The organism is Planctomycetota bacterium (genome assembly GCA_018242585.1).
In the GTDB taxonomy this organism is placed as follows: Bacteria; Planctomycetota; Planctomycetia; order Pirellulales; family PNKZ01; genus JAFEBQ01.
The window spans coordinates 65,690-181,032 of record JAFEBQ010000009.1; the positions used below are offsets into that span (position 1 = coordinate 65,690).

At 62.5% G+C, this 115,343-nt stretch carries 80 protein-coding genes, 1 tRNA gene and 1 pseudogene (1 of these 82 cut by a window edge); 41 read left to right on the forward strand and 41 right to left on the reverse strand.

Translation table 11 applies throughout. The features are described from left to right. Positions 1-332 precede the first annotated feature (332 nt). Complete coding sequence (locus JSS27_04625; protein MBS0208220.1) at positions 333-1,787, reverse strand: sulfatase; 1,455 nt, start codon at positions 1,785-1,787, stop codon at positions 333-335. Positions 1,788-2,077: 290 nt separating this feature from the next. On the opposite strand from JSS27_04625, the gene JSS27_04630 reads away from it, so the two are divergent. The 4 genes from JSS27_04630 (at position 2,078) to JSS27_04645 (ending at position 9,661) form a co-directional block, all read left to right on the forward strand. After that, on the forward strand, positions 2,078-3,475 hold the full coding sequence (locus JSS27_04630; protein MBS0208221.1) for a DUF1552 domain-containing protein: 1,398 nt from the start codon (positions 2,078-2,080) through the stop codon (positions 3,473-3,475). 221 nt (positions 3,476-3,696) lie between these two features. Beyond that, positions 3,697-5,478: a hypothetical protein gene (locus JSS27_04635; protein ID MBS0208222.1), complete on the forward strand. Its 1,782-nt coding sequence runs from the start codon at positions 3,697-3,699 to the stop codon at positions 5,476-5,478. A gap of 98 nt (positions 5,479-5,576) precedes the next feature. Next, the gene (locus JSS27_04640) at positions 5,577-8,003 is read left to right on the forward strand and encodes a DUF1592 domain-containing protein (GenBank protein ID MBS0208223.1); all 2,427 of its coding nucleotides are present in this window, start codon (positions 5,577-5,579) and stop codon (positions 8,001-8,003) included. Between the two features lie 377 nt (positions 8,004-8,380). Beyond that, positions 8,381-9,661 carry a hypothetical protein gene (locus JSS27_04645; protein MBS0208224.1) on the forward strand — a complete coding sequence of 427 codons (1,281 nt, stop codon included), beginning with the start codon at positions 8,381-8,383 and terminating at the stop codon, positions 9,659-9,661. 264 nt (positions 9,662-9,925) lie between these two features. Here JSS27_04645 and JSS27_04650 read toward each other — a convergent pair whose 3' ends face one another. Then, a complete protein-coding gene (locus tag JSS27_04650) occupies positions 9,926-10,063 on the reverse strand; it encodes a hypothetical protein (protein MBS0208225.1) in 138 nt (45 codons plus the stop codon). 138 nt (positions 10,064-10,201) lie between these two features. On the opposite strand from JSS27_04650, the gene recQ reads away from it, so the two are divergent. The 3 genes from recQ (at position 10,202) to JSS27_04665 (ending at position 14,113) form a co-directional block, all read left to right on the forward strand. Continuing rightward, positions 10,202-12,373, forward strand: a complete 2,172-nt coding sequence (recQ, locus tag JSS27_04655) for a DNA helicase RecQ (protein MBS0208226.1) — start codon at positions 10,202-10,204, stop codon at positions 12,371-12,373. A 315-nt stretch (positions 12,374-12,688) separates the two neighbouring features. Next, the gene (locus JSS27_04660; protein ID MBS0208227.1) at positions 12,689-13,135 is read left to right on the forward strand and encodes a PDZ domain-containing protein; all 447 of its coding nucleotides are present in this window, start codon (positions 12,689-12,691) and stop codon (positions 13,133-13,135) included. A gap of 432 nt (positions 13,136-13,567) precedes the next feature. Continuing rightward, a complete protein-coding gene (locus JSS27_04665; protein MBS0208228.1) occupies positions 13,568-14,113 on the forward strand; it encodes a hypothetical protein in 546 nt (181 codons plus the stop codon). A gap of 24 nt (positions 14,114-14,137) precedes the next feature. Here JSS27_04665 and JSS27_04670 read toward each other — a convergent pair whose 3' ends face one another. The 4 genes from JSS27_04670 to JSS27_04685 form a co-directional block, all read right to left on the reverse strand. Continuing rightward, positions 14,138-15,073 (reverse strand): tetratricopeptide repeat protein, encoded by a 936-nt coding sequence (locus tag JSS27_04670; protein ID MBS0208229.1) that lies wholly within the window; start codon positions 15,071-15,073, stop codon positions 14,138-14,140. Positions 15,074-15,304: 231 nt separating this feature from the next. Beyond that, positions 15,305-15,892, reverse strand: coding sequence for a hypothetical protein (locus tag JSS27_04675; GenBank protein ID MBS0208230.1), 588 nt, complete (start codon positions 15,890-15,892; stop codon positions 15,305-15,307). A 103-nt stretch (positions 15,893-15,995) separates the two neighbouring features. Further along, positions 15,996-17,702, reverse strand: coding sequence for a hypothetical protein (locus JSS27_04680; protein ID MBS0208231.1), 1,707 nt, complete (start codon positions 17,700-17,702; stop codon positions 15,996-15,998). 705 nt (positions 17,703-18,407) lie between these two features. Continuing rightward, a complete protein-coding gene (locus JSS27_04685; protein ID MBS0208232.1) occupies positions 18,408-20,669 on the reverse strand; it encodes an SUMF1/EgtB/PvdO family nonheme iron enzyme in 2,262 nt (753 codons plus the stop codon). A 157-nt stretch (positions 20,670-20,826) separates the two neighbouring features. Here JSS27_04685 and JSS27_04690 point away from each other — a divergent pair, with 157 nt between their 5' ends. The 3 genes from JSS27_04690 to JSS27_04700 all read left to right on the forward strand — a co-directional run bounded on the left by JSS27_04690 (position 20,827) and on the right by JSS27_04700 (position 23,758). Further along, the gene (locus JSS27_04690) at positions 20,827-22,413 is read left to right on the forward strand and encodes an Hsp70 family protein (GenBank protein ID MBS0208233.1); all 1,587 of its coding nucleotides are present in this window, start codon (positions 20,827-20,829) and stop codon (positions 22,411-22,413) included. 40 nt (positions 22,414-22,453) lie between these two features. Continuing rightward, positions 22,454-22,729 carry a hypothetical protein gene (locus tag JSS27_04695; GenBank protein ID MBS0208234.1) on the forward strand — a complete coding sequence of 92 codons (276 nt, stop codon included), beginning with the start codon at positions 22,454-22,456 and terminating at the stop codon, positions 22,727-22,729. Positions 22,730-22,858: 129 nt separating this feature from the next. Then, positions 22,859-23,758, forward strand: a complete 900-nt coding sequence (locus JSS27_04700) for a hypothetical protein (GenBank protein ID MBS0208235.1) — start codon at positions 22,859-22,861, stop codon at positions 23,756-23,758. Between the two features lie 82 nt (positions 23,759-23,840). On the opposite strand, the gene JSS27_04705 is transcribed toward JSS27_04700, so the two are convergent. Further along, positions 23,841-24,176, reverse strand: a complete 336-nt coding sequence (locus JSS27_04705; protein ID MBS0208236.1) for a hypothetical protein — start codon at positions 24,174-24,176, stop codon at positions 23,841-23,843. An 8-nt stretch (positions 24,177-24,184) separates the two neighbouring features. After that, a complete protein-coding gene (locus JSS27_04710) occupies positions 24,185-24,463 on the reverse strand; it encodes a hypothetical protein (GenBank protein ID MBS0208237.1) in 279 nt (92 codons plus the stop codon). A gap of 423 nt (positions 24,464-24,886) precedes the next feature. On the opposite strand from JSS27_04710, the gene JSS27_04715 reads away from it, so the two are divergent. The 12 genes from JSS27_04715 (at position 24,887) to JSS27_04770 (ending at position 44,032) form a co-directional block, all read left to right on the forward strand. Beyond that, positions 24,887-25,855, forward strand: a complete 969-nt coding sequence (locus tag JSS27_04715) for a hypothetical protein (protein ID MBS0208238.1) — start codon at positions 24,887-24,889, stop codon at positions 25,853-25,855. 47 nt (positions 25,856-25,902) lie between these two features. After that, the gene (locus tag JSS27_04720) at positions 25,903-26,538 is read left to right on the forward strand and encodes a MotA/TolQ/ExbB proton channel family protein (GenBank protein ID MBS0208239.1); all 636 of its coding nucleotides are present in this window, start codon (positions 25,903-25,905) and stop codon (positions 26,536-26,538) included. A gap of 32 nt (positions 26,539-26,570) precedes the next feature. Beyond that, positions 26,571-27,284 carry a biopolymer transporter ExbD gene (locus JSS27_04725; protein ID MBS0208240.1) on the forward strand — a complete coding sequence of 238 codons (714 nt, stop codon included), beginning with the start codon at positions 26,571-26,573 and terminating at the stop codon, positions 27,282-27,284. Positions 27,285-27,302: 18 nt separating this feature from the next. Next, complete coding sequence (locus JSS27_04730; protein ID MBS0208241.1) at positions 27,303-27,953, forward strand: biopolymer transporter ExbD; 651 nt, start codon at positions 27,303-27,305, stop codon at positions 27,951-27,953. A gap of 95 nt (positions 27,954-28,048) precedes the next feature. After that, positions 28,049-32,428 carry a PQQ-binding-like beta-propeller repeat protein gene (locus JSS27_04735; protein ID MBS0208242.1) on the forward strand — a complete coding sequence of 1,460 codons (4,380 nt, stop codon included), beginning with the start codon at positions 28,049-28,051 and terminating at the stop codon, positions 32,426-32,428. Beyond that, on the forward strand, positions 32,425-33,684 hold the full coding sequence (locus JSS27_04740; GenBank protein ID MBS0208243.1) for a hypothetical protein: 1,260 nt from the start codon (positions 32,425-32,427) through the stop codon (positions 33,682-33,684). Before JSS27_04735 ends, JSS27_04740 begins: the two co-directional genes overlap by 4 nt. 14 nt (positions 33,685-33,698) lie before the next feature. Further along, a complete protein-coding gene (locus JSS27_04745) occupies positions 33,699-34,946 on the forward strand; it encodes a hypothetical protein (protein MBS0208244.1) in 1,248 nt (415 codons plus the stop codon). Between the two features lie 22 nt (positions 34,947-34,968). After that, complete coding sequence (locus JSS27_04750) at positions 34,969-36,645, forward strand: hypothetical protein (GenBank protein ID MBS0208245.1); 1,677 nt, start codon at positions 34,969-34,971, stop codon at positions 36,643-36,645. Then, positions 36,642-39,299, forward strand: coding sequence for an ABC transporter substrate-binding protein (locus tag JSS27_04755; protein MBS0208246.1), 2,658 nt, complete (start codon positions 36,642-36,644; stop codon positions 39,297-39,299). The genes JSS27_04750 and JSS27_04755 overlap by 4 nt, the downstream gene beginning before the upstream one ends. A 46-nt stretch (positions 39,300-39,345) precedes the next feature. After that, positions 39,346-41,289, forward strand: coding sequence for a hypothetical protein (locus JSS27_04760; GenBank protein MBS0208247.1), 1,944 nt, complete (start codon positions 39,346-39,348; stop codon positions 41,287-41,289). A gap of 152 nt (positions 41,290-41,441) precedes the next feature. Beyond that, positions 41,442-42,464, forward strand: coding sequence for a hypothetical protein (locus JSS27_04765; protein ID MBS0208248.1), 1,023 nt, complete (start codon positions 41,442-41,444; stop codon positions 42,462-42,464). After that, the gene (locus tag JSS27_04770) at positions 42,461-44,032 is read left to right on the forward strand and encodes a carboxypeptidase regulatory-like domain-containing protein (GenBank protein ID MBS0208249.1); all 1,572 of its coding nucleotides are present in this window, start codon (positions 42,461-42,463) and stop codon (positions 44,030-44,032) included. Before JSS27_04765 ends, JSS27_04770 begins: the two co-directional genes overlap by 4 nt. Positions 44,033-44,047: 15 nt before the next feature. On the opposite strand, the gene JSS27_04775 is transcribed toward JSS27_04770, so the two are convergent. Further along, positions 44,048-44,407 (reverse strand): ATP-dependent Clp protease adaptor ClpS, encoded by a 360-nt coding sequence (locus JSS27_04775; protein MBS0208250.1) that lies wholly within the window; start codon positions 44,405-44,407, stop codon positions 44,048-44,050. Positions 44,408-44,712: 305 nt separating this feature from the next. Then, positions 44,713-46,134: a cytochrome C gene (locus tag JSS27_04780; protein ID MBS0208251.1), complete on the reverse strand. Its 1,422-nt coding sequence runs from the start codon at positions 46,132-46,134 to the stop codon at positions 44,713-44,715. A gap of 611 nt (positions 46,135-46,745) precedes the next feature. Between JSS27_04780 and ppc the strand changes: the two genes are divergently transcribed. Together ppc and JSS27_04790 are read left to right on the forward strand one after the other, a co-directional pair. After that, complete coding sequence (gene ppc, locus JSS27_04785; protein ID MBS0208252.1) at positions 46,746-49,517, forward strand: phosphoenolpyruvate carboxylase; 2,772 nt, start codon at positions 46,746-46,748, stop codon at positions 49,515-49,517. 146 nt (positions 49,518-49,663) lie between these two features. Then, a complete protein-coding gene (locus tag JSS27_04790; GenBank protein ID MBS0208253.1) occupies positions 49,664-51,130 on the forward strand; it encodes a hypothetical protein in 1,467 nt (488 codons plus the stop codon). Between the two features lie 223 nt (positions 51,131-51,353). Here JSS27_04790 and JSS27_04795 read toward each other — a convergent pair. Together JSS27_04795 and JSS27_04800 are read right to left on the reverse strand one after the other, a co-directional pair. Then, positions 51,354-51,446 (reverse strand): annotated as a pseudogene (locus JSS27_04795) (transposase). Positions 51,447-51,905: 459 nt separating this feature from the next. Then, positions 51,906-51,979: transfer RNA gene (locus tag JSS27_04800), tRNA-Arg, on the reverse strand. A 359-nt stretch (positions 51,980-52,338) separates the two neighbouring features. Between JSS27_04800 and uvrA the strand changes: the two genes are divergently transcribed. Then, a complete protein-coding gene (gene uvrA, locus JSS27_04805) occupies positions 52,339-55,200 on the forward strand; it encodes an excinuclease ABC subunit UvrA (protein ID MBS0208254.1) in 2,862 nt (953 codons plus the stop codon). A 447-nt stretch (positions 55,201-55,647) separates the two neighbouring features. Continuing rightward, complete coding sequence (locus JSS27_04810) at positions 55,648-56,895, forward strand: VCBS repeat-containing protein (GenBank protein MBS0208255.1); 1,248 nt, start codon at positions 55,648-55,650, stop codon at positions 56,893-56,895. 623 nt (positions 56,896-57,518) lie between these two features. Here JSS27_04810 and JSS27_04815 read toward each other — a convergent pair. Together JSS27_04815 and JSS27_04820 are read right to left on the reverse strand one after the other, a co-directional pair. Next, positions 57,519-58,895 carry a DUF2029 domain-containing protein gene (locus tag JSS27_04815; GenBank protein ID MBS0208256.1) on the reverse strand — a complete coding sequence of 459 codons (1,377 nt, stop codon included), beginning with the start codon at positions 58,893-58,895 and terminating at the stop codon, positions 57,519-57,521. Positions 58,896-59,117: 222 nt separating this feature from the next. Then, positions 59,118-59,708, reverse strand: coding sequence for a hypothetical protein (locus JSS27_04820; GenBank protein ID MBS0208257.1), 591 nt, complete (start codon positions 59,706-59,708; stop codon positions 59,118-59,120). A gap of 310 nt (positions 59,709-60,018) precedes the next feature. On the opposite strand from JSS27_04820, the gene JSS27_04825 reads away from it, so the two are divergent. Together JSS27_04825 and JSS27_04830 are read left to right on the forward strand one after the other, a co-directional pair. After that, entirely contained in the window at positions 60,019-62,283 is a 2,265-nt protein-coding gene (locus JSS27_04825) for a tetratricopeptide repeat protein (GenBank protein ID MBS0208258.1), read from the forward strand. 19 nt (positions 62,284-62,302) lie between these two features. Next, positions 62,303-63,748, forward strand: coding sequence for a POT family MFS transporter (locus JSS27_04830; protein MBS0208259.1), 1,446 nt, complete (start codon positions 62,303-62,305; stop codon positions 63,746-63,748). Positions 63,749-63,990: 242 nt separating this feature from the next. Here the strand turns inward: JSS27_04830 and JSS27_04835 are convergent, their stop codons facing one another. The 6 genes from JSS27_04835 to JSS27_04860 form a co-directional block, all read right to left on the reverse strand. Beyond that, positions 63,991-67,971 (reverse strand): AAA family ATPase, encoded by a 3,981-nt coding sequence (locus JSS27_04835; GenBank protein MBS0208260.1) that lies wholly within the window; start codon positions 67,969-67,971, stop codon positions 63,991-63,993. A 96-nt stretch (positions 67,972-68,067) separates the two neighbouring features. Continuing rightward, complete coding sequence (locus JSS27_04840; protein MBS0208261.1) at positions 68,068-68,289, reverse strand: hypothetical protein; 222 nt, start codon at positions 68,287-68,289, stop codon at positions 68,068-68,070. 57 nt (positions 68,290-68,346) lie between these two features. After that, positions 68,347-68,997, reverse strand: coding sequence for a hypothetical protein (locus tag JSS27_04845; GenBank protein MBS0208262.1), 651 nt, complete (start codon positions 68,995-68,997; stop codon positions 68,347-68,349). 86 nt (positions 68,998-69,083) lie between these two features. Beyond that, on the reverse strand, positions 69,084-69,356 hold the full coding sequence (locus JSS27_04850; protein MBS0208263.1) for a WXG100 family type VII secretion target: 273 nt from the start codon (positions 69,354-69,356) through the stop codon (positions 69,084-69,086). 157 nt (positions 69,357-69,513) lie between these two features. Further along, positions 69,514-69,963, reverse strand: coding sequence for a hypothetical protein (locus tag JSS27_04855; protein ID MBS0208264.1), 450 nt, complete (start codon positions 69,961-69,963; stop codon positions 69,514-69,516). Next, positions 69,960-73,718, reverse strand: coding sequence for a serine/threonine protein kinase (locus tag JSS27_04860; GenBank protein MBS0208265.1), 3,759 nt, complete (start codon positions 73,716-73,718; stop codon positions 69,960-69,962). The genes JSS27_04855 and JSS27_04860 overlap by 4 nt, the downstream gene beginning before the upstream one ends. A gap of 315 nt (positions 73,719-74,033) precedes the next feature. Between JSS27_04860 and JSS27_04865 the strand changes: the two genes are divergently transcribed. After that, positions 74,034-74,753 carry a hypothetical protein gene (locus JSS27_04865; protein ID MBS0208266.1) on the forward strand — a complete coding sequence of 240 codons (720 nt, stop codon included), beginning with the start codon at positions 74,034-74,036 and terminating at the stop codon, positions 74,751-74,753. Between the two features lie 31 nt (positions 74,754-74,784). Here the strand turns inward: JSS27_04865 and polX are convergent, their stop codons facing one another. After that, positions 74,785-76,569 carry a DNA polymerase/3'-5' exonuclease PolX gene (gene polX / locus JSS27_04870; protein MBS0208267.1) on the reverse strand — a complete coding sequence of 595 codons (1,785 nt, stop codon included), beginning with the start codon at positions 76,567-76,569 and terminating at the stop codon, positions 74,785-74,787. A 50-nt stretch (positions 76,570-76,619) separates the two neighbouring features. Here polX and JSS27_04875 point away from each other — a divergent pair, with 50 nt between their 5' ends. The 5 genes from JSS27_04875 to JSS27_04895 all read left to right on the forward strand — a co-directional run bounded on the left by JSS27_04875 (position 76,620) and on the right by JSS27_04895 (position 84,511). Beyond that, positions 76,620-77,834, forward strand: a complete 1,215-nt coding sequence (locus tag JSS27_04875) for an aminotransferase class V-fold PLP-dependent enzyme (protein ID MBS0208268.1) — start codon at positions 76,620-76,622, stop codon at positions 77,832-77,834. A gap of 185 nt (positions 77,835-78,019) precedes the next feature. Beyond that, positions 78,020-80,029, forward strand: coding sequence for an HlyD family efflux transporter periplasmic adaptor subunit (locus tag JSS27_04880; protein ID MBS0208269.1), 2,010 nt, complete (start codon positions 78,020-78,022; stop codon positions 80,027-80,029). Between the two features lie 49 nt (positions 80,030-80,078). Next, positions 80,079-80,999 carry an HlyD family efflux transporter periplasmic adaptor subunit gene (locus JSS27_04885; GenBank protein ID MBS0208270.1) on the forward strand — a complete coding sequence of 307 codons (921 nt, stop codon included), beginning with the start codon at positions 80,079-80,081 and terminating at the stop codon, positions 80,997-80,999. A 47-nt stretch (positions 81,000-81,046) separates the two neighbouring features. Then, on the forward strand, positions 81,047-83,284 hold the full coding sequence (locus JSS27_04890) for a biotin/lipoyl-binding protein (GenBank protein ID MBS0208271.1): 2,238 nt from the start codon (positions 81,047-81,049) through the stop codon (positions 83,282-83,284). Positions 83,285-83,515: 231 nt separating this feature from the next. Continuing rightward, positions 83,516-84,511 (forward strand): carbonic anhydrase, encoded by a 996-nt coding sequence (locus tag JSS27_04895; protein MBS0208272.1) that lies wholly within the window; start codon positions 83,516-83,518, stop codon positions 84,509-84,511. Between the two features lie 80 nt (positions 84,512-84,591). On the opposite strand, the gene JSS27_04900 is transcribed toward JSS27_04895, so the two are convergent. The 11 genes from JSS27_04900 to JSS27_04950 form a co-directional block, all read right to left on the reverse strand. Further along, positions 84,592-86,031 carry a hydrogenase gene (locus tag JSS27_04900; protein ID MBS0208273.1) on the reverse strand — a complete coding sequence of 480 codons (1,440 nt, stop codon included), beginning with the start codon at positions 86,029-86,031 and terminating at the stop codon, positions 84,592-84,594. A 70-nt stretch (positions 86,032-86,101) separates the two neighbouring features. Beyond that, positions 86,102-86,770: a hydrogenase gene (locus JSS27_04905; GenBank protein ID MBS0208274.1), complete on the reverse strand. Its 669-nt coding sequence runs from the start codon at positions 86,768-86,770 to the stop codon at positions 86,102-86,104. Beyond that, positions 86,767-87,702, reverse strand: a complete 936-nt coding sequence (locus tag JSS27_04910; GenBank protein MBS0208275.1) for an NADH-quinone oxidoreductase subunit H — start codon at positions 87,700-87,702, stop codon at positions 86,767-86,769. Before JSS27_04910 ends, JSS27_04905 begins: the two co-directional genes overlap by 4 nt. Before the next feature lie 13 nt (positions 87,703-87,715). Continuing rightward, positions 87,716-89,725: a hydrogenase gene (locus tag JSS27_04915; GenBank protein MBS0208276.1), complete on the reverse strand. Its 2,010-nt coding sequence runs from the start codon at positions 89,723-89,725 to the stop codon at positions 87,716-87,718. A 5-nt stretch (positions 89,726-89,730) separates the two neighbouring features. Continuing rightward, positions 89,731-90,522: an NADH-quinone oxidoreductase subunit NuoB gene (gene nuoB, locus JSS27_04920; GenBank protein ID MBS0208277.1), complete on the reverse strand. Its 792-nt coding sequence runs from the start codon at positions 90,520-90,522 to the stop codon at positions 89,731-89,733. 82 nt (positions 90,523-90,604) lie between these two features. Continuing rightward, positions 90,605-92,128, reverse strand: a complete 1,524-nt coding sequence (locus tag JSS27_04925; GenBank protein MBS0208278.1) for an NADH-quinone oxidoreductase subunit C — start codon at positions 92,126-92,128, stop codon at positions 90,605-90,607. A gap of 472 nt (positions 92,129-92,600) precedes the next feature. Next, positions 92,601-93,482, reverse strand: coding sequence for a TIGR03000 domain-containing protein (locus JSS27_04930; GenBank protein ID MBS0208279.1), 882 nt, complete (start codon positions 93,480-93,482; stop codon positions 92,601-92,603). A gap of 375 nt (positions 93,483-93,857) precedes the next feature. After that, positions 93,858-94,316, reverse strand: a complete 459-nt coding sequence (locus JSS27_04935) for an acyl-CoA thioesterase (protein ID MBS0208280.1) — start codon at positions 94,314-94,316, stop codon at positions 93,858-93,860. 271 nt (positions 94,317-94,587) lie between these two features. Beyond that, a complete protein-coding gene (locus JSS27_04940; protein ID MBS0208281.1) occupies positions 94,588-95,925 on the reverse strand; it encodes a DUF1501 domain-containing protein in 1,338 nt (445 codons plus the stop codon). 222 nt (positions 95,926-96,147) lie between these two features. Beyond that, a complete protein-coding gene (locus tag JSS27_04945) occupies positions 96,148-97,821 on the reverse strand; it encodes a DUF1549 domain-containing protein (GenBank protein ID MBS0208282.1) in 1,674 nt (557 codons plus the stop codon). Positions 97,822-98,031: 210 nt separating this feature from the next. Beyond that, positions 98,032-99,654: a fucose isomerase gene (locus JSS27_04950; protein ID MBS0208283.1), complete on the reverse strand. Its 1,623-nt coding sequence runs from the start codon at positions 99,652-99,654 to the stop codon at positions 98,032-98,034. Positions 99,655-99,939: 285 nt separating this feature from the next. Between JSS27_04950 and JSS27_04955 the strand changes: the two genes are divergently transcribed. Next, complete coding sequence (locus JSS27_04955; protein MBS0208284.1) at positions 99,940-100,473, forward strand: EVE domain-containing protein; 534 nt, start codon at positions 99,940-99,942, stop codon at positions 100,471-100,473. 4 nt (positions 100,474-100,477) lie between these two features. Next, positions 100,478-101,644, forward strand: a complete 1,167-nt coding sequence (gene bioF, locus JSS27_04960; GenBank protein MBS0208285.1) for an 8-amino-7-oxononanoate synthase — start codon at positions 100,478-100,480, stop codon at positions 101,642-101,644. Positions 101,645-101,812: 168 nt separating this feature from the next. Here the strand turns inward: bioF and JSS27_04965 are convergent, their stop codons facing one another. The 3 genes from JSS27_04965 to JSS27_04975 form a co-directional block, all read right to left on the reverse strand. Continuing rightward, positions 101,813-103,213, reverse strand: coding sequence for a bifunctional folylpolyglutamate synthase/dihydrofolate synthase (locus JSS27_04965; GenBank protein ID MBS0208286.1), 1,401 nt, complete (start codon positions 103,211-103,213; stop codon positions 101,813-101,815). A gap of 115 nt (positions 103,214-103,328) precedes the next feature. Further along, the gene (locus JSS27_04970) at positions 103,329-103,535 is read right to left on the reverse strand and encodes a hypothetical protein (GenBank protein ID MBS0208287.1); all 207 of its coding nucleotides are present in this window, start codon (positions 103,533-103,535) and stop codon (positions 103,329-103,331) included. Positions 103,536-103,855: 320 nt separating this feature from the next. Next, positions 103,856-104,023, reverse strand: coding sequence for a 30S ribosomal protein S18 (locus JSS27_04975; GenBank protein ID MBS0208288.1), 168 nt, complete (start codon positions 104,021-104,023; stop codon positions 103,856-103,858). Positions 104,024-104,504: 481 nt separating this feature from the next. On the opposite strand from JSS27_04975, the gene JSS27_04980 reads away from it, so the two are divergent. From JSS27_04980 to JSS27_04995, 4 genes are all read left to right on the forward strand, one after another. Continuing rightward, positions 104,505-105,191: a tetratricopeptide repeat protein gene (locus tag JSS27_04980; protein ID MBS0208289.1), complete on the forward strand. Its 687-nt coding sequence runs from the start codon at positions 104,505-104,507 to the stop codon at positions 105,189-105,191. Between the two features lie 742 nt (positions 105,192-105,933). Beyond that, positions 105,934-107,271, forward strand: coding sequence for a hypothetical protein (locus JSS27_04985; GenBank protein MBS0208290.1), 1,338 nt, complete (start codon positions 105,934-105,936; stop codon positions 107,269-107,271). 37 nt (positions 107,272-107,308) lie between these two features. Beyond that, positions 107,309-108,214, forward strand: a complete 906-nt coding sequence (locus JSS27_04990; GenBank protein ID MBS0208291.1) for a ThuA domain-containing protein — start codon at positions 107,309-107,311, stop codon at positions 108,212-108,214. Positions 108,215-108,219: 5 nt separating this feature from the next. Then, entirely contained in the window at positions 108,220-109,236 is a 1,017-nt protein-coding gene (locus tag JSS27_04995) for an SGNH/GDSL hydrolase family protein (GenBank protein MBS0208292.1), read from the forward strand. 338 nt (positions 109,237-109,574) lie between these two features. Here JSS27_04995 and JSS27_05000 read toward each other — a convergent pair whose 3' ends face one another. The 5 genes from JSS27_05000 to JSS27_05020 form a co-directional block, all read right to left on the reverse strand. Further along, entirely contained in the window at positions 109,575-110,576 is a 1,002-nt protein-coding gene (locus JSS27_05000; protein ID MBS0208293.1) for a formylglycine-generating enzyme family protein, read from the reverse strand. A gap of 323 nt (positions 110,577-110,899) precedes the next feature. Further along, positions 110,900-111,598 (reverse strand): uracil-DNA glycosylase, encoded by a 699-nt coding sequence (locus JSS27_05005; protein ID MBS0208294.1) that lies wholly within the window; start codon positions 111,596-111,598, stop codon positions 110,900-110,902. A gap of 28 nt (positions 111,599-111,626) precedes the next feature. Then, entirely contained in the window at positions 111,627-112,925 is a 1,299-nt protein-coding gene (locus tag JSS27_05010; GenBank protein MBS0208295.1) for a PQQ-like beta-propeller repeat protein, read from the reverse strand. 31 nt (positions 112,926-112,956) lie between these two features. Further along, positions 112,957-113,898, reverse strand: a complete 942-nt coding sequence (gene rbsK, locus JSS27_05015; GenBank protein ID MBS0208296.1) for a ribokinase — start codon at positions 113,896-113,898, stop codon at positions 112,957-112,959. Positions 113,899-113,914: 16 nt separating this feature from the next. Further along, positions 113,915-114,547 (reverse strand): SGNH/GDSL hydrolase family protein, encoded by a 633-nt coding sequence (locus JSS27_05020; protein ID MBS0208297.1) that lies wholly within the window; start codon positions 114,545-114,547, stop codon positions 113,915-113,917. Positions 114,548-114,807: 260 nt separating this feature from the next. On the opposite strand from JSS27_05020, the gene JSS27_05025 reads away from it, so the two are divergent. Next, positions 114,808-115,026: a hypothetical protein gene (locus tag JSS27_05025; protein MBS0208298.1), complete on the forward strand. Its 219-nt coding sequence runs from the start codon at positions 114,808-114,810 to the stop codon at positions 115,024-115,026. Between the two features lie 21 nt (positions 115,027-115,047). Here JSS27_05025 and JSS27_05030 read toward each other — a convergent pair whose 3' ends face one another. Next, on the reverse strand, positions 115,048-115,343 hold the end of the coding sequence (locus tag JSS27_05030) for an alpha/beta hydrolase (protein MBS0208299.1). 616 nt of this gene lie beyond the right edge of the window; the window shows 296 of its 912 coding nt (coding positions 617-912); its start codon lies beyond the right edge, outside the window — the gene reads right to left on this strand; it ends in the stop codon at positions 115,048-115,050.

A 115,343-nucleotide genomic window follows, 5' to 3' on the forward strand; every position in this document is an offset into this window, starting at 1 on the left:
GGTCCACGTGGCCTGATGTCACGCCTTCCGCTCGGGCGACGTTGACCCTCATCCGGCCTATCGGCCACCTTCTCCCCGAGGGAGAAGGGTTGCTTCGTGCCATAGGATGATGGACGGGTGCAAGGCCCACGACGTCTTTACCCTCCCCCCTGCCCCTCCCTGAGAGGGAGGGGTGTTCATCGCTCGCGCCGCTTGCCGCCAAAGAGTGAAAGCGATGCAGTGAACGCGCGCCAATTGAATCTGTCTCACCTGCCTCTCTTCATCCCCTCCGCGTCTTCTCTGCGTCCTCTGCGCCTCTGCGGTTCAAAATGAGAAGCGGAAAAGACCCCGCCTCATCGCCCTGGCGGGCGCGTGTTCTTTCCCGGAATTCGGAACAGCTTCCGCGCCTGGAAGAAATCTTTCTTCTCCGGGTTCACGCGCATCGCGCCGTCCCCCAGGTCCTCGCGGGCCGCGGCCACGTGCTTCATCAGTTGCTCGACCACGTCCGGATGTTCGAGCGACACGTCGCTCGTTTCGCCCGGATCGTTCACCATGTCGTAAAGCGCTAGCGTCGCGTTGGTCCATTCGTGCTTGCCGGGCATGCCGTCCGCGCCGGGCTCGACGACCGCGTAACGCGTGTGGGGTAGCATCAGCTTCCACGGTCCCGATCGGACCGCTTCGAGATTCCAGGCGTTGTAGTAATAGAACGCCTGGTGCGGAGTCTTGGCCCCGTGCTCGCCCGCCATCAGGGGCCAGATGTCGAGGCCGTCGATCTTGTTCGTCGGCAGCGGCGCGCCGGCCAGCCGCGCAATCGTCGGCAGCAAGTCCATCGCGGTCGTCAGTTCCAAGCAAACTCGCCCCGCCGCCACGTGCCCCGGCCAGCGAGCAATGCACGGCACGCGGAAGCCTCCTTCAAAGCTGGTCGTCTTCCCTTCGCGCAGCGGCTTGGCCGAGCCGCCGTGGTTGCCGTAGCTGAGCCACGGTCCGTTGTCCGACAAGAAGACGACCAGCGTGTCCTCGTCGATCTTCGCGCGCTTCAACGCCGACAACACTTCGCCTACGGACCAATCGACTTCCATGCAGGCGTCGCCGTACGATCCGCGCGGCGACTTGCCGCGGAACTTCTCCGAGACAAACAACGGCACGTGGGGCATGTGATGGCATAGGTACAAGAAGAATGGCCGGTCGCGATTACTCTCGATGAACTTCACCGCCCGCTCGGTGTAACGCTGGACCAGCAGCGATTGGTCCGGGTTGTATTCGACGATCTTCTCCTGCTCCATCAACGGCAGGTCGGGAAAGAAAATCTTCTTAGTCGGGTGCCGCGGCCACTGGTCGTTCGAGTAGGGAATGCCGAAGTACTGGTCAAAGCCGTGCCGCGTGGGCAGGAACTGCGGCCGATCCCCCAAGTGCCACTTGCCGACCATGCCAGTGGCATAGCCAGCTCGGCGCAGCAACTCGGGCAACGTCTCTTCGGCAGCGCTTAGTCCATAGGGGGAATCCGCCTCGATCACCACCGGCAATCCAACGCGCTGGGGATAGCAACCGGTCATCAAGGCCGCGCGCGACGGCGAGCAGACCGACGAGGCGACGTGAAACTCTTGGAACCGCATCCCCTCGACGGCCATCTGGTCCAAGTGGGGCGTCGTGAACCCCTCGGCCCCGTAACAGCCCAGGTCGGCGTACCCTTGGTCGTCGCTGAGAATAATAATGACGTTTGGCTGCCGCGCAAGGGCAATGGCCGGCGCGACGACAACAAGCAAGACAGCGGTGGCCAGGCCGCAGGCGTGGCGGATAATCGATGGCATAGGTCAACGGCGACAATATGAGGAAAGAAGTGCGTCTCATCGAACTCTAATTGGCGGTTCCCGACGTGTCACGCTTCTGGCCGTGCGACCTGAAACGTGCGAACACCGTCACCGAACATTCCTCTCCCTGGAAACATCCGCCCGCACGGCCAAAGTGCATTCATTCGCCGCAAGTTAAATCCCGGCCATGACAAGAGTTCCGGCCGAGATAATTCTTTGCGCCGGTGGGCCGTCCGGCTACAATGGCAAGCCTGCCCACCTAATTATCCCACCTGGCCCGAGAGCTTGTCGTGAGCAACGTCATTTCGCAGCGTTGGCTGCTCGATCGTCGTCACTTCCTCCGCGGTATCGGCGCTTCGGTCGCCTTGCCCTTGTTGAACTCGATGGTCCCGCTTCGCGCGGCCACTGCGGCCCCGGTCGACAAGCCACGGCGCAGCGTGTTCGTCTATATTCCCAACGGCGTCAACGGCATGGCCTGGCAGATCAAGCAGCCCGGGCGCGACTTCGAGTTCTCGCCGTCGCTCGAGCCGCTGGCCAAACACCGCGCCGAGGTGACCGTCTTTAGCGGTCTGCATCACCCCAATGGCTTGGGGCAGGCGCACGTCTGCGCCGACACTTGGCTGACCGGCGCCAAGATCGACGCGCAAAGCGCCCGCAAGTACGAGAACACGATCTCGTGCGATCAGTTGATGGCCGAAGTCACCGCCCAGCACACACGCTTCCCGTCGCTGGAACTGTCGATCGCCTCGGGCACGGGGCGGCCCTTGAACTCGGCGACGCTGGCCTTCTCGCGCGACGGCGTGCCATTGCCGGCCGAGGACAACCCCAAGCACATTTTCAACCGGCTGTTCGGCGCGGAGCCGGGCGGCGTGGCGGCCCAGCGGACGCGACTAGCCAAGCGGCGCAGCGTGCTGGACGCCGTGCTCGACGATGCCCGATCGCTGCGCCGCGAACTGGCCAGCGACGACCGGACCAAGCTGGACGAATACCTTCACTCGGTGCGCGACGTCGAACAGCGAACCGAGCGGCTCGACGCCTGGCTCAATGTCCCCAAGCCGGTGCTCGACAAGAAAGACTCAGCGCCGTTCCAGCGCGATGTGTCCAAGAACACTGCCGGCGAGTATTGGCGCACGATGTTCGACCTGATCGTGCTGGCCCTGCGAACCGATCTGACCCGGGTGGTCACCTACATGAATGGGTCGGAAGGGAACGGCCTGGCCATTCCGGAAATCGGCATCACCCAAGCGCGGCACAATCTTTCACACCATAATGGCGACCCAGTGGTGCTCGAGCGCCTGGCCCGCAGCGACCGGTTCATCATGGAACAGTTCGCCCACTTCCTCGATCAATTGAGCAGCGTCCGCGACGGGGACGACCCGATGCTCGACCGGACGATGGTCCTGTTTGGCAGCGGCATGAGCTACGGCCACAGCCACTCGAACAGCAACCTGCCGATTTTGTTGGCGGGCGGGCGGGGCCTGGGCCTGAAGCATGGCCAGCATATTGACTACAACAAGTCGCACGTCGCCGATTACAAGCTCGACTACGACGAATGGCGAGCCCTGTGTGGCAAGCCCAAGGACGAAAAGGCCCGGCTCAGCAACGTGATGCTGACCATGCTACAGAAGATGGACGTGAAAGCCGAAACATTCGTCGACAGCCTGGGCCCGGTTTCGGAATTGGTGTAGTCGCCCGCCATATTCTCCCCTCGCCCCTCCGTGGGAGAGGGGTTGAGGGTGAAGGGGCGAAGCAGTGCTGACTCGCCGAGTTTTTGCTCCCCGCCTGATGTCCCACCCTTGATGTGAGCGCGCTTCGAAGCGGCTCAATTATTTTCTATCGAGACTTCGCGATGAAACTGCGCGTTGAGTGCTGGTTGTTAATTCTGCTGTGCGCTGCGTTCGCGGCGCCGTTGTTGGCTGCGCCGGCTGACGACATAGCCAGCAAAGTCGACGAGCGTTATCCGTTCCGGACTGATTTCGCCAACGCCGATCTTCCTTGGTATGTGCCCAAGAACGGTGAGTTTCCGCCCCATCATTCCGACCGGCGGATCAGCGGCGAACTGGTCAGCGCCGACTTCATTCATCGCACTGGACAATTTCGCGCGACGCACACCGGCGAGCTGATTGATTTTTCGATGCCGCCGTACGGGTCGGTCATTCACCTGAACGCCGAAGCCGACCTGCGCGACGTGCCGCTGGGGACGTTCTTCCTCTTCTTCTTGAATCAAGACTCGCAAGGGAACTTCAACCGGCTGGCCACGATGCAGGATCAGTTCAGCATCGACGCTGGGCATCGCTTCTCGTACCGCCTGGACGAACTGATGCTGGCCGAAGGGAAGCTTCTTTGCACCAAGCAAAGCCTCGCCAAGCAGCAGCCTGACCTGGGCAAGAAAGAGCTGCTCGTCACGGCGGCCACGCGAGTCTGGCGCGGCGACAAGCAGATTGCCCTCGCCGACCTAAAGCCCGGTGACGACATGCTCTACAATCTGACGGGCAAAACCGCCAAGAGTCCTGGCCGATGCGTCGACATCTGGGTCGGCGCCGAGACGCACCAGTTGGCCACCAAGACACAACGTGACAAGTTCACGGCGTTCACCAAGTTTCGCGGCTTGCCTGGCTGGATCGATCGGACTTCGGGCAACGAACTGACCGCCACGCTGTTCAGCGGCGACACCAAGTCGTTCCAGCAAACCTGGAAGGACGATCTCAAGGTCGGCGCTGGCACCAATTGCTGCGTGGCCAACGACGAATTGCGCACTTGGAATCCGCCGGTCGACAAGGAAAAAGGGACGATTAAGGAAGTAAAGTACATCTCAACCGACGCACACGGGAACAGCGGCGTGCAGATTGTGTTCACAGTCAACTACATGCTCGAAGGCTTCCGCCGCGGCCGCGTGGTCCGCGTGTTCGGCGCAGGCTGGCCACTCAAGGATCAGTTCTATGGCGAAAGCCTGATGGGTTACGGCTACGCCCGGTTGCTGAACCAGGAAGTCGTCGAGTGTACCCCCAAGGAATACCCGGCCCAGTTCCCCTTCCGAACCGATTACGGCAACGAACACCTGCCCTGGTACCAGGTGCGTGTGGGCGAAGCGCCCCCCAAGTTTGCCGAGCACGTGATGTTCGGCGAGTTGGTAAGCGTCGATGCCGAGCACCAACGCGGCCAATTCCGCCAGGACCGAACCGGCAAGCTGGTCGACTTCACGCTGCTGTCGACGGCGACACTCGCGCGCCTGAACGCACCGGCCAAACTGGGCGACCTGCCACCGGGTCAGCGCTACCGGTTTCACATGTTTCAGAACACCAGCGGCAACTTCACCCAAGTGAACCTGATTGCCGACGAATACAGCCACCTGGCGCAGAACGCCCTGACCTATCGCATCGAAGCGTTGCGACTGGACGAAGGCAAGCTGAACGTCGCCCGGCAGATGCCACAGGTCAAGAACTACAACGGCGACATGGAAGCGCCCCCTGACGTGGCCCGCACCGAGTTGCGGGTGAGCGACGCCACGCAGGTTTGGACCAAGGACGGCCAAGCCAAGCTGGCTGACCTGAAACTCGGCGATGTGGTGCTGGTCAACCTGACCGGCGAGCAAACCGGCAATCCGTCGCGCTGCACCGATCTCTGGGTCGGCGTCGAAACACACCAGCAAGTCACCGAGCAGGCCAAACAGCAACAGACCGCCAAGAAATAAGTAGCAACAACCGGAACATGAACCATCGAGTGGTAACTTTAGAGATGCGTCTCCCCCTCACCCTCAGCCCCTCTCCCACGGAGGGGCGAGGGGGGCAAATGCGGCGACTCGCGAGCGCTGCATTGTTCTTGGCAATGACCTGCGCCACGTCGGCCCTGGCCGCGCCGACGCAACCCGCCGGGCTCGACACCACGGTTCGCCCCTTCTTTGCCGCGCATTGCAACGAGTGCCACGGCGGCAAGTTGCAAAAGGGTGACCTGCGGGTTGACACGCTGCCGATCAACTTCGATTCTCCCAAGACGATGGCCCACTGGGAGGAGATCATGAACCGGATCAACTCGGGTGACATGCCCCCCGAGGATCGCCCCCGACCCAAGGCCGACGACGTGGCCCACGTGGCCGAGTGGATTGCCGCCCAGTTGCACGAGGCGGAAGTCGCCCTGCAATCGATCGGCGGCGAGCGAGTGTCGTTCCGCAAGTTGTCGCGCGAGGAGTACGCCAACACGATTCGCGATCTACTGGGCGTGACGTTCGACGTGACCGATCCGACCGGGCTCCCCGAGGATCCCGACTGGCAAGGGTTCCAGCGCATCGGCTCGGTGCTGACCCTGTCACCGGCCCACGTCGAAAAGTACCTGGCCGCGGCCGAAGCGGTGTTGAACGAAGCCCTGGCGATTGGCCCCCAGCCCAAGCAAGAGCTGGTCCGCTGGACGCCGTTCGAGCTGCGCGGCTGGAAGGGGTTTGAAAAGGAATACACCGCCCGCGGCATCGCCGATAAAGTCCGCGTCGATCTGGTGCCCAACAACGGCGCGCTCGACGACAAGACGCTGGCCCTCAAGTCGCCGGGGAACTACCGCGTGCGGATCAAGGTCAGCGGTCTGCGCCCCGCTGGCGGGCGCGCGCCGCGGCTGCGTCTGTACGCCGGCTCGCTGAGTCGCACCTTGTTCGAGCAGGACATCGAAGCCCCCGAAGACAAGCCGGCCGAAATCGAATTCATCACCCACCTGCCGGCTGGGCAGCACCAGATTCGCATCGTCAACGCCGTGGCCGGCCCCAACCCCGAGGCTCGCCGCTCGCGCGCCAGCGGCACGCCGAACACCTTTACCAACCTGCAAAGCCGGGTGCCGTGGCAGATCAAGTTCACCGACGACGACTACAAGCCAATCGTGCCATTTCTGTTGCTCGATGAAATCTCCTGGGAAGGCCCGCTCAACGCCTCGTGGCCCACGCCGGCGCACGAGCAGATATTCTTCGCTGGCCAGGGGGCGACAAACGACGCCGATTACGCTCGGCGGATCATCGCCCGGTTTGCCGAGCGCGCCTGGCGCCGCCCGGTGACCGACGCCGAAGTGGTCCGACTGGTCGAGTTGTTCACCGAGCAGCAAAAACTGGGCGACAGCTTCGAGCAATCGATCCGCTCGGTATTGTTGGCGGCGCTTTGCTCGAAGAGCTTTCTGTACCTGGAGGAAGGCTCGGCCACGAAGGCGAGTCCGCGTTTGAACGATTGGGAGCTGGCCTCGCGGTTGTCTTACTTCTTGTGGAGTTCGATGCCTGACGAGCGGCTGTTCCAATTGGCCCGCGCCGGCAAGTTGCACGAGCCGGCCACCCTGCGCGAGGAAGTTCGCCGGATGCTCGCCGATCCCAAGGCGGCCGAGTTTGCCGAGACATTTCCGCACCAGTGGCTGCAACTGCGCAAGGTCGGCATGTTCGCCCCCGACAAGGTGCTGTACCCCGAGTACGACGAGTACCTGGAACGGAGCATGATCGCCGAAACGGTCGGCTTCTTCCGCGAGGTGCTGACGAAGAACGCCAGCCTCAGCCAGTTCCTCGACTCGGATTGGACGATGCTCAACGAGCGACTGGCCGAGCATTATGGCATTGCCGGCGTCCAGGGGGAGCCGATGCGACGCGTGGCGCTGAAGCCCGCGGACCATCGCGGCGGCTTGTTGACGCAAGGGGCGATTCTCGGTCTGACCTCGGACGGCACGCGCCATCGGCCGGTCCATCGCGGCGTCTGGGTGCTCGAATCGATCGTCGGCCGCGCGCCTCCGCCACCGCCGGCCAATGTGCCGCCGCTGGGCACGCCCGAGGCCAACGCCCGCAAGATGACGGTGCGCGAGAAGCTGGAACTGCATCGCTCGGACCCGAACTGCACGGCCTGTCACCGCAAGATCGATCCGCTGGGCGTGGCGTTCGACAACTACGACGCGATCGGCCGCTGGCGGACGGTCGAGACGGTGCGCGACGGGACCGGCGCTGACCCGACGCTCGACCCCAGCGGCGAGTTGTACGACGGCCGCGGCTTTGCCGACGCGGCGGAGCTGAAACGGCTGATGCTCGACGACCTGGACCGCTTCGCGGCCGCGTTCACCGACAAGCTGGCGACGTACGCGCTGCGCCGCGGGATGACCTTCTCGGATCGCGGCGAATTGAAACGAATCGTCGAACAAGCCCAGGGCGAAGACTACCGCCTGGCCACGATCGTCGAGTTGTTAGTGACGAGCCCGCTGTTTCAGAAGCGGTGAAAGCCGCATCAGGTTGACTGCGACGCCTCGGATTGATGATATGGAAAATGCCGTAGGTGTAGCCGCGATTGTCACAGTGTTAGCAGGCGTCGTCGAGTTTTTCTGGTGGCAAGAAACGCTCGCAAACCGGGTTCTTCAGGAATGGGCGAGAAATCAACACCTCGCATTGGTCTCGTCTGAACAATAAAAGGGAAAACGTCGCGCCGCGTGAAGGTGGGCACGCTCGTCGCAGACGCGGGATTCGATAGCGAGGCCGCTCAGCTACCCAGCTTGCGCAGTCTCAGGCAATAGTTACAAACCCGCAAAATATCATTGACCGCAGATACGGCCATCGGACAATCGACCACGACGCTTTGTCGAACCAATGGGGTATCGCCATGTTCACTCGAATCGGCGGTGGTTTGATCGTTCTCTCGTTGGCCACCATATTCGGCGCTGAGAATACTCAGGCCGACGTTGCCGTGCGGAGCCATGTCAAATCCAACGGCGCTTACGTTCGGCCGCACTATCGCTCTAATCCCGATGGCATCTTCGCCAACAATTGGTCGGCTGCGGGCAATATCAATCCGTATACCGGTGCTTGGGGAACGAGATCGCGGCCGAGTAACAGCAACTCGTATCGCACTTCACCATCTTTGTACGCTTCGAGCGCACCAAGCTTGGGTAACTATTCTCCGGCTTACGATTACGGATTGGAATCGCCGCAGGAACGCATTGCAGTTGAACGCGTGCGCCGCGAAACCGAGTTAGCAGCCCAGGCGGCTCGCCGGCATGAGATGGAGGCGCAACAGCGCCGTGCAGGTGACGCTCGCACAAATGTTCGACTAACTGAAGCTATCGTCCGTTGGCAAACGACCGAAGATCAGATTCAGTCTGCCAAGAGCGCTGCCGTTGAACTCGAAACGCTTGAGCGTCGGCAAAAATGGAGTGAGGAAAATGCGAGTCTATCGCGCGAATCACTCGCTAAGCTACAGCGCAACATAGCCGAGTATGAACAGAAGTGGGATTTGAACGAAGCATTAGACTTTGAGGAAGGCAGGAAGTTAATAGTCGGCGCGGAACTGCGATACACCAGAGCAAACGCGCGGGCAAAGTCGGCCCAAGAGCAGAACAGCGCTACGTATAAATACGATCTGGCACGAACCCGCGCTGAAGCGTTCAGATTAGGGGAACTGAGCGTTCAGCAGCAACGAGCAATGCAGTTTCAGCGGGAATGCCGTAATCTTGCCGTTAGCGAATACCGTGAAACAGCCTCTGCTCGCCACAAGGCGGAAGAACAGGCGCGGGTTGCCAGTTTTAAGAAGCAGGACGCGGAAATAATTGCTGCCACCAAAGTGCGACTTGACCAAGAAGCCCGCCAGCGCTTCGCCGATTTTCAACGTGAAAAGGAAACCATTTTGGCTCACGGGCGAGCGGAAACCGAAACTGATATTCTGGCGCTACACCAACGCTGGGACTTACAGGGCGATGCGTCGGAATCGGTCCACGCCGATGACAGCCGCCCAACGCAAAATCGACAGGGGCTTACATCCGACGATAGGCTAACGTCGACCAACTCGACGACTAGCGGCCCGGTCGATGCTTCGACGGCTGGCATCGCGGTTGCTGCGTTATCAGGCTTCGTGGCGTTTCTTCGCTTCAAGTTCGGCGTCGGCTAATCGCTCACCAGCGCCTCCTTCAGCGAACTGTACTAGTTCAGCGTGAAGCGGAGTTTCGGCGGCCGGAGATTAGCGGTCTAAAGAAACGACGGTTGGTGACAATTCGAACTCCGAACGGATCAGTGGAGCGGCTCCGCCGCAGTTGTTTTCCGAGCGTTCACGCAGACCAGGGGTGCTCATTGCCGCCCCTGGCCCCAGGCTAGCCTTTCCCTGTGTTCCGGTGCAAGCGGTGCGCTGCGTCTGACGCCGCTGGGCGCGTCTTTCTCACGCGCTTTTCAGCTTGGCATCACGCGCGTCGAAGATTGCCTGCTCGCGACCCACCAGCTTGTCCGCCGGCGTAATGTAGCCGATCGCGCTGCGCAAACGCACCTGATAGAGAGTGACAATGGGGATAAGTTCCATTTCAATATGAGTTCTCACCCATCGGCCGCAGCCCGCCAATGGCTCACACAAAGGCTCTCTCGTGGGCAGAGTCGTTGGTATTGAGCATGATCGCCGGCCACTTGTGGGGCATCTAGTCGTTCGGTCAAATGCTGTTTCATGGAACCAATGAAACAGCTTCGCGCCGTGGTGCGCCAATATTGGGGTTTTGACGAGTTGCGTCCGTTGCAGGCCGAGGCCATGCAATTGGCCCTGACGCGGCGCGATTCGCTGGTCGTCCTGCCGACGGGCGGCGGAAAGTCGCTCTGCTTTCAAGCTCCGGCGCTGTGCATGCCCGGGCTGGCCGTGGTGGTTTCGCCGCTGATCAGTCTGATGAAGGACCAGGTCGATGCGCTGGTCGACCGGGGCGTGGCCGCGGCCGCGGTGAACAGCACGTCGTCGCCGGCCGAGCGCCGCCGCGTGGCCGACGAGATTCGGGCCGAGCGGCTCAAGCTGCTGTATCTTTCTCCTGAGCGGTTGACATCGGAGCAGATGTTGACGTTTCTAACCGGTGTCAAGCTGTCGTTCTTTGCCATCGACGAGGCCCACTGCATCAGCCAGTGGGGCCACGACTTCCGCCCCGAATATCGCGAACTGAAGCTCCTGAAGGAAACATTCCCCGACACGCCGGTCCACGCCTATACGGCCACGGCCACCGCCACGGTGCGAGAAGAGATCGCCCGCGAGTTGCGACTGGAACGCCCCGAGACACTGGTCGGCGCGTTCGACCGGCCAAACCTGGTCTATCGCGTGTTGCGCCGCGGCGACAAGATGAAACAGATCACCGAGGTGATCGAACGCCACGCCGACGAATCGGGCGTGATTTACTGTCTGCGACGAGCCGACGTCGACGAGTTGTGCGAGCAATTGCAGGCTGCGGGCTACACGGCGGCCCCTTACCACGCGGGCATGGACGAGCGCGCTCGGCACGACAGCCAGGAGGCGTTTGCCAATGATCGGGTAAAAATCATCGTCGCCACCGTGGCGTTCGGCATGGGGATCGACAAATCGGACGTGCGCTTCGTGCTACATGCCGCCGCGCCCAAGTCGCTGGAAAGCTACCAGCAAGAAAGCGGCCGCGCGGGGCGCGACGGGCTCGAAGCTGAGTGCTGTCTGTTCTTTTCCGGCGCCGACTTCATGGCTTGGCGACGGATGCAGAGCGAGCTACCGCCGCCGGCGCTCGAGGCGGCGATGGCGCTGTTGGACGGTATCGAGAAGTTCTGCTTGACGGTGAATTGCCGACACCAGGCGATTGTGAACTACTTTGGCCAAACGCTGCCGAACGAGAACTGCGGCGCGTGCGATGTGTGCCTGGGGGATGTCGAGTATCAGGCCGACGCGCTGGTGATTGCTCAGAAGATTCTGTCGTGCGTCGTGCGGCTGCAAAGTGGCTTTGGCGCCGCGTACGTCACGAACGTATTGGTCGGTTCGCGCGAGCAACGCATCCTGGAACGTGAACACGATCAGCTCAGCACGCACGGCATTCTGCAAGAGTTCGACTCGAAGCACATCCGCGGCTGGGTCGAGCAACTGGTCGAGCAAGGGTTTCTGGCCAAGAGTGGCGAATACAACGTGCTGCAAATCACGGCGAGCGGTCGGGAACTGTTGCGCGGGAACGCCACGCCACGGCTGTTGAAACCTTCGACCAAGCCGCGGCGTGAATCGCGGGCGGCCAAGGAGTCGTGGGAAGGGGTCGATCGGGAACTGTTTGAGAGCCTGCGCTCGCTGCGCCGCCGCAAGGCTGACGAACGGGGGCTGCCGCCGTTTGTGGTGTTCAGCGATGTCACGCTGCGCGACATGGCCCGACGGCGGCCCATGACGCCGGAACAGATGCTGGCAGTGCATGGCGTTGGGCAGCAGAAGTGCGCGCAGTATGGAGCCGAGTTCATCGCCGCGATTCGCAGCTATTGCGAACTGCACGGGGTGGGTGACGGTCGCACCATTGAATCGTTTGATGACGAGCCAACCGTGGCGCCTAAGCGAAGCTCAAAAGGGGCCAAAGCGGCGGCCTTCGAGCTGTTCGCCCAGCGGCGTAGCATTGAGGACGTCTGTCAGAAACTCAGCCGAGCCCCTTCGACGGTGCAAAGCTATTTGCTGGAATTCATGACGGAACGCGAGATCGACGACCCGACTCCGTGGCTCGATGCCGGCCTGTTCGAACAAATCAGGCAGGCCGCGTGTCAGGTCGAAACCGGTCAACTGACGCCGTTGTTCGAAGCGCTGCGCGGAGCGGCCACCTATGATCAGATTCGCGTCGCGCTGGCGGCGCTGAAGAATTTTTCAGAAAAATAGCGCGTCGTTTTCTGCTCAACGAAATTGCGCGTTTCTAAAAAGTCGACAGCCGGCGATATTCGCTAAGCTGATTCGGATTTTCAGTTTATGGAAGTGCTGACTCGCTAACATTGTTAGACTTCTAACATTTCAGCCTCGTCTAAACCCTTGTCGCTGCCTGGGGTTACGCAACATCAAGCTTGAAATCTAGTTAAAGATGCGCTACTGTTTTATTAGATAATGATTAGTGCGAGCCACTCAGCCTTGCCGGCTCGGCTGATCGTAACAGCTTAATACAACCAGTTCTTTTGGCCGCCGGCTGAAGGAGACGTCACGATGAAGTTTCTAGCAATTGCGATGTTTGTCGCTTTGACCGCGTTTGCCCCGTTTGCCAATGCCGAAGGGGTCAAGGCCCGCGGCGCGTTGGGGGTGACCATGACTCGAACCGGCACCGCCCGGGTGGTGCGCGTGGCCCCGAACAGCCCAGCTTTCCGCGCTGGCTTGCTGCCGGGAGACAAGATCGTCGCGATCGGCGACGAAGAGATCAAGAACTTCCATGACGTAATTCGCGTCGTCACCGGGCACAAGCCTGGCCAGAAGGTTGAAATCATCTTCGAGCGCAATGGTCTGCAAGGTGACGTCGATGTGGTGTTGAGTTCGGAAGTCGATGCCTTCGGCAACACGACGCCGGCGTATGTGCCGTCGGGCGACGGCGAAACCAATCCGGAATGGCCCGCCGGCTATCAACGCGGCCGTTCGGAATCGTTTCCATACCAAAGTTAAAGACTTCGCCGAGCGGCCCTGAGGCCTGCTAGCGAACGAATACCGAAGCTGCTTTCAGAGGGTTGGAGACGCAAACGTCTCCAACCCTTTTTTATTGCGCCCACCTGGGCAGCCTGAAGCGTCGAATCAGCACCAGCACGCAAGCGTCGCTAGCGGCCGGCAATGGACCAAACAAGCAAGTCTAATCATACGACCTTGTCGATTCGGCCGAATATAGGGGGTGGCGAACCGGTTGCGCGCTAGGTGACTCGCGTTTGCGGTTCGTATCCCGATGTGCCGCGCCACAATCTCTAACAGGTCCGACCGATGCCTCGACTATTGATCGTATGCGGCACCGCTCTTTCGGCGGGCTGCCTGTTGGGAGTGAGCGGCTGTAAAAGCTCGTCGAAAGATGTCGCCGCCGCAAACGCGGCCCCTGCGCCAGCGTGGCCAATGGCCGCCACCGCGACCTCGCCGTATGGCGCGCCGCCAAATTTCTCGCCCGCGCCGGGAACGGCGACGCCCGCCGCCTACGGAACCCCGATCAATCCCGGCGCTTCGGCCGCGGCGTATCCGCCCACGGGTCCAGCGCTGCAAGCGCCCGCGCCGCAATACCCAGCGGTGACGCCGCCGGGCAATCCGACCGCCGGGTATCCCGCGGCGGGTACAAACGCCCCGCCGCCTGGCGCGAATGCCGCGCCGCCGAATGCTTACCCACTGCCAGCGCCGTATGGCGCTCCCCAGGGAAACAGCGCTCCGCAAGGTTACGCGCCGCCGGGTGCGTCGCTGTCGCCGGGCTATACGCCTGGGCAGCAGCCGCTCAGCATGCCCGCTTGTCCGCCAAGCGAGACTATCAGCTCGGCCGCTCCACCACGGCCGTCGTTGAATCCTTTTGCAAGTGGCTTCCGTTGGTGGAAGAAGCGGCAGGACAACTTCGACTACGAGCCGATTCGCGCGAAGCGAGCCGGGATGCGGGAAGAAGTCCCCTACAGCGACTAATTTCCGCTAGCCGCCTTCAGACTACTACGACCGCGGCAGTGGGGCCTGATCGTCGAGTTCGGCCGCGCGAATGTAGTCGGCCGTGGAACGCTTCTCTTCCCCGATGGCGTCCCAGCATTCGGCGCGACTCAGATACGCCGGGGAATGCTCGCCATCGAACTCGATCGCCTTGGTAAAGTCGGCGATCGCATCCTGATGCCGTCCCAACTCGGCCAACGAGCGGCCACGGTTGTAATACGGATTGTAAGCGGTTCGGCGCGGCGCCGGATCAAGTTCAATCGAGCGTGAAATGTCAGCGATGGCGCGGCGGTGGTCACCTCGCTCGGCGTGAGCCGTGCCACGGCTGTTGTAGGCCGAAGCCGACTGGGGATTCAGCCGGATGGCCTGATTAAAGTCGGCGATCGCGTCGTCGGTCTTTCCCAGTTCCAGGTAGGCCAGTCCCCGAATCGAGAAATTAGCCGCGTGGCCAGGGTCGAGCTTGATCGCGGCCGAGGCGTCACGCCGGGCGTCGCGATACTCGCCGACTTGCAAGTAGAGCCAGGCCCGATTGCCACGCGCCGAAGCCGACTGGGGGGCCAGCTCTAGAATCTCCGCACAATCGCCGATGGCGCGCTGATACTCCCCCTTGGCGGCGTACGCCTGGCAACGACTCGTCAGGGCAAAGACAGTGCGTTCGTCGCGGAGTTGCTCGCTGAAATGTTCGATGGCGTCTTCGGCGGCCACGACATCATCGCGATGAATCCAGCCGTGGTCGATGCGGAGCAATTCGCCGCGCACATCCGCGACTTCGATCAACTCGCCGGGCTCCGGCGCGGCCGTGCCAGCCAACTCTTGGAGTTGGGCACTGGCGGTTCGCAACATGACCGAACGACCAACCCAAGTGCTGGCCTGCTCGGCGCGCACGCCGCTCACCGTCCCAACCACGACTACGATTGCCAACCAACGAACCATCATCAACATTGCGTTAATCCTGAACCAGTTGCTCGTCGGCGCCAGCGGCGACCGATCGAGTACAGGTAAGTTACGCAACGAATGTTAGTTTCGTGTCAGCGCTGTGTTTGGTTCAAAAAAAAGAGCCCCCGGCGAGAAGTCCATCGCCGGGGCCTGATGCTAAGTCCCTGGGACAGCCAGGGTTGGAGCGAAGTTGTCAGTCACGTCCCGTGGCCGCTCAGGCCCTCAGGAGTGCGAAAACTACTTGTTGACGAAGGGCAAACGGAACAGAGACTTGGCCTTGGGGGCCGGGGTTTCGACCGCTGCCTGGTTCGCAATCGAGGTTTCCTCGATCGGGAACACGAGCGGTTCCTGGGCCGAGACCGGCACCACGCCAAGCTTCTCGGCGTCTTGGATCAGGGCCTGGGCTTCCACGTCGCTGGCGGCACGCTCGCCACAGCATTCGCCGCAGCCGCAGCAGACGGTTTCCACGACGCACTTCCAGCCGTGCTTTTCCTTGACGATCGGCGTCTTGGTGATCAGTCGGCGGGTCAGCACTTCACAGCAGGTCGGCTGCATGCACTTCTCGCAGTGCGAGCCGTGGCAGTCGCAGACCTGGCGGGTGCCGACGCACTTGCTGTGACCATTCAAGCAGAAGTCATCGCATTTGGTCGAATAGCAGTACGTGGTGATCTTCTTCACGTCGGGCACCAGCTTGCAAACCTTGCGCACTTTGCAGCAGCCGCAGCTCGAACAGCCGTCGCCGCGGCAACCTTCGCCTTGGGCGAACTGCTGGGCGGCCATGCTGACGAGCATCGCCAGCAGGCCGAGGATCGCTACACGTTTCATGTTGATGTTTCCTTGGCAGGATTAAGTTTCGATGGTTAGTTGTTGCAGGCCGCGCCCTTCGGCCCTCGCCGGGGTGGTCCGGATCGGAGAGTCGAGATACTTTCTAGAAGTCGTGTGCCAGGCGAATGCCGAACCCGTACGACGCGACCGGCGAGCTAATCGGCGCGGCGGTCGCGCCCGGAGCGGTGGCGGAATTGGGGAACTGGCGGTTGCTGACCACGAAGTTGTACTGAATCTTCATGTTCGGATTGATGAAGTGGTTCAGCCCCAATGTGTGGTCGTCCTGGACACCGCCCCCGATGAATCCGCTGTTCAGATTCAACTCGTTGAAGCGGTAGCCAATCTGCCAAGCGCCCTTGGTCAGGATCGAGCCGCTGCCACGGCCGTTCCGACGCAGGAAGTGGAAGTTCTCGTGCGGCACGATACGACCAAAAGCGCCCGCCTTGCGTTCGTATTCGCGGTGTTCGCCAGTCAAGAAGTACATGACCTGGGCATAGTAGCCACAGACGTACTGGTTCGTGCGCACACCAGCCACCGGCGCCAACGGCGTGGCCCCTTGCAAGAACGAAGCCATGTACTCGGCTTGCAGGTGCCAGCGACCGGCGACGATCGCCCATTCCGGATTCAGGTTGATCTGATCCTGACAGAAGAACGTCCCAGTGTCCGAGGTCACCGGCCAGTACTGCGAGATGCCGTTACGCAGCGAACCGCGGGTGCGGATGCGCAACTGGCCGTCGGTCGTGCCGGTGTACTCGGTGCCGAAGCCGACGTGCATCATGTAGCGGCCGTGGGCTGCTTCGTCGTAGAACGGCGTCCAGGTGACGCGGCTGAGGAATGCGTTGTTCTGGCTGCCGGCGTCAAAGGCGTAGGCGCTTTGCGAGTTCTTGATCAAGCTCAAGGCATAGGTCGCGGTCTGGTCTTCGTTCCAGTCGAACACCATCACGCCCGGCGCGAAGCCGTTGTTGAAGCCACCCGTGAAGGCGTCCTGGTTCAGCGAGCGTTCCATGAAGTCGAGGAAGCGGCTGCTGTTGGAGTGTTCCAGGCCAAAGGGGAACTTGATGTTGCCGGCGCGGATGTTGCCGACCAGCGGCACGTCACGCATGCCAATCCACACGTCGGTCGGCGCGGGGATCAGGCCAACCTGGTTCGCTGAGTTGTTCTTCTGGAAGCCGGCGGCCGTCGGATCGAGCCGCACCGAGTTCATGAAGTCCACTTCGAGTGCCCAGTCGTATTGCTCGAAGAACGTGCCTTCGGCGCCCAGACGCAACCGGCGGAAGTCGACCGCGTTCATGCCGCCATTGCCCGACGGCGCACCGGTGCCCGCGGCACCGGTGTTGTAGTAGGGCTGCGAGCCCGCGGTGAAGCCGGTATAGTCCAATTGGGTACGGCCGCGGGGCTTCATGCGGAAGTCCTTGTTGGCCGATTCCATTTCGGCGCCGTTCTTCCAGGAGGCGCTCATCCTGATGTCGCTGCCGATCACGTACGGGGCCGGAGCGGCGGCCTTGGCTTCGGCCAATTCGCGAGTCAGGCTGACGTATTCGGACTGTTGCCGCGAGTAGCTGGCTTCCAGGTCGCGGAGCCGCTGGTCGACCGTGCGATTGTCGTCATACGACGCGGTTTGCACCGCGGCGGGCGTAACGATGGGGTAGGCGGCGGCCGACGGAGCCGGCAGCGCAACCGCCGAGTCAGTCGCGGTCTGCTGAGCTTGAGCCGCGCCCCCGGCCGCCACGGTCAGCGCGCAAGCCAGGCTCGTGATCGCGCCGCGTCGCGTAAAGCGCGGGTACAACCACGAAAAATCGCGAAGCGACATATGAGGAATTCCTTTCCTAACTGAACCGACGGCGATCCGTTGGCGATCGCACATCCGCCCAAAAGGCCGTCGGCCAGGGAAACGCTTGATCGGTTGATGCGCCTAGCGCCCGACTTGCTAGCAAGTCGGGCCCGGCGCGACACTCGTTGGCTATTGGTTGAATCGAAATCAGCGGCGGAAACTTATGTTAGGATTGCAATTAGTCGATTGGTTATTCCCGCTATGCGCTTCAAGGTTTGCGGCCCTGGCAAACCCTGCGGGCGATTTTGGAGAGTCGCGAGGCGCGCACTCCGCGCATTGTCAAAAAGCCTGAATGAAATTCCCGCAATGGGACACGACGCTAGCGAATGCGCTTCGAGAACTAATCAAGCGCGACTTGCGGACAACGGTGACGCGTCACGAGAGCAGCGATCAGAAAAGCTTGGCTGGGTGGCACGTCCCAAGCGCAGCGCAGGGCGTGGTGAACCGCCACAAGCGTCTCTGAGTTCGCCAGCACTTCCCCACGCCCTAGGAGGGCGTGCCACCCAAACCCGCGGGGGTGGCCCAGGTGCTTGCACCTGGGTGGCCGCAGGCCACAAGAAACCTCGAGCGCCGTCCCGCGCAGGTGGTGAGTTTCCCTTGGGGTTGCGCATGCCCATCGAGTTTCTTGTTGCTGCGCAACACCGATGACCACACCCACGCCGCTAGAACGTGGCAAGAAGCGTTCTAGGGCTTCTGGTCGTAAACCACGCGAAAGCCGACCAGCACCGAAGATTGGCGGCTGGTCACGAACTCTTGCCGTGACGTGCAGCGGCAACGGGTTGCGTCGTAGCTGAAACACCCCCCTCGAGCTACCGGCCCCGTGGAGCCCCCCTGACACCATTCCGCAACATTGCCGTGCATGTCGCACAAGCCAAAAGCGTTGGCTCGATAGGAACCGACCCGGCAGGTTCGCCGCAAGATATTGCCGAAGTTGGCGTCGTCGCGATTCAAGACGTCGCCAAATGAATACGAAGAATTGACTCCCCCGCGGCAGGCATACTCCCATTCGTCCTCGGTGGGCAATCGATAAACTCGCTTGGCGGCCCTCTCGGCCGGCAATTCAGATAGTCTGCCACAAAAGTCCTTGGCGTCCGCGAATGACACCTGTTCCACCGGGTAGTTGCCGGTGTCCTCTTTCACCGAGCTGCGTCCTCCGCCGTCACCGCGGAACCAGCTCGGCGATTTCCGCATCACCAATTGGTATTGGTCCTGGGTCACTTCGTAGACGCTCAAGAAGAATGGTTCACGCTCGCTCGCCGACGCTCCCGTCAACAATGACCCGACGGGAACCTCCACGAACTGCATCCCGATCGAATTGGGCTTTCCCTGGGGCCGACTGCTTTTGACGAGAATCACGCACGTTGCTCGGACAACCTTCAGTGGTTCGGCGCTGTCACGCACCACCAGCGTCACTCGATGCGAGAGGCCCGCCGAATCAAGCGGCGGCGTCCACCTGATGGTGTGATTGAAGGTGTTGTAGGTCAGCCCCTTGGGCGCCCCGGGGGCCAACGTGACCGTCACACGGTTGGCCGGCAAATCTTCGTCTTCGACTTTAGCCTTAATCGTCAGGGGCTTCAGTTCCGCCGCTTCGATGGTTTCGGGCAAGACGCACTTGGGGGGCTGATTGACCTCGGTCACGCCGACGTCAAAGCTCGCGAAAGCCGGCTGGCCCGAGCGATCGGCCGGAGCGACGCTCAGGCGCACATTATATTCGCCCGGCCCTTGCCGCTCGGTGGGAGTCCAGCGAATCACTCCGCTGGTGGTGTCGATGCTCGCCCCCTCGGGCAAGTCGGCCTGCCAACGACAGGGAAAATTGGGCTCGGACGGATCGGGGATCAGCCTCGGGCTGAACGTCCACTCGACACCCTCAGGAATGCTGAAGGGGGGAATCGTCGCCAGTCCGATGCGCGGCTGATAGCGAGTAACGCGGATGTCGTACCAACGGTCATCGTAGTTGTCGCCCTTGCCAACCACACTGACACGCACGCCCGCGCGCTGAAGCCCCAGTTTCGATTTGCGGTCAACCTGCCAGGCGCATTGCCCCGACTTTTCATCGACCGTGAACCCCGCTGGCGAGTCGGGGAGCGCTTCATAGCGCACGTGCCCTTTGGGAGGCGGCTCGACCAGTGTCGCCTGAAACTGCAATGTCTGTCCCGCTTCCACGTTCTGAACCTCGGCGCCCGCCAAGCGCGGAAACCAGGGCGCGCCGGGCGCGAACCTAATGGCCAACCAGGTAACCAGCGTCAACGCCAGTCCACCGACCAGCCCCAGTGCGATCGGCTTGATGAGAGAAAGCGTCGGAAATGACGCCGGCGCCGGGTCCAGCAGCGCGTCGAGCACCTGCTTTTCGGGGAGCCTGACCGGCGGCAGAGGAGGCGGCGCCAGGCCATCGGCAACGATCGTCGCCAGGATGACCGGCATCGGGTTGGGCGCGTCGTCGGCTTCGGCGTCCCCCTCGTCAAGCGGCAATTCGAGCGAGAACGGCAACTCATCCTCGACCGTACTTGCCGTCACGGGTGTCAAAGTCGCGTTCAGCGCGGCGTCGTATTCACCACGTGTCGTGGCGTCTTTCAAGACCCGATGCGCTTCGAGCACCTCTTCTAGCAAGCGTTGGGCGGTCTCCTCGCGCTTGCCGGTGCGATAGCGATTGACCTCCGCCGTGCGCCGCCGAACCGCGGCGTCGATCACCTCGACATCGGCGGTGAACGGGGGAATGCCCAGCAGCTCGTAATGGGTCGGCTTTTGCCCCGTCGCGGGAATGGCCAACCAGTCCGAGTAGGGATCGAAACTCATGAGTGGTCGCGGCGACTGTGAATCGACGCCGAAGAATACCTGCCCCGCCGGCGTGTTGCCCCTGGCGCGTTGCCCGGTCAGCACCGCGCGGATGTCGCTGGCCAGTATAACGAGTCCGCCGCCAGCGACCAAAGCGGGCGTGGAACGTGCCACGGTCCAAGCACCGTCAACTTGTCGCACGCCTCGGGCAATGGCTGCGATAACCCCTTGTTTTGCAACACTCCGCGATGTGTGTTAAAACGGGCTGGTCGAGCGGCCATGCGAACGGCGGCCAGAGCGCTCGACAAGGAGCAAAACGCAAGTGTCGACGGTGGGCAGGGAAAATCTCGTCGGAATCGACCTGGGGACTACCTTTTCGGTCATCGCGCACCTCAATGCGCAAGGCACCGCCACCGTCATCCCGAACAGCGACGCCGAGCCGCTGACCCCCAGCGCCATCTACCTGGAAGGTAACACGGCCATCGTTGGCCAAGCCGCCCGCGAGGCTGCCGCCTCGGGTTCGGGCGACGTGGCCATGTTCGTCAAGCGCGAGCTGGGACGGCCGGTTTTCTCGCGCGCCTTGGGGGGCCGGCAATACCGGCCCGAAACCTTGTCGGCCATTGTCTTGCGCAAGCTCAAGCAAGACGCCGAGCGGCATATCGGCCCGATCCACAAGGCCGTGATTACCGTGCCCGCCTTTTTCGACGACACCCGCCGCAAAGCCACCCAGGACGCGGGGCGAATCGCCGGGCTGGAAGTCCTGGACATCATCAACGAGCCGACGGCCGCCGCCCTGTCCTACGCCGCCGAAGGGGCCGGCGCCACCGGCAAGCTGATCGACATTCCCGGCGGCCAGATGACCGTGCTGGTCTATGACCTGGGTGGTGGCACCTTTGACGTGACCGTGGTCAAGCTGGCCGACAAGCACTTCGAGACCATTGCCACCGACGGCGCGGTGAAGCTGGGAGGCAAAGATTGGGACGACAAAGTCGTCGAATACGTGGCCCAGGAGTTCCGCCAACAGTTCAACGCCAACCCGCTGGACGATGAACAACGCCGCGATGTCTTGGCCGCCCAGGCCGAAAAGGCCAAGCGCGTGCTGTCGCGCGGGCTCCCCTCGGCCACGATCGAATGCTTTCACGAAGGGCACAACCTGAAGGTCAAGCTGACGCGCGAGAAGTTCGAGAAGTTGACCGAAGGGCTGTTGTCCCACACGCACATTGTCACGGATCTGGTGCTGCAACAGGCCAAGCTGACTTGGAACCAGGTTGACCGGATTCTGCTGGTCGGTGGCAGCACCAAAATGCAAATGGTGCCCGCCATGTTGCAGAACATCTCGGGCAAAAAGCCCGATAACAGCTTGGATCCCGACCAGGTCGTCGCTCGGGGAGCGGCCATTCACGCCGGCATTTTGGCCGCGCGCGGCAACGCGGGTGAACTGGTGCTTGACGACGGCGCGCTCGAGGAGTTGGGCAAAATCGTCGTCGGCAACGTCAACGCTTACAGCCTGGGCGTAGCCGCGCTCAAGGAAGACAAGGTGGCGAAAAAGCGCTGGCGGGTGAATGACATTTTGATTCCGAAGAACACTCGATTGCCCGCCTCGTTCAGCCGGATTTACCCGTTGGACCGCGCCGGAGTCAGCTCGGTGAAGGTGCCCATCTTGGAAGGCGAGGCCCCCAACGCCGAGGACAATATCACGATCGGCGAGTGTGTGATCTCGGACTTGCCGCCGAACTTGCCGGCGCGGTCCCCCATCCAGGTGCGATTACACTACGATGGCAGCGGACGGATCAGCGTGATGGCCCTGGACATGACCGGTGGCCGGCTGGCCCAGGTGGAGATCAAGCGCGAATACGGGCTGACCGAAGCGGACATCGAGCGCGAACGGGCATTTGTCGATTCCTTGACGATTCAATAGTTGGGTGGCGGTTTCCAGAGTTCTTGGCGGTTTCGTAGCGATGCCCTTCCGCGTGCAGTGCCCCAGTTGCCAGAAGTTCCAACTCCTCGAAGACGAGGTGCGCGGCACGACCACGCCATGCCTGGTCTGTCGACAGCCGATGGTCATTGACCGTGCCGCCGGCACACCGTTCGACACCCCCGACCCGGTGCGACAGCCCGCGCCGGCCGACACGTCGAACCGAATCGTGAACTGCCCGCAATGCCAGTCCAAGATGCGCGTGCCGGCGGCCGCCCGACAAGTGCAATGCCCCAAGTGCCGGCACATGTTTTCGTAGTCCTGTCCGCTGAATCGCACACCGAGCAGGATAGCGGCCCAGACAAAACAATTTCCCGGAGCATGGCTCGCAGTTAAACCGCAGTTCGTCTCGCGTAAATCGCGGTTAGCGCGTTGGGGTACAAACACCATGTCGAATCCTGGTTCAACGTCCGGCGATCCTCGGCCTAAAGACTCCACGACAGAGGATGAGCAAGGGTTTTACGAACAGTACTCCCCAAACCACGAACTGCCTAAATCGTCTCTCGCATCAGCGATCATCCACGGACTCTTGGCTTTCGCCATTGGCTTGATTGCGACAGCATCGTTCGAGCCCGTCCACACCGTCCCTCACGTCGACGTCGTGCGACTCCCCGATGACGCGCCGAGTGTTCCCGATAACAAGCCGGCTCCGCCTGAAGACTTGTTAGAACCCTTGCCCAGGCACGTCGAACCGCCGACTAAACCAAAGCAACTCGCATACGAAGATGTGCGACAGGTTGAGATACCCAAAGAGACGATCAATGAACGCGGCAAGCAAGCAATCCAGTCGACGGCAGGTGAGGCGGCTAAGGCCCAAGAAGCCGCGGCCGCTCAAGCCGAGAAGCTCGCGAAACGGCTCGGGGAACGGCGAGCTGCGCGCCAGGCGCGGTGGGTTATTAGGATACGTGATTCGGCGTCGGAAACGATGCGTCAACTTGAATACTTTGACGCCGAATTAATGGTTCGTGTCGATGAGGATACGGCAAAGTACTTCGCCGATCTTAATAGTCGCCCTCCCTCAAGCCGTCTGCAAAGCATCGACGCGGAAACACGAATTTGGTGGACGTTCGGAGAAGGGTCTACGAAACGCGAAATCGTGGATTTGCTCGACATGAACCATTCAAGCGTCTTGCGATGTTTTTTTCCCTCAGCCTTCGAGGATCGGCTCCTGATGCTCGAAACGTCCTATCAGAACCGACGCGAGGAAGACATTCGCTCCACGACTTTTGAATTCTTTCGCAGTGGATCAGAGTACGACGTCAGGGTTGTTGAACAGGAACTCAAGTAAGTCCGTCCGAAATGAAAAAGAGGGCGCAAGGCAAACGAGAATCGCCCCACCCTTTGTTTTCTTGAATCGAAGCAATACCTACCTACGGGCGATGGGACGTTGCTGGCGTGGTAAACCACACGATGTCGCCAATGTCTGGCTCTCGCTGCAGGTTCTGCCACTCGCTGGCGATCCTCCTCCAAGCATCATCAGGGCTCGACTTCCAGGGAATGAATCCGCCTTGGTCGTCCGGCGCCCCGGCCTGAACAATGTTGGCATGCAGCAGAAACGAGACAATCGCCAGCGTCCAAAGCTTGGGATCATCCAGGCCAGCCTCTTTGGCCTGCCGATAGATTGACCAAAGCCCGACATAATCGTCCTCGCATTCCTGCCAAATGCGATCGAGCACGTCGGCTTCTTTATGCACCACGGTTGCCATCACTTACCTCAGACAAACTTGATCTTTCTGATCGGGATGCCAGGAATGTTCACGTCGATGGTCGGCGGGCCGGATTTCGAGGCAGGTCGAAACCCCACCGCGCCTCCGCCTGAAAGGTCAAATGCATTCGGATGCGTAGTACCAAGTTTGGGCGAACCACCTTTTTTAAGTTCGTCAAAGAAATTTTGAGCTTCCCGCAGTCCGCCTTGCACCTCTCGAATGTCAGAACTTGATCCTGGCGCACCGACCGGCTTTCCTCCGGGCATCAATATGTCCTGGATTGACATTCAACCAATTTTACTCCGCGATCTCACTTTTCGCCAATCTGTTCATTAACACCATCAAACACCTCGATGCTCGACGTTTTGATGCAACTGTTGGCCGTGTCACAAGTGCTGGGAAACCAGAGCCAGCCATCTCCCCAAAGCCGGAATTGCCGCCAGCGCTGGAATCCGGATCGCTACTCGTGACTACCTGTTTTGCATCTTGACGAGTATCTGAGCTACTCGACGGGTTTTTGAAATCGCACCGAAATGCCCATGCTCCGGCCTGAAGAAGTCGCCAAGTTTCGGGGCGGTATGCTTGCCTGGACTCCACACCCCCCATTACACTACCACTGATGGGTAGTTCGCATCCGTCGCTCATCGAGCGGCACCGTATATCGGCGTCGCGGCGACCAACGAACCATCGCGGGGAGGAGGGCAGCAAACATGACGTCAGGCTTAGCGCCACAGCCCGCTCCCTATACGCCGCCGCAAGACGAGTACCAGGACGAGGGTTTCTACCAGCAGTACTCGCCGAATCACGAGCTGCCCAAATCGTCGCTGGCCTCGTGCTTGATCCACGGGCTGCTGGCCTTCATCATTGGCTTGTTGGCTACGATCACCGTCAAGCACGACCCCGAACCGCCGGGAGTCGATGTGGTCCGAGTCTCGGACGACGCCACGGCGGCGCCGGACTTTGGCGACGGCAATCCCCAGACGCCGTCCGACGTGCTGCCGAACCAGACGCAACAGCCGACGATGCCGCAGGTTCCCACCACCACGCCGACCCAGGATGTGAAGCAGGTCGAAGTGGCCGTCAACGAACAGATCAACGATCGCGGCAAGAAGGTCGTCGGCCCGACCCAAGCCGAAGCAGCCTCGGCCCAAGCCGCCGCGGCCCAAGCCGCTTCGGCGTTCGACGCGGCTAAGAAAAAACTCGCCGAGAACGTCGGCAAAGGGGGCGGCGGCGGCTCAGGCCCGTCGGGAACCGCCGCGCGGCGCGCGCGCTGGGTGATCACCTATCGACCAGCTTCGGGAAGTGAAACCGCTCAGATGCTTCAGTTTTTTGGCGCCGAGGTGGCCGTGCCGATCGACGGCGGCAATTGGCGTTACTTTTCCGATTTGACCAGCCGCCCGCCCAAGAGCTGGGTGCAGACCTTGGACGACGAGATTCGCATGTCTTGGTCCAGCGAATCGATGACCAGCAACGATCGCGATCTGCTGCGAGTCCTCGGCGCGGGGAATGCTTCAGGGTTCTACATTTTCTTTCCCCGTGCCTTTGAAGCCCGGCTGTCTAAGCTGGAACTGGCCTATCGCAACGTCCCTGAAGAAGACATCGCCTCGACCGTGTTCGAGATGTCCCAAGGCGGCTCGGGGTGGGATGTACGCGTCTCGCGCCAGTCGGAACGCCGATGACTTGACTTGAACTTACACACACCTTTTGACTGGAAGCTGCACCGTCTATGAGCCTCACGCAAATCTACGAAGCCAATGGTTTGGCCTTTACCTTGGTCTTCTCGCTGCTCAGCTTGGCCAGTGTGGGCGTCGTGATCTGGCGCGTCTTGCTGAATGTCAGCGCCAAGTCCGACCTGCCCGAGTTCCTGCGCCGCCTGGACGAAGCGCTGGCCCAAGGAGGCCCGCCGGCGGCCATGCAAATGTGCGATGTCGAGACCAGCCTGGTGGCCGAGGTTTTCAAAATCACGCTGCAGACTGGCCCCGAGGGAAAACTGGCCACGCGCGACGCCTTGCGCAGCCTGATCGAGTTGGACCTGCTGCCCAAGTTGAACTTTCTGCTGCCGGTGATTCTGGTGTTCGCCAAGCTGGCGCCGATGCTCGGGCTGCTGGGAACGGTGTGGGGAATGATTCTGGCGTTCGGCAAGATCGCCGGCGCGACCCGTGTCGAACCGAGCGCCTTGGCCAATGACATCGGCATGGCCTTGTTCACCACGGCCGAAGGGCTGTTGATCGCCATTCCCTTGATTTTCGCCTACACGATGCTTCGCGAGCGGGTCGGCGCCTTTGAGCTCGACCTGCAACGCGCCGCCGAGTCCGCCATGCGGCTGGTCCCGCGTTTGGCTCGTCAGCCGGGCGCGCGTTAAGTCACGATTCGTTTCCCAGGATACCGTGTCGCATGTCGGACAAGCTGTACGACGTTCGGATCGTGGCCCTCAATCGCGATTATCCGCGCCAGCCGCTGGCCACGGTGCTGCAATGGGCGATCGAGGGGCGACTGCGCGCCGACGACCTGATCACGCCCAGCGGCAAGTCGAACTGGACGCAAATCCGCACGGTGCCGATGCTGGCCGCGCGCTTGCCGCGTCGCGCGCCGGTCGAACGCCCGATCATGGCCGAGTTCGCGGTCGACGAGATCGACGAAGAGGCCCTCGAAGCCGAGCTCGACGGAGGCAGTTCCTGGCTGCCGCCGCGCCCCAAGCGCGCCGCCGAAGAAGCCGAAATGGACATGACGCCGATGATCGACGTCACCTTCCAATTGCTCATCTTCTTCATGTTGACGAATCAATTGGCGAATCCCGCACCGCTGGCGGTGCCCGAGGCCAAGCACGGCCGCGGCGTCAGCCCCGAAGGAACCCAGATGGTGCTGATCGACGAGGCGGGACGCTATTTCCTAGGGCTGACAATCGCCGAGGAGAACAGCGTGGCGTCCCTCGACGCGCTGGTCCAAGCGGTGCAAACCAACGCCCAGGCCAGCCCCCAACCTCTGGACGTGATCATCGACGCCGACAAGACGGCCAAGTATCTGAACATCCGCCCGGTGGTCGAACGCCTGGGGGGCGTGCCCAACGTGGGGCGCATCATGCTCGGCGTAGAAGAAGCGCGCAACTGACCGGAGTTCAACCGTACGATGCCCACCGGCTGGCAATTTCGTCGCGAAGAGTCCCAGGCCCCTGGCATGGCGATTCCCCACGCGCGGCTGGTCCGCGCCATCGAGGAAAGCGCCCTTGGCGAATCGGACGAAGTGCGCCAGGACCACGAAACGGCGTGGACGTCGATCGGCGAACACCCCGTGCTGCACCAATACTTGCCGCCAGGAGCGCGGTTCCGCGCGCGCGCCAGCGAAGAAGCCGAAATGGACATGACGCCGATGATCGACGTCACGTTTCAGCTTTTGATCTTCTTCATGATCGCCGCCACCTACGTCGTGCAAAAAACACTCGACATGGCCAAGGCCGAATCGGACGACCAGACGAACGCGCGCTCGTTGTCCGAACTGGAAAAGCACAACATCCTGGTCAAGATCGCCGCCGACCGCTCGATCACGGTGCAAGGCAAGCCAATCGGCATCGACGCCTTGGAGGCCCATCTCGCTGAAACGGTTCGCCAACAGGACAAGTCGGAAATGCTGCTCGACGCGGCCGATGACGTGGACCACGAAACGATCGTCCGGGTGATCGATGCCGCCGGGGGGGCCCAGATCGAGAAAGTTCACTTCGTATCGCGGGCAGGTCCGCGCAACAATGCGCCCGCGCGCGCGCCGCCTTCGACGGACAAGTAGCGCGCCGCCACGGCCGACGGGCGTACATGTCGCAAGCCAGTGGCACACCACCGAGCGCCGGTCGTCCCGGCCAGTTCACTTGCAACGGATTCTCCATGGCGATTTGTGCCGCATGCCGACAACCACTTTCCGAACCGCTGCCGGACGCAGCGCCGTTCGAGTGTCCGGCCTGCCGCTCGTTCATTCTCGGTTCGTGTTGCGACCTGGAGTATTTCAACGAACTTGGTTCGGCCAGGCTCTTTCATGGCCGCGAGCCTGATTTGCATCGCTCGGTCACGGTGTTTGTCCACGAGAACCCAGCGCCGGAAGTTCTAGCCGGACTCGAACGAGCCGTCGCGGCCAGCCGCGAACTGGGTTCCCACCCGCGATTGGTCACGGCCCACGCCGCGGGCAGCCAGGGCCGTTCGGCCTATCTGATCTGTGGAGAGTTCAGCGGTCGCGGGCTCGATGAGCTGCTGCTCGGCAAACATCACCAACCGTTGCCCCAGGTGATCGCGTTGCTGCGCGATCTGGCGTCAGCCCTAGCGCTAACCACGGAACGTGGCGTGGTTCACCGTGACCTCAGACCGGGCACCGTGCTGGTCGCGCCGGACAACAGCGTACAACTCGTCGACTTTTCGCAGGCCATTGTACCCGGCCTGCCGACGCTTCCTTTTCGGCCCATGCTATCGAGCTCGCTGCTGGGCTCGGCCACGTTCCAGGCCCCCGAGCAAGCCGAGAACTCGCGACAGGTGACTTGGACGGCCGACGTCTACAGCTTGGGCTGTCTGGCCTATTACTGTCTGACCAAGAAGCCGCCGTTCGGCGTCGCGAATTCGCAGACGCTCGCCCAGCGCCATGCCGAGTCACCACGTCCGAGCGCGCGCGAAGGGCGGGACGAGGTCTCGCCCGAGTTGTCGGCGCTGGTCGAACAGATGATGGCGGTCGACCCGATGAGCCGGCCCGCGCCGACTCGCTTGGTGGCCGAGTTCGAGCGGCTGCTCGCCGATCTGGAAGAGCCGCTGCTCGATGCCATTGTCTTCGACGATGCGCCGCCGGTGGTGGGCGAGGAAGTCACCGAAGAGATCGCCACATTGCCTGCGTCGGCCGTGGTTTCGTCCTCTTCGGCTCTGCCCGAAACGGCAACCGCGCGCCACTCCCCCCCTCGCCGTCAAGACACGCCGCCGCGCCGCGCGCCCGAGCCGACACGTTCGACCGATCCTTCGCCACGGTCGGCCCCTTGGTCGGACCCGGTCATTCCCGAGTTTCCCCAAACATTCGTGGTCGAGTCCGCGCCGCCAGCCCCCGCGCCCGAGCCGGCGTTCACCGCCTCGACAACGTCGTCCACCACGTTGCCCCCTGCCGGCAAGCGACGCGCCAAGTCGGGACGCTGGATGAACGCCTTGCTGGCCGTGGGAGCGGTCGCGCTCGTGGCCGTCGGCGGCGCCTGGTATTGGTTCAAAGTCGCTTCGCAAGCGACGCCCGACGACATCTGGCTACGGATCGTCGAGCAGTATCACGACCAGAAATGGACCCGGGCCAAGAAAGAGTTCACCGCCTTCGCCGAGAAGCATCCCGATTCGCCACACGTCGCCGAGGTTCCCTACTTCGCGGCCATGTGCGACGCCGGGGGCGACATCTTCTCGGCCACCGGAAATCCCAAGCGCGGCTGGGAGCGGGCACAACAAGTCTTCAAAGAGCACCGGGACAACGCGGCGTACAAGGAATACTGCGGCGACTTCTACCAGGGGCTAACCAAGCTGATCGAGCACTTCCTATCGCAAGCCACCCAAGAGCCGATCACGCCGGAACGCGCCGAGCGGATTGCCGACGCCCGGGCGGTGTTTGATCTGCTGTCGACCGTCTCGCAAGCGGTGACCAAGGAAGGAATCGCCGAGCAGACGGCGCAGGCCGCCGCGACCATCGACGCCGCCGAGCGCCAGGTCCGCGTGGCGCTGGTCCGCCTCGAAGTGGAAGAACTGCTCAAGCAAGCGGCCAACCCCGAGACGCGCAATGTCGACGCCCTGTACGCCCAAGACGCGCGGAAGCTCAAGGAGTTTCCCGAGTTGGCCTCGGATGCCAAGTTGAACACGCTGCGCGAGCAGGCGCAAATGTCCGAAGCCGCCCACGTCCGCCTGCAGCGCGAAGACCCGCTTGACCAGCCGGCCGAGGAAGCGGCAGCGCCGTCTCCCTATGGGCTGGGCGCGCCGGTCGTCACCGTCTGGAAGAACCACATTACCGGCGCGGCGCGCACCAACCGGCCTCAAGTCGTGCTGGCCCTGGCCGACGGCATGCTGTACGCGCTTGATGAGAAAGGGAACCTGCTCTGGGTCCATCGACTGGGGATCGATTCGTACCGGGTGCCGCAAAAGATCGGCCGCAACGCCGAGGGGCTGATGGCGCTGCTGGCCGTGCGAACCGAGGACAATTCGCTGTTGGCGATTGACGAGGCTTCGGGGCGCGTGCTGTGGCGTTACGCGGTCGGGCAGGACATTTCAGCGCCGCCGTTGCTGGTCTCAATTCCCGATGAAGACGATCCGAACGAACCGCCGCGGGTGCGTGCATTGCTGCCCACCAGCGACGGTGAGATTCACGTGCTCGAACCAGTGCTCGGTCGTAGGATCGCCAGGATTGCCACCGGCCAGCCGATGACCGTGGCCGGCACGTACGACCCGGCGACCGAAATGGCCTACTTTCCGGCCGACAGCAAACGGCTGTTCGCGATCAATGTCCGCGCGATCGACGAAACCGATGAAACGATTTGCGAGTCGGTGCTCTTCTCGGACCATGCCAGCGGGGCGCTGCGCGACGGGCCGTTGGTCGTCGGCGGCTACCTGATCACCACCGAGACCAGCACGCTCGACCAGACGCAACTCCGCGCCTTCGAGTTGACCAAGGGAGATTTCGCGCGGCCGCGAACGGCTCCGCTCCGCGCCGCGGCGCTGACCGGCTGGTCCTGGTTTCGCCCGCTGACGTCGCCAGATCGGATCCTGTTCATGACCGACTCGGGGCAACTCGGCGCGTGGGGCGTGAACCTCGACAACCGTCACGAGGCGATCTTCCCTTTGATCGAAGATCAAAGCACGTCGCTCACCATGCATCCGGAACGGGCCTTGGTTGTGTACGCCAACGAGCACCTGGTTTGGGTGATCGCCGGCGGCGAGTTGCGTAAGCTGGCCGTCGATATCATCGGCCAGAAGCTGCGCCCGCTTCCCTATGGTAAAGGCCTGCGCGGCTTGCCACTGCACGAAGCGCAAGTCGATCCGCGCGGCGAGACGTTTTATCTGACGACCATGGCCGCCGGCGGCTACGGCCACCAGGTTTCGGCCGTTGACGCCCAGAGCGGCCGCTTGTTGTGGCAGCGTCAATTGGGCATCAAGGTCGTCGGCGATCCGATCGTCACCAAGGACCAGGTCTGGCTCGTCGACGCCACGGCCCGAGTTGCCCGGGTGCCGCATCCCGCGTCGGAAAGTTCGACCGTCACCACCACACTGATCGAACCGGCGGCCAGCCAGGGCATCCGCCATCGAGCCAACGAAGGTGAGTTGTGGCGGTTGCGCGACGATCAACAACGCACCTACCTGGCCTCGGCCGACAATCAGCGCCAAGTGCTGGCAATCAGGCTGCTCGAAACAGTCAACGCCGACGGCGCGAAATCGGACGGCGATTGGACCGAACTCCACCTGCCCGGCCCGATCCAAGGTCGACCGGCGATCATGGGCGCCGTCCTGGTCGTGCCCTGCCGCGACGGGCACCTGTATCGCGTTCCACTCGATGGCAGCAAGCGGAACACGCGCAACGAGATCGATTACCACTGGGCGTCGGGCAAATCGGCCGAGGACATTGCCGAGATGGCCGTCGAGGTCGCCTCGATTGACGACCATACCGTTCTACTGATTGACGATCATCGCCACCTGCGTCTGCTGCAACTGGTAACCGAGCGGCAGGTCACCCAGTGGCAATCGATCGGCAAGCCGTTCAACTCGAACGAGCCGCTGGTCGATTCTCCGCGCTGGGTGCCCGGCCAGGGAGCGCTCATCGCGACGACCTCGGGCAAAGTCTCGCTGCGCGATGCGTCGAATCTTTCCAAAGAACTCCGCCACTGGTCGCTCGGCGGCCCGATTGCCACGGCGCCGGCTATCTACGGTTCGCGCGCGATTGCCGTCGTCGATCGGGACAAGCTGGTGGCCTTCGATCTGGTCGATGCGGCCGACAACAATCTGCGCTGGACGACCGAGCCGTTCAAGGGCCGCATCTGTGGCACCCCGGTCCAGCGCGAGCAAGCACTGCTGGTGGCTGATGACAGCCGGCGCGTGACCGCCGTGGACCTGAAATCGGGCAAAGCGATTTGGACCCAGCGAATGCCGGTGCAGGTCGGCCCCGACGCGGCCGCGGTGCCGTTCGGCGTCGACCAGGTGTTGGTCCCCTTGACCGATGGCACGATGATTTCCCTTTCGGTCCCCGAGCCGAGCGCGGGGCAGGAGTCGGCGCAATGAACCGTCGCGGCCCAATCAGCTTGCTCGTTGGCGCAATGTGCCTGGTGGCAACCTCGGCCGCGGCGCAAGTTCCGCCGGCGTCGGGCATTTTGCAGTTGAACTTCGCGCCGAACAATCCGGCCCGCAAGGTGGTGCTCACCGATCAAGGGCTGGTCGTGCAACTGAATGTGACGATGGTGCTGTTCGATCGGGACAAGCTCGAAATCACCGCGCCGCTGGAGGAACCGGTGCGGATGACGATCGAGCAGACCAGTCCCAAGTCGGCCGTCAAAGTGCGCAACGTCACCGTCGAGAACAAGCAAGGTCGCGCCGAGTGCTACGTCGACCTGCCGGCCCACATGTCGGTCGACGACGTGCAAAACCGAGCGATCCGCGAAGTGGAGAAACTCTTCGGTCCCGCGACCGAGGCCGCCCAAAAGGTGGCTAAGGAGCGAAAACGCCCTGAGATGTCCCGCTTCATTCTTGATCACGAGGGGACGCCAGTCGGGGACGACAATGCAATCTACCGGCAATTTGTCCTGGTGCACGCCGGCTCGAACTCGATGAACAAGCTCCGCGCCCGGATCGATCAACTGTCACTCAAGCGCGGCTATGGGGGCAAGGATCGTAAGAAGGAAAAAGACGATCGCGAGAAGCAAGGGGCCGGCAAGCTGGTGCAAACGCTGCTCGCGCTGCAAGCGATGGAAGTGGCCGAAACCTACCTGGAAACCTGCGGTGTGATCGTCGATTCGACGGGCTCGAACTACGCCGAAGAGTTGATTCGCGCCTTGCGGGGCGTGGCCCAACTGCGCGACAACAACGACAAGACCAAAGGGGAAGAGCTGAAGCCGCAAGAGCGCGGCATGCTGGCCCAGAAGCTCGAAGCCCGCCTGCAATGCCGCATCTTGCCCCAGACCGACACCACCGACGCCAACGCCGAGTGGTTCCTGGGGCAACGGGTGCCCTGCGGCGCGCGCGGCGTGGGCAGCATCAAGGTCAGCGGGCGACTCGACCCAGCGAGCCAGGATCGGGCCGATTGGTGGCTGCTCGAGGATTTCGACGAAGCGCGAATGTCGATCGAGATACCTAAGAGCGAGACCTTCCGGTTCGATCCCCCCTACCCCGACGAGCGATTCCGAGCGCTGCGGGTGATCTCGACAAGCAACGAGCCCGCCAAATACGAATTCGAGATTCGCATCACCACCCGGGCCGCCAACCCGCGAAAGCTGGAGTTCAGCGAGACCGAAGAACAGCGCGAGACCAAGTTTCCTTTTTAGCCTGACCGAGACCGATGCGCACGCCAATCATCACACACGAACGCCACATCGACCGTCGCCCCCCGGCGCGGTTTGCGCTGGCGATTTGCGAGTGCCTGGCGATCGTGGTCGCCTTGGCCTCGTCGGCGCATGGCCAGACGTTGCTGACCGGCGAGTTCGACGACATCCCCCTGGGGCGCGAGTTGATCGACGCGCCGCGCGTGCCGACGCTAACCGAGTTGCGCGCCGCGGTGGCCAAACCCGAAATCGAAGCGGTCTTGATGTTCAAGCTCTACGGCGACGCCAACAACCACTACGTGCCGGTCTGGAGCGCGGACGGTCAGTCGTTGTCGTTCCAGCGCAGCGACGCCCGCGCCGGCAAGAGCAAGCTGCTGCTGTTCACCGATCTGACCCGATCGCAGCCCACTTCGGTCGGCGAGCAATTGAACGCCTACGATTTCATGTTCCGCTGGGGAATCAACGCGCCGGGCTCCTGGTCGTTCTGCCGCTTGCAGAGCAGCCCCACGTCATCGCAAATCTGCTTTTCCACCGACGGCGCCAAGCTGGAAGTCAAAGCCACCGGCGCCCAGCGGCGCGCCATGCCCTCGTTGTATCGACGAACCGACGGCATCTGGCGCTTGCTGTATGAACAAGACGGCAACGTCATGCACCAGGCCTGGAACGAGGCCCAGCAGGTCGAGCCGCCGCGCACGCTGGCCCAAGGCTCGGCCCCGCGCTGGTCCAAGTCGGGGGCCAGCTTCACGTACCTGCGCCTGTCCAATCCTGGCACGGCCCAGACGTCGGAACTGCTCGTGCGCCAACTGCTCGAAGAGCGCGATCTACCGGTCATCGCTTCGCGCAGCGGGCGGCTGCGCGGCCCGTCCTGGTCGCCACCTGAACAGCACGTGGCCTGCTTCTTCTGTGAAGTCGGCGAGCGGCAGCCTTGGCGGATCGCCGTGGCGCGTGTCGGCGAGTCGCCGTCGGTGCAACTGGTGGGGGACGATGTGGTGGTTGATCAGGACTTCGATTCCGAAGGCCCTGGCTGGGACCATTCGGGGCGCGGCCTCTGGTACTTCACCCACGCCCAGCGGCAGGACGCTTATTACCCGTTGGTGTCCACCAATATCGAGACAGGCCAATCGCGCGTGATTCACTATCCCAAGCGAATCACCACGCCGACGAGTCTGGCGGTGAATCCGGCCAGCGGCGTGCCCGAGATCGCGATTGTCGCCCATGATAAGAAGCCGCAAGACGTGTTCGTTGTGTTCATGAATCACGAGTGAGCAGTGCTGGCCCACGATGATAATGGTCGATTGCACCTGTGGAACCCGCCTGAACTTGCCGCCCGAATGGGCTGGTAAGCAGGGAAAGTGCCCGACGTGCGGCGCGGTGCTGAACGTGCCGAGCGCGTCCCCGCCGCGCGCCGCGACAACGCCGCCACCTGTGCGACCGGCGGCAAGCCCCGCTGCGACTGCTCAAGCGACTCCACCAGCCAGTGCTCCGCTATGGACGCCGCCGGCGCCGCGCAAGAAGGCGGGCCGCGCGCCGGTGTTCGCGGCCGTCGGTGGTGTTTTGCTGGTGGCGATTGTCTGCGTGGCTGGCATGGCCCTCTGGTCGCGCGACGGCAATGAAGTGGCGCGAGTCGATGTGGAACTGCCCAAGACGCCAGAGTCCAAGCCAAAGACCACTGACAAACCAGCGGTCGAGCGGCGATCGACCACTGCGGAAACCAAGCCGCCGGAGTCACCGTCGCCCGTCGCCGAAAAGCCGGCAACCGTTCCCTCAACCAGCGCTCCGCCCGCCGTTCCAGTAACGCCCGTCGCCTCAACGCCAGCGCCAATGACGCCCGCGCCGCCAACGACACGCACACCGCCAACGACACGCACACCGCCAACGACACGCACACCGCCAACGACACGCACACCGCCGACGCCCAAGGCGCCGCCGACGCTCCCCACGACCGCCGCGCCCAAACCACCGGCCAAGTCCCCCCTGGGCAAGCCCGCTGGCGCCGGTTCCGGAGCTTTGTCAGGTGAATCGCGTCAGTTCGACGACCCGCACTGTCAGCGCCTGCAAACGCAGTACGCCGTGCGCATTCCGGCCGGGGCGTCGATCGTCGAGGTCAACGGCCAGTTGCTTCCCTTGCTCGATCTGTCGGCCACGATCCCCACGCCGGCCCCGTACTTGTTCTTGCCCAAAGGGACACACCTGGTTCGCTTCCGCCCCAACGAATCGGCCATCGACGTCAAGATCGAACAGGACTTCGCCACCGTCTACCTGGCGATGCGCGAGTTCTTTGGTCTCGACGGCAAGATCAATGCTCCGGCGCTGCTGACGCGCGGCTCGTGGGCTTTTGACGTCCACCAGACCCCCATGCTGCTGAACTTCATGGGGGCCGCGTCGGCCAGCAACAACCAGTGGGACGCCGCCGAGCGCAAGTTCCGCCGCGCGCTGCATGTGAACCCGATGTTCGCACCGGCCCACTTGAACCTGGCACGCTGCCTGGTCCAGCGCGGGGACCAGAAAGAAGCCCAGCGCGAGCTGCAATTGGCCGACGCCTTCAACGTCGGCAACGTGTTCGGGCTGACGCCGGCTATTGTGGCTCTGCGGCGCGAACTGAAGCTGCCTCTCTACGACCGAAGCGACGTGAAATTCGCCGACAGCTCGTACTTGAACGCCACGCGCGTCACCGACGAAGATCGGCGCATGACCGCGCTGCTCGAAGGTTTTAGCCGCTATGCGACCACGCCCGAGAGCCAAGGGAAGCTGCTCAACAACCTGGGCATTCACCTGGCCGACCGAGGACACGTCGAGTTGGCGCTGGCCCAATTCCGCCGCTCGCTGGCGACGTTCAAGTTGTCGGGGGCCGACCGGTTCGGGCTGGCCCGGCAGGTGTTCGCCAACATGGCGGCCACATGCCAGCGGGCCGGTTACAACGAAGCCGACGATTATCGCCAGATGCAGGAGTTGGCGCACCAATGAAACAAACCGCTCCACACGGCCGGCCGGCGCTGAGCATCTTGACCTCGCTCGCTTGGTTCGCCGTGATGTTATTAATGATCCCGTGCAGCGCAACGGCGGCCACGAGCGACATAGCTCTGCTTCACGCGTTGCACACGGTCGTCTGGTTCCAGGTGTCGAACCTTGACCGTCCCGACGAGGATCCAGCGCCCGCGCGACCAGCAGCCAACGGAGCCCCCGGAACCGGCGACACTGGCGCGGCACGCCCCGCCGCCAAACGGAAAACCAAAAAAGAACGCGACGACTCGGAACCTGTGTGCGACTTGCTCAAGCTGAAACAGGCCGGCAAGTATTCAACCCGGCAACTGCGACTAGACCCGACCTATCACGAACGCTTCGAGCCGCTGTTGGAGTACACGTTTTACCTACGGGTCAAGAACGAGACCGGCGAGATCGTCTTCCGCGTCAAAGGCGAAGACATCAACGAGATCGACTACTACGAGATTCGCATGCTCAGCAAGGCGCGTGAAGCGCTGGGGATCGAAGCGCCCCAGATCACTTCGGCGCGCGGCGTGACCGTCGACCTGCGCGACCCGGCCCGAGTGGCCGCGGCGCGACGCGCCGAAAAGATTCTCGACGAAGCGCTGGCCGAGCACGACTCGGCCGTCCAGCGCCAACAGCGCGACAGCGGCATCTGGGAACGAATCGCGCGGCAGCCGATCCTGAACTTTCGCTTCAATCTGCAATTGAGCCAGATCAACGCCCTGCTGGCCCAGGGAGCAATGAACCAGGCCGAAGAGCAACTATTGACGCTATTGGGACAAGCCAACGCCGGCGCGGTCTCGGGAAGCCGCGCCGCCAACAAACAGGTCCGCCAGCTATTGCTGCTTCGCTTTGAACAGATCTTCCGCCAGCGCGCCGAGCAGGCGTTCGCCAGCGAGAACTTTGAGCAGCTCCGGCAAATGATCGACGAGATGGACCGACGCTTCCTGCTCGAGAAATCGCCGGCCTGCGTCGAGTTCCGTGAACGAATGATCGCCCTGGCGCGCCAGTCGGCCGCCCAGGCGGAAAAGGTGAAGACGACGAACCCAAACGAGGCCAGCAGGCTGATCGAGCGTGCCGCTCTGGTCTGGCCGGCGCTGCCGGGGCTCGACGAACAGCGTCGTCGCTGGGAAACCGATTTCCAGACGCTAGCCTGTGCCTATGCGGAGCTGCCCGACTCGTTTTCACCCCTGCACGCCAACTCGGCGATCGAGCGTCACCTGGCGGCGCTATTGTTCGAGGGTCTGGTGCGCAACGCCACCGACGCCGAAATGGGGCAGCACTACGAAGCCGAGCTGGCCGAGTTGATGCCCGAGCCCGAGCCGCGCGGACGCAAGTTCCTGCTCAACGTGCGCCAATGGTCCGACAGCGACTCAGGGCAGCCGGTCTATTGCACGGTCGATGACGTGCGCTGGACGATTCAGATGTTGCAGAACAAGAAGCTGCCAGGCTATTGCCCCGGCTGGAGCCAGTTGATGGACGGAGTCGAGCACGGCGAGCAGACCGACCCGTTCGAAGTCTTGCTCCGACTGCAAAAGGACTATTGGCAGCCACTGTCGCTGATGAAGTTCAAGGTCTTGCCCAAGCACCTGTTCCCCAACGGCGGTGAAACCAACGAGTGGAACGCCTTCGATCGCGCGCCAGTCGGGACAGGTTTGTACCGACTGGTCGAGCAGGACGAAAGCCATCTGCGCCTGGTGGCGAATCCCAATCGACAAAGCAACGAACGACCAGTGATCCGCGAAATCTCGGTCTCGAAGTTCGATTCGCTGCGGGCGGTCGATCTGTTCGCGCAGCGTAAGCTACACTTGGTCTACGGCCTGCGGCCGGAACACGTCACCCAGCTCGAACAGCAGCGGCGCACGGTACGCCGGCTGTCGACTCCCACCGTCTGGTTCCTGGCGCCGAATCATCGCCGCCAAGCTCTGCAGAATCAGAACCTGCGGCTGGGCATTGCCCACGCCATCGATCGCAAGCTGATTTTGGAAAGCTTCCGCCCGAACGGCCGCAAGACCGACCATGCCGAGTTGCACGGGCCGTACCCCCTGGGCTCGTGGGCCCACAATCCTAAGGCGTTGCAGTTTAATCCCTCGCTGGCCTGGAACTATTTGCACACCGCCAAGATCGAATTAGTAAAACCGCCCGCGCTGTCGCTGATTTACCCCGCCGACGAGCCCGAGGTGGAAACGGCCTGCAAACTGATCCAGTCGCAACTCGAGCCACACGGCATCATCCTGAAGCTGCAGGCGCTCGGCCCGCGCGAGCTGGCCAGCCGGGTCATGGACACCCATGACTTCGATCTGGCCTATTGGCATTACGACTTTACCGACGAGACGTATTGGCTGTGGCCCCTCTTGGACCCCAGCGCTACTGGCCCGCACCAGGCGAACGTGATGGGTTACAGCCCGGACGATTCGATCATCGAGTTTTTCCGCAACACCGAAATGCACAAGCAATTCCCCGTGGTCCGCCAATGGACGCACAAGGTCCACGACCACGTGGCCCGCACGGCGGCGATCATTCCGCTGTGGCAATTGGACACGTACGTGGCGCTCGACGATACGTTGGCGGCGGTCCCCTTGGACCCTGTGTACTTGTTTTCCAACGTCAAGAACTGGCAACTCAAAAAGTGACCCCCAAGCGCGGCAAGCCGGGCGACGGCGTACCGCGAATGAAGCGATGAACTTTGCTGGCCTGATTACGATGTTGCTGCTGGGCTTGACTGCCGAGGAAGCCCCGCTTGCGCCGCGCGCCGCGGAACCCTATCGCGTGACCGTCGCGCTGCAGGTCTCGCGCGACCCGCTGTTCACCCGGCTGTTCAACGACAGCCTCGAACGACAGGTTCGCGATCAATTGGCCAGCTACTTTGGCGAACTGGCGGTCGTGGAAGTCGTGCGCGAGCATCCGTTGATCGATCGGCTGGGCAAGCAGCCCCTGGAAGCTTGGTCGTTTTCGCGCGAAGACTTCGCCAAAGCCGACTTCCCCGACAAGGCGTTCGTCGTCGCGATCGATCGGCCCGACGACCTGTATCGCATTCGTTGGCGGCAATTGGATCGCGGGCTCGACTTTCTCGGCCCGTCGCGCTCTCGGCTGACGCCCGATCGATTGTGGGTCGCCAAGGCGGTCTGCCTGGCGCTGTACGAGGACTTCGCGCCGACGGCGACCGTCGAACCGGCCAAGACGCCCGGCCACGTGGTGCTTCGCTTCCGCGGCGCGGGGCGCGGTCCGCGGTTGGGCGAAATGCTGCGGCCGGGCACGGTGCTGCAGCCATTCTCGGTCTCGCGTTCCGCCGACGGTGGGCAGTTGCCGGCGGCGATGTCCAACACGGTGCTGCGTCTGCAACAGCCGGTCGAGGATTTCTACCTAGCCCGGTTCGACACCAGCCTGCCCGATCCTTGGCAGCTCACCGGTCGCACGGTGGGGTTCCAGGCGCTGCGGCTCAAGACGGTTGACGGGCGACTTAGACTGCGGCTGACCGATCCCGATGGCCGCCCGGTGCAGGAGTATTCGGTGCTGGGCAACAGCGAAGGTTTCGACACGCTCGAAGCGCGTCACCGTTTTCCGCCCCCCGATCGGCACGGCTGGTACCTGCCGGGCGAGACGTTTCATCACGTCGCGTACTTGCGTCTGTCTCAGCCTAACCGTCCGGCGGCGATGCTGCCGGTGCCGATCACCGACGACGTGGTCGAGCTGACCCGCAAGGTGATCGTCGATCGCGCGGCCAGCGCCAAGAACGACTATGACCGCCAGGTGCGCTATCTGGTCGAGGACGTGCGCGTCCTACAGCAGTCGCAAAACAACCTCGTCGGCCAAGCCAACCGACTGTACGAAGAAAAGAAATACGAGCAGCTTCAGGAGCACCTGCAACTTAACGTGGCGACCATCGAGAAACTGCGGGTGACGGCGGTGGCGGGAGTCTTGGAACTCGAGAAGCAGATCGCGGCCGAAAAGCTTCCCGCCGATCCGTTGATGGCCTGGCTGAACAGCGAGTTGAAGGCAATCAAGAACAAAGGCGAGCAGCTTGCCAATATGTCGCGGCGGGTCGCGGCGGCCATCGAGCTGAACAACGCCCAAAGCCGGGCCGACGTGATCAGCGATCTGGGCCTGCAAGCCGAAGGCGTGGGAGACGCGGAGACCGCGTTCGAGAAATACGAGCAAGCGCTGGCCGAACAGCCCGATCAGCCCGACCTGCGCAAGCGGCTGGAACGATTGCGCGAAGTCTGGCGGATCAAGGACGGCACGCATCAACAGGCGCGTGAGTTCGTGCAGGGAGCGTGGAAATCGCTGGAAGTCTCCAAGCTGGATACCAACCTGTCCCAGGCCCAAGCGCACGCCAAGACGCTGGAAAGCAAAGGGGACTTTCTGACGCTGCGGCAGTTGATGCTGACGACCAACGCCCACATGCAGACCGTGACCGAGTTGGTCAGCCAATTGGCCAACAACGAGGAAACCGCGGGCAAAGCCGAGCACGAGCGTTTTGCCAAGCTGTTGGGGCAATTGGCCGAGTTTCACACGTCGTTGTCGAAATCGGTCGACGAACTGCGCGCGGCGCACCAGTCGGCGCCGGCCAGCCAGCCCGAACCTGCCCCGGCCGCAGCCAAGGCGGACGAAGCGAAGCCTTGAATGGGCGCTCACCCTGGCGCGCCATCTGCGTTATGATGACTTGGCAGCTTGATAATGATCGGAATCGTGGCGGCGGCGTTGCTGCCTGCCCAGAAGGAGAAACCATGCGGTTGAAACCATCTTTTACTCACCAAAGTCGAGCCCTCGAGATCTTGGTCGCGCTGCTGACGACGCTGGCCCTGGGCCGCTCGGCAAGCGCGCAAGTTGCTGATAACCCCGAGCCGGGCAACGCCGATAAGAAGCCCGCCGCCAAAGCGCCCGCCAAGTCAAAGCCCGATCAATACGACGTCATCGTCAACAAGTTCATCGACTACGACGTGGGCAGGTTGCGCGGCCAGGCGGGCTGGGAAGCGCGCGACGCCTTTTCGAGACTCAACACGACCGATGCGATCCCGGCGTTGATTCGCGGCCTGAACCGAGCCGTCGAGATCAATAACAGTTGCCCGGTGATGGTCATTGCCAGCAAATTGCAGCAATTGATGATGAAGGCCGATCAGGCGACATTGCGAGACGCGCTGGCCAGTCTGGAAACCACCACCGCCAACAAACCCTTTGGCAATTACCTGGCCAGCATGCGGCAGATGCTGGAAAACGTCAGCGAGGGACGCAATCCACACGAGCGCCGCGAGGAGGGAAGCTCGACCATGCGCGCCGGCGACCCGGCCGAGTTGCGCCGCCGCCACACGCCGGTGGAGCGTTGGAGCGAAGCGGACATTCGCTCGGCCTTCACCACCGAAAAAGGGGCCAAACTGTTGAACCTGCTCGAGTTTCTTCGCAAGCAGCCGGGTGACGACAGCGTGCGGCTATTGGCCGAGGCGGTCAATCTGGTCAGCGAGGATATGAAGCCGACGGCGCGCGGCTTGCTCGCGCAGCGACTTTCGGAAGTGACTGACGATTCGCTGCGTCAGCATTTGCAGTCAAAGAACGGCGAACTGCGGGCGGCGGCGGCGATGGCCGTCGGTTACAAGGCGTCGCCGTTGTACCGCGAGTTGGCCAAAGCGATCCGCGACGGCGATTCGCGAGTCTCGGCCAACGCCCACGCGTCGTTGGTCAAGCTATTGGGCGAAGACCTAGGCCCCCGCGAAGGAAGCAACGTGGCGGAACGCTTCGATGCCGCCAAGCGCTGGGAAACATTCCTGGACGAGCGTGACAAAAGCGCGGCCGGCAAGTCATGAGCCCGCTCGCGCGATGCGTTGCCGCGCTGGTGCTGATGGTGCTATTGATCGCCATTGGCCAGAGTGCGCCGTCCGCTCGCCGCCTGGAACCACTTGCGTCGCATAGCGCAACAACACAAGCTCGGGGTGTCGTCACCAGCGACGGCCAACCTATCGCCGGCGCGACGGTTCGGCTTCAAGGGCGGCGCGAGTCGGCGGTGACCGACGCCCACGGGCGTTTCACCCTGGCCAATCGCGAGCCGTCGATTGCCGCGCGGCTGATCGCGTCGAGCCCCGGCATGATCATCGCCGGCCGTCCTTGGTCGAAAGACGAGCCAGAGCTGCATTTTGATCTGCGCCCGCACACGACCGACGATCACGGCGGCTACGAATGGGTTGCACCCCAGGCTGACGCCGCGCGCCAACAGCAATGCGGCAACTGCCATCAGCAAATGGTCGATGAATGGTCGGCCAGCGCGCACGCCCAATCGGCCAATAACCGCCGGTTTCTCGATCAGTACGAGGGAACCGATTGGCACGGCCAGCAGAATCGAGGAAAGAACTTGCTGGCCGAACGTCCCGAAGCGGCCGGTGTTTGTTACTCGTGCCACTATCCCTCGGCCGAGCCCGACGTGGCGCTGCTGAGCGACTTGCGCCAGGTGCAAGGCGTGGCGCGCCAGGGGGTGCATTGCGATTTTTGTCACAAGATCGCCGAGGTCGACGTCACGCGCGTTGGTCTGAACCACGGCCGATTTGCCATGCGGCTGGCGCGGCCGGCCGAGGGGCAGTTGTTCTTTGGCCCGCTCAATGACGTCGATCGGGGCGAGGACGTCTATTCGCCGCTCTATTCGCAAAGCCAGTACTGCGCAAGCTGTCACGAAGGAACGCTGCTTGGCACGCACGCTTACAGCACCTACTCCGAGTGGCAAAAAAGCAGCGCGGCTCGACGCGGCGTGCAGTGCCAAAACTGTCACATGGCGCCATCGGGCACGATGACCAACATCGCCCCCGGCCGGGGAGGCATCGAGCGCGACCCCGCCACGCTGGCCGCGCATCGCTTTCCAGGGTTCGACACCCAGTTCCTGCACGGACACTTGCAACTTTCGCTGACCGCCAAGCGCGGCGCGTCGGGAATTGAAGTCGCCGCCGAGGTCCGACCTCGCGACATTGGGCATGCCGTACCGACCGGACATCCTTCGCGGAATATGATCCTGTGGCTCGAGGCGCGCACTGCCGAGGGAGGGACGCTCGAACAGACCAGCGGCAGCAAGTTGCCCGCGTTAGCCGGCGTCGGCCCGCGCGACGCGGGAGCGCTGGCCGGGCGGCCAGGCAAGCTGTATGCCAAGGTGCTCGAAGGCCCCCGTGGTGAGCAGCCGATCGCCTATTGGCAGGACAATCGTCTGGCCTACGACAGTCGAATCGCGCCCGACACGGTCGACCGGCAGGATTTCGTGTTCGCCGCGAGCGCTAGCAAAGTGGTGATCACCGCGAGACTTCTGTTTCGTCGCTTCTACTGGGCCGAAGCGGCCGAGAAGAGCTGGCCCGACAATGAACTGCTCGTGGCCGAGATGACAGTCACGGTCGAATAGAGTCCGGCGCAACGCTCAACCCGGCAAAGGTTCGATGACCACGCCCAGCGGCCAATCGACGTTGCGCGAGGCGTACACGTCGGGCCCCGCGGAACGAATCTGGTCGCGCTTTAATTCGGCCAATTCCTTGGTTCCCGACCAGACGATCCCCCGCCCGTCCTTGTGAATCTGCGCGGCCAGGACCGCGCTCTTTTCGGGAGCATAGCCAAACACCTTGGCGAACACGTCGATCACGTAATTGAAGGTGTGAAAGTCGTCGTTCATCACCACGACCGCGTGCGGCGGCAAAAGTCGCGGCTTGTCGGCGGCCGGCTGCTCTTTAGTTTTCTGATCGACTTGGGGAGCCGCCACGGCGGCGTTCTGGTCGGCATCCATCGCTGGTTCACACCGGTTGGCTCGAGAAAGCAGGCCGTGAAATCGGCCCACCGAGGCCATCATACCCTGGCCCGCGTGAAGGGGCAAAATGTTGCGTAGTGGCCGCTTGAACTGACCACCCGCCCGCTCAATCGATAACAACGCCATCGAGTTACACCAGGGATTGCCAGCCGCCGATTCATGGCTCGATAGAACGCTCGTTCGATCAATAATCAACGCAGCCCGCGGCCGCGGCAACAGATTGCGCTGTCACCGACGGCCGCGGGCTATACCTACCTGGGCTCCCGTACGTACGAACCGTGCCGCTACTGATCGCTGAGGGTGGACATAAAGTTGACGATGTCCGTCTCGTCTTGCGGGGTCAGGCCCAGATTGCCAATCCCGCCGCGCAAGCCCGCCGGGTTCACCAGCGTCTGCGCCGAAGGATACTCCGGCGTCGGCCAGAGCGGCTTGCCGCGGAGCTTGGCGTAGGGATTGGCCTGGGTAAAGTCGATCACTTCGCCGGGTCGCGACGTCAAGTTGCGCGTGTTGTAGAAGTGGACGACGTCCATCAGATGCTTGAAAAAGCCGTTATGCGAATAGGCTTTGATAAAGCTCGGCGACGGCCGCTTGTCGATGTTGCGCAGCGTGGGGGTCTTGAAAGTTCCGTTCACTCGCAACGTGTCGCCCCCCGCGGTACCGAGCCCCGACTTGCTGTAGATGAAGTCTCCCAGCCCCAGGTCGATGTACGCCGCGCCCAGCGGGTTGTAACCGAGCGGATTGTTCACCGCATCGGTCTCGTTATAGAAGGGATTGTCGGGGTTCTTGGGAACCCCGGTGTTGAAGTAGCCGTTGTTGGTGAACAAATCGCGCCCCGGACCCGGCTGCAGCGAATGGCACGCGCTGCATTGAGCATGCTTGGGCATCGGCGCTCCGCCGGCGCGCCCGGTCGCCGAACCGGTGAACAGCCGAAAGCCGCTCAGTTCCGAAGGCGTGAATTGCGCCCGACCTGCCATCACGGCATCGAACTTGGAATTGAACGGCGACACCTCGGGCGTACTTTCCCAGGTGGCAATGGCGGCGCAGATCAGCTTGAAGATATCGCTGGTGCTGCCGTGCGCTGCGCCAGCGCCGTAGGCCTGGACGAATTGCGGCAGATGATTCTTCAACACCTGCTGCACGACTAACTCGGGCGCAGCCAGATTGTGGACAATGTCGTTCATCTCGTTCGGGTTCACGAACGGCATGCCCGCTTGAGTTGGCAAGTCAGGCGCGCGGCCGTCCCAGAACAACCCGCCGACGAAGATCGTCTGGCCGTTTTGCCCGACGGGCATCGGCGTGGGGCCGTGCGGAATGAACGAGGCGTAACTGACCGTGGGCGGCTTGCGATTGCCAAATCGGCCCGGCACGACACCTTCGACCGGCCCGGCGTCGAGATTCTCGTCCGAGTCAGGATAGGTAAAGCCGACCTGCGGCGCGTGGCACGAGGCGCACGACATACCCGCCGGATTTGACAGCGTGGTGTCAAAGAACAACGTCCTCCCCAGCACCGCCACGGGGGACTGCGGCCCCCTTCCCGCTGAATTGAGGGGCGGTGGAGGCGCCGGAGGGGGCGCACCCAGTGCATCCGCCGAAAAAATCATCCACAATGCCAGCCCCGCCACGCCGAGCGCGGCCAAGACTTCCCAGGTCGCCAGACGTTGAAACAGCCAGCGACCACGACCAGCGGTGTGTGAATTGGTGCTCATCCCCTGCTCCTTGTGCAATTACGTTTGAGGCCGGCGATGGAACCATCGCGTGACGAGAGCCTCGTCGGTCGCCACAACACCCAGGTGTTCCGGCCTGGATCCCTGCGGGCAGCCGATCGTTGGACGTTGTCACGTCCGGACACTGCACTTCCCTGAAACTTTTCGATCCAAACCTTGGAACGAGAAGCCCCCAAGAATGACTACCGAAAATCGGGAAAGTTTTTTGCGGCGGAACAAGTCGCCAAGCCCGACGTATGGGTAACGGTCATTGCCGCATGGAATCGTCGGGTGTGGGATGCCGCTAAACTGGCGCTTGATCTAACGCCAAATTCAGGTATCCCGACCTCTCGCACGCGGCACCTCGGAGTTAGATTTAGCCGCGAGCCTGCTAGCGTTATTGCAAGCCGAATTGGCAGTCCATGCGCAAAACATCGTCAGCGCTCGCCGAACGCACATTGACTGGGTAAAAAGTAAGGCGTGATTTGCCCTAACGGGCGACATTTCGGCGGCGCGCGGCGATTTTTTGATGATACTTGGCCCAGGTTTTGCCCCCTGCGTACCGAACTACTTGGCTTAACACTTTTATGAAGTAGCGAAGGCGGCCGAGGTAAATGACAACAGGTGTTAGTAACGACCTATTACGGCGCGATGTGCGAATGCTGGGCGATATGCTCGGCTGCGTGATTTCCGAGCTGGCGGGCCCCGATTCGCTGGCCCGAGTCGAAGAGATTCGCCGCCTGGCCCGCGATCGCCGCGCCGGCGATGTTGACGCCGAGCGGAAGCTCTCGGTGCTGATCTCCGAACTCGACGAGCGCCAGGCCCGGATCGTCACCCGCGCATTCACCGTTTTCTTCGACATGGCCAACCTGGCCGAAGACCGGCACCGCGTGCGCGTGCTGCGCAATCGCGAGGCCGAGCAATATCCCGAGCCGATCAGCGAATCGATCCCGGCGGCCATTGCCCAGTTCAAAAAGCTGGGCCTCACGGCCGCGCAAGTGCAAGCCGCCCTCGACAAGGTGCAAATCGAGTTGGTCTTCACGGCCCACCCCAGCGAAGCCAAGCGACGTTCGATTCGGGCCAAGCTGCGGCGGATGCGTCAAACGCTGCAGGATCTGGACAGCACCGATCTGTTGCAACGCGAACGCGAGCGGCTGCAGACTTCCCTGCGCGCCGACTTGATGGTCCTTTGGCAGACGGCGTTCTTGCGCGCCCAGCGCCCCACGGTGATGGAAGAAGTGCAGCGCGGCTTGTCGATCATGCCGCGGCTGTGGGAAGTCGTGCCGCAAGCATTTGCCGCGTTGCGTCGCGCGCTGCACACCTATTACCCAGGCGAGACAATTCAAACGCCCTTGTTCGTGCGGTTTGGCTCCTGGATGGGGGGCGACCGAGACGGCAACCCGAACGTAACATCGGACGTGTCGGAGAACACCTTGCTGTGGCTGCGCGAGGCGGCCATCACGCATCACCTGACGTTCAGCAAGAAGGCCTTCGACTTACTGTCGCTGTCGATTCGTGAAACGGCAGTCACGCCCGAGTTGGAACAGGCGATCACTGCCGCGCTCGAACGCTGGCCCGAGGTAGCCAAGTCAATCGAGGGGATTTCGCCTCGCGAGATTTATCGCCGTTGGATCGGCGTGATTCAGTGGCGGCTCAATCAATCGCGTCTGCCAACGCTCGGCAGCCCGCTGGTTGCGGGCTCTTACCGCGATGGCTGCGCGCTGGCTGCGGACCTGGAGTTGTTGCGAGCCAGTCTGGCCACGCACCACGGCGAGCTGCTGCTCGAAAGCGACTTGCAGGCCTGGCTCGATCTGACGCGGGTGTTTGGCCTGCATTTGACGCGGCTCGACATTCGCCAAGACGCCCGCCGGTATCAGGAAATTGTCACCGAGGTCTTCGCCACCACCAATCTGGCATCGAACTTCGCGGCCTTGCCCGAAAGCGAGCAAAAGGCACTCCTGGTCAAGACGATGGGCTTCGACCGGCCGATTGACGTCAGCAAACTGTCGCCGTTGTCGGCCGACACAATGCGATTGTTCCGTATCTTACAACAGGCCCTCGCCACGCTCGGCCCCGATTGCATCGGCGCGCACATCACCAGTTTGACCCGCAACGCGTGCGACGTACTGTGCGTCCTGTGGCTGTGGCGCTGGGCACAAGCGATGGCCAAACGCGAGACCGGCGCCGAGCTACCCGCAGGTGTCGAGCTGCGCATTGCACCTTTGTTCGAGAAGATCGGCGACCTGGCCCGCGGCGCGCACACGCTATGCGACATTCTCGACGAGCCCTGCTATGCCGAGCACTTGAAACGGCAAGGGAATCGTCAGATCGTCATGGTCGGCTACTCGGACAGCACCAAGGACGGCGGCTATCTGGCCGCTTGTTGGGGGCTGTATCGGGCCCAAAGCCAGTTGCAGGCCGTGGCGGCCGAGCGCAGCATCAGCCTGACTTTCTTCCACGGTCGCGGCGGTTCACTGGGGCGCGGCGGCGGGCCGGCGGCGCGCGGCATCTTGTCGCTGCCGCCCGAGGCGCTCGATGGCACCCTGCGTCTGACCGAGCAAGGCGAAGTGCTGGCCGAACGGTACGACGACGTGCAGGTTGCCTACCGGCACATCGAGCAAGTCACCTGGGCCACGCTGACGGCGAGCAATGTCGCCGCGGCCGAGGTCAAGCCAAGTTGGTTCGAGTTGATGGAATCGCTGTCGCAGCGCTCGTTGCAGGTTTATCGCGAGTTGGTCGATCAGCCCGGCTTCATCAACTTCTTTGCCGAGACCACGCCCATCGACGAGATCGAGAACCTGCCCATCGGTTCGCGCCCGGCGCGACGCCGCGGCGAGCGGACGCTAGACGACCTACGAGCCATTCCCTGGGTCTTCTCGTGGACGCAAAATCGGTGCATGATCCCGGCCTGGTACGGGCTGGGGACGGCGCTGACCGAGGTGAAGTATCGCGACCGCGCGGCCTGGCTGGCCATCTGCGAGATGTACCGGCAGTGGCCGTTCATGCAAGCCACGATCGACAACGCGGCCCTGGCGCTGGCCAAGGTCGACATGTACATCGGGCAACATTACTCCGAGTTGTGCGAATCGCCCGAGACGCGCGAGCGATTGTGGATGATGATTGCCAGCGAGCGCGACCGGACGCGACAAGGCATCCTCGATATCGTCGGCGGTGAAGAACTGCTGGCCACCGTCCCTTGGTTCCGAGGTTCGATCGAAGTCCGCAATCCGTACATCGATCCATTGAACCTGATTCAAATCGACCTGATTCGCCGCCGTCGCAAGGTCGAGGGGGAGCAACAGCGCGCCGACGAGCACGAACGGCTGCGCGATCTACTGCGGCTGACGGTGCAAGGCATTGCCGCCGGTATGCGCACGACCGGTTGACGCGATTTTTCGTGGCGACGCCGGACTTTTTGCGGACTTACGCGCCCCGCGCTTGCTCCGCCGATTTCGAGCAGTATCATAGCGCGCAGGCGGGGCCTTTCCTCCCACGCATTTGGATGCGTCTTTTCACCACGGGGAGCAGCGTCATGGCTCGTTTTCACAGTACTCGCGGTTCGATTTTTGCCTTGGTGGCCTTCTCGCTATTGGCACTGCCGGCGCGCGCCGCCGATGGCCCAGTCGAAAACAGCGCCGACCTATTCGACCGGTTCCTCGACCGCAATCACAACGGCTATCTGACGCTAGCCGAACTGGGGCGCGACGATTGGTCGCGCTATGACACCAACGGCGACGGCTATGTCTCGCGCGACGAGTTCCTGGCCGGCCGGGCGGCCGACCGGCAAGAAGCCGCTACGACGCGCGATCTGGAAAAAGCCTGGCGCTTGCTCGATTGGAACAACGATAGCTGGCTGTCGGGGACCGAGTTCGACGGACGTTATGGGCGCTATGACGCCAACGGCGATGGCCGCGTGACCAAGGAAGAATTCCTGGCCGGTCGTCGCGGCGATGGCTTTGGCGGCGGCGGTTCGCCGGCGGTCCCCAGCGCGCCGAACAACCCTGACGTGCCGCGCGTCGTAAACTCCAACGCCAATGGCTGGACGCGCATCTCGGCCAATGGCTTCACGTTTGCCATGCCTGGACAGCCCGAGATTGACGACAAGGGACAGTATTCATGTGAACTCGATGGCGGGAACACCGCGCTATTGGTCACCTTCCAGCAAGCCGATCAGAATGTCGAAGTGGACGCTGCCGAGCGGCTGGCTGGTTTGCGCGATGGCGAGACCGCCGGCTTGAAAGGTCGGCTGACGAACAACCGGCAGATCACACTACAAGGGCATCCTGGCATCGCCTTCACGGCTGTCAAAGACGATGACACCGAGATGCAAGTCCGGGCTTACATCGTCGGCAATCGGCTGTGCCAGATGATGACGATTCGGACGGCCCAGTCGAACGCTCCCCAGGCTACGCTGAATCAGTTCTTCAGTTCGGTATCAGTGGCGGGCGCGGCCCCCGATGCGGGCCAGGTCGTTGGCCCGACTCCAGCGCCGTATGCTCCTCCGGCGTACGTGCCGCCGCCAGCTTATGTTCCACCTCCGGCTCCCGCTCCCGCGCCTGCTCCCTATTCGCCGCCGGCCTACGTGCCGCCTCCGGCGAATGTGACCCCCGGTCTGAACGCACCTGGGGGCAATGCGAACTACACCCCGCCGCGGAACGTAAACCCGACCGTTCCGCCTCAGGGTGGCGGCGGAGGGGCGGTGCCGAACCTGGCGGGGACGTATTGGGGGCTGCTGTCGCTGACCTCGAAAGGAGAACGAATCACCGACGCCCAAAACCCAGCCGATGTTGAGTTTCTGGCCGGTGGCAAGTGGTCGGTCCTGCATTATGGCGGCTTCTTGCAAGGAGGCCGGTACACAATCCAAGGAGACCAACTGAGCATGAAGTCCGAGGACGGCTCCGACTACATGACCGGCAAGGTGACTTACCAGGCGGCTTCTCAGACCCTTCAAATTGACTCGGGCGACTATCTGATGCGCCTGCGCAGGATTCGCAGATGAGAGATGAGAGGGGACTCACCATGTTCGAGCGCCTTGGGGAGGCACCGATGACTCGGCCATCGGCGCGGCAACAAGAAACTCGATGGTCACGCGCACGCTAGAGCGGTTTTCAAATTCCTGTAGCGTAGCCCGAATTTCGGAAGTAGTTTTGGCACTCACGGGGTGGAAAGTGGTCGAGGAGTTTTCCGAGCAGCGTCCAAATCCCTTCGACAGTCCATTCTTTCGCGCCGCGGACAAGTTGTTTGAGCTTGCTGAAGATCTGCTCGATGGGATTGAAGTCGGGACTATACGGCGGCAGGTAGAGCAGCCGCGCGCCTAGCTGCAGTTCGGCCAACGTGACGTCGGCCCGCTCACGCACCGGCCGCAGCAACGTCTCGCGATGCTCGGCCAGCACTTTCTTCGTCGACTTGGGACGCGACGACCGGGCCGTCGTCTCCCCCGTCTTACGCCGCCGCTGCTTCAAACGACGAACCCACGACTCGCTGACGCGATATTTGGTCGCCACGCACCAGGTCGTCATCCCACCGTCGCAGTCTTCCAACACCAGCCGCCGCAAATCAATTGAGTAAGCTTCCAAGACAAGTCCTCCCGTGACTTGCCTCCGTCTTACCCAATTTGCGATCATCGCGCTAGAGGGTTCTGGAAACCGCTCTAGCCCTGACGGACGACTGGTCGCGGTGGGAACACATGCCGCCAGTCGGTTTCCGCGTGAGCCGCCCACCAACAATGGGCTCGTCGCGCCGAGCTGCGCTGGTCGCGCTCTGAGCGAAAGAAGTATGCCCGACAGGAGTTGAACCTGTAACCTTTGCCTTCGGAGGGCAACGCTCTATCCAATTGAGCTACGGGCACATGGGCGTTCGCGCCGCGGTGGCGGCATGACCCGACCCCAGCGTGAAACGCGTCATCTACTGACGCACTTTTGACGCACTTTCCGCCGCGGTCAGACCTATCAACTTATCAGATTCGGCCACGCTCGCAAGGTTCGCCAGCACGCCACCGTTGCCCCCATCGACACGGCTGGTTACGCTGAAAGATTGCCCTGCGTGCACTTTTGCCGACAGGGCATAGCCGCGGTTCGCGTGTGCCAGCTACGCCCACGGGCCAACGCAACGTCGCACTGGTGGGCAAGCCACCAGTGGCGCCCACAGTGACGAAGAGCGCCTGTGACGAAGAGAGTCTGAGCCACTTCACCCCAGTCTTACGATCGCATGTCGACGGCCCCCGCTGTGCAATCCAACGCTGACTCCGCGGCCGCGCCGGCCATTCGCGTGCGCGGCTGTCGGGTGCACAACCTGCGGAACATCGACATCGACATCCCCCGCGACCAGATGGTCGTGATCACCGGCCCCAGCGGCTCGGGCAAAAGCTCGCTCGCCTACGACACGCTGTTCGCCGAGGGGCAACGCCAATACATCGAAAGCCTGGGAACCTACGCTCGGCAGTTTCTGGCCCAGCTCGAACGCCCCGATGCCGAGTCGATCGACGGCCTGCAGCCCACGATCTCGATCGACCAGCGCGCCGGCACCGCCAACCCGCGCAGCACCGTCGCCACGGTCACCGAGATTTACGACTATCTGCGTTTGCTCTTCGCCCGCGTCGGCGACGCCTATTGCTACCAGTGCAACCGGCCGATCAGCCAACAGCACCCCGAGCAGATCCTCGAAGCCCTGTTGCGGCTACCCGAGGGGACGCGGCTGATGCTGTTGGCTCCGCTGGTCCGCGGCCGCAAAGGGGAACACGCCGAGGTCTTCGAGTCGATTCGCAAGCTGGGCTTCGTCCGCGCCCGGGTCAATGGTCAGGTCTACGAATTGGACGCGGTGCCGGCGCTGGTGCGGCAGAAGAAACACACGATCGAAGCGGTGGTCGACCGGCTGATCGTGCGCGAAGGCATCCGCCCGCGCCTGGCCGAGTCGCTCCATTCGACGCTGCACCACGGCGAAGGACTGGCCATCGCCATGCATCAGCCAGCCGGCAGCGCGCCCGAGGCCTGGAGCGACATTGTCTTCAGCACCGAGTACGCCTGCCCCGAGTGCGGCATCAGCTACGAAGAGTTGGAGCCACGGACGTTCAGTTTCAACAGTCCCTACGGCGCGTGCCCGGCGTGCAGCGGGCTGGGGCATCGCCGCGCGTTCGATGACGAACTGCTTGCGCCCGACGCGTCACTGACTCTCGCCGACGGGGCGATTGTTCCCTGGCGCGTGGCCAAGGCCAAGAACGGCAACGGCCGTTCGTTTACCTGTCGCGCCAGCCGCCTCAAGCCCCTGACTGCTCTGGCCGAGGCGGGGAACTTCACGCTCGACGTGCCGCTGGAGAGTCTGAAGCCCAAGGCGCGCGGCATCCTGTGGAACGGCACCGACACGGTACCCGGCGTGCTCTCACTTTTGGAAGCGGAATACGCCACGGCCAAAACCGACGCCGACCGGGACGCGCTCGAACCATTCCGCGACGACATTCCGTGCGCCGAGTGCCACGGCGCCCGACTGCGCCCCGAAGCCCGCAGCGTGCGCGTCGGCGACCGGACCATCCAACAAGTCACGTCGCTGCCGGTTGACCAGTCGAGCCAGTTCTTCAGCGCGCTGCAACTTACCGGCGACAAGCAATTGATCGCGGCCGCACCCTTGCGCGAAATCAATTCGCGGTTGCGCTTTCTGCATCATGTGGGACTCGACTACCTCACACTCGATCGCGCGGCCGACACCCTCAGCGGCGGCGAACTGCAACGGGTGCGGCTGGCCACGGGGCTCGGTTCGGCCCTGGTGGGCATCTGTTATATCCTGGATGAACCGTCGATCGGACTGCACCCGCGCGACAACCAGCGCCTGATCGCGGCGCTGCGCGATCTGCAACAACAAGGGAACACCGTGCTGGTCGTCGAACACGACGAAGCGGTGATGCGTGCCTGCGACTGGCTGGTCGACATGGGCCCCGGCGCCGGCAAGCACGGCGGCACGGTCGTGGCCGAGGGCCCGCCCGACGCGGTCTCGGCCAACGACGCCTCGATCACCGGTCGCTACCTAGCCGGCACGACACAGATTGACCTGCCAGCCGAGCGCCGACCCGTGAACCCCAAGCGCGTGCTGACGCTCGAAGGGGCGACGTGCCACAACCTGAAGTCCGTCGACGTTTCGGTGCCGCTCGGCGTGCTGACGTGCGTCACGGGTGTCAGCGGCTCGGGGAAAAGTTCCTTGTTCGAGGAGACGCTGGCCCGGGCGTTGGCGCGTAAGTTGAACGGCACGGGTCCGCGACCGGGGGCACACACCGGGCTACGCGGCGTGAACCTGATCGATCGCTTCGTGCAGATTGATCAGACGCCGATCGGGCGTACGCCCCGCAGCACGCCGGCCACCTACATCGGCGTGTTCGACGAGATTCGCAAAGTGTTTGCCCAGACGCGCGAGGCCCGACTGCGCGGCTTTACCGCCAGCCGCTTCAGCTTCAACGTCGCCGAGGGACGCTGTTCCGAGTGCCAAGGCCAGGGGCAACAGCGGCTTGAGATGAACTTCCTGCCCGACTTGTACGTCGAATGCCCGGCGTGTCGCGGCAAGCGATTCAACCGCCAGACGCTCGAAATCAAGTACAAGGACAAATCGATCGCCGATGTGCTCGACCTGGACATTGACGAAGGGATCGTATTCTTCGAGAACTTTCCGGTCATCGCGCGAATGCTCGCTTGTCTGGCCGACGTCGGCTTGGGCTACCTGTCGCTGGGGCAATCGTGCATCACGCTTTCCGGCGGCGAAGCGCAGCGGATCAAGCTCTGCGCCGAGTTGGGCCGTTCGGCCACCGGCAACACGTTGTATCTGCTCGATGAGCCGACGACCGGCCTGCACTTTGACGATGTTCGGCGGTTGCTCGAAGTGATGCAGCGGCTAGTCACGGCCGGCAACACGATGATCGTCATTGAACACAATCTGGACGTGATCAAGTCGGCCGACTGGATCATCGACATGGGGCCCGAAGGGGGCGCCGGCGGCGGACAGATTTTATTTGCCGGCATGCCCGAGGCGCTCGCCGCGGAGCCATCGAACAACACGGGTAAGTTTCTGGCGCCGCTGTTGCAACGGCCTTAGCTCCACGCTCGCCTTATCCCTGCCAAGCCGGCGGCTCTGCCGCCCGGACATCGGCGACCGAGTCGCCGGCTTGGTTAGCTGACGATCGCGATTCTCGCAATCGTCGCCTTTCCCAGCCATTTGCCGCGTTTTCTCCACGCGTGTTGAACTTTGGCAACACGGCTGCGTAACGAATGGCAGAGGAGCACTCGCTCAACATTCTCCGGCAAGGATTCGCCAGACTGCCCGAAACGCCTGATGCGAAAATATTCGCTCACGCGATTGGACAGCCCCAACTCTTCAACCTATGGTTCAGATGCGTCTCACGGAAGTTCTTCGGTGAGACGCGAATGAAGCCTTCGGGTTTCCCGGTCAGCCGCACGATCAACTCTTTTCTCTGATCGTTGCGACCTGACTCGAGCGAATGGTAAAATCTTCTCTGATTCGCATCTTAGGAATAACCATCGCATGAGTAGTGTATCGTTGCGCGCGCAGCGGTTGTGGCGTTCGTCGTTGAAGGCCGCTTGGGCGCCCGTCTTATCGGCGTTGTCGTTGGTGCCGTGCTCGGCTGCTGAAGTCACTGCGGTGGGCAACTTGTTGCCAGCCGATCAGTCCGACTCGTCGGCCGATGCGGTCCTGGTCGCCGATGCCGGCGCTGCTTTGACAGCGCCGGTGAACGAGCCCCTGGTCCCCGCCGACGTCCCCCAGCCGCTGCGCTCTGCCGTGCAATCGCGGTTCTATCAAGGGAGCAGTCCCTCGCGCTTTGCCTGGCATCTGGCCGTGTTGAATGCCGGCCAGCCGCGGATGCAATCGGTGTCACTCTCGGCGAATGAATCGACCGCGCTGCAGGTCGCGTGGCCCAAGCTCGAGATGGGCGAAGCCTTCTGGTTGTCGCGCGTCGCTGATCGCAAGCCCGGCTTGCTCGAAGCGCGGTTCGGCCACCTGGGCGGCGTGCCGGTTTGTGGCGATTTTAGCGGCACGGGCCAAGCCCAAGTCGGCGTGTTCATCAATGGTCAATGGTTTATCGACCTGAACGGCAACGGCCGTTGGGACGAGGCCGACCTGTGGGTCAAGTTCGGCGGACAAGGCGATCAGCCGGTCATCGGCGATTGGGATGGCGACGGCAAGGACGACATCGGCGTGTTCGGGCCGACCTGGGGCGACGACGATGCGCGTGCCGCCGATCATGCCGGTTTGCCCGATGCCGACAATCGTGACCATCGCGGCGCGAAGAACTGGAATGCTGCGACCGAACGTACCTCGCACGGCCTGATCCGCTTGGGCTCGAATGCTACGGCTAAGCCCCTGACCGTGCGACATACGTTCTTCTTCGGCGCCGCCGGCGATGTGCCGGTGGTGGGTGACTGGAACGGCGACGGCATCGACACGGTCGGCATCTTCCGTCGCGGCCGCTGGGTGCTCGACGCCGACGGCGATGGCCGCTTCAGCGAAGGGGACGCCTCGTTCGATTTGGGCGCCGAACAAGATCGCCCGGTCGTGGCCGACTTCGACGGTGATGGCAAGACCAACGTCGGCGTCTATCGCCGCGGCACGTGGTTGTTGGATGTGAACGGTGACCGCCGCCTAACCGATGCCGACGGCAAGTACCAATTCGGCACGCCGACCGATGTGCCGGTGGTGGCCGACTTCCACGGCGACGGCAAGCTGCTCTTGGGCGTGTACCGCAACGACGGCTCGAAGAACAAGTCGCTGTAGGAGATTGAATTACGCGCCGGCCAATTGACTGGCGCAAGATAGTCACCGTCATCCGACGTTGACGACAACCGACCACCTGACGATCCCTTTCTCGTCGCCGCGAGGCTGTGCTTCTCCCCTGGGGCACAGCCTCGTGTGTTTTTATGACAAGGAGGCGAGAGGAATGTCGCCCCGAGCGCAAAAAAAAGGCCCCCGGAGCGAACGAGTCCCAGGGGGGCTAAGGACGGCGTTCGTTTCCGGGAGCGATTGGACGAAGCGTGCGTCAGACATCCTTGTCCGAGCACGTGGGCTTCGCGGTCCGCAGCTCCATCAGGTCGATGGCGCCAGTGCAGACCCTTCCACATGGCTGGTCGTATTTTCAATCGCTCGCGTCGCTGTTGGATCGGCCTGATCTCACCGATCGAGTGGCGATCACGAGCAGTTCGTCTCACCGTTTCGCGGCCTCGACTCGGCCGCTTCATTCCTGGGCTGCGTCATTCACTTCCGTTCGAGCCGTCGCTCGAACCCGCGTGAATGAGGTCGGGAGAATATGGTAGCCGGCCGAATGGGTCAAGGCCGGATTCTTGCCGGCCGGATTCATTTTGCGGGCCGTTTCCTCGCGATAGCACCGCGTCGTCACGGTCTTAATCACGATTTCGCCCCCGAGCGGCCGAACTGGTCGTCGCAGGTTTCCCGATCGCGTGCGGCGCTCGCGGGCCAGCGGAGTGAGCCGCGCTGCCAATCACGCCTGCGGCGCTTCGCAACGTAGTTTGTATGTCACCCGCCGAGCGCAATTCGCGCAACTGCAATTGCAGCGTCCGCGCGGCCGCGATCAGCGACGCCAGCGCACACCAGGTGACTGTTCCACAGCCGAGCAGATAGCGCCCCCAACTGTGCCCGACCAGGCTTTTCATCGTCAACGTGCCGATCACGAACGTCGACGCCAACAGCACCAGCACCGCGCGATCGCGCCGGCGGTAGAGATAATACGTCAGGCAATAGGCAACCGGCAGGATCAAGATGCCGAAATGCGACTTGCTGCTCATCGGCGACAACAGCGGCATGGCGGTCGCCACGATCGCTCCTTGTCCGAACTCGACCAACGGCCAATCTTGCCGCCCTTCGCGCTCGGGCGCGCGGCGCGGCCAGGCGGCCCACAGCATCAACACCAACACGCCGACTTGCGCGGCCAGCGTCACGGCCTTGGTGCCGTGCGGGCCTGGGTTCCAAACGCTGATGTCGCGCTCTGCTTCGTCGGGGCGCGTGGTTGGTGGATTCAGCAAGCGGTACAGCGAACCCGACAGACTCTGGTTCGCTTCGCTCCAGGCCTGCCAACCGCCGGGGGCTTCGACCGTGGCGCCAGGCCGGACATTACTCAGGAACGTCTGATACCAGTCGAGCGCCCAGGGAATCTGGGCCTTGTTCGGATGAGTCAAATCAGGCAGCCAGGTACACAGCGCGGCCGCCAACACCACGCATGCCGTCGCCGACCAGCGCCGCTGCCACATAAACACCGGCGCGAACAACAGGGGCGTCGCCTTGCAAGCCGCGGCAATGCCGGCACAAACACCGGCCGCGCGCTGCCGTCCCAAGCTCAGCCCATACACGCACGCGGTCACTAATAGTAACGTCAGCACATCGTGCGACAAGGCTTCCAAGATCGACAACAAATGCCGGCCAATCAGCGCGACCAGCGCGATCCAAAACACCGCGGTCAGCCGCCGGTCGCGCGCTTGTTCATCGGTGACGAACGACGCGACGGTTCGATCGATCATCCAGGCGATCGCTACCAGCGCCACCCACGACGCTAACGCCCACAATGCCGCTCCGACCGGCTCGCTGAAGCCGAGCAGCGGCACGAAGACCAACGCAAAAAACGGCGGATAGGTGAAGGCGTTTGTCCGATAGACCGGATCGCCGCCGCGCACGTAAACTTGTGCTCCCTCGACCATCCGCTCGGCGCCGACCAGATAGACGTCAAGCTCGCCGCGGCGCGTCTGATAAAGGGCTTCAATACCCACTAACAGGGCGATCGCGGCAATTAGCGCGCTGACCTTCCCGGGCGGAAGTGCGAGGCGTGGACTTTTGCCGATGGTTGCCATCCGTGGCCGACCCGATGACGCAAAAACTTGCTGAAGAATGACAGCAAGTTAAATCGACCAGGGTTTGCAGACAAGGCCGCTTGGGATGTGGCCCCTCACGGCACGTAGCGCGCCAGCAATCACACGCTAGCGGACAGAGGCCTAATCGCGTCGGCTGAGCATTTCGACGCGGCCGCGCAGACGCAGCACCTCGTCGGCCAGTTCTTGCAACTGCCAACCCATCACGACTTCGGTCGGCTCACTCTCGGCCAGCTTGGCGCGCTCGTAGCGCAGCCGCGCCACTTCCGCCGTGCAGCGCAATCGTTCCAACTCGTCGGCCGAGACGCTGGCTCCCGTGCGCTGATTCGCCGTCAACGCCTTCTGGTAGTCGGCGTCGGCGATCTTCAGGCCACCTTCCTGGATGGCGACAAACGCTTCGTAACGCCGCGTGGGGCTGCTGCTCTTGTACGCATCAAGCCGCTGTTGGGCGATGTCGACTGAACGGTGCAAGTACTCGAGCGACGCCGACGGATAGGTGTTGGCAAATCGCTTGTTGGCACCGAGCGCCTTGTTCAGTTCGGCTTGGGCCAACGCCAGCGTCGCTTCGGCATACTTCAGGTTGATTTCGGCGAGCTGCTTGTTGTCGCCCGAGGCGGGCGCGGCCGGCTCGGCGGTGTCGACGGTGCGAATCACGCCCAGCCCCAACACGGCCAGCACGACCAAACTTCCCCAGAAGCGATTCGATTGGCACATGATCGATTCTCCCAACGTGAATCCAAGGACCGGCGGACGCATGATGATTGTGTCCCGTTGCTCCTTCCTATTTGAGCATCGAATGCAGGCCAAAGTCGAGCCTGAGGCCGATTATTCGTCCCTTCATCCCCCGCGACCCAGCGATCGTCCCCGCCGACATGTCCTTTTCGGCACAATCGGCCCGGCAAGTCGGTGCAGGATTCCCCTCGGCCTGGCGCACGGGATGGTTCATCTGGACGGTCGCTCGGCGTAAGATAGGCGTCGCCCGCCGTCCCCTCTCCCGCCTCGGAAACCCTCGGGAAATCCCGCCATGCCTCGGCTTTTACACTGGTTGCTTGTTGCCGTCTGCTGGAGTTTCGCCGGCGGGAGCATGTGCGTTTGGGCCCAAGACGCCGAGGAGTCGACAGCGGCCAAGACGGACAAGGCCGCCGCCACGGTGCATGCTCACGAATGGTCGGTCGAACTGGCCAAGCAGGTGCGACCTTCGGTCGTCGTCATCACCACCGAAGGGCGTGGCGGCGCGAACGAAGGGATGGGGACCGGCTTTATCATCTCGGCCGACGGTTTGATTGCCACCAATCGGCACGTCATCGGCGATGGCCGCGCGATTCAGGTGCGCACCAGCGATGGGCGCACGTTCACTCCGACGGCCGTCGAGGCAACCGATCGACAACTTGACCTGGCCGTGCTGCGCGTCAACGCCAAGAATCTGCCGGCGCTCAAGCTGGCCGATTCCGAGCAAGTCGAGCCGGGCACGCCGGTCCTGGCCGTGGGCAACCCGCTGGGGCTCGAACACAGCGTCGCGGTTGGCGCCATCGCCAGCAGCCGGCAGATCGATGGCTCGCCCCTCTGGCAAGTCGCCATTCCGATCGAGCGAGGCAACAGCGGCAGCCCTCTGGTCGATCGGCAAGGCCGCGTGGTGGGGATCATGGCGCTCAAGTCGGCCACGACATCGAACTTGGGTTTCGCGCTCAAGAGCAATGACCTGCAAGCGTTGGTTGACAAGCCGAACCCGGTCCCCTTCCAGCGCTGGCTGACGATAGGAGCGTTGGACCCCGCCCAGTGGCAGCCGCGCCTGGGGGGCATATGGCGGCAGCACGCCGGTCGCATTCAGGTCCGCGGCACGGGAGCCGGTTTCGGCGGGCGGTCGTTGTGCGTCTTTCAGAAATCGCCTCCCGATGAGCCGTACGAGATCGAAGTGACGGTCAAGCTCGATGACGAAGCCGGCGCCGCGGGACTGGCATTTGCCGTGACCGACGACGATCGACACTACGGGTTTTACCCCAGTGCCGGGCGGCTGCGGCTTAGTCGCTTCGACGGCCCCGACGTCACGCAATGGCATGTGCTGGTCGAAAAGGCGAGCGAGCATTATCGGCCGGAAGATTGGAACACGCTCCGCGTGCGCGTCGAAAAGGAGTGGCTCCGCTGCTATGTGAACGACCACCTGGTGGCCGAAATGATCGACGCCGAATTGCGCGGCGGCCGAGTGGGGCTGGCCAAGTTCCGCAACACCGTGGCCGAGTTCAAACAGTTCCGCATGGGACGCGAGCTGCGGCCGCTGGGCCCGTCGACCGAGACGGTCGCCAAGCTGACGAAAATGGTCGAGCGCTTGCCCGATGAAATCTCCGCCGACGCACCCGAGGCAAAGCCGCTGCAAGAACAACCCGGCGCGGCAGCCCAGGCCCTGCGCCAGCAAGCGACCGAGCTGCGTGAGCGGGCCAAGCAGATGCGCGAGCTGGCCGACGAATTGCTGGCCCGCGAGGCGACACAGCAACTGGCCGCGGAGCTTGACCGCGGCGAAGACAAAGCCGATCTGTTGCGGGCGGCATTGCTGCTGGCCCGCTTGGACAACGAAGAACTCGACGTTGACGCTTACTTAGACATAGCGGCACGGATGGCACGCGAGATTCGCGCCCGCTGGCCAGTTCAGGCGAGCGAAGCCGACCGGCTCAAAGCGCTGAACGACTACCTATTCGACGAGCAAGGTTTTCACGGCGCGCGGCACGATTATTACAACCGGGCGAACAGCTATCTGAACCAGGTGCTCGACGATCGCGAAGGGCTGCCGATCACGTTGTCGATCCTGTACATCGAACTTGCCGGCCGGCTCGACATGCGCGTGGTCGGCGTGGCTTTGCCGGGACATTTCATCGTCCGCCATGAACCACATGAAGGCGAATCGCAACTGCTTGACCCGTTCGGTCGTGGCGCACGGCTGACCAAGGCCGAGGCTGACACGATCGTGCATGACGCCATTGGTACGCCGGCGCTGGCGGAACACCTTGTCCCGGCGGGCAAACGGGCGATCATCGTGCGAATGCTGCACAATCTGCGCGGCGTGGCCCAGCGCCAGGAAGATAGCGAGGCGATGTTGCGGTATGCCGAAGCCCTGGTTACGCTCATGCCCAATTCGAGCCAGGAACGGATCGGCCGGGCGTTGCTGCGAATGCAGGCCGGCAACATGCGCGGCGCGCTGGTTGACGTCGACTGGTTGTTGGACCAGCGGCCCAAGGACATCGATCTGGAACGTGTCGAGCAGTTGCGAGCGTTGATCCACCGCGCGCTCGATCGCTAGCGCCCTTAAAGGAGTTGGAATGCCAGAAACGTCGACCAATCCTTACGCGCCGCCGGCCGCTCAACCACCCGTTCACGGCAAATATCGCACGGCCCCCGAGCCACGTACGACGATGCCGACAGGCATTCCGTTCATCGTGGCCAACGAGGCAGCCGAGCGATTCAGTTATTACGGTATGACGGCCATTCTCATTCTGTTCATGTCGAAGCAATTGCGCGGCGTGGATGGACAGTTGGATGTGATGTCGGACCACACGGCACGAGCGGTGATGCACGATTTCATCACGGCCGTCTATGCATTTCCGCTGCTGGGCGCCCTGTTAGCCGATATCGTGCTGGGGAAATACCGCACGATCCTCAGCTTGTCCCTGTTCTATTGCTTGGGGCATCTGGTCCTGTCGATCGACCAGACCGATTATGGCCTGGCGCTAAAGCAATCGCTGGGGCTGACGTGGACCCCCTTGGGGTTGTTCCTGGGCCTCGGGTTAATCGCCATCGGCGCGGGAGGCATCAAGCCATGCGTCTCGGCCCACGTTGGGGACCAGTTTGGCGATACCAATAAACACCTGCTCGAACGGGTCTTTGGTTGGTTCTATTTTTCGATCAACCTGGGAGCGGCTGCGTCGCAGTTGTTGATCCCTTGGTTGCGCACCAACGTAAACGTGCATGTGGCATTCGGCATTCCTGGCGTGCTGATGCTGCTAGCGACGATTTTCTTCTGGCTGGGTCGCCATCGCTTTGTGCATATTCCGGCGAACGCCAAGCAGTGGAAGCGCGAAGTGCGGAGCAAAGAGGGAATTGTCGCGATTGCCAAGTTGTCGATCATCTTCCTGTTCGTAGCCGTCTTTTGGTCGCTGTTTGACCAAACTCACTCGTCCTGGGTGCAGCAGGCCGAGCAGATGAACCGTGAGATACTCGGGGTTACGCTCGACCCTGATCAACTCCAGGCAGTTAATCCGCTGCTGATCATGATCTATATTCCACTGTTCACTTACCTGATCTACCCAGCGCTGGAAAAGTTGCCAGGGCTGAATCCACTGACGCCGCTGAAGCGAATCGCGATTGGCTTCTTCGTGATGGTCCCCGCGTTCGGCCTGGTTGCGGTGGTGCAACAGTGGATCGATCAAGGAACGACGCCGCATATTGGCTGGCAAGTATTGGCCTACATGGTCCTGACGGCCTCGGAAGTCATGGTGTCGATTACGGTGCTCGAGTTCTCCTACACGCAGGCCCCGTTGAAGATCAAATCGCTGGTAATGGCGCTCAATATGGGGGCTGTCTCGCTCGGCAATCAGATGACGGCTCGCGTGAACCATCTGATGGAGCGGGAAGACATCCGCGCCGCGCTGCACGGCGCCAAGTATTTCTGGTTCTTCACGGCCGCGATGCTCGTAGCGGCGATCGGCTTCCTGCTGGTTGTCCAGTTCTACAAGCCGCGGACGTACATTCAGCACGAGCAGACGTGAGGCTAACTTTGTGATGCGAACTTGGCAGCGTGCGCGACACAGTGCTAACCCTTCTCCCCCGGGGAGAAGGTGGCGGCGCTAGCCGACGGATGAGGGTCGCGCGTCAGTCGGACACGACTCCGAGCGCAGAGTGGACCCTCATCCGGCCTTCGGCCACCTTCTCCCGGAGGGAGAAGGGTTGATGCGATGCCGCTCAAGATTGTCTGTCACTTGCGATACATTCGCAGAAACATATTGCGTCGTTACGACATCGCGGGCGATGAATCGCCCGGCGTGGGTTCGTGCGAGGAACCGTTCGCAGGGCCGGACGATGACGGCGCGCCGTTGTCGCCTGACGTTGTCGCGCCGCCGGCCGCTGGTAGCCGCTCGCGCAGCGTCTTGGTCACCTGCTCCAACCACCACGCTTCGGGCAGTCGGTAGGGACGGAACTTTTCGAGCAGGCCGCGCTCTTCGCTGTGCAACAGGGCGCGATGCGGCCCGAGCTTGCTGGCCTGGGGCGAGTCGATCAGCGTGCTGGAGTCAGAGACGCTCATCTGGAACAGCACGCGGGTTTCGAACTCACGCAAGGTTTGTCGGTCGAAGCAGCGCTGCACGTTGTTCAACGTATCGCACCAAACGATCACGTGCAGCCCCAGCGGCGGCCCTTCGCGCAGTAACGCGACCAATTGCTTGCTCGGGCTCGGCTTTTCGGCCCCGCGCGAGAAACCAAAATCATCGTCGGCCTTGCGCAAGTCGCGGAAGCGTTGCAGATCGTAGATCATCAGATAGATCGGCGGCTGCTCCAAGCTAGCGTTAGCCTGGCGCCGCTCCAACTCTTCGCTCATCGCGCCGATCATCCGGGCGGTGTCGCGAATGCTGCCGGCTTCGATCGTGCCGGGCAACATCGCCGCCACGCGCGGCAATTGATCGACGTGCATCGCGTCGGGCGCCTGGCCGTCGAGGATCAGGAACTTCGCGCCTGGCTGCTGGGCCGACAGCGAAACGCTGGTGATCATCATCATGGCCAGCGCCGCTTCGGACTGTTGGCCAATCAGCAGGACGTTGGCCCCGCTTTGCCGACGGAAGATCGCCGCCGTGGGATCCTTGATGGCGATGGCGTCACCCAGCCAAGCCAGGGCCGAGAGGCTGACCGGCCCCGGCTTCTCGATCGCCGCGGCCAGCAAATGGTTCTTGGTGATGTCAGCCGGGATGTTCCCTTCAAAGACGATTTGCCCGGCGGTCGTCACACCGCGCGACTGGGCAAGTTCGCGGATCGCTTTGAGGTAATATTCGTGCCGATCGTCGGATAGCCAGACCACCTGGAACAGGTTGTTCCCTTCGCTGCGGCCGTTGGCGTCGTTGTAGATCGCCTCGCCGGGACGCGAGAGGAGCCGCGCGGCGGAGTTTTCCTCGCTGAGAATCAAGTTGGCGTCGGCTTCGCTGCATTGCAGGGCGATGCGAATGGCAAACTGCCCCAGCGTGCTGCGGGCCAGACTGTAAGTGCCGCCCAGCGTCTGGCTGCCCAGGTGAACGTGAATACCGAACGCGCGCCCTTGCCGGACCAGCCGGTCAAGCAGCAGCGACACGTCCTGGGCAATCTTATCGTCTTCGACGAAGAACTCCTGAAACTCGTCGACGATAAACAAGATGCGTGGCAGCGTCTCTTTGCCGCCAGCCTGGCGATAGGCGTTCAAATCCTGCACGTTCATATCGCGGAACATATCGCCGCGGTGCTTCAACTCGGCGTCCAGGCGTTGCAGCACGCTCAGGCCGAACTCGCGCTCGCTTTCAATCGCAATGACCTTCGCGTGGGGCAACTGGAATTGCGCGTACGTCTTGAACTCGACACCTTTCTTGAAGTCGATCAGATACAGTTGCACTTCATCGGGGCTGTAATTCAGCGCCAAGTTCGTTATCAGCGCGTGTAGCAACGTCGACTTGCCCGAGCCGGTCTTGCCAGCGATGAGCATATGCTGGGCGGTGCCGCGTCCCAGCCGTAAGAACTGTCGCTTGGTGGCGCCGGCGCGGCCAATGGCCACGTCGATGCCGCGCCCGCTATCCGAGGTCCAATACTGGTCGGGCTTGGGCGCGATGAACTCGAACGGCACCTCGACGCGGTTGGCGTTGCGGGCCCCCTCGCCGACTTTGTGAATGATCTGGTTGAACTGCTCGGCGTCGGGCAGCCCGTCCAATTGCAGCGGAAACCGCTCGAACGTCTCATCCTTCCACACGAATGCCTCGTCGCGCCACACCAGCTTGGCGGCGCTCGCTTCCAGATCGGCTATACGAAACCCGTGCGGCAGCGGCAGCTTGGTATCGACGCTGATCAACGTGTACACGCCGCATCGCGCGCCGGTCGTGGCCACGGCCATCAGATAACGCATGGCCGCATCGGTGAAGCCGAACGGAAAGTTCGCCACCACGACCACGCGGAACGGCTCGGCTACCTCGCCGGCCTGATCGTTGTAATGCTCGATGCTTTCGTATTCGTTGCGCAGATATTTCTGAATGACGTTCGACATGTGAACCGTCATGTCGGACAGTCGCTGCTCGATCTGTTGCGGCTCGGTCCAGATACGTCCGCTGACCAAGGCCTCTTCGTAGTCGGCCAGATGCATGAAGCCGGCGAAGTTCTGGCCGAGCCCGACGGGATCGATGATCGTGAACCGGACTTTGCCCGGCGGCGCGGCGGTCAGGATGCGCAGCATCACCGACTGCAACACGTCGACTGCGCGACTACGTCCCACACCGGCTGCGCGCAACAGCAACGAACAGCGGCGTGGAAAATCGAGCAAGGCCGGCATGGTGTAAACGGCCTGGTGCTGCTGGGCCAGGCGGCGGTCCTCGAGGTCCGCGGCCAGCCGATCGAAGCGAACCGTCAACTGGCCAAAGCGGACGCCGTGGACCAACTGTTCCGGCGGCTGCCAAGAGTCGATCGCGGCCTGATCCCACTCGGGGAACGCCTTGTTCGTGTCGGCGACGAGTTGCGCGATTTCACCTTCGGCCTGGGCCACGCCATCGCGCCAGCGGGTCAGCGCCGCCTGGGCTTCTGACTGGGCCCGCGCGGCGAGCGACTGCATTTCGTGCTCGGCCCGCTGCCGCTCGTCGGTCATTCCCTTTTCATGCCCGGCGGTCGCCTCGGCCAATTGATGCGCGTGCTGCTGTTTACATTGCGTCAGATCGGCTTCGTACGTGGCCCGCAGTTCGGCCATCTTCGGCGGGTATTTGGCTTCGAGGCGCGCCAACTCTTCGTCGCGGCGCTGGCGCGCGGCGTCGCGAGCGGATTGATATTTCTCGTTGGCCTTGGACATTTCTTCCTGGTGGCGCGTGGCAATTTCGGCCTGCTCCTTCTGAAATCGCGCCGTGGCGACTTCCATCGTGTGTTGCCTGAGCAATTCGGCATCGACCAACGCCTGGCCCAGCGGATCGAAGACTTGCCGCACCTTGCCGCGAGCCAGCAGGTACAACGCCAGATCGATTCCGCCGCCGATTAGCACGCCCGCCACGCCGCTGATCGCAATCCACGAGATATGCCACTCGGTCAGCCGCCCCGCCGGGTAGATCAGCGCCAGCCAGACGAACAACACGATGAAGAACGGCCCCACGCCGGCAAAGAACTTCAACAGTGGATGGCCGAGCAACCGGGCCAGCAGGACTTCGGCCTGCTCTTGTCGCTGGACGAATGCCACCACCGGGTCAGCCACCGTGGTCAGGTCGGGCGACCCCTCGGTGTTGATCGCCGGCGCGCGAAACAGCCGGCATTCGGCCAGCCAGGCCCGCGCTTCTTCGCCAATTTGCATCAGCCGTTCGGCGCGAGCTTTGACCTGCTTGTCAAACTCCATGAAGTCGCGCTTGGGCTTGTTGCGAGTGGCGTCGAACGTGGTCTGCGTTTCCCAGCCCACCTCGCTGAGCGACTTCTTGGTGTTCGTCTTTTCAGCTTCGTAACGAGCCAGCGCCCGCTGCTTGAGCGTCTGGTATTCTTGCTGCGCGGTGCCGAACTCGAGCTGAAACCGCCCTTCGAGTTCCTGCATTGTGTGCGTGTAAGTCGCCTCGGCATGCTGCCGAGTGCGATCACGCTGGGAATCGATCAGCAACTGGTTCTGGTCGGCTTGCTCGACCGCGGCTACGCGTCCGCTGGCCAATTGCTTTTCGGCGGTGGCAATCTGGGTCTGGCATTGGCGCAGCAACTCCTCGAGCGCCCGAAGCGCCCCTTGCTGACGATCGATTAGCGATGGCTCACTCATGGACTACCGACTCGGGCTTTCCTTGCTCGTGGACTTCGTTCGGATGGGCCGGCGCCGACTCGTCTCGACGCTTCACCTCAGTCTGGATGGAATCGACTAACTGCATTCCTCAACGGCTTTCGTCATGATTTGCGACAGCCGATTGACCGCCTTGAGGAACCCGGTCACGTCGGGCTCCAACGGCTCGATGTGCTTTTCCTCGAACCGCTTGCTGACCGGATCGTTCCAGACGTCGAGCGTGTCGTCCCACCGCGCCAACAGGGTGCGATAGGAATGGCTGAGCGTGCTCGAAACGATGCTTAAATCGCCGTTGTGCATGGCTCTTAACTGGTGCGCTGGCGGCCACGTGGGGCGGCCGCCTAGGGTAATAAACGATTATTGCGTCGCTTGGGACTGCCCTTTTTCGGAACTTGTTGCACCGCCGGAAGTTGCCGCCGCAGCCTGGGCCGGTTTCGCTCCCTCGGGCGCTCCCGTGGGGGTCAACTCGGGGTAAACCGGAGCGGCTTGAACGACCGGCTCTAGCGCCGGTTGGTCGGTGGCCGCAACAAAGCCGATGTACGCCTCCAGAGCCGCGATCGACTGTTCCAACCAGGTAGCCGCCTGGGGAATTTCGACATCCAGCCGGCTCCCCAAGACCTGGGACGGGCCACGAAAGTCTTCCACTTCCTGTTGCAGCACCAATGCCCAGTGCCTTACCTTCTCGAGCTTTTCCTCGGCGGCGGCCAGGGCCGCCTTGGCCTTGGCCAACAGCACTTTCTGCTCGGTGCAGGCTGGCGGCTCGCCGGCGGCATTCTTACTCATCATGCACCGGCTCAGCTCCATCTTGGCTTCGTTCACGCGCTCTTCGCGGCGGCGAATCTCTTGCTGCCAGTACTTGGCCTGGTCGTGGCACAGCCAGTCAAGCGTGCGACGGATTTCGACCTGGACGGTGGCCAGTGCCTGGTTTCCCCCGTCACGAAAGTTGAGAATCGCCACGCGAAAGTCGCGCAAGGCGTCAATCGAACGAACATTGGCTGCCTGGTTCAAGCCTCACCTGCCTTCGGGTTGCGCCGCCCAAGAGTCGCCCCAGTTCAAGCCGGGCGAGCCTCCAAATCGGTCGCGACCTCGACCCATTACCGTTGATGCAGATACTCTTCAATCCGTTCCGCCTTGCGCAACAGAAACGGCACATGCTGCCCAGCCGCTTCCTGGAACCGACCGATAGCGACGGTTGTCTGGTCGAACTCGGCCACGAACTTTTCATGTTCCTGGTCGCGCCAAGTCTGCCCCAGCGTCATCAGTTGCGAACGAAGCAACGACATCTGGTTTTGCAACTCGGCGCTGAATTGCTTCAGATTGTTGGCGAAGCGCCGCAATTCCTGGGGATCGACGACTGCTTGTGACATGTTCCACCCTGCGAGAAAGGCGCGCAGCACCAGGGTTCCGCGAAACATTGGAAAACCAACACCCACGGCCCAGCTAGTGGAGCGCAAGACAAGTTCCGCTTTCAGCTTACAGCAACCCGCACGCGAAGTAAATTATTAGGTGGCGCGGGCAACCGGGCTAGCCCGCCGATTGCCGGTGCTGCATGTAATAGCGCTGGACTTCCGCCACGCAGCAGCGTCCGTCGAAGGCGGCCGTCTCGCAGCGGGCCTCGGCGGATTTGGCCTTGGCAATCATCTCGCGCAGCCGCGCCACGCTGCCGGCGGCGATCTCGTCGTCGATGTCTTGCCGCGTCAGGCCAAAGCAGGCGCACATCGGCGCTTCGGGATCCTTGGGATAGACCGGCCGCCCGATGTCTTCGATGGTGATCACCCGATCGAACTGATCGAAGTAAACCACCGAGCAGGCCGGATAAGGACAGAAGTTCGCCGGGTTGGCGACGCGGCCGTGAAAGTCGGCCCCCAAGTGCGCGGCCAACGTCCGGTCGTTGACCACCGTCCCCAGCGAACCGCAACGAGGACAATGGACCGGTCCCGATTGATCGGGCTCCTTGATGAAAGCTTTGTTCATGGCTTGCTGCTGGCGGGTTCTGACTTGGCGGCGGGCTCAGCCTTCGCCGCCGATGCTTTGTCCACGGGCTTGGTCGGCGCGAGCTTGGCTCGCCATTCAGTGGCCTCGGCCGGTTTGTTCCAGGCTTCGTACAACGTGACGATCCGTTGCAAGGCCTGCCGCGTCGGCGATCCCAGCCCGTAGCGCAGGTTCAGGATAGCGAAGCTTTCGATCAACAAAGGCTCGGCCTCGGCGTATTTCCCTTGCTTGGTCAGACAGGCCCCCCAAGTGTTCTCGGCCTCGGCCGTGTGAACATTCCCTTCGTGTAAGTGTTTGTTCCCTTGCTCGACCGCCTCGCGCAGCAAAGGCTCCGCCTCGGACACCCGATTACGATTCAGCAGCGCCTCGCCCAACATCGTCAACGTCTCGACCAGTTCGGCCGGGTCGGCGGCCGAACCGGCGCGCCGCGCTTCGATCAACGAGCGGAGCAGCTTTTCTCCTTCGTCCCATTTCTGCTCACGGAGCGAGGCCGCGGCCAGGTTTCGTTGTGCCCAGAGGGTTTCGGCGTGCAGCGGGCCGAGTTGTTTCGTCCGTTCGTCGAGCGCCTTGCGCAACAGCGACTCGACCTCGTCTTGCTTGCCTTCGTTGGACAGCACCACCACCAAGGTGTCGAGCGTGCGCATGGTCTCGGGATGATCGGCCCCCAAGGTCTGACGACGTGTCTCGAGCAGCGACCGCACCAACGTCTCGGCCTCGGCTAGTTCCGCCTTGGCCATCAGGACCGAAAGCAAATCGTCCGCGGCATTCAACGTCTCGGGATGTTTCGGGCCAAGCACTTTGCGATGCAGATCATAACTCTCGCGGATCATTGGCTCGGCCTCGCGCCACTTGTCCTCGGACATGAACAACTGCCCCAGCCCACTCATCGCCAACAGCGTGTCCGGATGTTCGGCCCCGAGCACGCGACGGCAAATCTCGTAATTTTGGCGCACCAACGGTTCGGCCTCGCCCAACTTGCCGAGCGCTTGCAGCGTGACGGCCAGGTTGTTCATTGTCACGAGGGTCAACATATGTTCCGGGCCAAGCACGCGACGCTGGGCGTCGAGTACGTCGCGCAGTAGTTTTTCGGCCTCGTCGAACTTTCCTTCGGCTTGCAGCACCATCGCCAGGTTGGCCAGCGCCTGGAGCGTGTTAGGATGTTCGGGGCCCAAGGTTCGCTTGCAGGCTTCGACATTGGCGCGGACTAGCGGCTCGGCCTCGGTGGCCTTGCCCTCGGCCTGCAATAGTCGAGCTAGGTTGTGCCGGGCAACGAGAGTTTGCTGATGGTCGGAGCCAAACACTTGCTGGCTGGCGGCCAAGGTCTGTTCGATCAACGGCTTGGCCTCGCGCAGCCGCCCCTGGTCCTGCAACAGAATCGCCAGTTGATTCATCGTCACCAACGTGTCGGGATGCTCGGGCCCCAGCACTTTGGTGCGTGCCGCCAGGACTTTGCTGTAGAGCTTTTCGGCGTCCTCGCGCCGCCCCATTTCCTTGAGCAACACCGCCAGATTGTGTTGAGCATTGAGCGTATAGGGCGCGTCGCTGCCGAGCTTGGTGGCCAACTTTTTGGTGGCCGTCGTCATCAAGGGCTCGGCCTCGGCCAACTTGCCTTCGGCCTGCCAGGCACACGCCAAGCTCGACGCCGCCAACAATGTCTCGGGTTCATCCTCGCCCAAAGTCTGTCCGTACAACTCGTAGGCACGCTTGAACAGCGGTTCGGCCTCGGCCGATTCGCCACGAGCCAGCAGCAATTGGGCCAGGTTCATCTGCGCGCCAAGCGTCAGCGGATCCTTCTCGCCCAAGTTTCTAAGTCGAGCTTCGTACGAGCGGCGATACAGCGGCTCGGCTTCGGCCAGTTTCCCCTGGGTCTTCAACAACTCGGCCAAATTGTTGACCGCCGCCAACGTGTCCTGACTGTCCGGCGTGAGAATCGACTCGTAAATCTGCAGCGCGCGGCGCAGGTGGGGTTCGGCATCGGCATAATCTCCCATCCGATGCAACGTCGTGCCGACCGTCGTGTGGACGGCCGCCTGGACCTCGGGCTCGTCGCGCAACGCGGCATCGATACGCGGCGTCACCTTGCGCAGCACTTCCTCGACCGTCACTTTGCGTCCTTGGGCCTTTTCGGGGGCCGCCGCCTCGATGATCTCGCGAACCAGAAAGTGATTGAACGCATCCGAGACCGCGGCGTTGCGCTTGGCGTCACCTTCGGCCAGCTTGGCATCTTCGCGAGCTTCGATGGCTTCGTTGCGCTGTTCGAGCGCTTCGTCGCGCAATACGTTCGATTCACGCCACTTCCACGTCACGCCAGCAAAGCCGGCCAGAAACACCACGATCAACAGGATAGTCAACCGCGCCACCACCGGGTTGTGCCGATACCAGCGGGCCAGGCGCTGCGGGATCGACGCGCGTCGCGCGGTGATCGGTTCGTCGTGCAAAAAGTGTTGCAGGTCGTTGGCCATGTCGGCCGCCGACTGGTAGCGGTGCCCCGGCTCGCGTTCCAGCGCCTTGAGCACGATCGTTTCGAGATCGAGCGGCGCCGTCGGGCAAATCTTGCGCAGCGGCGGCAGCTCGGCTTGGGTCACCTGTCGAATCAGGCTCTGCCGATCGTTGGCGTCGAACGCCGGTCGCAGAGCGATCAATTCGTACAGCGTCAGCCCCAGGGCATAGATGTCGGTTCGCGCGTCGTTCTGTCCCCGGAACGATTCCGGGGCCATGTACCGCAACGTGCCGACAATATCGCCGGTTTGGGTCAGGTTGTCGGTGTCGGTTGCCTTGGCCAGTCCAAAGTCGGTGATCCAGACCGTGCCGTCGGTGTCGAGCAACAAGTTGGCCGGCTTGATGTCGCGGTGCAGCACTCCTTGGCTGTGGGCGTAGGCCAGCGCGTCGGCCACCTGGTAACCAATCCGGGCCACGCTGTTCCAATAAGGTCGCGCGGCATTCAGTTCATGGGCTTCGTAAAGCTGCGGTGTCGCTGGCGAAGCGCTGGGGGCCGGGGCAGCTAATGACTTCCAAGAGTCGTCACCGCCGGTCAGGTCGCTGAGCTTTTGATGTCCCGACAGCAGAATCTGCGCCCAGTCGGTCACGGTCGAATCGGCCGGCGCCGCCTGGGCCGGGGCCTTGGCGGCGCGCGATGTCAGCGCGCCGGGAGTCTGCCGCTGCTGGCTCAGCCAGCGCAATTCGGTCAACAGCCCATCGATGCCGCGGCCGATGATGAACTGCATCACGTAATAGTGAATCCCCTGGTCGTCGCCAACGCCGAACACTGGCACGATGTTCGTGTGGTGCAGACGGGCTGCCGCCCGAGCTTCACGTTGAAACCGGGATAATTGCCGAGGATCGAGCAACGTGCTGGCCAGCAGAACTTTCAACGCCACGCGCCGTCCCAGCGAGCCCTGCTCGGCTTCGTAGACCACGCCCATGCCGCCGCGACCGATCTCGCGCACGATCTGGAAATCGCCCAGTCGCTCCAATCGAGCGTTGACCGGCGCTACGACAGCCCGAGACGCGGGAACCGAATGGGCCTCGGTCGCGTCGAAATGGATCGGATCGGACGTGTGGGCTTCGGTGGCGTCGATCAGACGGCGGCGCAGTTCGTCGGCGGCGTGGGGAAACTGAGCGATGTACGACTCGATTGGCACCGCTTGCCCCAGGTCGCGCAGCCGGTGGAACCGCTCGACCAGTTCCTGGGCGCCGGGCAGGTGGACCGATGTTTGATCGAGTGGTTCTCGTTCCATCGCAACTGTCGTCCCCCAGGCCGGTCTTGGATCGTAATGTGCCGTTACTACCCCTTGCCCTTGGCAGGCTTGATCTTAAGCGTTGGGCGCAATGATTTGAACACGCCGACCGCGGCATCTGGCCAAAAGCAAACCCTCGTTTTGCGACGTAGCATTAAGCGGTTTATGATGGCGTTTTTGCTGCTTTCAGTGCGGGCCGCCCGTATGGCCCGGCTCAGCGCTGTTGGACCTTGGACACCGCCAGAAACTCGTACCGCGGGGTATTTCGCTATGTTCGGCTGGTTTCGATTGACGCTTCCTATTGCCCTTTTGGTCGTGTGCCTTACCGAGCCGGCATGGGCCCAGGATCCTGATTTCGAGACCCAGCAGCGCGCCGCCGCCGACTTCATTGCGCTGGGGGGGAAAGTGCAGGCCGAGTTCCGCTTGCCCAATCGCCCGGTCCTGAAGGTAATGCTCCGCAACACCCGGGTGACCGATCCGCAATTGTCCGCCCTGCAATCGTTTCCGTACCTGCAATTCATCGACTTGGACAGCACCAGCATCACCGACGAGGGGCTGACCCATCTGGCCGGCTTGCAGTACCTGCAAACGGTCATCTTGAAGCACACCAAGATTACCAACGAGGGGGTCGCCAACCTCAAGCGAGCCTCCAAGCTGCAAGTGCTCGATCTGACCGGCACCAAGGTGACGGCCGCTTGCCTGAACTCGCTGCGCAATTGTGGCAAGCTGGAAGAATTGTCGCTGAGCGGCACGTTGGTGACTGACGAGGGGCTCGACTTCCGCGGCCTGACGGGGCTGCGCAAGCTGGACCTGGGCTCGACCAAGCTCACCGACAAGGGGGTCAAAGCGCTCGATCGGTTCGTCGACCTGAATTACCTGGCGCTTGATCACACGCCCGTCACCGATGCGTGCGTGCCGGTGCTGCTGCGGTTGGTGACGCTGAAGACGCTGAGGATCGATTCAACCGGCATCAGCGCTGCGTCGATCGACGCCCTGAAGGCCAAGATGCCCAAGCTGGAAATCGTGGCCAAGTAACCGCAGTCGCACTCGCGCGACAACGTCCCGGTTAATTGCGCCCGATCAACTTTTGTATTTGCTCCCAGGGACGCGTGTTGGCCACGTCGGCTTTGGCAAGGCCGGCGCGCCTCGCTTGCATGACGCCACAGCGGACCAGCGCCAGGCTTTCGGTGTCGTGAGCGTCGGTCGAGATCACGATCGGAATGCCATGCTCCTTGGCCATGGCACAATGGATGTCATCCAGGTCAAGCCGCGCTGGGTTGGAATTCAATTCCAGCAGCTTGCCGTAATCCGACGCCGCCTGCAGCACCGCGTCGAAGTCCAACTCGTATGGCTTGCGCCGACTGATGATCCGCCCCGTGGGGTGCGCGATGGCTGAAACATGAGGGGTTTTCAGGGCATCGACAATTCTCGCGGTGATCTGCTCGCGGGGTTGATTCTGGCCGTAGTGGACACTGGCCACCACCCAATCGGCCTCGGACAACACGTCATCGTCCAGGTCGAGCCCTCCCTTCTCAAGAATGTCGACCTCGACTCCCTTCAACACCTGAATCTTGCGACGGCTCTTGTTCAGCTTGTCGATCGCGCGCCACTCGGCGCGCAGCCGCTCGGCGTCGAGCCCGTGGGCCATCGTGACCCGCTTCGAGTGATCGGTGATGGCAATGTACTTCAGTCCGCGAGCTTCGGCGGCGTCGACCATTTCTTCGAGCGTGGCCTGCCCATCGGTGGCCGTGGTGTGCATGTGCAAATCGCCGAGCAGATCGTCAACTACAATCAACTTGGGAAGCTTCCCCTCGGCGGCCCATTCGAACTCGCGCCGCGCTTCGCGCAGCTCGGGCGGAAACAACGGCAAGTCGAGCGCCGCGTAAATCTGTTCCTCGCTTTGCCCGGCAATACTTTTCTCGCCGCGAAACACGCCGTATTCATTGATTTTCAGGCCGAGCCCCTTGGCGCGGGCGCGAAGCTCGATGTTGTGATCCCTGGAACCGGTGAAATAGAGCAGCGCCGCGCCGAAACTTTCGGCGGGCACCACGCGCAGATCGACCTGCAATCCCGACTTCAAGCGGAGCGAGAGCTTGGTGTCGCCGCGGCCGATGATGTCGGCCACGCTGGGAAAGCCAGCCAGCCGGTCCATCACGGCATTGGGCTCGTTGGCAATCGCCAGCAGGTCGACATCGCCGACCGTCTCCTTGCCGCGGCGGTAACTGCCAGCGGCTTCCAGGCGTTCGAGCCCAGGCGCCCCCTGGAGATGGTGCTTCAGCTCGCGCACGAAGCCGTCCGCTTCGATCCAGTACCAGCGTTTGTTCGCTTCGCCGGCCAGTTCAAGCCCCAGCAGGATCAGTTCCTCGGTTTTCTTGCCAAAACCTTTCAGGTGTTGCACGCGGTGTTGCTGACACGCTTCACGCAACTCGTCGAGCGTGCTGATGTTCAGTTCCTTCACCAGCGAAGCCGCCTTCTTCGGCCCCACGCCAGGAATGCGCAACAAGGCCATTGCCGAGGCGGGCACCTTGCTCCGCATCTCGGTCAACAGCGGCAACTCGCCGGTCGTCAACAGTCCCTGAATCTTGGCGGCCAGATCGTCGCCAATTCCCTCGATGTCGGTCAACTTCCGCTCGGGGTCGTTGGCCACGCTGCTGATTTGCTCAGTCAAGTCGCGCAATGTCCGCGCGGCATTACGATAGGCCCGGACGCGAAACGGATTCGCCCCCGTAAACTCGAGCAAACTGGCCAGTTCGTCGAAAGCGTCGGCAATTTCAGAGTTCGTCACGCACCTGGCTCCCACGTCAATGGTTGAAATGCGCCTGGGAAGTATTCTTTGGCTCTCGCGTCGCATCTTGCTCTTGAGCAATTCTCTCGCCCGAGCGGCGAGCGTACAATGGCCCAATGCCCAACGACACGACGATCTATCTCGACAATCACGCTACAACTCGCGTCGACCCGCGGGTGCTGGCGGCGATGCTCCCCTATTTCAGCGAGGAGTATGGCAACGCCGGCTCGACGCACCGATATGGACACGTGGCCAAGGACGCCGTTGACGCGGCCCGGCAAGCCATCGCCGCGTCGATCGGCGCGCAGCCCCGCGAAATTGTCTTTACCAGTGGCGCTACCGAGAGCAATAACCTGGCGCTGCGCGGCGTGTGCGAACGGCAACCGCTGCGCGGCAATCACCTGCTGAGCGTCGTCACCGAGCATCGCGCCATTCTCGATCCGCTGAGCCGGCTGACCAGCCGCGGCTTCGACGTCACGCTGCTGCCAGTGTTGCAAGCCTACGACCGCCTGGCGGGACGCTTGGAAGTCGATCGGTTTCGCGACGCGCTGACCGACAAGACGGTGCTCGTCTCGGTTATGTTGGCGAACAACGAGATCGGCGTGCTGCAACCGATTGCCGAGTTGGCCGCCTTGTGTCGCGAGCGGGGCATTCTGCTCCATTGCGACGCCACGCAAGCCGTCGGCAAAATCGCGGTTGACGTGCGTGCGCTGGGCGTCGATCTGATGAGCTTTACGGCGCACAAGATTTACGGGCCGAAGGGAATCGGCGCGTTGTACGTGCGGCGCAGCGCGCCGCCGGTTCGCTTGTTGCCCCAGATCACCGGTGGAGGTCACGAAGCCGGCTTTCGCAGCGGGACGTTGAACGTGCCGGGCATTGTCGGCCTGGCCGCGGCGCTCGAGCTGTGCCGAGTCGAGCAGGCAACGGAAGCCACGCGGCTCGGCGCACTGCGCGATCGCTTGTTCGCCGGCCTCGAAGCTGCGCTCGGCGGCATTACATTGAATGGCCCCGCCTTGGAACCCGCGCTGCGGTTGCCGGGAAACCTGAATGTCGGCTTTGCCGGGGTCGACGGCGAAGCGCTGATGATGGCCATGAAACGTCTGGCGGTCAGTTCCGGCGCTGCTTGCACCTCGATCAATCCCGAGCCGAGTCATGTCCTACGATCCCTCGGCTTGGGGGATGACCTGGCGCGTGCTAGCTTGCGATTCGGCATCGGCCGATTCAACACCGCCGACGAGATCGAAACAGCCATCGAGTTGGTAACCGAAGCGGTACAACGGCTTCGGCAACTTGCTAGCAGTGCCGACGTCTCGTGCGCTAAACGCTCGTAATGTTATGCCCGTTTAGTCGCAGGGCCATAGGTCCGCGCGCCGCTGGCAGCGCGAGCCCACACGTCCAACTGTTCTAGGTCGCACCACGCGCACGCGGTATCATTCCCCGGCGCGAAAACCGGCCTCGGCCGCGCGTCATCAATTAGCCCCGCAACGACTTAAGGCCAAGGATAGGCCCACCCTCCATGAGCACGGACGAAGCGCTCGACCCAACGCAGGTCGAACAGGCGCAGCGGCAAATTCGTCGGCTGGTCGAACAGACCGCCCAACTGTCGCGCCAGAACCTGGCGCCCGACGAGTTCTTTGCCCGCTTCCTCGACCATGCGGTCGCGGCCCTGGCCGCGCCGGCGGGGGCGGTTTGGCTGCGCGATGCCGACGCGGCGTTTGAGTTGGTGGGCCAGCAAAACATTGCCGAGACCGGCCTCGTGCCGTCGGACGAAGCGAGCGACGGCCACCAGGCGCTGCTACAAAAGGCGATTACTTCGAGCCGCGGGATGCTCGTCCCGCCGCGCTATCGCGACGAAAACAGCGCGGCCGAAAACCCGACCGAACTGTTGCTGGTCCTCGCCCCCATTCAACTGAGCGGCGGCGCCGGCGCGGTGATCGAGATTTTTCAGCGCCCTGATTCACTGCCGCGCACCCAGCGGGGTTACCTGCGGTTTCTGCTGCAAATGAGCGAAATCGCCGCGACTTATCTGCGGCAACGACAGCAGAGCGATTCGCACCAGCGACAGGCCATGTGGCAACGGCTCGAACAGTTTGTCGATGCCGTTCACGCCTCGCTCGATCCACAACAAACGGCCTACGCAATCGCCAACGAAGGTCGGCAACTGATCGACTGTGACCGCGTGACTGTGGTGGTCAATCGCCACGGACATTGCCAGGTCGAGGCTATCAGCGGCCAGGACGTGTTCGATCATCGCGCGCTGGCGATTCGCCGGCTGGGCGCGCTGGCCGAAGGGGTGATCGCCGGCCGCGAGTCGATCTGGTACCGTGGGGTGGAAGTCGAATTGCCGCCGCAGATCGAGAACTTGATGCAAGACTATCTCGATGCTTCGCACGCGCGGCAGGTTGCCATCGTGCCGATCGTACGCGGCGAGGAAAGCTGCCACGCCAATTGGGTGACGCCAGTCGGCGCGATCGTGGTCGAGCAACTGGGCGACGCGGCCATCGAGCCGGGCCAGGACGAGCGTGTGGCCACCGTGGCCAAGCACGCCGGTGCGGCTCTCGGCAACGCGCTCGAACATGGCCAACTGTTCCTGATGCCCCTGTGGCGAGCCATCGGCAACAGCCGCGCGATCGGCTGGCTCAGGTCGCTACCGCGGGCGACGGCCATCGCCACCATGGTCGCGGGCATCGTGGCGGCGCTAGTCGTGATTCCGTTTCCGCTACGAGTGCAAAGTCCCGGCGCGCTCCAGCCCGTGGTCCGGCGCGATGTCTTCGCGCCGCTCGATGGAACCGTCGACGAGATTCGCATCCGCCACGGCCAACAAGTGGCGGCCGGCGAGTTGCTGGTGACGCTACGCAACACCGACCTGGATGTTGCCTTTGCCGACCTGTTGGGAGAGCGTGAAGCGACAACCGCCCAGTTGCAGGCCATCGAGAGCGAACGCTACCTTGTCGAAAAAAGCCGTAGCGCCTCGGTCGAAGAGCGCAACCGACTGGAAGGGCGGCGCAGCGAATTGAAGCAACGGCTGATCAGTCTGGACAAGCAACTCGAACTCTCGACGCGCAAGCGCGAGACGCTGCAGGTCAAGGCGCCGGTCGCCGGCACGGTCACCTCCTGGAATGTCGAACAACTGCTGCGTCAGCGCCCGGTGCGCCAGGGGCAGGCCCTGCTGGGCGTGGCCGACGTGAAGGGTGATTGGGAGTTGGAACTCCGCGTGCCCGAGCATCGGATGGGGAACCTGGTCGATGCCGAAGCGCGGCAACTGCCAGTGACGTTCCGCTTGGCCACCTCGCCGGGCGTCGATCACTACGGCACGATCACCGAGGTGCAGCGCTCGGCCGAGGTCCGCGGCGACGACGGCAACACGGTACTGGTGCGAGTGAAGATCGACCGACAAGCGCTCGGTGATCTGCGCCCCGGCAGCGACGTGACCGCGCGGATCGACTGTGGCTGGCGTCCGTTGGGTTATGTCCTGTTCCAGGATTTAATTGCCTTTGTCCAGTCGCACGTACTGTTCAAGTTGTAAGTCGGTCGCGCCCGCGGCGGCCTTGTGATATCAAGAAACGAGTGGTTGCATGTTGCCTGTTAGTTTCTCGCTCGCGTTGTTGCTGGCCGCGTTTCCGGCTGAGTCGTCTCAACCTTCGGCGGGGCACGCCCATGTCGCCCGGGCGGTGGTCAAGCTAATCGACGATGTCGAGGTTCCGGCCGAAGAGGCCGGCCGGATGATGGCCGTCCATGTTTGCGAAGGGGACCGGGTCGAAGAAGGAAAGACGATTCTGGCCCAACTCGAAGATTCGCGCGCCGCGGCGGCGATGCGCATTGCCACCGCTGATTACAAGGCGGCCCAGGAAAAGGCCCAGAACGATATCAACGTCCGCTTTGCCAAGGCGGCCGCCAACGTGGCCCAGGCCGACCTGGAGGCCAACCGCGAGGCCAACCGCCGCGTCCCCGGCACGCGACCGGCCATCGAGATGAAAAAGCTTGAGTTGACCTACAATCAGGCCGCGCTTCAGATCGAACAGGCGGAGCATGAGCAGTTGGTCGCCATGCTCGAAGCCGACGCCGGCGCGGCCAAGCTGGAAGCGGCCCAGGTCGATCTGCGCCGTCGGCAATTGATCGCGCCGCTGAATGGCGAAGTGGTCGAGATTCGCTTCCGTCCCGGTGAATGGGTCCAACCCGGTGACAAAGTGCTGCGCGTGATTCGCCTGGATCGGTTGCGGATCGAAGGCTCGGTCAACGCCCGAGACTACACACCCGCCGACATCGCCAACCGCCCCGTGACGGTGCGCGTGAAGTTGTCACGCGGCCGCGAAGAAGTCTTCACCGGCCAGGTGGTGTTCGTGAGCCCGATCGTGCAATTCGGCGGCGACTTTCAAGTGCTGGCCGAAGTGACCAATCGCCGCGACGGCGCCGGCTGGCTGTTGCGGCCGGGGATCGAGGCCGACTTGTTGATTGACACTTCTGCGGCCGCCGCTTCGACCGCGCGGCGGCCATAATTCGGCAGGGCCAACGTCAAGCTTTTCTCCACGAGCGCGCGACGACGATGCCAACCTTGGCCCCCAGTATGGTCACCAGCAGCCAGCGCCGGCTGGCGGTGCGCAAGCGCCCCGATCTGCAGGCCACGCGCCACCGCTACCAAGGGCGGCCTTACTGGATTGTCAAAGATCCGCTCGGCCTGAATTACTTTCGCCTGGAAGAAGAAGAGTATTTCCTGCTCGATCACCTCGACGGCCAAAACAGCCTGGATGAGATTCGCACGCGGTTCGAGCAGCAGTTCTCGCCTCAGAAGATTCGCCCGGAAGAACTGGGACAGTACCTGACGACCCTGAGCCGCAATCGGCTGGTGCTGTCCGATGCGTCAGGGCAGGGGCAACAACTTTTCGAGCAGCGCACCGAGCGCATGAACACGGCTCGGCTACAGCGCTGGACACAGTTGCTCGCCATCCGCTTTCGCGGCTTCAACCCGGACCCGGTGCTCGCTTGGCTGTCGCCGCGCGTCGGGTGGCTGTTCTCGCCGGCGGCGGTGACGCTGAACGTGTTGTTTGCCCTGTCGGCGCTATTGCTGGTGGGCGTGAAGTTCAATGAGTTCCAGGCCCGGCTGCCATCGTTCCAGCAATTCTTCACCGTCGGCAACGCCTTTTGGATGCTGCTGGTGATGGCTGGCGTGAAAGTCCTGCACGAGTTTGGTCACGGGCTGGCGTGCAAGCGGCTGGGGGGCGAGTGCCACGAGATGGGCTTGCTGCTGCTGGTTTTCACGCCGGCCTTGTACTGCAACGTCAGCGATTCGTGGATGCTGCCCAACAAGTGGCACCGGGCAGCCATTGGCGCGGCGGGCATGTACGTCGAGCTGGTGATCGCGGCCTTGGCCACGTGGCTGTGGTGGTGTACCGCGCCTGGCTTGTTGAATCATTTGTGCCTGAGCGCCATGTTCGTCAGCTCGGTCAGCACGCTGGCCTTCAATGGCAACCCGCTGATGCGTTACGACGGCTACTACATTCTGGCCGACCTGCTCGAAGTGCCCAATCTGTCGGCCAAAGCCTCGTCGCTGCTTGGCCGGCGGGCGGGCGAATACTTGCTGGGGCTCGAATTGCCTGACGACCCGTTCTTGCCTCGCGAGCATCGGGGCTGGTTCATGGCCTATGCCGTGGCGTCGACCGTGTACCGCTGGCTGGTCGTCTGGTCGATGGTCTTTTTTCTGAACGAAATGTTCAAACCCTACCGGCTCGAGCTGATCGGACGCGCACTGGGGGCGTTCAGCCTGGTCAGTCTGGTCGGCGTGCCGTTGTGGCGGCTAGTACACTTTTTTGCGCGGCCTGGGAGGATCGATCTCGTGCATCCCCAACGATTTCGCTGGTCGCTGGCCATTGCCGGCGGGCTGGTTGCGGCGCTGTTTTTGATGCCGCTACCACATCGCGTGTACGGCACGCTGGAACTGGAGCCGCACGATGCCGCACGGCAGTACGTCGAAGTCCCCGGCCGGCTCGTCGAGGTGCTGGTCAAGCCGGGCGATCGGGTCCAGTCGGGCCAGCCGCTGGCGCGTCTAGAAAATGTCGACGTTGAACTGCGCGTGGCCCAACTGGCCGGACGCTGCGAACAACTTCGATCGCAGGTCGCCGCTTTGCGCTTTCGCCGATTCGAGGACGACTCGGCTGCGGTGCGTATTCCCGAGCTGGAAAGCTCGCTGGCCGCGGCCGAGCAGCAACTGGCCGAAAAGCAACGGGACGTCGCGCGCTTGGAAATCCGCGCTGCCCAGACGGGGACCGTCTTGCCTGCCCCTGAAGTGCCCGAGCCAGCGACGACCGAAGGCGAGTTGGTCGCCTGGTGGGGAAGTCCCTTCGACGTGCAAAACCGAGGCTGCTGGCTGACGACGCAGGACATGTTTTGCCAGGTTGGCGATCCGCGCTCGATGCAGGCCCTGGCCGTGGTCGAGCAGGCCGACGTTGTCTACCTGCACCCTGGGCAAGTGACTGACGTCCGCCTGGATGCGTTGCCGGGCAAGACGTTTCGTGGCCGAGTGGTGGAAGTGTCGAGCGACGAGGTGCGCGAGAGCCCGCGCCATTTGTCGAACAAGGCTGGTGGCGAGTTGGCCACCAAGACCGACGAACATGGCGCCGAGCGTCCGCAGACGACCTCGTATCACGTGCTGATTTACCCCCTGGAAGGGGCTGACGCGGCTTTGGTCGCCGGGCAGCGTGGCTGGGCCAAAATCTACGCCCCCTGGCAGCCGCTGGGCTGGCGGGCTGGGCGCTGGTTTGCCCGCACCTTTCAGTTTCGGTTCTAACAATCCCGCCAACTGTCGCGCTTGGCGGGTGGTGGCCACGACAACGGCCGTTTAGAGCGAAGCTGCGGGTCGTGGGGGCGGGAAAACCGATTCCAGCCGGGTGATCTGGCGTGAGTTCACCGAGGGGCGCGGTATTATTACCAAGAGTTGTGCCGCGAACCGAGCCCGGTTCATGCGCCGGCGCAACGCGCCCACGCACGTCGATCAATCGCCTGCGGAGTTACGCACGCCATGAATACCATCGACTACGTCTATCGCTTTGACCCGAAGAACCCCAGCGTCAAGCTGCTCCCCGCCGATGCCGAAGAGGCCAAGCGCCGGCTGGAAGAAGGGAACGGACTATTCGCAAGTTGGATGCAAAGTTGCCGCGACCAGGATTGCGCGGGCGACATCGAGCCGCGCTACGTGGTGCAATGCAACGGTCTGGAAGTGGGCATGGTCCGCAACGAGTGCGAAATGCCCAAGCAGTCGCCGTTTGCCGTGGTCATTGGCTGCTCCGACGCCCGCGTGCCGACCGAAATGATCTTCGGCCAGGGGTTTAACGACCTGTTCGTGATTCGCGTGGCGGGCAACGTGCTGGGGGACGAGTGCCTGGGTAGCATTGGCTTTGCCTTGAACGTCCTCAGCGACAGTGTTCGCGTGATGGTCATGCTGGGGCATACCGGCTGCGGCGCCGTGACCGGCGCGGTCGAGGCTTATCTGCAGCCCCAACGATTTTGGTCGCGGTCGACACCGCTGATGCTGCGGTCGATTCTGCAACGCTTGTTCGTTCCGGTTCGCGAAGCGGCCAACGGGCTGAAAACGGTCTGGGGCCAGAACGCCCGCAACATGCCCGGTTACCGCGAAGCGTTGATCCAAAGCGCGGTCTGCATGAACGCGGCCCAGACCGCGTATGACTTGCGATTGGAAGTCGAACGATCCGGGAAGTTTGACATTGAAGTGCTATTTGGCGTGTTCAGTTTCCTGTCGCACCATGTCTCGACGCCGGCTTACTTGCGCAACTATCTGAGTTCGGGCGGAGCGGCCACCGGGCTGGCTTACGCCATGACGAATCCGCGCGACTTCACGGTAATGTCGCAGAAACTGGCCGAGGAACTGCTGGTCACGATGGGCCCCAAGCGACAGGACGCGCCCCAGGCGAACGCCATCAGCCACGCCGGCAATGGCACCGGCGCCAATGGCGCTCACCAGTCGCGCCGTCGAACCAAGGGCAACTCGCGCGGTTAATCGCTGTTGCGACGCCGGGCGCGTGACGCATGCGCTAATCGATGCTGTCTCTCACTGGCGGCACCGGGGCGAATCGCCGGCTACTGGCTGGCGCCCACTTCGCGGACGCTTTGCAGGAACGTGACCGCGTCGTTGAGCAGGCCGCGCAGCCACTCGGGTAGGTAAACCCCCAACAGCGTCACGATGGCCATGAACACGATCACCGGCGCGCCGGTGAGCAGGCCATCGGGGAACGGCACTTCGGGCTTCGACGGCTTGCCCAGCACGATCGACAGCACGGTCGAACCCATGCCAACGAAGATAATCATCAGCATCGCCAGGAATACGGTGGCCAGCACGTAATGGTGATTGGCAAAGGCTTCGGTGACGATGGTGAATTCGCTGACAAAGGGTCCGAACGGGGGCGAGCCGCAACCAGCCAGGAAGCCCGCCACGAGCAGCGAACTGGACAGTGGCAAACTGGCCATCGCGCCGTGAACTTCGGCGGTCGACTTGCTTTTGAAGGCGCGGTGGATGTTGCCGGCCGAGAGGAACAACACTCCCTTGGTCATCGCGTTGTTAACCATGTGCAACAGCGAGCCAAAAATCGCCACCGGGCCGCCGATGCCGATGCCAAACACGAGAATGCCCATGTGCTCGACGCTGGAATAGGCCAGCAAGCGTTTGAAGTCGCGCTGGCGGATCATGAACACGGCGGCCGTGGCCATGGACAACAGCCCTAGAAATAGCAGCAATTGCCGCGCATAGGCCGCGTCGCCAGCGGCGTACATGATGTGATAGAACCGCAAAATGGCGAAGAACGCCACGTTGGTCACCCCGCCGGCCAATAGCGCTCCGACCAGCCCCGGCGCTTCGCCATAGGCGTCAGGCTTCCAGGTGTGCATCGGGGCCAGGCCCATCTTGGTGCCATAGCCCACCAGCAACAGCACAAACGCGGCGTGCAGCCATTCCTTGGATAATTGCGGCGCTTCAAGCACCAGGGTTTCGAACTGCAGCGTCGATTCACGGCCGGCCGAGTAAGCCAGGAAGAACGACCCCAACAAGGCGATGGCGATCCCCACCGAGCAGATCAACAAATACTTCCAGGTGGCTTCGATCGAGCGGGGGTTGTGATTGAAGTAGATGCTCGGCGCGCTGATCAGGGTGGTGGCTTCGACCGCGACCCACATCAGCCCCAAGTGATGGGAAAGGACCACCAACGTCATCGCCGACAATGACATCAGCAAGCAGGCGCACAGCACGCGGTTCGAGCGTTCCGGGCGCAAGCGCAAATAACCGGGCGCGTAGCACATGCACAGGAAGTGCATGACACTGATGACCCCGAGGAACAACTTGCCTAGGTCGTCGAGCACGATCCAATCGTCGAGCGCGCGGATGCTTGGGATATTGAGCGCCTGGATCGTCAACAGCAGGTGCGCGCCCGAACCGAATGGCAATAGCCACGGGCGCAGCCGGTTGGACGGCACCAGCGCCACAATCGCGGCGCAGATCAGCGGTACGATCAACAACCCCATCGCCATGCCAGGAACCATTTGCTTTCGTCCGATGCGTTTCGCGCCGTCGATCGCGCAGTGGGCGATCGCGCCGGGATCAATCTTTCAAACTCGACAAGTGTTGCGTGCTGTCCGAGGCGAACCCTCGGCTGATGTGGCCGATGATGATTCCCATCACGAAAATACCGACAAACAAGTCGAGCAGGACGCCGACTTCGACCATGAACGGCATGGCCTCGACCAGCAACAAGCCGAACAAGAACACGCCGTTTTCAAAGACCAGGTAGCCGAGCGCCTGGGTAATGGCCCGGCGGCGCGTCACCATCAACAAGCACCCGGTGATCACCGTCGACAAGGCCGCCGGCACCACCAGGAACGTGGTGTGGGTATCCGTCTCGCGCAGTGGCAGCGTCGACGCCAGCACCAGCGAGCCGGCTGTTCCCGCCACACCCAGCAGCAACTGGGGCACAAAGCCAATGATCGGGTGCGTTTCACGGTCGATCCCCACTTCGCGCAAGGCGTAGATGAGCATCCGTGGAATGACGAACCCCTTGAGGGTCACCGTGCCAGCGCTCAACAGCGCGCCGCGCATGTCGAAGGCGTCGTTGGCGATTTGATGTACGACCAGCGGGCTGAGCCCGATCAACACCCCTTGCAAGCCGACCAGATAGATCGCCGAGGGCAACCGGCTGGTCACCAGCACGAAGAAGTTGAGCAACAACACGAACACCAACTCGGCGTCGAGGACTTGATTCCACTGGTTCATATGGTCACCCGCACTACCAGCAAGAACGCCAGCCCGGCCAACACACAGGCCGTGGCCAACAGTTTCGGCACCTCGGGCATCCGCAGCCTGGCCATGATCGACTCGACCACGCCGATCAGCGCCGCCACGGCGCAAACCGCCAAAAAGAAGATGCCCCAGTTCAGCCAGGGATCGCTCGTCAACGGCACCGCAATGCGCACCACCAAGGCCGCGAACATCAGCAGCTTGATTTCGGCGGCGTAGAGCATGAGCCCCAACAGCGGGCCGCTGTGATCGAGGATGATCACTTCGTGGATCATCGTCAGTTCAAGATGCGTGTTCGGGTCGTCAAACGGAATACGCGAGTTTTCGGCCAGCATCACGATGAACCAACTGACAATTACTAGCAGCAACGACGACGCGCCGACTTCCCATTCGGACATCATCTTCTCGTTGAGCATCGTCCCCATCTGAGCGCTCTTGGACAGGAACGCCGTCACCAGCAGGCCGAAGAACAGCGCCGGCTCGGTCAAACAGGCGAAGCTGATCTCGCGAGCCACGCCCATGCCCTCGAACGGCGACCCGGTGTCGAGCGCGGTGAGCACCAGGAACAGTCGGCTTAGTCCCAGCAGATAGGCGAACAAGATCATGTCGCCGCCAAACGAGAATGGCGCGTCAGTCCACCCGAACGGCACGATCATGGCCGCCAAAAACGTCGCCACGAACACCACCACCGTGCCCCAGACGAAGATGCCCGAGGTGGTGTTGCTGATCACAAAGCCCTTTTGGAACAGCTTGATCAGATCGTAATACGGCTGCCAGATCGGCGGCCCGACGCGCCCGCCAAAGTTGGCTTTCACCCGATTGATTACGCCGCGCAAAAACGGCGGCAGCAGCAGCACCACCAGGACGTGGATGCCGACGTGTACATAATGAAGATAATCGCTATTCACGCCCAGCGCTCGCCTATCGCCACAGGAACAACAAGATCGTGACCGCCATAATGTAAATCAGGTACGCCTGCACGCTCCCCTGCTGGACCCAGCGGAACCAGGTCAGGTATTGCGCCGTGCGCCGACTGGCCGGCAACACCGCGTCGTCCAGGACCACGTCGTGTACTTCGACCAGGAACCGCGCGCCCTGGGGGAACAGCGTGCGCAGATGGGGCAAGTGCCACTGGGGACGCAATGCCCAGCCAAACAGGCGCACCAGCCATTCGGACATGGATGACGCGGTGTATTGCATCCGTGCCGTCGGCGCGGCATAACCGCAGCCCCACGTGCCGGATCGCTCGGCCCCCTGCGTGTTCATCATTCCCCGCACGACCAGCGTCCCAGCCAGGGTCAGGACCAGTACCATGAGGTTGATCCCCGTCAGCCAGCCCAGCGGGGCCAGCCCACCAAGCGGCTGGGCCGCCAACGTGGGCCCGGTCCACGCCACGACGGCTTGATCAAGGTACGGCGCGACGATCTTCGGCGCTAGGCCCAGAAGCACGCAGATCAGCACCTGAATGCCCATTGGCCACAATATCGAGCCGACCGGGTCGTGAGCGTGCCGGCCGTGATCGCTGCGCGGGGCCCCCAGAAAAACAATCCCGTAAAAGGTGACGTAACAAGCCACGACCATCGCGCCGACCATCGCCAACGCCGGCGCGGCCGCCGCGGTCCAGAGCGCGCCTTTGACTTCCAGCGTGCGGAACAGACCTATGTAGATGAACAACTCACTAGTAAATGCGTTCAGCGGGGGCAACGCCGCAGCCGCCACGACACCGACCAGGATCATCCTCGACGTGATCGGCATCTTTTTGCCCAGGCCGCCCAGCAAGTCCATCCGTCGCGTATGCGTGGCATGTACAATCGCGCCCGAGCCGAAGAACAGCAGCGACTTGAACACGGCATGATTCAAGACATGTAGCATGGCGCCGCCGATGCCCAAGGCGACCCAATCGGCACGGCCATACGAGCGGCCAATCAACGCCAGGCCCAGCCCCATGAAGATCACGCCGATGTTTTCGATCGAGCTATAGGCCAACAGTCGCTTGAGGTCGGACTGGCCAATGGCAAAGGCAATACCCAACACCCCAGAGATGCCCCCCAACAGCAACACCACCGCTCCCCACCAGATTGGTGGATGCGGAAACAGGGTCAAGATGCGCAGCAAACCATAGATGCCCATCTTGATGATCACGCCCGACATGATGGCCGAGACGTGACTGGGGGCCAGGGCGTGCGCGCCAGGCAGCCAAAAGTGCAGCGGCATGATGCCGGCCTTGCAGCCAAAGCCGATCAACGCCAGGACGAAGATCGCGGCGCTCCAGGCGGCCGAGGTAGTCACGTTGGCGGGCAAGGGATCGGTGAATTCAAATGTCCCCGTCACGCCGCGCAACAAGCCGAACAACGCGAACAGCAAGAGCGTCGCCAGATGCGTCGCCACGAGATAAATCCAGCCGACCTCGCGGACCTGGGATTCGTGGTCCTCGGTCGTCACCAGGAAGTAGGCCGCCAGCGCCATCGCTTCCCAACCCATCAGAAACAGAATGGCGTTTCGGGAGATGACCAGCAGGGCCATGCCCGCGGCCAGCAGACCATAGAAAACTCGCAGCTTACGGCCGTTGTCGGGATGTTCAGATTGAGGCCAGTAGCCAATACCGTAGATCGTGCCGAGCATCGACACGAGAAAAACTGGAATCAAAAACCAAGCCGACAGCCCATCAATGGCCACGTGAAACTGCGCGCCGGGCAGCGCCCATTCGTAACGCAACTCCATTTCTTCGCCACCAATGAACCAGCCGAGTGTCGTCGCCAGGCCGAGTAATGCGCCGCCAACCGCCAGCAAAGCCGACAACAATTGCGGTCCATTCGCGCGGCGCGGCCCCCCCAGCGCCGGCAAGCCGCTGGCGGCCAGCAACACAATGGCCACCAGCAGCCAGTGCAAGACAGTAAAGACTGGGCTTCCTGTTTCCAGCGCAGGATCCATCGTATCTATCCCTGCCTTGGCGCCGCGGCGGCCGGCGTCCCTTCGAGTCGTCCTAACAATCGCAGAATGCCATCCAGGATCGTCCACGGGCTCGGCGGACAACCGGGCACATACAAGTCGACGGGCACCACCCGATCGCAACCTTGCTGGACAATCTGATGGCCAATGTACGGCCCCCCCGAAATCGCGCAGGCGCCAACGGCAATCACGACCTTTGGCGCTGGCATGGCCTCGTAGGCCTGGAGCAGCGCGTACTTCATGTTGTCGGCCACTGGACCGGTGATCAGCAGCCCATCGGCATGACGCGGCGACGCGACGAACTGGATGCCGAACCGCTGCAGGTCGAACACCAACGTGTTCAACACGTTCACATCAGCTTCACAAGCGTTACAGCCCGAGGCGCTCACCTGGCGCAGCTTGAGCGAACGGCCGAACAAGCGGCGGGTCTTGGCGTCGAGCGCGTCGGCCAACTCCAGCTTTCGCTTGGCCGAAACCACCAGGTCTTCACGAGTTCGCGTCGACAGCCGGTACTCGGTCGTGTAACGCATCGCACCGCTGGGGCAGGCTTGCTGGCAATCGACGCAAAACAGGCACTGCCCAAGATCGAGCTTCAACTCGCCATCGTTGCTCAGCGCGTCGGTCGGACAGGCGTCGATACACGCGCGGCAGCCATCCTCGCACTTGGTGTCGTCGATGACCGGCAGCCCGCGAAAGCGATCCGCCACCGCCGGCGGCTTGGCCGGGTAGGCGGCGGTGCGGTGTCCTTGGCGCAGACGCTCTCGAATGACGTCGAACATGCGATGCTCGTTCCAGTCTTGGCAATCCAGGCGATCGACCACCACGGCGCGGGCTGGCGGCCATCACCGACAAGTCCCATGCTTACAAATCGTGTCCACAGTACGACAGGTTGAAGCTCTTATTACACAACGGGAAGTCTGAAATCTGTTGATCGCGCAGCGACATCGCCAACCCGATCCAGTTTCGGAACGACGGGTCAATCACTTTGTAGTGCAGGAACTTACCCTGGTCATTTGTCTGGACAACGTGGCAAACCAGGCCGCGCCAGCCTTCCGCCAAACCCACGGCCAGCGAATTGGGCCGCACTTCGCCCACCTCGGCGCGAATTGGCCCGGCCGGCAGTGACTTGAGTTGAGACAGCACGAACTCGCCCGACTGTTCAATTTCGAGCGCCCGCACATAGGCCCGGGCGTAAACATCGCCCGTCGGCCAGGACGAGACGTTGATCGGCGCCAACCGGTAAATGCCCGACGGATAATCGCGCCGCACGTCGCGCGGAACGCCACAAGCCCGCGCCGCCGGTCCCACCATCCCCAACTCGACACAGTTCTGTTTCGACACAGGCCCAGTGTTGGAAAAACGCGCCTGCACGCTCGTCGTGTCCCACAACAACTGCGCCGCGCCAGCCGTGTCGATCAGCGGCTGAGTTAGTCGATCGATCAACTGCTGGGCGCGTTCCCCTTCGGCGTCGAACATCACGCCACCGGGACGGACCATGCCGCGGCCGAACCGGCTGCCACACAAATGGGCCGAAGCGTTCAAGTAGTCGCCGCGCAGCCGCCCACAGAACGCCGCAGTCGGCAGAAAGCCCACATCGTCGGACAACGCGCCCAGATCGCCCGTGTGGCACGCCATTCGTTCCAATTCGAGCGCGATTGCCCGCAGCGCCTGGCCCCGCAAAGGCACGGCCGTATTGCTCAGAGTTTCGAGCGCCTGGCAATAGGCCGACGCGTGACCGATGCTCGTATCGCCGGCCAGCGTTTCCATGTAATGGATCGTGCGCTTGTTCGGCCCGCCGACCAGGTGCCGTTCGGCATCGCGGTGTTGAAAGCCCAGCGAGATTTCCAGATGGAAGACCGTCTCGCCGTGGCACTGAAAGCGGAAATGACCGGGCTCGATCACGCTGGCGTGTATTGGCCCGACCGCCACCTCGTGAACTTCAGCCCCTTGAACTTGAAAGAAGTCGGTCACTGATGGCAGGATCGCCGCGCCAACCGCCCGCCCCCAAGCATCGTGGCCGGGCCGATAGGAAGAATGAAAACGAATCGGCTTAAGCCAGGGATGGTGCTCGGGAACCACGCCCCACTGTTCGGCGATTTCGCGCTCGAACCAGTGCGCCTGGGGACATTCGGGCGTGAGCGCCGGATAGCGATTGCTGACGTCGCACTCGAACACGGTTACTTGCGCCGCGTCGGGAAAGCCCAGCACGGCCATCAGCCGGACCTGGTCGCCGTCAACTTGCCGGCCGAACAAAGCGAGGAGTTGAGCCCCGTCGACGACGTGATCGATGGTCGCCTGACGAAAGTCGCTCACACCGAGGCGCGGCACCGAGTCAAGCGGGATCGCCTCTTCGTGATGCCACCGCGTTAATGCAAGCACAGCCATCCTTAACCCCGCTGGCACACACCGCGCGCCGCTCTTCCTCGGCGGCGCGATCCATTCCCTTGCCCCGTACTGCCGCTCCCCCCAAATCAGTCGCGGCTTGCCCCGCAATCTATGTAAAGCAAACGATACGTCGTGTGAAGCAAACGATAATCGACCGGCGCGGAAAAGAACATGCCCCGACTACGTCAACCGCGTTGCTCCCCTCAATTCGCTCATCGGGCGCTCACGTTCTCGGTTTTCCCAATCGCGCACTTTGAATCCACAAAAGCGAATTCACTTATACCAAGTGCAGAAAGGCCGATAACCATCGCACCGGTGGTATCTTCAAAGCCCACTGGCGGGCTGTCAAAGACGACGAGCACGAGATTACAGACCCGTAATGAACCAGCATGATCTCATGGGCGCATAAAAAAGACCAGACGCCCGGTGGACGTCTGGCCCTTTTAGCATTGGCTCGGATTGAGCGAATCGACTACCGATTGTTAGTGAACATCGGGCCTTGCTTGGCGTCGAAATCAACGACCAGATCCTGGCTCATGCCCGGCAGCAAGTCGACGTTGCGTTCTTCGACCAACGTCTTGCCGTCGCGGGAATACTCGACCCTCAAGTGGTACGAGATCGGTTCCTTGCTCCCCTCGGCAAACTTGGCCGAGTAGGTGCGAACCTCGCCGGTCGAGCGCGTGATCTGGCCATCGACTAGCACCTTGGCGTCGGCCGGAACGTGCAGGGTCAACGTGCCGCGGCGTGGATCAGCGGCCACGATCACTTCGGCTTGTTGCTTGGCGGTGGAGTTGAAGGCCAGCGTCTGGCGATCGCCGGTCTTGGCCACGACGCGGCGGTTCTCGACCACCGGTTCGCCGTTCACATAGGTCTCAACGCTAACTTCATAGGCGTAGGTCCGACCTGGTTCCAGGTCGGTGGCCATGAACGTGCGCGTGGCGCCGGTCGAGCGAGTGGGGAAGCCGTTCACAAACACCAGCGCGTCGGCCGGAACTTGCAGATTGAACAGCAATGAGTTGTTTGGAATCGCGTTCCCCGGATTCGGAATACGTTGATAGCCGGTATCGGTTCGATCGACGCCCACGGCGCCTGGCCCCGAGGGAGGCATCGCGCCGGCGGGCCCGCACCAGTTCAGACCATAGCACCAGGGGCCGGTGCATACTGGATTGTACGGGCAGCCCCAGTAGCCACCCCCTTGATACCGCGCGCCGGGGTAACCATACAGAACCCCGAAGCGGTAATAGTTCTTCATGCCCATGTGCCATCCCGCGCTCGCACTGCTTGCGACGCACAGCGTCACGCCGGCCACAAGGGCCGCGGTGACGAGCAGCTTCCGTTTTACTGTTCGTTGCATTGCTGACTCCCGCTCTTCAAGCTGGTGTGGAAGAATTTCGACCCTGCGTTTGTCACAGCTCCGTCTGTCGACGCCCGAGGGACTGGGTGAGCGCCTGACAGAATAATTCTACCTCACACTGCTGTCAAAGACGGCAAAACACGCAAAGATTGCGCATTAGCTAGTTTGGTGAGTTTTTCTGATTGAAAATCGAGAAAAAATCGGCCGGTCGGCACGACGGCGTGCCGTCAGCGTCAACCGGGTAAACTTTGACGCCGATGGATCATCGGTCGATCAGTGCGCCATTTACCGCGGCGCGATGACACGGGCCTGAATCAGCGACGCAATTCGCCGGTTTGCACTGCCTGAGAGGCCTCGCCCGACAACCGCACGCCCTCAAGACGGCGCCGGAAACGAGCGGCCTTCGACCTGCTCGATGATTTGCCGAATCTCGGCCGGTACGGGCGAGGATCTCGCCGCCTTGTAATCGTACACCACGATGGTCGACGTGCCGTCGGCCACCAGGGTTTGCTGGGCGTGGCTGTAGATGCGGTGCTCCATGTCGACGCTCGAACGCCCTATGCGCGTGATCCTGGCGCCAATCACGACCGTGTCGGGAAACACCACCGGGCGGCGATAATTACAAGTGATCGACGCCAGGATCGGCCCGATCCGTTCCCGCTCGTACCAGGTGTTCAACCCCATCCGGTTCAGATACTCGATGCGGCAGGTCTCGAACCAGCGGAAATAGATCGTGTTGTTGACGTGGCCAAATGCGTCTTGGTCCCCCCATTGCACCGGCCAGGTGACCACGACCGGAAAGTCCGCTAATTCACTGGGCGCTGAGTTCGACACGAAAGGGACTCCGCAGGAGATGAATCCTGCGATAGTCTATCATTCGGCTGCCCGCTCAGCCAACAGGCCGGGGAGTTTGCCACGGAGACACGGAGGTCACAGAGGGTTTCACGGAGGGAGGCTCTTAATGACCAAGTACCAATGTCCAATGACCAAAGAAGGTGTTGGCTCCTAATCCTTGGACATTGGGATTTGGTCATTGGTGCTTCATCATTCACCAATAACCGCACGTTTCTCCGTGCTAACCTCCGTGCCTCCGTGGCAAGGCCGATCAGCCGAGGAGTTCATCCACCGGGCTGCCGCCGTCGACGATTGCGATCGGCCGGCCGATGGCGCTCATGTATTCCTTCTTAGCGTTGACGCCGAGCGTTTGATAGATCGTCTGGAACAGATCTTTCTCATTGATCGGACGCTCGACCACGCGCTCGCCGCCGGCATCGGTCGCGCCGACCACCTGTCCCACTTGCATCCCGCCGCCGGCCAACACGGCGCTGAACGATTGCGGATGGTGATCACGTCCGCCGCGCGGATTGATCCGCGGCGTGCGACCAAATTCGCCCATCCAAATGACCAGCGTCTTGTCCAGCCGGCCACGCTGGCGCAGGTCTTCGACCAATGCCGCGAACGGCTGGTCGATCTGCTCGCACAAGCGCCGCGACAGGTCGAAGTTATCTTGATGGGTATCCCAGTTCCCCATGGCCACTTCGACGAATGTCACGCCCGACTCGATCAGCCGTCGCGCCAGCAGGCAGCCTGCGGCGAATTGTCCTTGCTGGATGCGCAACCCGTTCGGCGCGGGGCGTCCCGCATCGGCGGAACTCGCGCCAATTCCGTAGGCCTTGCGCACTGACTCGGGCTCGTTGCTGATGTCAAACGACGACATGCTGGGGCTCAGCACGAACCGCGAGGCCTGATTGTAGAGTGACTCGTGATCGGCGCGGCGGGCGACCGCTTCGCCTGGCGCGGCCTCCTCCAACCGATCCAGCAGCGTCAAGCGGCGACGATAGCGATCTTCTTCGGTCGTGGGACGAGTGTTCTCGGGGGGGCGGTTGCCGTCCTGGATCGGATAGGCGTTGAACTTTTGACCCAGCAGGCCCCCTTCGTTGCCGGCGCCGATGCCGACATTGCCAATCCGCACAAAGGAGGGGAGCTCGCTGGCTGCCTGGTCGGCCAATTCCTTGGCCACCACGGCCCCCAGCGTCGGATAGCGAACCGTCGCCGTTGGAATGTACGACGTGTGCATCATGTACGAAGCGCGTTGATGCTCCCCTTCTTTGGTCGACAGTGAACGGACAATCGCCAACTGGTCGGCGATTCGCGCCAGGTGGGGCAGGTTCTCCGAGATTTGCGTCCCGGGCACATTCGTGGCGATGGCCTTGGTTTCGCCCCCGTTCGCGTGCCCCGGCTTGGGATCGAAGGTTTCAAACTGGCTGGGACCACCCTGCATCCACAGCAAAATGCACGACATGCCGCGCCGCTTCAACTCGCTGGCGTTCAAGCTGACCATGTCGGTGAACGACAGCCCGCCGAGCGCCAACCCGCCGGCCGTGACATTGCGCAGAAAGTGCCGCCGGTTCAATACGCCGCGCGGCCCCATGCCGATTTGCATTTGATGCGTGAAGCTGTTTTGCATTGGTTGCGTCCTTGAATAACTTGCGTTTGCTCAACCGTGGTCTTCGCTCCGCGGCTCGCTCGATCAACACCCCTCCCTTCCAGGGAGGGGCTGGGGGAGGGTAGACGCGTTAATGGCCTGGAACGCTTCTACCCTCACCCGCTCGCTTCGCTCACAACCTCTCCCTGGAAGGGAGAGGTGTAATGCAAAGCATGTTTGCTAATTCCGATACAGCAACTCGCTCCGGTTCAACAGCGTCCAGACGATGTCTTCAAAACCGTCGCTGCGCCGCTCCGAACTCTTCACATGTTCGAGGCAAATATTGATTTCGGCGTCGTTTGGTTCGCGGGCCAGAAACCGCAGGTACAGTTCGCCGACCAATTGCTCGTCGTCGCGAACGTCGCTCAGCATCTGGGCCAGCGCGCCGCCGCTCTGGGCACTGACAGCTTGCCCCCATTGACGCGAGTTCATCAGGATGAGCGTTTGCGGAATCGAACTGGCCACGTTCTCGCGCCGTTCGCTGGGGTCGTAGCCAAACGTCAGCGAGAACTGGTATCGCCCCTGGTTCAAAAACCGCTGCTGACCACCACCGTAGGGATTGCCGCTAACCTCACCCTGGCGAGGAAAGCCAAGCGCTTGGGCTAGGTTGTCGTACAACACGTCCGAGCGAACCCGATAGCTGGTGTTGGCCAAAAACGGCGTGTCGTTCGGCGAGCGGCGCGGCCGCGAAGCCCGCTGATACGTGTCGGTCGCCATGATCGTCCGGAACAGCCACTTCAAGTCGTACTGGTGCGCGGCAAACTGCTGAGCCAGGTAGTCCAGTGTCTGCGGCGCTGTTGCCTTGCGCCCGGGCCCCATGTCGTCGACCGGTTCATAAAACCCTTCACCGGCCAGTTCGCCCCAAACGCGGTTCACCAACGCCTTGGCGAACAACACGTTCTTGGGCGAAGTCATCCAATCGGCCAACTGGCCACGACGGTCCAGATCGGCCACGCCGGTTTCCAGCTTCTCGCCAGTGGCAAAGAAAATCGGCGTCATCAAGGTTCCACGACTGGCCGGATCCTTGAGGTCGGGCATGTAGTGTTCCATCGAGCCGCGGAAGGCGGCCGGCCGGCCTTGGAACGGCTCGCGCGTGACCGAGGCCACTTCAAAGCCGCGCTGCTGGCCATTGACCAACACGGGCCGCAGCGACACGCGTGGGAAGAAGGCCGCGAACTGGTGGAACTGTTCACGCTTCCAAGGGTCGTATGGATGATCGTGGCACTGGGCGCAGGAGATTTGCACGCCCAGAAAAATGCGAGACACTTCCGACGCGATGTTACTGGCGTCGGCCTGCTGGGCCATTATCAGCGCCGTGGTCCCCTTTTCAGAAATGTTCCCCAGACCTGTCAGGAAGCCGCGGACGATTTCATCCCAATGCTTATTCTCGTTCAGGTTTTCGGCCAGAAAGCGCTCGGCGCTGGCGGCGGCGATCAATGCCCGATCGTCCGCGCGGCGGTACATAATCACATCGCGCCAGAACCGGGCCCAGTTGCGTCCATAGCGCGGATCGGCCAGCAACCGCTCGACCAGCTTGGCGCGCTTGTCGGCCGCCGTATCGAGCGCGAACAACGACACTTCGGTCGGCGTGGGCAGCTCGCCCGCCAAGTCCAAATAGACGCGACGCAAGAAGGTCTGGTCGTCGGTTCGCGGCGCCAGGTGCGACTTGATCTCGGGCTTGTCAAAGCCCAGCTCACCAGTCAGCGATTCGTCGATGCGACGCGAGACCTCGCCCGTCGACTGTTGCGACGACGCGGTGTTGTACTCGGCCTGGGCCGAGTCCGCCACGACGGCGGCATTGAACGAAGTGACCAGCCCCACCAGCACGAGCCAGCACGTCCTTGAACTTTTCATGGCCAGCACTCTCCCAGCGCGATAGCGAATCGACCTTTCGCCGCCCATAGCCCCCGCCAGGTACGTAACCTTGGTCGAGAGGAGACGACGATCCGTGAAGCTATAAACCCCGGCCCAGACCGGGGGTTTCGCGTAGTGAGGGAGAAAAAGGGCCAGAAACGCCCCGGTGTAGGTGCTCTGGGCTCATGGCGGGGAAATCGCCGGCACGAACTACCAGTCTTCCCCACCTTTTCGGGTGCCACAGACCGACACCCGCATGCCCAGAGCCTCGGCCATCGCCGCTTTGGTCAGCAGGGCCAGATCGGCCGCCTCGGCGTCGGCGGCATAGGCCACCTGAATATGGTTGCTAGGGTGCCGGGCCATCATCTGGTCGCGCGACACGCCATAAGTCACCGCATGCATGATCGGCCAGGCCGGCGTCGTGGCCTGCCAGCGACGTTCGGTCTCGGTCGCTGGCAACTCGACCACCCCAGCCCGCCCCAGGTCCATATTCAGCCGACCATCGGCCACAAACACTCGCGACCAGACAATTTCGCCGGGCTTGGAAATACCTCGCAACGTCCCGCCCCCCAGCCGGAAATACATCGGCGGCTGCCGCAGGCTTGAAGCCCCCTGCCAGCCGTCAATGAAGTGGGCCGGCGGTGCAGACCCGCTAATCAGGAACACCCAGACATAGTCCTCGACCGTGCCGCTGCGGTCGATGTCCCCCCAGCGCAGATCGTGCAACGTGTTCTCGGCCGGTTGTTCGAGCGCCCGGTGGACGCGATAGGTCATCAGGCCGTCGATGCCCGCGCACTCGTCCACCTCGTTAAAGTGAGGCAGCGGCTCGTTGGCATAAAGCACCCGGCTACCGTCGCGTGAAGCGACCGGCGGGCGATCCGCATTGTTCAAAGTCCCCTCGACCAGATCGCTGGCGGGCAGCAAATCCTTCAGCCCCTGCTGATACTGAATGCCGATCGTCGCGCAGCCAAAGTCATCAGCCAATCGCAACGCCGCCACGTACATCTTGCACTGCTGGTGAATCTGCTCGTCGGTCAGCTCGGTCTGCGGATCAGTCCCCGTGTGGAACTTAAGCCCCCGCTCGTCGTACCAGGCGCGCACCCGCCGGGCTTCGTCATCGCTGACTTGCGTTGTCTCGTAAAAGAGCGACGACTGGCTGAGCCGTTCCTTGTAGATGCCTGTCGCGTGCAGCAGCTCGTCGGGTACGATGGCGTTGTACATGCCCATGCACCCTTCGTCGAACACGCCCATGATCGCCTTGTTGCGTTGCAGCTCGCCGGCTAGTTCCGCGCCGAGCTTGCGCGCCTTGCCGGGCAGCTTCACATCTTTAAGCGGCGCGACGTGGGACGTCTTGTGATGGATACGTCCGGTCTTGAGCCACTTGCGCAATCGCGAGGTGAAGAACTCGTCGGTGAAGTCCTCGCACCAGAGCGTCGAGTATTTCACGCCGGCCTTGGTCAACGAGCCGTTCAGGTTCAACATTCCAACCAGTCCCGGCCACGTGCCCGACCAATTGGCACAGGTCAGAATCGGCCCACGGTGGCTCATCAGCCCCGCCAGGACGTGGTGCGAATACTGCCATACCGCCTCGGCCACGATCAGCGGCGCGTGCCGGTCGAGTCCGGCAAAGACGCACATCCCCTCCTTTTGCGAGCCGATGAACCCGTGCCCTTCGTCGGGCTTGTACGGATGCCCGCGTACGATCTCGTATCCCTCGGCGGCGACGGCCGCGGCCAAGGCGGCTTCCATCGCCTGCTGGGCCGGCCAGCAAGTCTGATTGGCGCTGGACCGTAAATCGCCGCTGGCCACCAGCAGCACTTGCCGCTTTTTCAACTTGGCAGGATTGGCTGGCGTTGGCGATTCGGAGGCGGGAGCCGAGCCGTTGTTGTCACTCATCGGGAGGTTGATCCTTGGGCGTCGTCAGGTGGCGATGGGTTGTTTGGTCGCGAAGAAGGTGATCGGACGGTGGCCCAGACATCTTGAACTGCGGCCAATTCAATCGAGAATAATCAGCCGGCCCACGTGACGACAGAGGCTGAGGCCGCCCCCTGGACCACAAATCGCCGGAAATACTGGTCCGCCTCAACAATTCGATCCTCCAACTTAGCCCACAACACCATGCCACCGACCAAGAAATACTGGCTTCTCAAGAGTGAACCCGAGTCGTTTTCGATCGACGATTTGGCCCGCGCGCCGCAACAGACCACCTGCTGGAGCGGCGTGCGCAACTATCAGGCCCGCAACTTCATGCGCGACGAGATGCACCTCGGCGACGAGGTTCTGTACTACCACTCGAACGCCGAACCGTCGGCCGTGGTCGGCACCGCGGTCGTCGTGCGCGAGGCCTACCCGGACCACACCCAGTTCGACGCCAAGAGCGACTATTTCGATCCCAAGGCGACGCCGGCCAAACCGGTTTGGCAAATGGTAGATATCCGTTTGCAACAAGTATTTCCGGCGGCGCTCTCGATCGAGCGCCTGCGCACCGTGCCTGCGTTGAAGAATATGGAACTGCTGCGGCGCGGCTCGCGCTTGTCGGTCCAGCCGGTGAGCAAAGCCGAGTTCGAAGCCATCTTGCGGTTGGCCAAAGACGAGGCGCCGGCCAAAAAGAAATCAACCCAGCCGCGACGTGTCACTCGCGCCAAGAAATAGTCTTATGGCTCACGACAGTCTCCACTGGCTCGACACCGCGCTCGCCGATTTGGATCGTGCCGACCTGCGCCGTACTTTGCGCGAGCGCCACGGCCGGCAATCGGCCACGTTCGAGCTTGACGGTCGGCAAGTCCTGAACTTTGGCTCGAACGATTACCTGGGACTGGCCGCCGACCCGCGCCTGGTCGCGGCCGCGTCGGCGGCGCTGGCCGAGCAAGGGCTGGGGAGCGGGGCGAGCCCCCTGATCTGCGGCCGCAGCGACCTGCACGCGCGGCTCGAATCGCGCCTCGCTGAGTTCAAACAAACCGAAGCGGCGCTGTTGTTCCCTTCGGGCTTTGCCGCCAATCAAGGGACGATTCCCGCGCTGGCCGGCGAAGGGGACGCCATCTTCAGCGATGCGCTCAATCACGCCTCGATCGTCGACGGCTGCCGGCTCAGTCGGGCGACGGTCCACGTCTATCCGCACGTTGACGTCACTATGCTCGAGAACTTGCTGCGCGACAGCGCGCACTATCGCCGTCGCCTGATCGTGACCGACACCTTGTTCAGCATGAACGGCGATGTCGCGCCGTTGCGTGATCTAGTGGCGCTGGCCCAAAAGTACCATTGCATGCTGATGGTCGATGAAGCCCACGCCACGGGTATCTTCGGCGCTGGCGGTCGCGGGCTGGCTGAGGAGTTAGGCGTCGAAGCCGAGATTCCAATTCGGATGGGAACGCTTAGCAAGGCCCTGGGCGCTGCGGGAGGTTTCGTCTGCGGCAGTCGCGCGTTGATCGACTGGTTGGCCAACCGCGCTCGTTCATATGTGTTCTCGACGGCGCAACCTGCCGTAGTGTGCGCGGCAGCGCTCGCGGCGCTCGACATCGTGCGCAATGAGCCCGCGCGGCGCACGCAGTTATTGGCACAATCCACGGCGCTGCGCGAGCGCCTGCGCCGTCAAGGCTGGCAAGTTCCCGTTGACCGGAGCCAGATCGTACCGGTGATCGTCGGCGAACCTGCCGCCGCGGTGGCGCTATCGCGCCGATTGTGGGACGCCGGGCTATTCGTCCCGGCCATCCGGCCACCCTCGGTTCCCGTCGGCGAGTCGTTGTTGCGCATCAGCGTCAGCTACGCGCACACGCCGGCGATGCTGGACCGTTTGGCCAATGCGCTGGGTACATCTTCTGCCTGAGCGCAATACGGCATGCCTTTGCTCCTCGCGGCGAAGGCCGCGCACCCTCGCCCCTTGCGGGAGAGGGTGGCGAGCGCAGCAAGCCGGGTGAGGGGTTGATGCCGTGTACCAGCTTCTACCCCCTCACCCCAACCCTCTCCCACGGAGGGGAGAGGGAGTCAGAAGGGATTAATCTTTCGCGTCCCCCGACGTTGCCAACTGGCGAATCTCGGCGGCGATGAAGAATGACCCCGTCACGCAGAGCAGATCATCCTTGCCGAGCCCTTCGTTGGCCAACTCCCAGGCCGTGGCCGGATCGTCGGCCGTTTCGATCGGCTTGTCGCTCAACTGCTGGGCTAACGTCGCCAATTCTTCGACCGGCACGCCGCGCGGATTCGTTTGATAGCGCGTGACGATTACCCGATCGAAGCGGGGGAGTAAAACCTGCAACATGCCGACCACGTCTTTATCCTTGGTCGCGGCCAACAGCAGCACGCGCCGCCGCGCCGGCAGGCTTTCCTCGAGCGTCGCCACCAGCGCCTCGACGGCAGCGACGTTATGCGCCGCGTCGATCACCACGGCCGGGTGACGCCGCAAGACCTCGACCCGAGCGGGCCAGTTCACCGTCGCCAGCCCGTGCCGCAGGGCGGTGTCGGAAATCTGCCAGTCTTGTCGCCGCAGTTCCTGGACGACGGCCAGGGCCAGGGCCGCGTTCTCGGCCTGGTGACGTCCCAGCAAGTGCAACTCGACGGCGGCCCAGCGGTGTTCGCGCCCTGGCGCCAGATAGTCAACGTCGATCGTCCCCATGCCGTGCGATTTGGAAGCATCGCGGGGCGGATGATAAGTCACGCGGAACTCGCGTCCGGCCTGCACCCAGCGCGAGCCACACCGGCGCGTCGCCGCTTCGACCGCGGCCAAGGCCCGCGGGCCGACGCCGCTGACAACCGGCACACCCGGCTTGACGATGCCGGCCTTCTCCTCGGCAATGGCTTCGACCGTGGCGCCAAGCTGCTTGGTGTGATCGAGGCTGACATTCGTGATCACCGACACCACGGGCAAACAAACATTCGTCGAGTCGAGCCGGCCCCCCATGCCGACTTCCATCACCGCCACGTCGGCGCGATGGGCGACAAAGTGCAACCAGGCCAGGGCCGTCGTCAATTCAAAGTAAGTGGGGCCCATCTCACCCGGGCCGTGGGCGGCCGCCTCGGTGTCCATCCGCTCGACCACTGGCTGCAAGCGCTCGACCAGCGCGATGAACTCGGCCTGAGGGCAATTCTGCCCGTCGATGCTGAACCGTTCTTCGATGCGGTGCAAATGAGGCGAGCTGAACAGCCCGGTGCGATAGCCAGCCGCAGTCAGGATCGACGCCACCATGGCGGCAGTCGAGCCCTTTCCCTTGGTGCCGGTGATATGCACGACGGGAAGCTGCCGCTCGGGATGTCCCAGATGGGCCAGCAGCTCGTGCATCCGGTCGAGCTTGAATTCGCGCTCATTGTAGCCGACCGCGGCCGCGCGTTCAAAGTCGACGCGACGCAGCAGCACGGCCAGCGCCGCTTCGTACTCTTGGTTGGTACTGAGCACCGACATTGACGAGTGACTGCCCGGGAAAGAATCGCTAGAGTTGTCGCCAAGTCGAGTGTATCGCGCCGGAGCGAGCAGGGAAACGGGCCGGTATTCGCGGCGATTGTCGCTAGTTTGGGGGCTAAGCCGCCAGTGGATGGCCGGCGCGCTCGAGAGGGGGCGCCCGGTCGAGCGATTCACAAAGCCGCCGCATTTCTTCCACGTCGCGGCGCATCGAGTCGATCAGGTAGCTTTCATTGCGCCGATCGGCCAGCAACCATTGCTCGTGACACAGCGTGAGGTGTTCGAGCAAATCCTGCATCCACAAATACTTCGCCTGACGATCCATCGCGGTGTGACTCCTCGGGTGAACTGCGAAGCGCGCATGACTGCTACTTCGTTTGGTGGACGTACCCGAGGAAAGGTTTGCAGATGGCGTGCCAAAGTGGGCCGCCTCTCGATGCAAGGCGATCGGAATGCGCCGAGTCAGTTCGGGCGCAACCGGTTACGAGTTGCGACGCGCCGAAAAGGGCGCGCCGCCTGCTACTCCCAAACCGGGAACCGCTTTGTAAAACCTGCAAAGCGACAGGCTGGCGCGCAGTAATCCCCGACATCACCATCAGGCAGAAACACGGTAGCAACTTCGAGACAGCTACCGAGCCCGAGCGACTAGTCGCCAACGTACGGCAACAGGGCCATGAACCGAGCGCGCTTCACGGCTTCGGTCACGGCGTGCTGGCTGACGGCGGTGCAGCCGGTCTTGCGACGGCTGATGATCTTGCCTTGCCGGCTGACCATCTTGGACAACAGTTCCAAGTCCTTGTAATCGACGTACATCGGACGAGGACGCTTACCGTCGACGAAAACGGGGTCCTTCTTCTTACTGCGAATATTGTTCTTTGCGCGCTTTTTGGCCATGACTACTCGGACGGGCTGAATGCTCTCAAGGCCGGTCGGCCTAGGTAAATCGGAAACCGCAAATCGTACCCGAAGCAGCCAAAACCGTCAAATGGTCGGCCCAGGTTTCGCAGCCTGCGTCCACCGACCGCCGGCGCTGGGCAAACTCCCCATTTGCCCACTGTTTTGCCACGATTTCGCGCGTTTTTGCTACGCCGAGCCCAGCCGCATGTTGCCGATTTTCACCACCGGCGGCCTTCCCAGTAGCGAGCCAAACGCCGAAACCGCCTCCCCGACGTTTTCGAGCTATGGTTGCTTTTGTCCTGAGTTTTCGTCGATTCGCTCCGGGCTGGCGGCCCGGGGACCAGTCGCGATCACTCCGGACAAAAACACCACACGATATACACCAGGGGAACGTCCGATGTCACGCGTTGCTGCAATCGCCGCCCTGCTGCTCATGACCACTTCGGCCAGTGCATGGGAAGTCGGCGATACGGTCGTCGCTGTCCGCCGCGCTCGACTTGTCGACAATGGCCAGACCGTCGATTCGGTATCGCCGGGCGTGCAACTGAGCGTGCTCGCCATCGAAGGGAACCGCTTGCAGGTCACCAACGGCACGGCTGGTTGGATCGAATCGAGCGCCGTGGCCGCTCCCGCCGCCGCCATCGAACAATTCACCGCGGCCGTCCGCCGCAACCCGCGCGACGCCGAAACGATTTATGCCCGGGGCAATGTGTTGCGGGCCTTGGGGCGCTTTGACGAAGCGATCGCCGACTTTAACCGGCTGGTCCAGTTAGCCCCGCAAGCCGCCGCCTACAACGGTCGCGGCCGGGTTTGGTTTGAACTGGGCAACTACGACAACGCGATCAACGATTTCACCCGCGCCCTCGAACAAGCGCCGAACAACCCCATGCTCTACAACAATCGGAGCGCAGCTTGGGAGTTGCAGGGGAACCACGAGCGGGCGATGGCCGACCTGGAACAAGCCCTGCGTCACAGCCCGGATCATGACCTGGTCCAGCACAATCGCAATCGCCTGCTGCAGGCCCGCAAGGCCGGGCACAAACTAGCCGCAACCAGCAGCGAAAAGCCGGCGCTGCAGAACTAACCGCCGCCGCGGCCCGAACAATTTGGCAACTACCCCTGAGCCGGGACGTCCCAGTGACGCCCCGGCTCGTTCTTTTTTTGCGGCACGCTTAGTCGTGCGATAGCCCAGGACTTTCGGATACCGGCGGGAGCCTAGCTGGAATCCCGATTACAATTGCTGGATTCCAGCGACTGCTTTTTGTGATTATGGTGGCAGCGCCGGTCCTGCAACACAAAAATAATCTGGGCACTCTATGCTCAAAAATCCGACGAAGGCGCGCCAGTCATGAACGAGCACTTATCCGAATCGAACACGCGCGACTCGCCAAATCGAAGCCGACCTGTAATTGCTCGCGCGGGACTTTGCTTTTCTAGCATCAGCCTGATTGGCGTTCTAATTGCCTCTTGTTCGCAGATACTTAGACAATTTGGAGCTACAAAAACGGTCGTCGAAAACACGACCATTTTAGTTGCTAGCCTGTCGATCCCGGGGTTTCTGCTGAGCGCAGTTGGACTCTATTTCAAAGGCGGGCCACGGCGAGCAGCAATTTGGGGGTGCATACTGGGCCTCATTACTCTTGTATGCCTACCAACGTTTCTATTGCCGTGGATTTCGCAGCGCTAAGTGCGGCTTTGCTGCCGGCGGCCGCGCCGGTGGACCTCAAAGCTCTGGCGCCGCCGGCCGAATAGTTGCAATTCGTCCGGGGCGTCGTGACACTGGTGGGGTCTTTGATTCCTGCCCGCCACGACCCGCCGGAGTTGCCATGCGCACGCTCGTTCTTGGTTCCTTTGCCGCGCTCGCGTTCTTCGTTACGACGATCGGTTCCGCGCTCGCGGGCGGCACCTACTACGATGTCAGCTATCTTCCCTCGGAGAAAACAGGCGAGCTGCCGCTCGGCGTCACTTACACCGTGTGGATACCCGACGGCGACGAACGGCTGCGCGGGGCGATCGTCCACCAGCATGGCTGTGGCGAAGGGGCGTGCCAGGGTGGCAGAACGGCCGCCTACGATCTGCACTGGCAGGCGCTGGCCCGCAAGTGGAACTGCGCTCTGGTCGGGCCGTCGTATCACCAATCGAAAAAGCAGAACTGCCGGCTCTGGTGCGATCCGCGCAATGGGTCAAACCAGACCTTTCTCAAAGCTTTGCACGACATCGGAGCGCGGTCGAAACATGCCGAGCTGGCCGAGGTTCCCTGGTGCCTGTGGGGGCACTCGGGCGGCGGGTACTGGGCCAGCTTGATGCAGACGATGTATCCCGAGCGGATCGTCGCCATCTGGTTTCGCTCGGGGACCGCTTATGCCACCTGGGAGAAAGGCGAGATCGACAAGCCCGAGATCCCGGCCGCAGCGTACGAGATTCCGATGATGTGCAACCCGGGCGCGAAGGAGAACGGCGACAAGCGATTCAACGGCGCCTGGACCGGCACGATGAGCATGTTCAAAGCCTATCGGGCCAAGGGAGCGCCGATTGGTTTTGCGCCCGATCCGCGCACCAGCCACGAATGTGGCGACTCGCGCTATCTGGCGATTCCGTTTTTTGACGCCTGCCTGGCCCAGCGACTCCCCACGCCGGGAAGCAACAGCCAGAAGCTCCGGCCAGTTGACGCGGCGCAAAGCTACCTGGCGCCTCTGTTGGGCGAGCAAGCCTCGCCAGCCGCCGAGTACAAAAGCGACGCGGCCGAAGCGGTCTGGCTTCCCAACGCCGCGGTGGCCAAGGCCTGGGCCGAATACGTCAAAGACGGCGCGACCAGCGACACCACTCCCCCCACGGCCCCGACCAACGTGCAATGGTCGCGGAATAGCGACGGGCGGATTGCGCTGGCCTGGCTGTGCGACGCCGACTTCGAGAGCGGCTTGCAGGCGTTCGTCATCACTCGCAACGGCGAGCGCGTGGGCCGTGTGCCCGAGCAAGGCAACACTCGATTTGGCCGGCCCCTGTTTCAAGGGATGTCGTACCACGACACGCCCGATCCCAAGCTGGCGATGATGGCCTTCACGACCAAGTCGCCCGACGAAGCGCCGGCCGAGTATCAGGTGATCGCCGTCAACAGCGCCGGACTCGAATCGGCCCCCGCGACAGCGAAACCGGCTCGCCCATAAACTAAACCATTCGCCTAACTTTTAGCTGGAGCCTGTCATGCACCGGACGTTTTCGATTTGGAACTACACGATTGCGTTGCTGATTGCCTTATCGACCTCGCACGCCATCGCGGCCGAGAAGGTGCGGACGCTGATCGTCGACGGCCAGAACAATCATAAGGTCTGGCCCACGACGACCAAGATGATGAAGCAATACCTCGAGCAAACGGGTCTGTTCACGGTGGACGTGGCCACGACCGCGCCGGCGGGGGCCGATCCGAACTTCCACCCGGCGTTCAACGATTACCAATTGGTGGTGTCGAACTACAACGGCGCGCCGTGGCCTGAGTCGACCCAAGCCGACTTCGAAAAGTTCGCCCGCTCGGGGGGCGGCGTGGTGATTGTCCACGCGGCCGACAACGCCTTTGGCAACTGGGCCGAGTACAACCGGATGATCGGCCTGGGCGGCTGGGGGGGCCGAAATCAGCAATCGGGACCATTCGTGTATCTGGACAAGGGCGAGAAGCTGGTCCGTGACGAAGCCCCCGGCAACGGCGGCCACCACGGCAGCCAGCATCCGTTCCAGGTCGTGGTTCGCGACGCCGAACACCCAATCACCCGCGGCATGCCCCGCGCGTGGATGCACGCCAAGGACGAACTGTACGATTCTCTCCGCGGCCCGGCCTTGGAGATGGAAGTCCTGGCGACGGCCTATGCCGACCCGGCAACCGGCGGCACCGGACGGCACGAGCCAATGATGATGACCGTCAAATACCACGCGGGTCGCGTCTTCCATACGCCGATGGGACACGCCGAATACTCGCAAGAGTGCGTGGGCTTCATCATCACGCTGCAACGTGGCGCCGAATGGGCCGCCACCGGCAAGGTGACGCAATCGATCCCGACGGATTTCCCAACCGCGACCGAAGAACGCGCCCGCAAGTTTGCGGCCGGAGCCGAGTGATCGCCATGTGTATCAAGATTCGAAATAGGTCGTTGCGCGCTGTGATGGCTGCTTGCTTGGCGATGTTCGCAATTGCTGGCTCGTCGCGCGCCGGCGAGTTTAAGCTTCCGGCGCTCGACGGCGTGCGCCGCGTGGTCTTCCTGGGGGACAGCATCACCCACGGCGGCGGGTACATCGATTTCACCGAAGCCTATCTTCGGCTGCGTCGGCCCGATCTGGTTTGCGAGTTCGTGAACCTGGGACTGCCGAGCGAGACAGTCTCGGGCTTGTCCGAACCGGGGCATGCCAGCGGCGCGTTTCCGCGCCCTGACGTGCATGAACGCTTGCAACGCGTTCTCGACCAGACGAAGCCTGACCTGGTGGTAGCCTGTTACGGAATGAACTGCGGAATGTATTACCCGTTCAGCGAGGATCGCTTCGCCAAGTACCAGCAAGGGATTCGACTGTTGCGCGAGCGGGCCAGCAAGGCCGGCGCCAAGGTGTTGCACATCACACCACCAGTGTTCGATCCCGAACCGATCCGCGCACGCACCCTGCCCGCCGGCCAAGAGGAATATCGCCAGCCGTACGTGGGCTACAACGAAGTGCTCGATCGTTACGCGGCCTGGTTGGTCGAGCAGCGTTCGCAAGGCTGGGACGTGATCGACACCCACACGCCGATGAACGCCCTGCTGGCCGCCGGACGCAAAACTGATCCTGCGTTTCGATTGGCGAATGACGGTGTTCACCTGGGGCCGCGCGGGCATTGGCTGATCGCTCAGCAGTTGCTCATCCACTGGGGCGTACCGGCCGCCGACGTGCAAAACGCCGAGAGCTTCGAACAAGCCACGGCCGGCTACCCGGCGGCGGCGAGGGTGCTGCGACTGGTCAACGAGCGGCAAGGGCTGATGCGCAACGCCTGGTTGAGCGCGACGGGGCATTTGCGCCCTGGCGTCAAAGCAGGCCTGCCGCTGGCCGAAGCGCAAGAAAAGGCCAACGCGATTGCCGACAAGCTGCGAGCGACGCTCGCACCGCAGCCCTAAGGTCAAAGCCAACCATTGGAATCGGGTGCCATGCTCAAGGCCTTGAGCATGCCTGCACACGCTTCGCGTGCTCAAGCCTGGGGGGCTTGAGCATGGCACCCTTGAAGATGGCGGCACGTGACGCGGCCTTTCAGCCGCTCTGCCGCAAGTTCTTGGGAAATCGCTGCGTGTGGCGGATCAGCCACAGCAGGAAATCATGCGTTTTCACAAAGAGCGGCGTGCTCGGTGGCCCTTGCGACATCGTATCGATCGCGCGCAGGGGGCTACGCCCCCTGCACCCCCAAAAAACAGAGGACAGAGTTTCGGAGCATCAGAGTACGGACGACGCGGGAAGCAAACTACCGCTCACACACCACACGAAAACCGAGGTCGGAGACACGGTACGATGGATCTTCGAAGAAACGGGGGGCACACCGCAGATCCACTGGGGTGTTGTCGAAACCGCCGCCACGCAACACACGCGACAAGCCGGCGCTGGGCCCCCGTGGATCGTCAACGGGGGAATGAGCGTAGTAGTTTTCGTCGTACCCATCGGAACACCACTCCCAGACGTTGCCGTGCATGTCGTGCAAACCAAACGCATTGGGCTGGAACTTGCCCACCGGTGCGGTCCACTTATAGCCGTCGCGGCGTTGAATAAACGGGAAGGGAATGTGGGTGTCCTTCTTTTTTCCGTGTTCATCATACGTAGCGATGGTGTCCTTTTCGTATCCGACGCTCCGATCTTTGTCGGCCACGTTCCCATAGCGCACTAAATCGATGGGGTTGTTGCCGCAATGATAGCGGCTGTTCGTGCCGGCGCGGCAGGCGTACTCCCACTCGGCCTCGGTGGGCAGTCGGTACGTTTTTCCTTCCTTTTTACTCAGCCATTGGCAAAACGCGGTGGCGTCGTTCCAGGTGACATACACCACGGGATGATCGCGGCCGATTTCCCAGCCTGGCTTCCAGAATCGCCACTTGTTCGACTCGATCCGGCCGTCGCGATCGTATCCCCAGCTTTTTTTGCCGTCGCGTTCGATCTCGGTTCGATAGTTGCCGTCGTGATAGAAGTCCAGAAACTCGTCCATCGTCACTTCGTATTTGCCCAGGTAAAAGGGCTTGGTGATGCGGACCTTGTGACGTGGCGTTTCGCCGTCGAGCCATTTGGGATCGCAATAAGGGAAATAGTTGAGCGTTTCGCTCCGGTCCTCTTCGGCCCCCATCATGAACTCGCCGGCGGGAATCAGCACGAGCTTCATGCCGAGACTGTTGGTGATGACTTTCGCTTCTTCGGCGCGAGCCGTAGAAACCAGGGGAGCGGCGAGGAACGCGACAAGCAAAAACAACCGAGCGTGCAGCATAGTGTCCTCTGGTTTCGTGAAAACAAAGACAAGTCATCCCTGCGCCCAATAGGGCTGGGATTGGACCGCGAGGTAAACGAGCTGGGGCGGCTTGGTGACGAACACGCAGTGCATTAGAGCAGTTCTCAGAACACTGTGGCATGGGTGGCCCAGGTGCTTGCACCTGGGTGGCCGAAGGCCACAAGAAACATCGAGCGCCGCTCCACACGGGTGGCGAGTTTCCAGTTGGGTTGCGCGTGCCCATCGAGTTTCTTGTTGCTGCGCGACACCGATGACCGAGCCATCGATGCCACCCAAGACACTAGAGTGTTGCGAGACCTGCTCTAGACTTTGCCTCGCTTGGGCGGTTCGAGCAACTTGCGGGCGCGCGTGAAAATCGCGTCGAACATTGGCTCGGTCAAGCGGCCCGTGAAGGTGTTCTGCTGACTCGGGTGGTAGCTTCCCAGCAGCGTGCGCCCAGGGCCGAGCGAGACCTCGGCCCCGTGGGCGAACTTGGGGAGCGCCCCGGCGTACCAGTCGCGCGCTCGGGCTTGCCCGACAATGGCCCGCCAGCCGATTTGTCCCAGCGCCAGGTAAACCCGCGCCGGCACTAAATCAAACGTCTCGGTCAGCCAGTCCTGGCAAGCGGCAATCTCGTCTGGCAACGGTTTATTGTCCGGCGGCGCACAGTGGCAGGTCGCGGTGATGGCGCAATCGATTAACCGCAGCTTGTCATCGCGCGACTCGGACATTGGCTGCGAAGCAAAGCCAGCGCGATGCAGCGCGCGGTACAGCCATTCGCCGCTGCGATCGCCGGTGAACATCCGCCCCGTGCGGTTTGCTCCGTGCGCGGCCGGCGCGAGGCCGACGATCAACAAGCGGCCGCTCGGTGCGCCAAAGTTCGGCACGGGCCGCATCCAATAGTCGTGATCGGCGAAGGCTTTCTTCCGCTCGCGGCCGATGCGCTGGCAATAGGCGCGCAACCGCGGACAGCGCTCACAGCCGACGATTTGTTCGTTCAGGCGTGTCCAGGCTTGGCTCATCGATTGGTCCTTCGCCGCATGAACACTTCTACTTGCTCGGCCGGGAGGCAGGGGTTGCGCCGTCAGCAACCGGCAGTTCGACGCAGACCAACTCGCTATCATCGCGTGCGTACACGTGCCGACCGGCAAAAGCCGGATGGGCCCACGTTGGGCCGATGATCTTGGTCCGACTTTGCTCGTGGTAACCCTCGGGCGTGAGCCGGGCCAGGATCAATTCCCCTTCGGCGTTCAGGATGATCGCCCGATCCGAGTCGTTCAACCACACCAACTCGGCCTGGGGATTGCGCCCGCGTGGCGTCATTTCATTCTTGTCGTCCCACTTCTTCGTTCCCGTCGCCAACTCGAAGCACGTCAGTCCGAACTGTTTGTCAAGCAGGTAGACGTGGCCGTCGCGATACAGCGGCTGAGACATCAGGCCGCGCAACAGCTTCGTGTCTTCCCAAGCCAGCCCTGCGTCGTTTCGCGCCGGTCCCAAGCGAATCGCCTTGGAACCTTGCCAGTAGCCAGCCACGAAGACGAGCCCTTGCTGATAGATCGGCGTGGCAATCGAGACGCCGTACGTCACCTTGTAGGGAACCGACCATTCTTCGCGTCCATCGCTTGGGTCGATGCCCACGATGTGTTCGGGGGTCCAGGCGATGAGTTGTTCACCCGTGGGACTGTCGACGAGGATCGGCGTGGCATACCCGGCCGGGTCGACGCCCGAGCGCCAGATTACTTGCCCCGAGTTGCGATCGAGCGCCACCAGGCAACCATCGGCCGCGCCGATGTGCAGCACGACCCGATCGCGCCAAAGGAACGGCGACGCGGCCAGGCCCCACTCGGGAATCCGCGCCCCCAGTTGCTTGACCGTGTCGACGGACCAGAGCACGTGGCCCGCCGCAGCGTCAAGACAGCACGCATGCCCCTGCGTCCCCAGCGTGTACACTCGGCCGTCGTATTCCGTCGGCTGGGCTCGCGGCCCGCTGCCGTAGGCCATGTCGCCATAAGCTACTGGATAACTGTGCGTCCAAAGTGACTTGCCGGTCGCGGCGTCGAAACAGACGACACGCTCGACTTCGGCCGGCTCTTTCTGGCGATCCATCGTGTAGACGCGCCCGCCCACGACCGACACGCCCGCATAGCCGCCGCCGATGGGCTGTCGCCAGGTTTGCTTCAAGCCGCCCTTGGGCCAGCGCTCGGGCAACGGCGGCGCTTGCCAGGTACCATCGCCGCGCACGCCACGCCAACGAGGCCAATCTTCGGCGCGCGTTTGATTGGTCAACAACAACACTACAATTGCCGTACAGCAAGCGGCGGTTCGTTGAATGAAGCAGCGACGTTTCATCAAACGATTGGCGGGGAGTCGTGGCGGGGAGTTACAACTTCAGGCCGCGCGCTTCGGCAAAGGCCAGCACTTCGGCGGCGGTGGGCAGCGAGGTGTGAGCGCCGAGCCGAGTCACGGTCAACGCGCCCACGAGGTTAGCATAGGCGACGGCGCGATCCAACGCCTGCCCCCGGGCCAGCGCCACGGCCAGTCCCGCCGAAAAGGCGTCGCCAGCCGCGGTGGTGTCGACCGTGGCGACTTCCTCGCCAGGCACCAATCGCACCAGTTGGCCGTCGTCGCAGACAGCCCCTTGGCCACCCAATGTGATTACCACGTGCCGCGCGCCGCGCCGGCGCAGTTCGGCGGCGGCTCGACAGGCCGTCACTTCGTCGAGCACCTTGATACCCGTAAGCTGCTCGGCTTCGGTCTCGTTCGGCTTCAGGTAATCGACCAGACTTAGAATCGCATCGTCAACGCCGCCGGCCGGCACCGGCGCGGGATCGAGCAGCGTCCTCACACCGGCAGCACGCGCCATTTCCAGCGCGTGCTTCACCGTTGCCAGCGGCACTTCCAACTGGACGACGAGCATGTCGGCATGGCGGAGCAAACCGGCCGCCCGATCAATATCCTCGGGCAACAGCGCGGCGTTGGCCCCCGAGGCCACCGAAATCTGGTTTTCACCACGCTCGTCGATGGCAATGATCGCCACGCCCGTCTTTAGGTGCGCGGCGCGCGTCACCTGGTCGACGTCGAGTCCTTCGCCCGCTAGCTCCTCCAGCGCGTCGTCGCCAAAGCGGTCGCTGCCGACCTTGGCGATCATCGAGCAATTCGCGCCCAAGCGAGCCAGGGCGACGGCCTGGTTGGCCCCTTTGCCCCCGTGGACTTCATGGAAGTCGCCCCCGATCACGGTTTCGCCCGGCGTGGGCAGTCGAGCACTCTTCACGACCAGATCGACGTTCATGCTGCCGACGACGACAATGCGAGGATAGTCCATCGATCAGGCCTCGTCGTTAGCCGCCGAGGGCGACGCGCGCCAGGTCGGCCATGCGCGCGCCGAGCCGGGTATGTTGATCGGCGGCCCAATGAACGCCGTCGAGCGGACTGGCAGTGACCTGCGTGGCCACGTCAAAGAACTCGACGTTGAACTGAGCGGCGGCCTGTTGGTAATGGCGCGCGAGCTGTTGTGACTTTCCCTCGGCCCCTTCGAAAATGTCGGCCAGACCCGTCAGGGGGCCAATATGCGGCGGGCTCATCAACAGAACCTTCGGAGACGCGCTGGCCGGGCCCGTGCCACTTTTTTGAATGGTGCTGAGCAGAGCCGTGATGTTCACGGCAATGTCACCCGCCGACAAACCGAAGCGGTGCTTCAGGTCGTTCGTGCCAAGCATCAACAACACCAGGTCGATCGGAGCGTGCGTGTCGAGGCATGGTCCCAAGTACGTCAAGCCATTTCGCCCGGGGCCACGTGTCGGGTCATCGAGCACGGTGGTCCGGCTGTTGAGCCCCTCTTCAATCACCAAGAACCCAGCGCCCAGCGCGGCTTGCATCACTCCCGGCCAGCGATTGTGACGTTCGTAACGAGCGGCAGTGCCGGGGATGTAACCCCAGGTGTTCGAGTCGCCAAAACAGAGAATCGTTTTCATCGAATGCGGTGAAAGTCGTTGCGGTAATGCTGTTTTGCATCGCTTACCACGGCGGCGAGCAGGCCCTTAGTGTGCCGAGACCAACGATGGGCCGCAAGGCGCGCGATGGTGATTGTGAATTGCGTCACAAGAGACCCGCAAATTGTTGGCGTTCTGTTTGCGAGCGCTACCTACGGCTCGCCTATAATGCGGGCAGGTACTGATCGTGTCTCTACCGATGAAGACGGTTCATTGATCTCACACAGGGGGAGTCAAGCGTCATGTTTCATCATGCCAATCACCTGGGGCCCAACACCTTTGTCACCGGCGATCATCATGGGCATGGCGACCAGTGGTTGTCGCACTTCGATCGCAATGAGCGCCACCATCTGGTGGAAGAAGATCATCGCGTTCGGAACAACGTCGCCAAGCTGCTCTTTAGCTGCATGATGTTCGGGTTGCTGATCACAGCCGGCGCCGTGTGGTGGGTCGCGACCTGAAGTCGTATCACCGCGGCGTCGCTAATTCCTGGCAGTCAGAAAGCCCTGCGCTTTCAGCCATTCGCCCGCGCGGGCGGGCCAGGTGCTGACCGTGTGCTCGCTGGGGCGCAGACCATAGCCGTGCCCGCCGGTGGGATACAAGTGCATCTCGGCCGGAACCTTGGCCTGCTTCAGCGCCAGGTAATAGAACAACGGCCCTTCGACGCGCACTCCGTCGTCCTCGGTCATCACGATGAACGTCTTGGGAGTGTTGGCGGTGATTTTCATTTCCGGCGCGAGCGCGTTGTTCTCTTTGTTGACCAGATAGGCCGGATAGA

Excerpts from the sequence above, each read along its gene's own strand:
- JSS27_04625 (MBS0208220.1), bottom strand. The coding sequence starts at position 1,787 with ATGCCATCGATTATCCGCCACGCCTGCGGCCTGGCCACCGCTGTCTTG.
- JSS27_04640 (MBS0208223.1), top strand. The coding sequence starts at position 5,577 with ATGCGGCGACTCGCGAGCGCTGCATTGTTCTTGGCAATGACCTGCGCC.
- JSS27_04645 (MBS0208224.1), top strand. The coding sequence starts at position 8,381 with ATGTTCACTCGAATCGGCGGTGGTTTGATCGTTCTCTCGTTGGCCACC.
- JSS27_04650 (MBS0208225.1), bottom strand. The coding sequence starts at position 10,063 with ATGGAACTTATCCCCATTGTCACTCTCTATCAGGTGCGTTTGCGCAGC.
- recQ (MBS0208226.1), top strand. The coding sequence starts at position 10,202 with ATGGAACCAATGAAACAGCTTCGCGCCGTGGTGCGCCAATATTGGGGT.
- JSS27_04660 (MBS0208227.1), top strand. The coding sequence starts at position 12,689 with ATGAAGTTTCTAGCAATTGCGATGTTTGTCGCTTTGACCGCGTTTGCC.
- JSS27_04665 (MBS0208228.1), top strand. The coding sequence starts at position 13,568 with ATGGCCGCCACCGCGACCTCGCCGTATGGCGCGCCGCCAAATTTCTCG.
- JSS27_04670 (MBS0208229.1), bottom strand. The coding sequence starts at position 15,073 with ATGTTGATGATGGTTCGTTGGTTGGCAATCGTAGTCGTGGTTGGGACG.
- JSS27_04675 (MBS0208230.1), bottom strand. The coding sequence starts at position 15,892 with ATGAAACGTGTAGCGATCCTCGGCCTGCTGGCGATGCTCGTCAGCATG.
- JSS27_04680 (MBS0208231.1), bottom strand. The coding sequence starts at position 17,702 with ATGTCGCTTCGCGATTTTTCGTGGTTGTACCCGCGCTTTACGCGACGC.
- JSS27_04695 (MBS0208234.1), top strand. The coding sequence starts at position 22,454 with ATGCCCTTCCGCGTGCAGTGCCCCAGTTGCCAGAAGTTCCAACTCCTC.
- JSS27_04700 (MBS0208235.1), top strand. The coding sequence starts at position 22,859 with ATGTCGAATCCTGGTTCAACGTCCGGCGATCCTCGGCCTAAAGACTCC.
- JSS27_04705 (MBS0208236.1), bottom strand. The coding sequence starts at position 24,176 with ATGGCAACCGTGGTGCATAAAGAAGCCGACGTGCTCGATCGCATTTGG.
- JSS27_04710 (MBS0208237.1), bottom strand. The coding sequence starts at position 24,463 with ATGTCAATCCAGGACATATTGATGCCCGGAGGAAAGCCGGTCGGTGCG.
- JSS27_04715 (MBS0208238.1), top strand. The coding sequence starts at position 24,887 with ATGACGTCAGGCTTAGCGCCACAGCCCGCTCCCTATACGCCGCCGCAA.
- JSS27_04720 (MBS0208239.1), top strand. The coding sequence starts at position 25,903 with ATGAGCCTCACGCAAATCTACGAAGCCAATGGTTTGGCCTTTACCTTG.
- JSS27_04725 (MBS0208240.1), top strand. The coding sequence starts at position 26,571 with ATGTCGGACAAGCTGTACGACGTTCGGATCGTGGCCCTCAATCGCGAT.
- JSS27_04730 (MBS0208241.1), top strand. The coding sequence starts at position 27,303 with ATGCCCACCGGCTGGCAATTTCGTCGCGAAGAGTCCCAGGCCCCTGGC.
- JSS27_04735 (MBS0208242.1), top strand. The coding sequence starts at position 28,049 with ATGGCGATTTGTGCCGCATGCCGACAACCACTTTCCGAACCGCTGCCG.
- JSS27_04740 (MBS0208243.1), top strand. The coding sequence starts at position 32,425 with ATGAACCGTCGCGGCCCAATCAGCTTGCTCGTTGGCGCAATGTGCCTG.
- JSS27_04745 (MBS0208244.1), top strand. The coding sequence starts at position 33,699 with ATGCGCACGCCAATCATCACACACGAACGCCACATCGACCGTCGCCCC.
- JSS27_04750 (MBS0208245.1), top strand. The coding sequence starts at position 34,969 with ATGGTCGATTGCACCTGTGGAACCCGCCTGAACTTGCCGCCCGAATGG.
- JSS27_04755 (MBS0208246.1), top strand. The coding sequence starts at position 36,642 with ATGAAACAAACCGCTCCACACGGCCGGCCGGCGCTGAGCATCTTGACC.
- JSS27_04760 (MBS0208247.1), top strand. The coding sequence starts at position 39,346 with ATGAACTTTGCTGGCCTGATTACGATGTTGCTGCTGGGCTTGACTGCC.
- JSS27_04770 (MBS0208249.1), top strand. The coding sequence starts at position 42,461 with ATGAGCCCGCTCGCGCGATGCGTTGCCGCGCTGGTGCTGATGGTGCTA.
- JSS27_04775 (MBS0208250.1), bottom strand. The coding sequence starts at position 44,407 with ATGGATGCCGACCAGAACGCCGCCGTGGCGGCTCCCCAAGTCGATCAG.
- JSS27_04780 (MBS0208251.1), bottom strand. The coding sequence starts at position 46,134 with ATGAGCACCAATTCACACACCGCTGGTCGTGGTCGCTGGCTGTTTCAA.
- ppc (MBS0208252.1), top strand. The coding sequence starts at position 46,746 with ATGACAACAGGTGTTAGTAACGACCTATTACGGCGCGATGTGCGAATG.
- JSS27_04790 (MBS0208253.1), top strand. The coding sequence starts at position 49,664 with ATGGCTCGTTTTCACAGTACTCGCGGTTCGATTTTTGCCTTGGTGGCC.
- uvrA (MBS0208254.1), top strand. The coding sequence starts at position 52,339 with ATGTCGACGGCCCCCGCTGTGCAATCCAACGCTGACTCCGCGGCCGCG.
- JSS27_04810 (MBS0208255.1), top strand. The coding sequence starts at position 55,648 with ATGAGTAGTGTATCGTTGCGCGCGCAGCGGTTGTGGCGTTCGTCGTTG.
- JSS27_04820 (MBS0208257.1), bottom strand. The coding sequence starts at position 59,708 with ATGTGCCAATCGAATCGCTTCTGGGGAAGTTTGGTCGTGCTGGCCGTG.
- JSS27_04825 (MBS0208258.1), top strand. The coding sequence starts at position 60,019 with ATGCCTCGGCTTTTACACTGGTTGCTTGTTGCCGTCTGCTGGAGTTTC.
- JSS27_04830 (MBS0208259.1), top strand. The coding sequence starts at position 62,303 with ATGCCAGAAACGTCGACCAATCCTTACGCGCCGCCGGCCGCTCAACCA.
- JSS27_04835 (MBS0208260.1), bottom strand. The coding sequence starts at position 67,971 with ATGAGTGAGCCATCGCTAATCGATCGTCAGCAAGGGGCGCTTCGGGCG.
- JSS27_04840 (MBS0208261.1), bottom strand. The coding sequence starts at position 68,289 with ATGCACAACGGCGATTTAAGCATCGTTTCGAGCACGCTCAGCCATTCC.
- JSS27_04850 (MBS0208263.1), bottom strand. The coding sequence starts at position 69,356 with ATGTCACAAGCAGTCGTCGATCCCCAGGAATTGCGGCGCTTCGCCAAC.
- JSS27_04855 (MBS0208264.1), bottom strand. The coding sequence starts at position 69,963 with ATGAACAAAGCTTTCATCAAGGAGCCCGATCAATCGGGACCGGTCCAT.
- JSS27_04860 (MBS0208265.1), bottom strand. The coding sequence starts at position 73,718 with ATGGAACGAGAACCACTCGATCAAACATCGGTCCACCTGCCCGGCGCC.
- polX (MBS0208267.1), bottom strand. The coding sequence starts at position 76,569 with ATGCGACGCGAGAGCCAAAGAATACTTCCCAGGCGCATTTCAACCATT.
- JSS27_04875 (MBS0208268.1), top strand. The coding sequence starts at position 76,620 with ATGCCCAACGACACGACGATCTATCTCGACAATCACGCTACAACTCGC.
- JSS27_04880 (MBS0208269.1), top strand. The coding sequence starts at position 78,020 with ATGAGCACGGACGAAGCGCTCGACCCAACGCAGGTCGAACAGGCGCAG.
- JSS27_04885 (MBS0208270.1), top strand. The coding sequence starts at position 80,079 with ATGTTGCCTGTTAGTTTCTCGCTCGCGTTGTTGCTGGCCGCGTTTCCG.
- JSS27_04890 (MBS0208271.1), top strand. The coding sequence starts at position 81,047 with ATGCCAACCTTGGCCCCCAGTATGGTCACCAGCAGCCAGCGCCGGCTG.
- JSS27_04895 (MBS0208272.1), top strand. The coding sequence starts at position 83,516 with ATGAATACCATCGACTACGTCTATCGCTTTGACCCGAAGAACCCCAGC.
- JSS27_04900 (MBS0208273.1), bottom strand. The coding sequence starts at position 86,031 with ATGGCGATGGGGTTGTTGATCGTACCGCTGATCTGCGCCGCGATTGTG.
- JSS27_04905 (MBS0208274.1), bottom strand. The coding sequence starts at position 86,770 with ATGAACCAGTGGAATCAAGTCCTCGACGCCGAGTTGGTGTTCGTGTTG.
- JSS27_04915 (MBS0208276.1), bottom strand. The coding sequence starts at position 89,725 with ATGGATCCTGCGCTGGAAACAGGAAGCCCAGTCTTTACTGTCTTGCAC.
- nuoB (MBS0208277.1), bottom strand. The coding sequence starts at position 90,522 with ATGTTCGACGTCATTCGAGAGCGTCTGCGCCAAGGACACCGCACCGCC.
- JSS27_04925 (MBS0208278.1), bottom strand. The coding sequence starts at position 92,128 with ATGGCTGTGCTTGCATTAACGCGGTGGCATCACGAAGAGGCGATCCCG.
- JSS27_04930 (MBS0208279.1), bottom strand. The coding sequence starts at position 93,482 with ATGCAACGAACAGTAAAACGGAAGCTGCTCGTCACCGCGGCCCTTGTG.
- JSS27_04940 (MBS0208281.1), bottom strand. The coding sequence starts at position 95,925 with ATGCAAATCGGCATGGGGCCGCGCGGCGTATTGAACCGGCGGCACTTT.
- JSS27_04945 (MBS0208282.1), bottom strand. The coding sequence starts at position 97,821 with ATGAAAAGTTCAAGGACGTGCTGGCTCGTGCTGGTGGGGCTGGTCACT.
- JSS27_04955 (MBS0208284.1), top strand. The coding sequence starts at position 99,940 with ATGCCACCGACCAAGAAATACTGGCTTCTCAAGAGTGAACCCGAGTCG.
- bioF (MBS0208285.1), top strand. The coding sequence starts at position 100,478 with ATGGCTCACGACAGTCTCCACTGGCTCGACACCGCGCTCGCCGATTTG.
- JSS27_04965 (MBS0208286.1), bottom strand. The coding sequence starts at position 103,213 with ATGTCGGTGCTCAGTACCAACCAAGAGTACGAAGCGGCGCTGGCCGTG.
- JSS27_04970 (MBS0208287.1), bottom strand. The coding sequence starts at position 103,535 with ATGGATCGTCAGGCGAAGTATTTGTGGATGCAGGATTTGCTCGAACAC.
- JSS27_04975 (MBS0208288.1), bottom strand. The coding sequence starts at position 104,023 with ATGTACGTCGATTACAAGGACTTGGAACTGTTGTCCAAGATGGTCAGC.
- JSS27_04980 (MBS0208289.1), top strand. The coding sequence starts at position 104,505 with ATGTCACGCGTTGCTGCAATCGCCGCCCTGCTGCTCATGACCACTTCG.
- JSS27_04985 (MBS0208290.1), top strand. The coding sequence starts at position 105,934 with ATGCGCACGCTCGTTCTTGGTTCCTTTGCCGCGCTCGCGTTCTTCGTT.
- JSS27_04990 (MBS0208291.1), top strand. The coding sequence starts at position 107,309 with ATGCACCGGACGTTTTCGATTTGGAACTACACGATTGCGTTGCTGATT.
- JSS27_04995 (MBS0208292.1), top strand. The coding sequence starts at position 108,220 with ATGTGTATCAAGATTCGAAATAGGTCGTTGCGCGCTGTGATGGCTGCT.
- JSS27_05000 (MBS0208293.1), bottom strand. The coding sequence starts at position 110,576 with ATGCTGCACGCTCGGTTGTTTTTGCTTGTCGCGTTCCTCGCCGCTCCC.
- JSS27_05005 (MBS0208294.1), bottom strand. The coding sequence starts at position 111,598 with ATGAGCCAAGCCTGGACACGCCTGAACGAACAAATCGTCGGCTGTGAG.
- JSS27_05010 (MBS0208295.1), bottom strand. The coding sequence starts at position 112,925 with ATGAAACGTCGCTGCTTCATTCAACGAACCGCCGCTTGCTGTACGGCA.
- rbsK (MBS0208296.1), bottom strand. The coding sequence starts at position 113,898 with ATGGACTATCCTCGCATTGTCGTCGTCGGCAGCATGAACGTCGATCTG.
- JSS27_05020 (MBS0208297.1), bottom strand. The coding sequence starts at position 114,547 with ATGAAAACGATTCTCTGTTTTGGCGACTCGAACACCTGGGGTTACATC.
- JSS27_05025 (MBS0208298.1), top strand. The coding sequence starts at position 114,808 with ATGTTTCATCATGCCAATCACCTGGGGCCCAACACCTTTGTCACCGGC.